At 71.1% G+C, this 115,343-nt stretch carries 95 protein-coding genes and 3 tRNA genes (2 of these 98 cut by a window edge); 45 read left to right on the forward strand and 53 right to left on the reverse strand.

Annotated elements, in window-relative coordinates:
* A protein-coding gene (locus BX286_RS12725) for a type I polyketide synthase (RefSeq protein WP_121014995.1) crosses the window boundary here: on the reverse strand, positions 1 to 6,293 show its 5' portion. Its footprint begins 7,507 nt before the window's first position; the window shows 6,293 of its 13,800 coding nt (coding positions 1–6,293); the start codon lies at positions 6,291 to 6,293; its stop codon lies beyond the left edge, outside the window.
* A 261-nt stretch (positions 6,294 to 6,554) separates the two neighbouring features.
* On the opposite strand from BX286_RS12725, the gene ccrA (BX286_RS12730) reads away from it, so the two are divergent.
* Genes ccrA (BX286_RS12730) through BX286_RS12740 form a run of 3 tightly spaced genes read left to right on the forward strand, consistent with a single transcriptional unit; the run spans position 6,555 to position 9,741 of the window.
* On the forward strand, positions 6,555 to 7,877 hold the full coding sequence (gene ccrA, locus BX286_RS12730; RefSeq protein WP_398898445.1) for a crotonyl-CoA carboxylase/reductase: 1,323 nt from the start codon (positions 6,555 to 6,557) through the stop codon (positions 7,875 to 7,877).
* A 2-nt stretch (positions 7,878 to 7,879) separates the two neighbouring features.
* Positions 7,880 to 8,884 (forward strand): 3-oxoacyl-ACP synthase III family protein, encoded by a 1,005-nt coding sequence (locus BX286_RS12735; RefSeq protein WP_079426692.1) that lies wholly within the window; start codon positions 7,880 to 7,882, stop codon positions 8,882 to 8,884.
* Entirely contained in the window at positions 8,881 to 9,741 is an 861-nt protein-coding gene (locus BX286_RS12740; protein WP_079426695.1) for a 3-hydroxybutyryl-CoA dehydrogenase, read from the forward strand. The genes BX286_RS12735 and BX286_RS12740 overlap by 4 nt, the downstream gene beginning before the upstream one ends.
* Before the next feature lie 13 nt (positions 9,742 to 9,754).
* Here BX286_RS12740 and BX286_RS12745 read toward each other — a convergent pair whose 3' ends face one another.
* Positions 9,755 to 10,177 (reverse strand): MarR family winged helix-turn-helix transcriptional regulator, encoded by a 423-nt coding sequence (locus BX286_RS12745; RefSeq protein WP_079431707.1) that lies wholly within the window; start codon positions 10,175 to 10,177, stop codon positions 9,755 to 9,757.
* A gap of 421 nt (positions 10,178 to 10,598) precedes the next feature.
* Between BX286_RS12745 and BX286_RS12750 the strand changes: the two genes are divergently transcribed.
* Complete coding sequence (locus BX286_RS12750; RefSeq protein WP_079426698.1) at positions 10,599 to 13,439, forward strand: AAA family ATPase; 2,841 nt, start codon at positions 10,599 to 10,601, stop codon at positions 13,437 to 13,439.
* Positions 13,440 to 13,545: 106 nt separating this feature from the next.
* Here BX286_RS12750 and BX286_RS12755 read toward each other — a convergent pair whose 3' ends face one another.
* From BX286_RS12755 to BX286_RS12765, 3 genes are all read right to left on the reverse strand, one after another.
* Positions 13,546 to 13,752, reverse strand: a complete 207-nt coding sequence (locus tag BX286_RS12755) for a ferredoxin (RefSeq protein ID WP_079426700.1) — start codon at positions 13,750 to 13,752, stop codon at positions 13,546 to 13,548.
* A 2-nt stretch (positions 13,753 to 13,754) separates the two neighbouring features.
* Positions 13,755 to 14,930 carry a cytochrome P450 gene (locus BX286_RS12760; RefSeq protein ID WP_079431708.1) on the reverse strand — a complete coding sequence of 392 codons (1,176 nt, stop codon included), beginning with the start codon at positions 14,928 to 14,930 and terminating at the stop codon, positions 13,755 to 13,757.
* Between the two features lie 123 nt (positions 14,931 to 15,053).
* Positions 15,054 to 15,434, reverse strand: a complete 381-nt coding sequence (locus BX286_RS12765; RefSeq protein WP_237292820.1) for a cupin domain-containing protein — start codon at positions 15,432 to 15,434, stop codon at positions 15,054 to 15,056.
* A 258-nt stretch (positions 15,435 to 15,692) separates the two neighbouring features.
* Here BX286_RS12765 and BX286_RS12770 point away from each other — a divergent pair, with 258 nt between their 5' ends.
* Complete coding sequence (locus BX286_RS12770; RefSeq protein WP_079426702.1) at positions 15,693 to 17,261, forward strand: MFS transporter; 1,569 nt, start codon at positions 15,693 to 15,695, stop codon at positions 17,259 to 17,261.
* 20 nt (positions 17,262 to 17,281) lie between these two features.
* Here BX286_RS12770 and BX286_RS12775 read toward each other — a convergent pair whose 3' ends face one another.
* The 4 genes from BX286_RS12775 to BX286_RS12790 form a co-directional block, all read right to left on the reverse strand.
* Positions 17,282 to 18,028: a 4'-phosphopantetheinyl transferase gene (locus tag BX286_RS12775; RefSeq protein ID WP_121014996.1), complete on the reverse strand. Its 747-nt coding sequence runs from the start codon at positions 18,026 to 18,028 to the stop codon at positions 17,282 to 17,284.
* A gap of 3 nt (positions 18,029 to 18,031) precedes the next feature.
* On the reverse strand, positions 18,032 to 18,847 hold the full coding sequence (locus BX286_RS12780; protein WP_079431710.1) for a thioesterase II family protein: 816 nt from the start codon (positions 18,845 to 18,847) through the stop codon (positions 18,032 to 18,034).
* The gene (ccrA, locus tag BX286_RS12785; RefSeq protein ID WP_079426706.1) at positions 18,840 to 20,243 is read right to left on the reverse strand and encodes a crotonyl-CoA carboxylase/reductase; all 1,404 of its coding nucleotides are present in this window, start codon (positions 20,241 to 20,243) and stop codon (positions 18,840 to 18,842) included. The genes BX286_RS12780 and ccrA (BX286_RS12785) overlap by 8 nt, the downstream gene beginning before the upstream one ends.
* 357 nt (positions 20,244 to 20,600) lie before the next feature.
* Positions 20,601 to 21,587: a LuxR C-terminal-related transcriptional regulator gene (locus BX286_RS12790; RefSeq protein ID WP_079426708.1), complete on the reverse strand. Its 987-nt coding sequence runs from the start codon at positions 21,585 to 21,587 to the stop codon at positions 20,601 to 20,603.
* Positions 21,588 to 21,861: 274 nt separating this feature from the next.
* On the opposite strand from BX286_RS12790, the gene BX286_RS12795 reads away from it, so the two are divergent.
* A complete protein-coding gene (locus BX286_RS12795) occupies positions 21,862 to 22,062 on the forward strand; it encodes a hypothetical protein (protein ID WP_079426710.1) in 201 nt (66 codons plus the stop codon).
* Positions 22,063 to 22,698: 636 nt separating this feature from the next.
* Here the strand turns inward: BX286_RS12795 and BX286_RS12800 are convergent.
* The 5 genes from BX286_RS12800 to BX286_RS12820 all read right to left on the reverse strand — a co-directional run bounded on the left by BX286_RS12800 (position 22,699) and on the right by BX286_RS12820 (position 33,876).
* The gene (locus BX286_RS12800; RefSeq protein ID WP_148710267.1) at positions 22,699 to 25,653 is read right to left on the reverse strand and encodes a DUF499 domain-containing protein; all 2,955 of its coding nucleotides are present in this window, start codon (positions 25,651 to 25,653) and stop codon (positions 22,699 to 22,701) included.
* Between the two features lie 8 nt (positions 25,654 to 25,661).
* Complete coding sequence (locus BX286_RS36060) at positions 25,662 to 28,520, reverse strand: DUF1156 domain-containing protein (RefSeq protein ID WP_123995654.1); 2,859 nt, start codon at positions 28,518 to 28,520, stop codon at positions 25,662 to 25,664.
* A 17-nt stretch (positions 28,521 to 28,537) separates the two neighbouring features.
* Complete coding sequence (locus tag BX286_RS12810; RefSeq protein ID WP_187344133.1) at positions 28,538 to 31,717, reverse strand: helicase-related protein; 3,180 nt, start codon at positions 31,715 to 31,717, stop codon at positions 28,538 to 28,540.
* Positions 31,718 to 32,159: 442 nt separating this feature from the next.
* On the reverse strand, positions 32,160 to 32,642 hold the full coding sequence (locus BX286_RS12815; protein WP_107438253.1) for an NUDIX hydrolase: 483 nt from the start codon (positions 32,640 to 32,642) through the stop codon (positions 32,160 to 32,162).
* A gap of 10 nt (positions 32,643 to 32,652) precedes the next feature.
* Positions 32,653 to 33,876, reverse strand: coding sequence for a helix-turn-helix domain-containing protein (locus BX286_RS12820; protein WP_121014999.1), 1,224 nt, complete (start codon positions 33,874 to 33,876; stop codon positions 32,653 to 32,655).
* Positions 33,877 to 34,144: 268 nt separating this feature from the next.
* On the opposite strand from BX286_RS12820, the gene BX286_RS12825 reads away from it, so the two are divergent.
* The 8 genes from BX286_RS12825 (at position 34,145) to BX286_RS12860 (ending at position 39,276) form a co-directional block, all read left to right on the forward strand.
* Positions 34,145 to 34,369 carry a hypothetical protein gene (locus BX286_RS12825; protein WP_079426720.1) on the forward strand — a complete coding sequence of 75 codons (225 nt, stop codon included), beginning with the start codon at positions 34,145 to 34,147 and terminating at the stop codon, positions 34,367 to 34,369.
* Positions 34,366 to 34,572 carry a hypothetical protein gene (locus BX286_RS12830; RefSeq protein WP_079426722.1) on the forward strand — a complete coding sequence of 69 codons (207 nt, stop codon included), beginning with the start codon at positions 34,366 to 34,368 and terminating at the stop codon, positions 34,570 to 34,572. The genes BX286_RS12825 and BX286_RS12830 overlap by 4 nt, the downstream gene beginning before the upstream one ends.
* Before the next feature lie 117 nt (positions 34,573 to 34,689).
* Positions 34,690 to 35,199 carry a nucleoside-diphosphate kinase gene (locus tag BX286_RS12835; RefSeq protein WP_121015000.1) on the forward strand — a complete coding sequence of 170 codons (510 nt, stop codon included), beginning with the start codon at positions 34,690 to 34,692 and terminating at the stop codon, positions 35,197 to 35,199.
* Positions 35,200 to 35,273: 74 nt separating this feature from the next.
* Positions 35,274 to 35,573: a hypothetical protein gene (locus BX286_RS12840; protein ID WP_079426727.1), complete on the forward strand. Its 300-nt coding sequence runs from the start codon at positions 35,274 to 35,276 to the stop codon at positions 35,571 to 35,573.
* 148 nt (positions 35,574 to 35,721) lie between these two features.
* Entirely contained in the window at positions 35,722 to 36,312 is a 591-nt protein-coding gene (locus BX286_RS12845; RefSeq protein WP_079426730.1) for a hypothetical protein, read from the forward strand.
* 38 nt (positions 36,313 to 36,350) lie between these two features.
* Positions 36,351 to 37,121: a hypothetical protein gene (locus BX286_RS12850; protein ID WP_079426732.1), complete on the forward strand. Its 771-nt coding sequence runs from the start codon at positions 36,351 to 36,353 to the stop codon at positions 37,119 to 37,121.
* Positions 37,121 to 38,512 (forward strand): hypothetical protein, encoded by a 1,392-nt coding sequence (locus tag BX286_RS12855; RefSeq protein WP_079426734.1) that lies wholly within the window; start codon positions 37,121 to 37,123, stop codon positions 38,510 to 38,512. The genes BX286_RS12850 and BX286_RS12855 overlap by 1 nt, the downstream gene beginning before the upstream one ends.
* 20 nt (positions 38,513 to 38,532) lie before the next feature.
* Positions 38,533 to 39,276 (forward strand): methyltransferase domain-containing protein, encoded by a 744-nt coding sequence (locus tag BX286_RS12860; protein ID WP_079431712.1) that lies wholly within the window; start codon positions 38,533 to 38,535, stop codon positions 39,274 to 39,276.
* Positions 39,277 to 39,455: 179 nt separating this feature from the next.
* On the opposite strand, the gene BX286_RS36065 is transcribed toward BX286_RS12860, so the two are convergent.
* The 4 genes from BX286_RS36065 to BX286_RS12875 form a co-directional block, all read right to left on the reverse strand.
* Positions 39,456 to 39,647, reverse strand: coding sequence for a hypothetical protein (locus BX286_RS36065; protein ID WP_123995655.1), 192 nt, complete (start codon positions 39,645 to 39,647; stop codon positions 39,456 to 39,458).
* Positions 39,648 to 40,054: 407 nt separating this feature from the next.
* Positions 40,055 to 40,128, reverse strand: a tRNA-Ile gene (locus BX286_RS12865).
* A gap of 185 nt (positions 40,129 to 40,313) precedes the next feature.
* Positions 40,314 to 40,386 (reverse strand) — tRNA-Asn (locus BX286_RS12870).
* A 5-nt stretch (positions 40,387 to 40,391) separates the two neighbouring features.
* Positions 40,392 to 40,464 (reverse strand) — tRNA-Asn (locus tag BX286_RS12875).
* Positions 40,465 to 40,610: 146 nt separating this feature from the next.
* Here BX286_RS12875 and BX286_RS12880 point away from each other — a divergent pair.
* The 4 genes from BX286_RS12880 to BX286_RS12895 all read left to right on the forward strand — a co-directional run bounded on the left by BX286_RS12880 (position 40,611) and on the right by BX286_RS12895 (position 46,225).
* Positions 40,611 to 40,910 (forward strand): hypothetical protein, encoded by a 300-nt coding sequence (locus tag BX286_RS12880; protein WP_079426737.1) that lies wholly within the window; start codon positions 40,611 to 40,613, stop codon positions 40,908 to 40,910.
* Positions 40,911 to 40,950: 40 nt separating this feature from the next.
* Complete coding sequence (locus tag BX286_RS12885; RefSeq protein WP_079426740.1) at positions 40,951 to 42,387, forward strand: FGGY-family carbohydrate kinase; 1,437 nt, start codon at positions 40,951 to 40,953, stop codon at positions 42,385 to 42,387.
* A 185-nt stretch (positions 42,388 to 42,572) separates the two neighbouring features.
* Positions 42,573 to 44,306 (forward strand): ABC transporter ATP-binding protein, encoded by a 1,734-nt coding sequence (locus BX286_RS12890; protein WP_079426743.1) that lies wholly within the window; start codon positions 42,573 to 42,575, stop codon positions 44,304 to 44,306.
* Positions 44,303 to 46,225 (forward strand): ABC transporter ATP-binding protein, encoded by a 1,923-nt coding sequence (locus BX286_RS12895; protein WP_079426745.1) that lies wholly within the window; start codon positions 44,303 to 44,305, stop codon positions 46,223 to 46,225. Before BX286_RS12890 ends, BX286_RS12895 begins: the two co-directional genes overlap by 4 nt.
* 63 nt (positions 46,226 to 46,288) lie before the next feature.
* On the opposite strand, the gene BX286_RS12900 is transcribed toward BX286_RS12895, so the two are convergent.
* From BX286_RS12900 to BX286_RS12915, 4 genes are all read right to left on the reverse strand, one after another.
* Entirely contained in the window at positions 46,289 to 47,428 is a 1,140-nt protein-coding gene (locus BX286_RS12900) for an RNA polymerase sigma factor (protein ID WP_398898887.1), read from the reverse strand.
* Between the two features lie 206 nt (positions 47,429 to 47,634).
* The gene (locus BX286_RS12905) at positions 47,635 to 48,309 is read right to left on the reverse strand and encodes a DUF6445 family protein (protein WP_079426749.1); all 675 of its coding nucleotides are present in this window, start codon (positions 48,307 to 48,309) and stop codon (positions 47,635 to 47,637) included.
* 95 nt (positions 48,310 to 48,404) lie between these two features.
* Positions 48,405 to 50,486 carry a molybdopterin oxidoreductase family protein gene (locus tag BX286_RS12910; protein WP_121015001.1) on the reverse strand — a complete coding sequence of 694 codons (2,082 nt, stop codon included), beginning with the start codon at positions 50,484 to 50,486 and terminating at the stop codon, positions 48,405 to 48,407.
* 369 nt (positions 50,487 to 50,855) lie between these two features.
* Positions 50,856 to 51,527: a vancomycin high temperature exclusion protein gene (locus BX286_RS12915; protein WP_079426753.1), complete on the reverse strand. Its 672-nt coding sequence runs from the start codon at positions 51,525 to 51,527 to the stop codon at positions 50,856 to 50,858.
* A gap of 329 nt (positions 51,528 to 51,856) precedes the next feature.
* Between BX286_RS12915 and BX286_RS12920 the strand changes: the two genes are divergently transcribed.
* The 4 genes from BX286_RS12920 (at position 51,857) to dnaG (ending at position 57,248) form a co-directional block, all read left to right on the forward strand.
* Complete coding sequence (locus tag BX286_RS12920) at positions 51,857 to 52,567, forward strand: sirohydrochlorin chelatase (RefSeq protein WP_079426755.1); 711 nt, start codon at positions 51,857 to 51,859, stop codon at positions 52,565 to 52,567.
* Between the two features lie 57 nt (positions 52,568 to 52,624).
* Positions 52,625 to 53,941, forward strand: coding sequence for a deoxyguanosinetriphosphate triphosphohydrolase (locus tag BX286_RS12925; protein WP_121015002.1), 1,317 nt, complete (start codon positions 52,625 to 52,627; stop codon positions 53,939 to 53,941).
* 93 nt (positions 53,942 to 54,034) lie between these two features.
* Positions 54,035 to 55,309: an NAD(P)/FAD-dependent oxidoreductase gene (locus BX286_RS12930; RefSeq protein WP_121015003.1), complete on the forward strand. Its 1,275-nt coding sequence runs from the start codon at positions 54,035 to 54,037 to the stop codon at positions 55,307 to 55,309.
* Between the two features lie 34 nt (positions 55,310 to 55,343).
* On the forward strand, positions 55,344 to 57,248 hold the full coding sequence (dnaG, locus tag BX286_RS12935) for a DNA primase (protein WP_079426761.1): 1,905 nt from the start codon (positions 55,344 to 55,346) through the stop codon (positions 57,246 to 57,248).
* 12 nt (positions 57,249 to 57,260) lie between these two features.
* Here the strand turns inward: dnaG and BX286_RS12940 are convergent, their stop codons facing one another.
* Positions 57,261 to 57,716, reverse strand: coding sequence for a gamma-glutamylcyclotransferase family protein (locus tag BX286_RS12940; RefSeq protein WP_121015004.1), 456 nt, complete (start codon positions 57,714 to 57,716; stop codon positions 57,261 to 57,263).
* Between the two features lie 168 nt (positions 57,717 to 57,884).
* On the opposite strand from BX286_RS12940, the gene BX286_RS12945 reads away from it, so the two are divergent.
* The 5 genes from BX286_RS12945 to BX286_RS12965 all read left to right on the forward strand — a co-directional run bounded on the left by BX286_RS12945 (position 57,885) and on the right by BX286_RS12965 (position 61,355).
* Positions 57,885 to 58,283, forward strand: a complete 399-nt coding sequence (locus tag BX286_RS12945) for a hypothetical protein (protein WP_187344134.1) — start codon at positions 57,885 to 57,887, stop codon at positions 58,281 to 58,283.
* Positions 58,284 to 58,297: 14 nt separating this feature from the next.
* Positions 58,298 to 59,044 carry a histidine kinase dimerization/phospho-acceptor domain-containing protein gene (locus BX286_RS12950; protein ID WP_187344135.1) on the forward strand — a complete coding sequence of 249 codons (747 nt, stop codon included), beginning with the start codon at positions 58,298 to 58,300 and terminating at the stop codon, positions 59,042 to 59,044.
* 179 nt (positions 59,045 to 59,223) lie between these two features.
* A complete protein-coding gene (locus BX286_RS12955; RefSeq protein ID WP_237292822.1) occupies positions 59,224 to 59,766 on the forward strand; it encodes a hypothetical protein in 543 nt (180 codons plus the stop codon).
* 315 nt (positions 59,767 to 60,081) lie between these two features.
* Positions 60,082 to 60,711: a class F sortase gene (locus tag BX286_RS12960; RefSeq protein WP_079431715.1), complete on the forward strand. Its 630-nt coding sequence runs from the start codon at positions 60,082 to 60,084 to the stop codon at positions 60,709 to 60,711.
* Between the two features lie 44 nt (positions 60,712 to 60,755).
* The gene (locus BX286_RS12965; RefSeq protein ID WP_079426765.1) at positions 60,756 to 61,355 is read left to right on the forward strand and encodes a GNAT family N-acetyltransferase; all 600 of its coding nucleotides are present in this window, start codon (positions 60,756 to 60,758) and stop codon (positions 61,353 to 61,355) included.
* A gap of 39 nt (positions 61,356 to 61,394) precedes the next feature.
* Here BX286_RS12965 and BX286_RS12970 read toward each other — a convergent pair whose 3' ends face one another.
* Positions 61,395 to 62,171 (reverse strand): TSUP family transporter, encoded by a 777-nt coding sequence (locus tag BX286_RS12970; protein WP_121015006.1) that lies wholly within the window; start codon positions 62,169 to 62,171, stop codon positions 61,395 to 61,397.
* A gap of 208 nt (positions 62,172 to 62,379) precedes the next feature.
* Between BX286_RS12970 and BX286_RS12975 the strand changes: the two genes are divergently transcribed.
* The 3 genes from BX286_RS12975 to nirD are packed head-to-tail and all read left to right on the forward strand — an operon-like array spanning position 62,380 to position 66,494.
* Positions 62,380 to 63,639 (forward strand): NAD(P)/FAD-dependent oxidoreductase, encoded by a 1,260-nt coding sequence (locus BX286_RS12975; RefSeq protein WP_079426770.1) that lies wholly within the window; start codon positions 62,380 to 62,382, stop codon positions 63,637 to 63,639.
* Positions 63,640 to 66,165, forward strand: coding sequence for a nitrite reductase large subunit NirB (nirB, locus tag BX286_RS12980; RefSeq protein ID WP_121015007.1), 2,526 nt, complete (start codon positions 63,640 to 63,642; stop codon positions 66,163 to 66,165).
* The gene (gene nirD / locus BX286_RS12985) at positions 66,162 to 66,494 is read left to right on the forward strand and encodes a nitrite reductase small subunit NirD (protein ID WP_079426774.1); all 333 of its coding nucleotides are present in this window, start codon (positions 66,162 to 66,164) and stop codon (positions 66,492 to 66,494) included. The genes nirB and nirD overlap by 4 nt, the downstream gene beginning before the upstream one ends.
* A 9-nt stretch (positions 66,495 to 66,503) precedes the next feature.
* On the opposite strand, the gene BX286_RS12990 is transcribed toward nirD, so the two are convergent.
* The 4 genes from BX286_RS12990 to dusB all read right to left on the reverse strand — a co-directional run bounded on the left by BX286_RS12990 (position 66,504) and on the right by dusB (position 72,773).
* Positions 66,504 to 66,911, reverse strand: coding sequence for a VOC family protein (locus tag BX286_RS12990; RefSeq protein ID WP_079426776.1), 408 nt, complete (start codon positions 66,909 to 66,911; stop codon positions 66,504 to 66,506).
* A 205-nt stretch (positions 66,912 to 67,116) separates the two neighbouring features.
* The gene (locus tag BX286_RS12995; protein ID WP_079426778.1) at positions 67,117 to 68,145 is read right to left on the reverse strand and encodes a helix-turn-helix transcriptional regulator; all 1,029 of its coding nucleotides are present in this window, start codon (positions 68,143 to 68,145) and stop codon (positions 67,117 to 67,119) included.
* Between the two features lie 410 nt (positions 68,146 to 68,555).
* A complete protein-coding gene (gene ppdK, locus BX286_RS13000; RefSeq protein WP_079426780.1) occupies positions 68,556 to 71,264 on the reverse strand; it encodes a pyruvate, phosphate dikinase in 2,709 nt (902 codons plus the stop codon).
* A 366-nt stretch (positions 71,265 to 71,630) separates the two neighbouring features.
* The gene (dusB, locus tag BX286_RS13005; RefSeq protein WP_185117275.1) at positions 71,631 to 72,773 is read right to left on the reverse strand and encodes a tRNA dihydrouridine synthase DusB; all 1,143 of its coding nucleotides are present in this window, start codon (positions 72,771 to 72,773) and stop codon (positions 71,631 to 71,633) included.
* A 51-nt stretch (positions 72,774 to 72,824) separates the two neighbouring features.
* Between dusB and BX286_RS13010 the strand changes: the two genes are divergently transcribed.
* From BX286_RS13010 to BX286_RS13025, 4 genes are all read left to right on the forward strand, one after another.
* Positions 72,825 to 74,366 (forward strand): MFS transporter, encoded by a 1,542-nt coding sequence (locus BX286_RS13010; protein WP_398898455.1) that lies wholly within the window; start codon positions 72,825 to 72,827, stop codon positions 74,364 to 74,366.
* Positions 74,367 to 74,470: 104 nt separating this feature from the next.
* Positions 74,471 to 75,559, forward strand: coding sequence for an aldo/keto reductase (locus BX286_RS13015; protein WP_121015009.1), 1,089 nt, complete (start codon positions 74,471 to 74,473; stop codon positions 75,557 to 75,559).
* A 20-nt stretch (positions 75,560 to 75,579) separates the two neighbouring features.
* Positions 75,580 to 76,173 carry a TetR family transcriptional regulator gene (locus BX286_RS13020; RefSeq protein ID WP_079426788.1) on the forward strand — a complete coding sequence of 198 codons (594 nt, stop codon included), beginning with the start codon at positions 75,580 to 75,582 and terminating at the stop codon, positions 76,171 to 76,173.
* A 140-nt stretch (positions 76,174 to 76,313) separates the two neighbouring features.
* Positions 76,314 to 77,021: a VC0807 family protein gene (locus BX286_RS13025; RefSeq protein ID WP_167747582.1), complete on the forward strand. Its 708-nt coding sequence runs from the start codon at positions 76,314 to 76,316 to the stop codon at positions 77,019 to 77,021.
* Positions 77,022 to 77,095: 74 nt separating this feature from the next.
* Here the strand turns inward: BX286_RS13025 and BX286_RS13030 are convergent, their stop codons facing one another.
* On the reverse strand, positions 77,096 to 78,478 hold the full coding sequence (locus BX286_RS13030; RefSeq protein WP_079426792.1) for a glycine--tRNA ligase: 1,383 nt from the start codon (positions 78,476 to 78,478) through the stop codon (positions 77,096 to 77,098).
* A 156-nt stretch (positions 78,479 to 78,634) separates the two neighbouring features.
* Here BX286_RS13030 and BX286_RS13035 point away from each other — a divergent pair, with 156 nt between their 5' ends.
* The 4 genes from BX286_RS13035 to BX286_RS13050 are packed head-to-tail and all read left to right on the forward strand — an operon-like array spanning position 78,635 to position 81,776.
* Positions 78,635 to 79,612, forward strand: coding sequence for a metal ABC transporter substrate-binding protein (locus BX286_RS13035; protein ID WP_121015010.1), 978 nt, complete (start codon positions 78,635 to 78,637; stop codon positions 79,610 to 79,612).
* 29 nt (positions 79,613 to 79,641) lie between these two features.
* Complete coding sequence (locus BX286_RS13040) at positions 79,642 to 80,433, forward strand: metal ABC transporter ATP-binding protein (RefSeq protein WP_079426796.1); 792 nt, start codon at positions 79,642 to 79,644, stop codon at positions 80,431 to 80,433.
* A complete protein-coding gene (locus tag BX286_RS13045) occupies positions 80,433 to 81,296 on the forward strand; it encodes a metal ABC transporter permease (RefSeq protein ID WP_121015011.1) in 864 nt (287 codons plus the stop codon). Before BX286_RS13040 ends, BX286_RS13045 begins: the two co-directional genes overlap by 1 nt.
* Before the next feature lie 51 nt (positions 81,297 to 81,347).
* A complete protein-coding gene (locus tag BX286_RS13050) occupies positions 81,348 to 81,776 on the forward strand; it encodes a Fur family transcriptional regulator (protein WP_079426799.1) in 429 nt (142 codons plus the stop codon).
* Between the two features lie 104 nt (positions 81,777 to 81,880).
* On the opposite strand, the gene BX286_RS13055 is transcribed toward BX286_RS13050, so the two are convergent.
* The 5 genes from BX286_RS13055 to leuA all read right to left on the reverse strand — a co-directional run bounded on the left by BX286_RS13055 (position 81,881) and on the right by leuA (position 88,539).
* Entirely contained in the window at positions 81,881 to 82,702 is an 822-nt protein-coding gene (locus tag BX286_RS13055; protein WP_079426801.1) for an isoprenyl transferase, read from the reverse strand.
* Positions 82,703 to 82,725: 23 nt separating this feature from the next.
* Positions 82,726 to 83,472 (reverse strand): DNA repair protein RecO, encoded by a 747-nt coding sequence (gene recO / locus BX286_RS13060; protein WP_079426804.1) that lies wholly within the window; start codon positions 83,470 to 83,472, stop codon positions 82,726 to 82,728.
* 98 nt (positions 83,473 to 83,570) lie between these two features.
* On the reverse strand, positions 83,571 to 85,307 hold the full coding sequence (locus BX286_RS13065) for a nucleobase:cation symporter-2 family protein (protein ID WP_261993409.1): 1,737 nt from the start codon (positions 85,305 to 85,307) through the stop codon (positions 83,571 to 83,573).
* 559 nt (positions 85,308 to 85,866) lie between these two features.
* Positions 85,867 to 86,562, reverse strand: coding sequence for a TerB family tellurite resistance protein (locus tag BX286_RS13070; RefSeq protein WP_079426809.1), 696 nt, complete (start codon positions 86,560 to 86,562; stop codon positions 85,867 to 85,869).
* 213 nt (positions 86,563 to 86,775) lie between these two features.
* Positions 86,776 to 88,539 (reverse strand): 2-isopropylmalate synthase, encoded by a 1,764-nt coding sequence (gene leuA, locus BX286_RS13075; RefSeq protein ID WP_121015012.1) that lies wholly within the window; start codon positions 88,537 to 88,539, stop codon positions 86,776 to 86,778.
* Between the two features lie 364 nt (positions 88,540 to 88,903).
* Here leuA and BX286_RS13080 point away from each other — a divergent pair, with 364 nt between their 5' ends.
* The 4 genes from BX286_RS13080 (at position 88,904) to BX286_RS13095 (ending at position 91,927) form a co-directional block, all read left to right on the forward strand.
* Entirely contained in the window at positions 88,904 to 89,983 is a 1,080-nt protein-coding gene (locus tag BX286_RS13080; protein ID WP_079426814.1) for a M4 family metallopeptidase, read from the forward strand.
* 10 nt (positions 89,984 to 89,993) lie between these two features.
* A complete protein-coding gene (locus tag BX286_RS13085; RefSeq protein WP_079426816.1) occupies positions 89,994 to 90,266 on the forward strand; it encodes a protealysin inhibitor emfourin in 273 nt (90 codons plus the stop codon).
* Positions 90,267 to 90,336: 70 nt separating this feature from the next.
* Complete coding sequence (locus BX286_RS13090; protein WP_079426818.1) at positions 90,337 to 91,146, forward strand: GNAT family N-acetyltransferase; 810 nt, start codon at positions 90,337 to 90,339, stop codon at positions 91,144 to 91,146.
* A 112-nt stretch (positions 91,147 to 91,258) separates the two neighbouring features.
* A complete protein-coding gene (locus BX286_RS13095; RefSeq protein ID WP_079426820.1) occupies positions 91,259 to 91,927 on the forward strand; it encodes a cyclopropane-fatty-acyl-phospholipid synthase family protein in 669 nt (222 codons plus the stop codon).
* 18 nt (positions 91,928 to 91,945) lie between these two features.
* On the opposite strand, the gene era is transcribed toward BX286_RS13095, so the two are convergent.
* The 3 genes from era to BX286_RS13110 all read right to left on the reverse strand — a co-directional run bounded on the left by era (position 91,946) and on the right by BX286_RS13110 (position 95,443).
* On the reverse strand, positions 91,946 to 92,896 hold the full coding sequence (era, locus tag BX286_RS13100; protein ID WP_079426822.1) for a GTPase Era: 951 nt from the start codon (positions 92,894 to 92,896) through the stop codon (positions 91,946 to 91,948).
* A gap of 187 nt (positions 92,897 to 93,083) precedes the next feature.
* Entirely contained in the window at positions 93,084 to 94,295 is a 1,212-nt protein-coding gene (locus BX286_RS13105; RefSeq protein ID WP_121015013.1) for a beta-xylosidase, read from the reverse strand.
* Positions 94,296 to 94,453: 158 nt separating this feature from the next.
* Positions 94,454 to 95,443, reverse strand: coding sequence for a GlxA family transcriptional regulator (locus BX286_RS13110; protein WP_079426826.1), 990 nt, complete (start codon positions 95,441 to 95,443; stop codon positions 94,454 to 94,456).
* Between the two features lie 70 nt (positions 95,444 to 95,513).
* Here BX286_RS13110 and BX286_RS13115 point away from each other — a divergent pair, with 70 nt between their 5' ends.
* Complete coding sequence (locus BX286_RS13115; protein ID WP_121015014.1) at positions 95,514 to 96,830, forward strand: MFS transporter; 1,317 nt, start codon at positions 95,514 to 95,516, stop codon at positions 96,828 to 96,830.
* A gap of 59 nt (positions 96,831 to 96,889) precedes the next feature.
* Here BX286_RS13115 and BX286_RS13120 read toward each other — a convergent pair whose 3' ends face one another.
* The 12 genes from BX286_RS13120 to hrcA all read right to left on the reverse strand — a co-directional run bounded on the left by BX286_RS13120 (position 96,890) and on the right by hrcA (position 107,703).
* The gene (locus BX286_RS13120; protein WP_389610182.1) at positions 96,890 to 97,267 is read right to left on the reverse strand and encodes a cytidine deaminase; all 378 of its coding nucleotides are present in this window, start codon (positions 97,265 to 97,267) and stop codon (positions 96,890 to 96,892) included.
* A gap of 173 nt (positions 97,268 to 97,440) precedes the next feature.
* Complete coding sequence (locus BX286_RS13125; RefSeq protein WP_079426832.1) at positions 97,441 to 97,794, reverse strand: MmcQ/YjbR family DNA-binding protein; 354 nt, start codon at positions 97,792 to 97,794, stop codon at positions 97,441 to 97,443.
* Complete coding sequence (locus BX286_RS13130) at positions 97,791 to 99,098, reverse strand: hemolysin family protein (RefSeq protein ID WP_079426834.1); 1,308 nt, start codon at positions 99,096 to 99,098, stop codon at positions 97,791 to 97,793. The genes BX286_RS13125 and BX286_RS13130 overlap by 4 nt, the downstream gene beginning before the upstream one ends.
* On the reverse strand, positions 99,095 to 99,592 hold the full coding sequence (gene ybeY, locus BX286_RS13135) for an rRNA maturation RNase YbeY (RefSeq protein ID WP_079426836.1): 498 nt from the start codon (positions 99,590 to 99,592) through the stop codon (positions 99,095 to 99,097). Before ybeY ends, BX286_RS13130 begins: the two co-directional genes overlap by 4 nt.
* A 13-nt stretch (positions 99,593 to 99,605) precedes the next feature.
* The gene (locus tag BX286_RS13140; RefSeq protein ID WP_100863669.1) at positions 99,606 to 100,667 is read right to left on the reverse strand and encodes a PhoH family protein; all 1,062 of its coding nucleotides are present in this window, start codon (positions 100,665 to 100,667) and stop codon (positions 99,606 to 99,608) included.
* A gap of 128 nt (positions 100,668 to 100,795) precedes the next feature.
* A complete protein-coding gene (locus BX286_RS13145; RefSeq protein WP_100863668.1) occupies positions 100,796 to 101,902 on the reverse strand; it encodes a carbohydrate kinase family protein in 1,107 nt (368 codons plus the stop codon).
* A 170-nt stretch (positions 101,903 to 102,072) separates the two neighbouring features.
* Positions 102,073 to 102,975, reverse strand: a complete 903-nt coding sequence (locus tag BX286_RS13150) for a ribonuclease Z (protein ID WP_079426843.1) — start codon at positions 102,973 to 102,975, stop codon at positions 102,073 to 102,075.
* Between the two features lie 6 nt (positions 102,976 to 102,981).
* Positions 102,982 to 103,341 (reverse strand): histidine triad nucleotide-binding protein, encoded by a 360-nt coding sequence (locus tag BX286_RS13155; protein ID WP_121015015.1) that lies wholly within the window; start codon positions 103,339 to 103,341, stop codon positions 102,982 to 102,984.
* 225 nt (positions 103,342 to 103,566) lie between these two features.
* Positions 103,567 to 104,313 (reverse strand): 16S rRNA (uracil(1498)-N(3))-methyltransferase, encoded by a 747-nt coding sequence (locus tag BX286_RS13160; protein ID WP_079426847.1) that lies wholly within the window; start codon positions 104,311 to 104,313, stop codon positions 103,567 to 103,569.
* Positions 104,310 to 105,401 carry a nitronate monooxygenase gene (locus BX286_RS13165; RefSeq protein WP_121017629.1) on the reverse strand — a complete coding sequence of 364 codons (1,092 nt, stop codon included), beginning with the start codon at positions 105,399 to 105,401 and terminating at the stop codon, positions 104,310 to 104,312. The genes BX286_RS13160 and BX286_RS13165 overlap by 4 nt, the downstream gene beginning before the upstream one ends.
* Before the next feature lie 145 nt (positions 105,402 to 105,546).
* On the reverse strand, positions 105,547 to 106,686 hold the full coding sequence (dnaJ, locus tag BX286_RS13170; RefSeq protein WP_079426849.1) for a molecular chaperone DnaJ: 1,140 nt from the start codon (positions 106,684 to 106,686) through the stop codon (positions 105,547 to 105,549).
* Entirely contained in the window at positions 106,687 to 107,703 is a 1,017-nt protein-coding gene (hrcA, locus tag BX286_RS13175) for a heat-inducible transcriptional repressor HrcA (RefSeq protein WP_045946278.1), read from the reverse strand.
* A gap of 191 nt (positions 107,704 to 107,894) precedes the next feature.
* Here hrcA and BX286_RS13180 point away from each other — a divergent pair, with 191 nt between their 5' ends.
* Entirely contained in the window at positions 107,895 to 108,626 is a 732-nt protein-coding gene (locus BX286_RS13180; protein WP_079426851.1) for an MBL fold metallo-hydrolase, read from the forward strand.
* A 28-nt stretch (positions 108,627 to 108,654) separates the two neighbouring features.
* On the forward strand, positions 108,655 to 109,464 hold the full coding sequence (locus BX286_RS13185) for a DUF3097 domain-containing protein (protein WP_079426853.1): 810 nt from the start codon (positions 108,655 to 108,657) through the stop codon (positions 109,462 to 109,464).
* Here the strand turns inward: BX286_RS13185 and BX286_RS13190 are convergent.
* From BX286_RS13190 to lepA, 4 genes are all read right to left on the reverse strand, one after another.
* Positions 109,442 to 110,020 carry a Uma2 family endonuclease gene (locus BX286_RS13190; protein ID WP_079426855.1) on the reverse strand — a complete coding sequence of 193 codons (579 nt, stop codon included), beginning with the start codon at positions 110,018 to 110,020 and terminating at the stop codon, positions 109,442 to 109,444. The two genes, BX286_RS13185 and BX286_RS13190, sit on opposite strands and share 23 nt — an antisense overlap.
* 100 nt (positions 110,021 to 110,120) lie before the next feature.
* Complete coding sequence (gene hemW, locus BX286_RS13195) at positions 110,121 to 111,353, reverse strand: radical SAM family heme chaperone HemW (protein WP_100863665.1); 1,233 nt, start codon at positions 111,351 to 111,353, stop codon at positions 110,121 to 110,123.
* Positions 111,354 to 111,431: 78 nt separating this feature from the next.
* On the reverse strand, positions 111,432 to 113,324 hold the full coding sequence (locus BX286_RS13200; RefSeq protein WP_079426859.1) for a long-chain fatty acid--CoA ligase: 1,893 nt from the start codon (positions 113,322 to 113,324) through the stop codon (positions 111,432 to 111,434).
* A 252-nt stretch (positions 113,325 to 113,576) separates the two neighbouring features.
* Positions 113,577 to 115,343: the 3' portion of a translation elongation factor 4 gene (gene lepA / locus BX286_RS13205; protein ID WP_121017630.1), read on the reverse strand. It continues 99 nt past the right edge of the window; only the last 1,767 of its 1,866 coding nucleotides appear in the window; its start codon lies beyond the right edge, outside the window; its stop codon occupies positions 113,577 to 113,579.

The raw sequence follows: 115,343 nt of genomic DNA on the forward strand, positions 1-115,343 counted from the left end.
GATGGGGTCTCGGCCTCGGTCGACGGGATGACGGTACCGGTGGCGTGGCACGTCCAGGGCGTGCCGTCGGCGGCGTCGGCCGGGCGGCCGTGCAGGGCGACGGCACGGCGTCCGGTGGTCTCGCCCGTGGCCGGCGGCGACAGGACGATCCGGATGCGGACGGGGGCACCCCCGTCCAGGACGAGCGGGGCGTGCAGGGCCAGCTCCTCCAGGACGCCGCACCCTGCGACTGCTCCGGCGTGCAGGGCGAGTTCGGCGTGGGCGGTGCCCGGCAGCAGCACGGTGCCGAGAACGGCGTGGTCCGCGACCCAGGGGTGTGTGCGGGTGTCCAGCCGTCCGGTGAACACGAGAGTGCCGTCCGGCAGGTCGACGGCCGCCCCCAGCAGGGGATGGTCCGCCGCTGACAGTCCGGCCGGTTCCAGGCCGGCCTCGTGGCCGCTGTCGGAGTCCAGCCAGTAGCGCCGGCGCTGGAAGGGGTAGGTGGGCAGGTCGATCCAGGTGTCGGACGATCCCGCGGCCGTCAGGGCGGCCCAGTCCACATCACCTCCCCGGACGTACAGTTCGGCAGCGGAGGCCAGGAACCTGGCCATGCCGCCCTGGTCCCGGCGCAGGGTACCGACGGCGGTTCCCTCCACCGGCTCCTGGGCCCCGTTCCGCGAGCTGACGTCCGCGAACATCTCGTGGAGGCTCTGGACCAGCACCGGATGGGGACTGGACTCCACGAAGGCGCTGTAGCCGTCGTGGAGCAGCGCGCGCGCCGCCTCCTCGAAGCGGACGGTCTCGCGCAGATTCCGGTACCAGTAGGCGGCGTCCATGACGGTGGTGTCGGCGAGCCGCCCGCCGGTGAGGGTCGAGTAGAACGCGAGGTCGGCCTGACGGGGAGTCACCGGGGCGAGCAGCTCCAGCACCTGCTCCCGTATGGCTTCCACCTGGCCGGAGTGGGAGGCGTAGTCCACGGGGATCACCCGGGCGCGCACGTCGTCCGCCGTGCAGGCGTCGACGAACTCCCTGATGGCCTCCGGTGTGCCGGCGACGACGGTGCCGACGGGTCCGTTGACCGCGGCCACGTCCAGCGCTCCCTCCCAGGGCAGGAGCCTGTCGCGCACCTCGTCGGCCGGGAGGGCCACGGAGGCCATGCCGCCGGTCCCGGCGATCAGTGTGAGGGCCTGACTGCGCAGGGCGACGACGCGGGCCGCGTCGTCGAGGGACAGCACGCCCGCGACGGTCGCGGCGGCGATCTCGCCCTGGGAGTGGCCGATCACGGCCTCCGGGGAGACCCCTGCGGAGCGCCATACCTCGGTCAGGGAGACCATGACGGCCCACAGGAGGGGCTGGACCACGTCCACCCGGTCCATCGGCGGTGCGCCCGGAGCTCCCCGCAGCACCTCGACGGGCGACCAGTCCGCGTACCGGGAGAGTGCCTCGCCACAGGCGTTCAGGCGCTCCGCGAACACGGGGCTGGTCCCCAGCAGTTCGGCTGCCATGCCCGCCCACTGGGACCCCTGGCCGGGGTAGACGAAAGCGGTCCGGCCGGGCGCGCCCGGCGTACCCGTGACGACGCTCGCCGACGGGCTGCCGGCGGCGAGGGCCTCCAGGCCGTTCAGCGCCGCGTCGCGATCGTGCGCGAGCACGACGGCGCGGCAGTCGAGGGCGGTGCGGGTGGTGGCCAGCGCGTGGGCGAGCCGGCCGGGGGCCAGGCCTGGGTCGGCGGCGGTGAAGGCGTGCAGCTGTCCGGCGCGTGCCCGCAGGGCGGTTTCCCCGCGCGCCGACACCACGAGCGGGCGCACCTGGCCGTCGGCGGCGTGCGGGCCGGTCGGCGGCGCGGGCTCCGCGGCGTGTTCGAGCACGACGTGGGCATTGGTGCCGCTGATGCCGAAGGAGGAGACGGCGGCGCGGCGCGGACGACCGGACTCCGGCCAGGCGCGGGGTTCGGTCAGCAGCGAGACGGCCCCGGACGTCCAGTCCACGAAGGTGGAAGGGGCGTCGACGTGCAGGGTGCGCGGCAGCGTGGCGTGCTGCATGGCCATGACCATCTTGATCACGCCGCCGATGCCGGCGGCGGCCTGCGTGTGCCCGATGTTGGACTTCAGCGAACCGAGCCACAGAGGCCGGTCCCCTTCCCGCTCCTGCCCATAGGTGGCCAGCAGTGCCTGCGCCTCGACGGGGTCACCGAGACGAGTGCCCGTGCCGTGCGCCTCCACCGCGTCCACGTCGGCGGCGGTCAGCCCGGCGTCGGCGAGGGCCTCGCGGATCACCCGCTGCTGGGCGACGCCGTTGGGCGCGGACAGGCCGTTGGAGGCGCCGTCCTGGTTCACCGCCGAGCCGCGCAGCACCGCGAGCACCCGGTGCCCGTTGCGCCGGGCGTCCGAGAGCCGTTCGAGAAGCACCAGTCCGGCGCCCTCCGACCATCCCGTGCCGTCGGCCGCCGCCGCGAACGCCTTGCACCGCCCGTCGGGCGACAGCCCGCGCTGTTTGGCGAACTCCACGAAGAGGCCCGGTGTCGGCATGACGGTGACACCGCCGGCCAGCGCCAGCGAGCATTCGCCGGAGCTCAGGGAGCGGCTTGCCATGTGCAGGGCGACGAGCGAGGACGAGCAGGCGGTGTCCACGGTGAGGGCGGGTCCCTCGAAGCCGAACGTGTAGGCCAGGCGGCCGGAGGCGACGCTCGTGGTGGTCCCGGTCAGCGCGTATCCCTCGACGCCCTTGCCGTTCCCGTTCTGGTGCAGCCTCGGCCCGTAGTCCTGTGCCATAGCCCCGACGAAGACGCCGGTACGGCTGCCGCGCAGCGCGTTCGCGTCGAGTCCGGCCCGTTCCAGCGCCTCCCATCCGGTCTCCAGCAGCAGCCGCTGCTGCGGATCCATGGCGAGCGCCTCGCGCGGGGAGATACCGAAGAACGCGGGGTCGAACTCTCCCGCGTGGTCGAGGAACCCGCCGGCCCGGGCGTACGTCGTGCCGGGACGGCTGCCATGCGGGTCGTACAGTTCCTCCAGCCGCCAGCCCCGGTCGGCAGGGAAGTCTCCGACCGCGTCGGTACCGGTGCGCACCAGGTCCCACAGGGCCTCGGGCGAGTCGACCCCGCCCGGGTATCGGCAGGCCATGCCGATGACGGCGATGGCGTCGCCGTCGGCCTGCGGGTCCGCCTCCGCCGTGTTCCGGACCGCACGTTCCGCGTCCTGGGCCGGTTCTACCGCGGCTTCCGCGTCCCGTGCCTGCAACAGCACCTGGCTCATGTGCCGGGCCAGCGCGGCGGGAGTGGGGTGGTCGAAGACCACACTGCCGGGCCAGGTGACCCCGGTGGCCCTGCCCAGCCGGTTGCGCAGTTCGACGGACATCGCCGAGTCGAAGCCGAGGTCCTTGAACGTGCGTCCGGTGTGTGCGGCGTCCACCTCGCTGCGGCCCGATACGGCCGCCGCGCAGGTGCGCACGATCCTCAGCACGGCCTGCTCGGCGTCGGCGTCGGACAGCCCGGCCAGCCGGGCCAGCGGCGCTGGGGTCCTGCCGGCGTCACCGACGCCCGCGCGCGACGTGGGGCCTGCTTCCTCACGCGGCCCGTCGGTGACGGAGACCGATGTGGCCGTCCGCACGTCCGGCGCCCAGGGGGCCGCCGCGTCCGCAGCGTCCGCGGAAACCCAGTGTCGGCTGCGCTGGAAGGCGTACGCGGGCAGCGGTACGCGTCTCACCGCGCAGCCCTCGAACGCCGCCGCCCAGTCGACGCGCACCCCGCGGACATTGGCCTCCGAGGCGGACCGCAAGAACCGGGCCGGGCCGCCCTCGCCACGCCGCAGCGTGCCCAGGGTGACGGCCTCCACGCCGAAGTCCTCGCAGACGTCCTGCGCGCCGGGCGCCAGCACGGGGTGGGAGCTGGACTCGACGAACACCCGGTAGCCGTCGGCCAGCAGCGCCCGCAGCGCCCCGTCGAAATCCACGGGCTCGCGGGCGTTGCGGTACCAGTACCCGGCGTCGAGGTGCGTGCCGTCCACGGCGGCACCCGTCACCGTCGAGTACACGGGCAGAGTGCCCGGCCGGGGCTTGACCGGCGCCAGCATCTCCAGCAGCCGTTCCCGCAGCGGGTCCACCTGCGCGCAGTGCGAGGCCACCGTGGAGGGCACGATCCGCGCGCGCACGTCGTCGGCGGCGCAGGCCTCCACGAAGTCTGTCAGCGCTGCCGTGTCGCCGGCCACCGTCACGGCGCGGGGCCCGTTGACGCCGGCCACATCGAGCCGTCCCCCGAAGTCCGCCAGCCGCTCTCGCACCTCCCCCACGGGCAGCGCCACCGAGGCCACCGCGCCGCGCCCGACGAGTTCCTCCGCGAACAAGCGGCTGCGCAGCACGACCACGCGCACCGCATCCTCCAGGGTCAGCGCGCCCGCGACGTACGCCGCCGCGATTTCGCCTTGTGAGCTGCCCACCACCGCTGCGGGCTCGACGCCGAAGGAACGCCACAACTCCGCGAGGGACACCATCACCGAGAACAGCACCGGCTGCAGAATCTCGATGCGTTCCAGCTCGGCCGCGCCTGCGGGCTCCCGCGAAGCGCGCAGCACATCGATCACGGACCAGCCAGCCAGTGCCGCCACCGCCTGGTCGCAGGCCCGCATCCGCTCGGCAAAGCGCGGTGCGCCGTCCAGCAGTTCCACGGCCATCCCGGCCCACTGGGTGCCTTGGCCGGGGAAGATGAACACGGCCTCGCCGCGGTCCGCCGCCTGGGGCTCGGCGCCGTCCACCAGGTTCACGGCCGGTTCCCCGTCGGCCAGTGCCGCCAGGGCCCGCAGCAACTCCTCGCGGTCGCCGCCGAGGGCAACAGCCCGGCAGCCGAACGACTCGCGGGTGGTGGCCAGCGACCATCCGACCTCCGCCGCGGTCACCTCGGGCCGCTCGTCCAGGTGGTCGCGCAGACGGGCCGCCTGTGCCCGGAGCGCGGCTTCGTCCCGGCCGGAGAGCGGCCAGGGAACGGTGCCGGGTTGCGGGGCGGAGTCCGCCGGGGCGGCGACCGGCCGGGGGTGCGGCTCGGCCACCACGACATGGCAGTTGGTGCCCCCTACCCCGAACGAGCTGACACCCGCGACCAGCGGCCGGTCCGTGGCCTCCCAGCGCCGCGCCCCGGTGTTGACCCGCAGTCCCAGCTCGTCCAGCGGGATCGCGGGATGAGGCGTCTCGAAGTTGAGGCTGGCGGGCAGGGTGCGGTGACGCAGGGCGAGCAGCGTCTTCAGCAGTCCGGCGATGCCCGCGGCAGCCTCCAGGTGACCGATGTTGGTCTTCACGGAGCCCACCAGCAGAGGGTTGCTGGCGTCGCGGCCCGCGCCCAGCACGGCCCCGAGGGCCGCGGCCTCGACGGGGTCTCCGACCCTGGTGCCGGTACCGTGCAGCTCCACGTAGTCCACGTCGCCGACGGGGGTGCCGGCGCGCTCGTACGCCAGCCGGATGACCTCTTCCTGGGCGACACGGCTGGGCACGGTGAGGCCCGCTCCCCCGCCGTCGTTGTTGACGGCGCTGCCGCGGATCACCCCGTGCACGGGATCTCCGTCGGCGAGGGCGTCGGCGAGCAGTTTGAGTACGACGACACCGCCGCCCTCGCCGCGCACGTAGCCGTTGGCCCGCGCGTCGAAGGTGAAGCAACGGGCGTCGGGGGACAGTCCGCCGAAGCGTTCGGCGATGGCCAGGCTTTCACGGGCGAGGTTGAGCTGCACCCCGCCGACCACGGCGAGCCGGGCCTCGCCACTCACCAGGCTGCGGCAACCCATGTGCACCGCGACCAGCGAGGACGACTGTCCGGCGTCGACCGTCATGCTGGGCCCGCGCAGTCCCAGCGCATAGGAGACGCGGTTGGCGATGAGACTCCGGTGCAGGCCGGTGAGCGAGTGCTGGGTGACGGCCTGCGGGCCGCCGCCGTGCACGAGGCTGGCGTAGTCGCTGCCGATGGCGCCGAGGTAGACCGCGGTGGCGCTGTCGACAAGCGTCCCCGGCACGATCCCGGCCTCTTCCAGCGCCTCCCAGCTCAGCTCGAGCATCAGCCGTTGCTGCGGGTCCATGGCCGCGGCCTCGCGTGGCGAGATGCCGAAGAACTCGTGGTCGAACAGGTCTACACCCTCGACGAACCCGCCGCGCGGAGAAGCGCCGGCGGCACGGTCCGCGGGGCGCGCGACGATGGCGCTCTCACCGTCGGCGAGCAGCCGCCAGAACGCGTCGATACCGGGAGCTTGAGGGAAACGGCAGGCCATTCCCACGACCGCGACCGCCTCGTCGCCCTGGCCCCCTACGCCACTGGACCGCTCGCCGTTCTGCGTTGGAATCATCGCCGCCCCCTCGAAACGTCCTGGTGGCGAACCTAGGACAGGGGGTGCAGCGGCCCAACCCCTTCCTTCGTATCCCCTAGCCGGACGCGGAAGCCCCTACACATCCCCTAGCCGGACCGCGGGCCGTGGCCTTCGCGATCGGCTAGTGGAACGCTCGAGCCTGCTTGCCTGGGCTCACTTGAGGACCTCGACGGCCTTTCGGCTTCGGCGGCCTCGTTCGAGGACCAAGGACCAGTGAAGGAAGGGGTTCCATTGAGATCCATGGCTGAGGCTCTACTGGCGGGGGCGAGTCCCGACGAACTCGCCCGTACCGCGGTGCCGAAGAGTTTCACCGCCGCCCACACCCGTATCGAGGATGTGGGCATGTTCGGCGACGCCGCGGACAAGGACGTACGCAAGTCCCTGCATGTCGGCGACCTGCCCATGCCCGAGCCGGCCCCTGACGAGGTGCTCGTCGCGGTGATGGCCAGCTGCGTCAACTACAACACGGTGTGGTCGGCCACCTTCGAACCCATACCGACCTTCTCGTTCCTCAAGCACTACCAGGGCAGAGGACACTGGGAGAGCCGCCACGACCAGCCCTACCACGTGCTGGGATCCGACGCCGCTGGTGTGATCGTCCGGGTCGGGACGGGCGTGCGCCGCTGGAAGGTGGGCGACCATGTGGTCGTCAGCCCCGTTCAGGCGGACGACCAGGAAGCGGCCAGTCACGCCGACGGCATGCTCGGTGCCGAGCAGCGCGCTTGGGGGTACGAGACGAACTTCGGTGGTCTGGCCCACTACACGGTGGTGCGCGCCAGCCAGCTCATTCCCAAGCCCGCCCACCTGACGTGGGAGGAGGCGGCGAGCATCCCCGGCTGCGGAGGCACCGCCTACCGCATGCTGGTCAGCGACCGGGGCGCCCGGATGAAGCAGGGCGACGTCGTGCTCATCTGGGGTGCCTCGGGCGGTCTGGGTGCGTATGCGGTACAGCTCGTCCGCAATGGCGGCGGCATCTCCGTGGGTGTCGTCAGCTCGGAGAAGAAGGCGGAGGCGCTGCGCCGGCTCGGCTGTGACGTGGTGATCAACCGCGACGAGATCGGCATCGGCGACGACTTCGCCGACGATCCGTCCCGGGTGATCGAGGCGGGCAAGCGGCTCGGCCGGATCATCCGCCGGGAAACCGGCGAGGATCCGCACATCGTCTTCGAGTACGTCGGCCGGGCCACCTTCGGCATCTCGATGTTCGTGGTACGGCGTGGCGGCACGGTGGTGACCTGCGGGTCCAGCACCGGATACCGGCACGACTACGACAACCGCTATCTGTGGATGAAGCTCAAACGGATCATCGGAAGCCACGGCGCCAACCTTCAGGAACAGTGGGAGACCAACCGTCTGGTCACCATGGGACGGCTCATGCCGGGCCTGTCCGCGGTCTACCCGCTGCACGAGATAGGGGAGGCCGCGCGCATGGTGCAGACCAACCGGCACATGGGCAAGGTGGGAGTCCTGTGCATGGCGCCGGAGCGCGGCCTCGGCGTGACCGATCCGGAAACGAGGGCGAGGATCGGCGAGGACCGGCTGAACCCGCTGGGGGGTGAGTGACCATGTTCAACCAGTCTGTGGGCATCCTGGGAACGGGCTCGTACCTGCCGGAGCGGCGCGTCCTCAATGACGAGATAGCCCCGGCCTTCGGCGTGGAGCCGGAGTGGATCGCCCGAAGGACGCAGATCCGCGAGCGACGCTACGCCGAACCTGGCGACGCCGCCTCCGACCTGGCGGTGCGGGCCGCGCACGTGGCGCTGGAACGCGCGGGGGTGCCCGCGGAGCGCATCGACTACATCATCGTCTCCACGGCCACGGCCGACACCCCGTTCCCTCCGACGGCCGCGCTGGTGCAGAACGCGCTGGGCGCCCGCCGCGCCGCCTGTTTCGACATCAACATCGGTTGCAGCGGTTTCGTCTACTGCATCGGCCTCGCCCGCGCGATGGCTGCGGTATCCCCCGGTTCGTACGCGCTGGTCCTGGCCGCCGAGGTGTTCTCGCGGTTCATCGACCCGGCCGACCGGGGGACCTCGGTGCTGCTGGCGGACGGCGCGGGCGCGGCGGTGGTGGGCCCCGTCCCGGCTTCCACCGGGATCATCGACGTGGACCTGCGCACCCACGGCGAAGCCCACGACCTGCTGGTCATCCCGGCCGGCGGCAGCAGGAACCCCGCTTCCCCGCAGACACTGGCCGAGGGCGGGCACTACCTGAAGATGCGCGGGCGCGACGTGACGGACTTCGTCCTGTCCAACGTCCCGGGCGCTGTCGGTGACCTGCTGGACCGGACCGGGGTACGCCCGCACCAGGTGGACCACTTCATCCCGCACCAGGCCAACGGCGTGATGCTGGAGACCCTCGTCGAGCGCTGCGGCCTGGTCAAGGCCCGGACACATCTGACGCTGGAGCAGTACGGAAACGTGGGCAGCGCCTCCGTCGCCATCACCCTGGACCAGGCAGCGAGCTCGGGCGCACTGGCCGAAGGCGACATGGTGCTGCTGGCCGGTTTCGGCGGCGGCATGGCACTGGGCAACTGCCTGATGCGCTGGTCCGGGCCGGTGGCCCGATGAGCGCGATCGCGCGGGTGGGAGTCGTCGGCTGCGGGCTGATGGGGTCCGGCCTGGCAGAGGTGAGCGCCCGGGCGGGCTGTGACGTGCGGGTGGTGGTCTCGCGGGAGGCGTCGGTCGCGGCGGGCCGCGAGCGGGTCACCCGATCGCTGGACACGGCGGTGGCCCGGGGACGGCTCACCGCCTCGGAGCGTACCGCCACGCTGGAGCGGATCTCCTTCAGCGCGGACCTGAAGGACCTGGCCGACCGGGAGTTCGTCATCGAGTCCGTCATCGAGGACGAGGCCGTCAAGCTGGAGCTCTTCGCCACGCTGGACGCGGTCGTCGAGGATCCGGAGGCCGTCCTGGCCTCGAACACCTCCTCCGTGCCCATCATGAAGCTGGCCCGGGTCACGAGCCGCCCCGCACAGGTGATCGGCACCCACTTCTTCAATCCGGTACCGGTGCTGGCCCTGGTGGAGGTGGGCTGCTCCCTGCTGACGTCGGAGCGAACGTACGAGCGCACGGAGGCGTTCATGTCCGGGCAGCTGGGCAAGGAGGTGGTCCGCTCACAGGACCGGCCGGGCTTCGTGGTCAATGCCCTGCTCGTGCCCTACCTGCTGGGCGCCATCCGGATGGTGGAGGCGGGGCACGCCCGGGCGGAGGACATAGACAAGGGCATGTCCCTGGGCTGCGCCCACCCGATGGGTCCGCTGCAGCTCGCCGACCTGGTCGGCCTGGACACCCTCGCCGACGTGGCGAGCGGCTTGTACGCGGAGTACAAGGACACGTCCTACGCCCCGCCTCCCCTCCTGTCCCGCATGGTCGAAGGCGGCCTCCTGGGCCGCAAGACGGGCCGTGGGTTCTACTCGTATCCGTAGCGGCTGTACCGCCTCACCACAGGGGGCGCAGCGGCGGGAGCGTGTCTCCGGCGAACTGCCGGATCAGCCTCGCGAGTTCGCGGCGCATGGATGTCAAGGCCTCGGGGTCGAGCTGGCTCGCCAGCTCGACCTCGAGACCGTAGAGGACCCGGCCGGCGGCAGCGAGGTGGTGCCGTGCCTTGTCGGTGAGGACCACGAGCTTGCGCCGCCCGCCTTCGGGGTGCGGCTCACGGCGCACGTACCCGTGCTCCTCCAGGAAGTCCACGATCTGCCCGGACGCCTGCTTCGTCACGCCGAGACGCTCGGCCAGCTCGCTGCTGGTGACCCCGCCCCCGTGCAACGCCTGGAACGCCATCCCGTGCACCGGACGCAGCTCACCGTAGCCCAGGGCATTGATCCTGGACACGAACTCTCCGTGCACCAGCTGGAACGCCATGCCGAGCAGGAACGTCAGGTCGGCGCCCTGGAGCGGGTCCTCCGGCGAGTCCGGAGCTGTCTGGGGCGGATGTTGGGGCGTCACAGATCAATCTTGACACAATTGGAGTCAAAAGAATTTACTCAAGGCACAGAGCAGATACGGGGGTATCGATGAAACTGCTGGCCGAGGGTGTGCCGTACCCAGGCACGGGCGCGGTACGGAACACAGACTCACCCATACGCACTTCTTGTCGCCGGAACCACACTTTGGGTGACATACGACACGCCGACAAATCCGATCTTTACGTTTCCCCCTCAGGCGGATCCGAACCATCCCGTTCGTTTTTACTGATGAGTCGCTTTTCGCGGGGCCAGTCTTGCGCGGAGCCACGGTCTGGCGGAATCCGGGCGTCCTCAGCATTCCGAGGGGGGGCGGCTCGATGACGGCAACGAGCCGTGCGAGCGAACTCGCCGCCCTGGGGGAGCTGCACACCGCTTCCCTGTCGGGAGAGGGCGGGACGGCCCTGATCACCGGGGTGACGGCCATGGGGAAGACGGCCCTGCTGCACACCTTCGAGGAGACGGCGGCCGCGTCCGGCGCCCTCGTGCTGAGCGCTTCGGCCTCGCTCGCGGAGCGCGGGCTGCCCATGGGAGTGATCAGCCAGCTCTTCAGCGGGCTGGCTCCGCGCACCACGTTCGCCGACCGGGTCGCCGGTCTGCTGGAAGCGGGCGCCCTCAGTGCCGCGGTGCACGGGCCGGACGACGGATCTCAGGGCCACGTGCCGGCGCCCGTCCTGCACCGCCTCTGGCAGACGGTGCAGGAGCTGGCCGCCCAGCATCCCGTCCTCATCACCGTGGATGACGTCGACCACGCCGACGCCACTTCCCTCCAGTGCCTGCTGTTCCTGATCCGCCGGATCCGTTCGGTACGCGTCCTGGTGGTCCTGACGGCGGGGGCGCGAACCCCCGGCGGCGAGCTGCCTCCCGCGGCGGACCTCTTCCGCGGCACCCGATGTACGGTCATCCCCCTCCTTCCGTTGACCCCGTCCGGGGTCGCCGCCCTGCTCGGTGCACACCTGGACAAGCGAACAGCGGAGGACCTCGCCCCTTCCTGCCACCGCATCAGCGGTGGCAGTCCCATGTTGGTGCGTGCTCTGCTCGAGGACTACCTCGCCGGCAACGGCCCCCGGCAGGGCGAACTCACGGTGGGCGACACCTTCAAGAAGACCGTGCTGAGCAGCCTGGGTCGTTGTCCGGCGGGAACTCTCGGCACCGCCCGGGCCCTCGCGGTGCTGGCCGACGCCTCCTCCTGCGGGCCCTTCCCGCCCGAGCTGCTGGGCGACATGCTCGGCATCCCCGCCGCTCCGGCAGCGCAAGCCCTGGACACGCTGCACGCGATCGGTCTGCTGAGCGACGGCCTGTTCCGTCACGAATGCGGCCGCCTGGCAGTGCTGGACGGGATACTCCCAGCGGAGCGGGCCCGGCTGCACGGCCGCGCTGGCGGGCTGCTCCAGGAAGCCGGGGCCCCCGCGACGCTCGTGGCCAGGCACCTCATCGCCGCCCAGCGGCTCCAGGCGCCCTGGGCGGTGCCTGTGCTCATGGAGGCGGCGGAGCGGGCGATGGAGGACAGCGACATCCCCTCGGTCATCTCGTTCCTGCGCGGGGCGCAGCGAGTCGCCAGGGACGCTCCCGACAGCCCGCGGCGCTCCGCGCTGCTGGCGGCACTGGCCCGGGCGGAATGGCAGGTGGATCCCGCGGCGGTGAAGCGGCACCTCGCAGAACTGGTACCGGCGGTCGCCGACGGCCGGGCCACCAGGCGCGACGCGATCACCACCATCGGCTACCTGTTGTGGCACGGCCGCCCCGAGGAGGCCGTCGAAAGCCTGAAGCACGTGGCCACGGACGCCCCGTCGTCCGACTCCGGCTCCCTGGCGGCGCTCGATGCCCTGCGGAGCTGGCTGGCGTGCGCCTACCCCGAACTCTTCGACGACACGACCGGCCGACCGGCCGGTACCTGGGAGGCGACCGCTGCCGGCCGCCACGAGCTGCGGTCGGTCCTGGCCCTGCTGAGGGTGCTCCGCTCGGACGGCGAGGAGAAGGCCCTGGACGACGCGGAGCGGGTGCTGCAGGACCTGCGGCTGAACGGCTCGACGCTACTGCCCGCCCTGGCCGCGCTCGGCACGCTGGTCTTCGCCAACCGGCTGCAACGCGCCGCTTCCTGGTGCGACTCCCTGCTGGAGCAGGCCGCAGCCAGTCGCACTCCCACCTCGCGCGCCCTGTTCGCCGGCGCCCGCGCGCTGATCGCCGTACGGCAGGGGGACCTGGCATTGGCCCGGGACCACGCGCGCACCGCACTCACACTGATCTCCCCGCAGAGCTGGGGCATCGCCTTGGGCCTGCCGGTCGCCGCGATGGTGCTGGCGTGTACCGAGATGGGCGAGCACGACGAGGCCGCGACCTATCTGGGCATTCCGGTCCCGGAAGCCACGTTCCGTACGCCGGCCGGGCTGCACTACCTGCACGCCCGTGGCCGGCACCACCTGGCCACGGGGCGTCCGCGCAGCGCGCTGAGCGACTTCGATGCCTGCGGGACGCTCATGACCCGTTGGGGGCTGGACTCGCCCGGAATCGTCCCGTGGCGGCTGTCCGCCGCGGCGGCCCATCTCGTCCTCGGCGGCAAGGACGCCGCCCGGTCGCTCGTCGGCGACGAGCTCGCCCGGCTGCACCCCGGCGACAGGCGGACGCACGGTGCCTGCCTGCGCATACTGGCCGCGACGAGTGAACCCGGCAGGCGTCCGGCCATCCTCAGGAAGGCGGCGGAGAAGCTGAGGACCGCCGGGGACCGGACAGAGCTGACCGCGACCCTTGCCGACCTGAGCCGGGCGCACCACATCCTGGGCGAGGAGGCCCGCGCCACGTCCCTGGCCCGGCAGGTGATCCATTTGGCACAGCAATGCGGCAACGAGACCCCGCTCCGGGGCAGTCTCCCGCACGGGCCCAAGGCCCGCATGGCGCCGCGCGTGCCGGGCTCCCGGCAGAAGCCCCACGCGCTCACCGGGGTCAGCGCCCCGATCGCCGAACTGAGCTTCGCCGAGCGCCGCGTGGCGCTGCTCGCAGCCCAGGGCCACAGCAACCGGGCCATCGCGGCGGAGCTGTTCGTCACCGTGAGTACCGTGGAGCAGCACCTGACCCGGATCTACCGCAAGCTCAAGGTACGCAAGCGCTCCCATCTGACGGTCGCCCTGCTGCGCCACCCGGCGCCCCAGACCTCCGGCGCCTGACCGTCCTCGAACACCGGACGGGTCCTCGTCCGCCCAGCACTGCGCCCCGCCGAGCGTCGCTCAGCGGGGCGCAGTGTTCCGTGCTGCGGACTGACCGGCGGCCGTGTCAGTCCTCGTGGACCGTCAGGGCCCGTCCCGGGCACAGATCGGCCACCTCGTGGAGTTCGTCCCCCAGGCCGGCGGGGGGCGCAGCCGACAGCAGGAGCACCCTGCCGTCGTGCTCGTCCTGGTCGAACACGGCGGGGAGGGAGCGGACGCAGTGCCCTGCCCCGACACACCGCTCGCGGTCGGCCTCCACCCGTACCCCGGTCATGCTCACCAGGTCACGGGAAGCGAGGCCATGCCGTACAGGATCCGCTGGAGGAAGGGCAGTTCCTCCAGCGGTGTGGCCAGACGCAGGCCGGGGACCCGGTCGAACAGCGTCTTGAAGACGATCTCCAGCTCCAGCCTCGCCAGGTTGGCGCCGACACACTGGTGGACCCCATAGCCGAACGCGACGTGCTGGCGCGGGTTCCGGTGGATGTCGAGCTTGTCCGGTTCCGCGAAGGCCGCCGGGTCCCAGTTCGCCGCCCCGCTCAGCGCGAGGACGCCCTCGCCCTCGCGGATGGTGACGTCTCCGACCTGTATGTCCGCGGTGGCGGTGCGGAAGGTCACCAGGTCGGCGATGCTGAGGTAGCGCAGCAGCTCCTCGACGGCCTGCGGGATGAGGCTTGCGTCCTCCACGAGCGCCGCGAGCTGGTCGGGGTGCTCCAGCAGGGCTGCGGTGCCGAGGGAGATCATGCTGGTCGTGGTCTCGTGACCGGCGTTGAGCAGCAGCTGCGCTGTGCTGACGACCTGCTGGGGGTCGTACTCGCCCTCGCCGAGCTCCTTGTACTTGACGATCAGGCGGCTCAGGAGGTCGTCGCCGGGCTCCTGCTCCTTGGCGGCGACGAGCTTGCCGAGGAAGATCCGCGTCTCCATGATGGCCGCGCCGACCTCCTGCGGGGTGCTCTTCTCGCCGAACACCACGGTCCCGAACCGGTAGAAGGTCTCCCGGTCCTCGTAAGGCACGCCCAGCAGCTCGCAGATCACCAGCGCGGGTACCGGCCGGGCCAGGACGTCCACGAGGTCCGCGGGGCGGTCGCAGGCCAGCAGCGCGTCGATCCGCTCGTCCACGATCTCCTGGATGCGCGGGCGCAGAGCCTGGATCCGCTTCACCGTGAACTCGTTGATGACCAGCCGGCGGTGGGCGGTGTGTTCGGGCGGGTCCATCACGAGCATAGAGCGCATGGCGCCCTCGAGGGCCGCCGGCGGGATCGGCACGAGCTGCGGATTGCCCGGCAGGCGGCGGTCGGAGCTGATCCGGGGGTCGGCCAGGACCTGGCGCACCAGCTCGTGGCTGGTCACCATCCAAGCGGTCTTGCCGTTCGGGAGCTTGACGCGGGACACCGGCTCCTTGTCACGGATTTCGGCGTACTGCTCCGGTGGGGCGAACGGGCAGCTACGGGGCATCGGAAAGGACTGCAGGTCTGGTGCGGTGTCGGTCACGGTTTCCCCCTGTTGGATTGCGCGGAGCTGTCCTGGTAAGGCATGCGGGGCGCCGCTGACAGAGCAGCGGCGCCCCAGCTGGGTGGGCTAGAGGGCCCAGGGCAGCGGGTGGCGCTCGTCGCTGCCGGGGACGCCCGCGCGGCCGCCGGCGGCCATGGCGACCAGAGCCTGGGCGGTCTCGCCGATGGCCTGGAACTGGCGCGACGCGTTCGCCGGGATGACGACGGCCTGGCCAGCGGAGGCCTTCTGGGTCTCACCGTCCACGGTGAAGGAGAAGGTGCCCGCGATGGGCATCCACACCTGGTCGCGGTCGATCAGGTGCAGCGGAGCCTCGAAACCGGGGTCCATCTGGACGCGCCAGGTGCACACCTCGTTGCTGCCCTGGCTGGGAGCGGCGAGACCGGCCGCGACACCCGCCGGCGTCCTGTTGGTGCGCTCTTCCGTCTCGCTGATGAGGTGCATGGGCATGAAGACATCTCCTGAGTCAGTTGGCTTTACTCGCTTGAGAAAACCCTATTTCCCGAGGCCTGTCAAGCGCCACCGGAGCGGCAGTGGAGCCTCTTGACGACAGCAAGACAAGCAGCTTTACTCGGTGCGAACGACGCCTCCGCCACGGGTCGAACAAACGCTCAACCCGGGCCGCGGGAACCGGCGGGTAAACCACAGAGAAACCCCAAGAAGCCGTTTCTCGGACAGCTTCCAGGAAGAATTCAGCGAGGGCATTAAATGAATCCCGAAGTCAGTCCGGGGCGCCGACGGCTTATTTTGGTGGTGCTCGCCGTGACAGGCCTGGTGGTCGTCATGGATCTGACCATCCTGAACGTCGCCCTGGCCACGATCCAGGAGGACTTGGCCACCACCACCGCGGGCCTGCAGTGGGCCCTGGACGCCTACCTGATCACGTTCGCGGCCTTCATCTTCACCGGCGGCGTCACCGCGGACCGCTTCGGACGGAAGAAGATCCTCATCGCGGGGATGCTCGTCTTCGGCGTCGCGTCGGTCCTCGCCGCGTATTCCGGCAGCATCACCGAACTGATCATCTGGCGCGCCGTCATGGGTATCGGCGCCGCCACCGTTCCCACGGTCACGCTGGCCATTCTGATCAACGTCTATCCGCCGGCCGAGCGCCCCAAGGCCATCGCCGGCTGGGCGGGCACGGCCGGTATCGCCACGGTGGTCGGTCCGCTCGTCGGCGGCCTGCTGCTCCAGGTCTCCTGGTGGGGTTCGGTCTTCCTCATCAACGCGCCGCTCATCCTGCTCGGCATCGCGCTGATCGCCTGGCTCGTCCCCGAGTCCAAGAACACCCTCAACAAGACCTTCGACCCGGCCGGTGTGGTGCTGTCCGTCGCCGGTGTCGGCGTACTGGTCTACGGCCTCGTGAACGGCGGCGAGAAGGGCGAGTGGCTGGCCCTGGGCACCGTGGGGCCCATCGCCGCCGGCATCGTGCTGCTCGGCCTGCTCGTGTGGGTCGAGGGCCGGCTGACGGTGCCCGCCCTCGATATGAGCCTGCTCAAGGACAGTCGGTTCTCCGCCGGTACGTTCTCCATCGCCCTGGCGTTCTTCGGCCTGATCGGCTCGCTCTTCGTCACGGCGGTGTACTTCCAGTCGGTGCACGGCTACCGGCCCCTGGAGGTCGGCGCGCTGATGCTGCCGATCGGCGTGGGCGGGTTCTTCATGTCGCAGCGCTGCCCCGCACTCATCGCCCGGTTCGGCGCCGGCCGGGTCGTGGCCTGCGGGGCGACCGCCATGGCCGTCGCCTTCGTCTGCTTCGCCTTCGTGGACCACAGCACCTCGTTCTGGGTTCTGGCCGTGATCCAGCTGATCCTGGGCCTGGGCTGGGGCGTGATCATGACGCCTGCCACCGCTTCGCTGATGTCCGCCGTCCCGCCGGTCAAGGCCGGAGCCGGCCAGGCCGTCTCCCAGACCGTCCGTCAGGTGTCCGGTGCCCTCGGCGTCGCGGTGATCGGCAGCCTGCTCGGGGCCTCGTACCGGTCCGGCCTCGGTAGCGCGGCGGACGTCCTGCCGACCGAGCTGCGCGAGGAGGCCGCCGGTTCCGTCGGAGCCACGCTGCGGGCTCTGGGAACGGCCGGTGACAAGGTTTCGGCCGCCGACGCGGAAGCCCTCAAGCAGCACGCGTTCGACGCCTACCAGTCCGGCATGCAGGTGACCATGCTGATCTCCGCCGTCATTGCGCTGGCGGCCACGGTCGTGGCACTGCGCTGGCTGCCCGGCAGGCCGCCGCAGGCTGCGGCCACCGCGCCCGCCGGGGCCGCGCCCGCGACCGCCCAGAAGTAGCGGACACGGCAGAGGTCCCCTCACCACGGCTCGTCGCCCCCTTCCCCCGGGAGGGCGACGAGCCGTTCCCCGTGGACAGGCGCGCTCGGCCCGGGCAGGACGACGGCGGTGAGCACGAGCCCGAAGGCGACCAGCCAGCGCCCCTTCAGGACGGGCGGCAGGCCGCGGGACGGACGGAGCAGGGAGACGGTCAAGAGCCCCGCACCGGGCGTCAGCGCGGTGACGGCCACGGACGCCTCCTCGAAGCCCAGCCAGCCACGCTCCAGTGGGTACCAGACCTTGAACACCGACTCCTTCGCGCTGAACAGCAGCCGGTCCCAGTGCACCTGGGGCTCCCGGCGGGCGAGCCCGGCCAGCCGATCGAGCTCCTCCGGGCGCGCCACCGTCTCCAACACGCCGGCCGACAACGGCCGGTGCGGCTCCGCATCGATGCCGATGCCCGCGATGCCCGCCCCCCTGGCCGCACCCGGGGCGAGTGCGACGGCAGCCGCCCGGTACCCCGCGCAATGAGTGAGGCTGCCGACCACCCCGTCCGGCCACTGCGGCGCGCCGGCCGCGTCGGACCGCAGCGGCGCCGCCGACGGCCGCCCGAGGGCTGTGAGGGCCTCCCGGGCACAGAAACGGGTGGTGGCGAACTCGCGGCGGCGCGACGGCACGGCGCCGCGTACGGCCTGGAGCTCGCCGGCCGACAGCGGGGCCTGCGACTCGGGCAGGTCGCGGAACGCCTCGGCCGTGGCGACCTCGGCGGGCAGGATGACTCCGAGCACGCGTCAGCGCCCTCCGCCCGACGCCGCCGTCCGGCGACGGCCCTCCGAGATACCCTCCGCGATCAGATCGATGACGGCGGACGCGTGATCTTCGAGGAAGAAGTGGCCGCCTTCGAACACCCGGAGGTCGAATGCGGACCTCGTGTGCGCGCTCCAGGGCCGCGCCTCGTCCACGCTCGCCTTGGGATCGCGGTCGCCGATCAGGGCCGTGATCGGGCAGGCCGGCTCCGGCCCGTCCCCGGGGGTGTGCCGGTAGGTTGCGGCCGCCTTGTAGTCGGCGCGCAGCGCGCGCAGCACCAGCTGCAGCAGGCCCTCGTCCTCGAAGAGCCGCGGATCCGTGCCACTTGTCCTGCGCAGATCCTCCAGGAGCTGTGCGTCGGAGCGCAGGTGCATGGTCTCGTCGCGGTGCGTAGACGGCGCCCGGCGTGCCGAAGCGAACAGACGCAGGGGTTCGCGCCCCTCCCGTTCCAGCCGCTTCGCCACCTCATAGGCCACCGTCGCTCCCATGCTGTGGCCGAACAGCGCGAACGGCCGCCCGGTCCAGGGCAGGACCTGCTCGGCCACCAGGTCGGCGAGCTCTCGCAGCGACTCGACGCACGGCTCCCGCATCCGGTCCTGGCGGCCCGGGTACTGAACGGCGAGGACGTCCACGGAGGGGGACAGCGCCCGCGCCACGGGAAGGTAGTAGGTCGCCGAACCGCCGGCGTGCGGAAAGCAGACCAGGCGGACGGGCGCGTCAGGCGCCGGAAGGTACTGCCGGATCCACAACCGCGTCGCCTCCTGGGCGGCCGACTCGGTGGCGAAGGCGCGGTCATCCATCTGCACGGACCGCCTGTGCCGCGCCGGCGCCGGCTGCCGCCCCGGGGGTGGTGCGGAACCGGTTGATGGCGTCCAGATGACGTTCGCGCAGCTCGTGGTCGCGTACGCCGAGACCCTCGACCGGGGCGAGGCACAGCACACCGACCTTGCCGTCGTGCCGGTTGCGGTGGACCTCGGCCGCGGCAAGACCGGCCTCGTGCAGCGGGAAGACCGCGGACAGGGTCGGGTGCACCAGCCCCTTGGTGATGAGGCGGTTGGCGGCCCATGCCTCACGGTAGTTGGCGAAGTGGCTTCCGACGATCCGCTTCAGGTGCATCCACAGATAGCGGTTGTCGTACTCGTGGCGGTAGCCGGAAGTGGAAGCACAGGTGACCACCGTTCCGCCGCGGCGGGCGACGAACACGCTGGCTCCGAAGGTCTCCCGCCCCGGGTGCTCCACGACGATGTCGGGGTCCTCACCGCCGGTCAGCTCGCGCAGGTGCGCACCGAACCTCTTCCACTCCCGCACGTCCGGGGTGTCTTCGTCCTTCCAGAAGCGGTAGCCCTCTTCGGCCCGGTTGATCACTGCCTCCGCGCCCATGGACCGCACCAGCTGCGCTTTGCGTTCGCTGGACACCACGCACACGGGCTGGGCCCCGCCGTTGAGGGCGAGCTGGGTGGCGTAGGAGCCGAGGCCGCCGGCCGCACCCCAGATCAGGACGGTGTCACCCTGCTTCATCTGAGCGCCGTTGCGGGAGACCAGCTGCCGGTACGCGGTCGAGTTCACCAGCCCGGAGCACGCCGACTCCTCCCAGGTCAGGTGCTCCGGCTTGGGCATCAGCTGGTTGGCCTTCACGAGGGCGAGCTCCGCCAGACCGCCGAAGTTCGTCTCGTAGCCCCAGATGCGCTGGCCGGGGTCAAGCATCGTGTCGTCGTGCCCGTCCGGGGACTCCAGTTCGACGGACAGGCAGTGCGCCACCACCCGGTCTCCGGGCCGCCAGTGGTCCACCCCCGGCCCGGCCCTCAGGACGACGCCGGCCAGGTCGGAGCCCACCACGTGGTACGGCAGATCGTGCCGCGCCGCCATCGCCCCGGTACGCCCGTAGCGTTCGAGGAAGGCGAAGGTCGGCAGCGGCTCGAAGATCGAGCTCCACACGGTGTTGTAGTTGACGGCGCTGGCCATGACCGCGACCAGTACCTCTCCGGGTCCTGGCTGCGGCGTGGGCACCTCGAGCGGACGCAAAGACTTGGCGGGGTCCTTGTCCGCGCCTGCGAGCCCGTCGAACATCCCGGCCTCGTCCTTGAGCAGCACGCTTCCCGTGTAGCTGTCCGGAACGGGAAGCGCGGCGAAGGCCGCGGACTCCGGCCCCCCGTCCTCGGCATCCGTGGCCCGGATAGCGCTGATGATCTCTTCCATGGGGGCCTCTCTGCGATCCGGACGCGTCGGCCGCAACCTACTGACCCCACCCGGACCCCGTTAACCCCTACCGGCGCGACCCCCTACCCCCTCCGGCGACCCCCTATTCCGCTGCCGCCTCCGCCGCGCCGTGGCGTGCCTCATACCCCGACCGGCACCCCGGCACGCAGAAGTGCCCCGGCTCCAGGAGTACTGGGGCGGGGCACTGATGACGCCGACGGCATCAGCCGAAACGTTCCTGCGGCACGGGCCCAGCACCGGCAGCGGCATCAGCGGCCCGGTCAGGAAGGGGGACTCCGGCTCCGGCAGCTGGAACTGTTCCGCAGCGACCTCGCCTGACCCCCTCCGGGGCCGGTCTCAGAGCCACCCCCGCTGGGCGGCCCGGAGGCCGGCCTCGAAGCGGCTGGCGGCGTTGAGGCGCTCCATCAGCCCCGACATCTGGCGGCGGACGGTGCGCAGGGAGACGCCGAGCCGCTTGCCGGCGGCCTCGTCGGTCAGCCCGGAGGCCAGCAGCTTGAGGAGCTCCCGTTCGCCGGCGGTGATCCCGGCGTCCGGGGCCTGCTCGCGGGCGGCGCCCAGCGGGACGGCGGTCTCCCAGGTCTGCTCGAAGAGGGTGACGAGGGGCGCGACGATGCCGGGGGCGGTGGTGCACAGCGCGCCCAGCCGGGAGTTGGCGGGGTCGATGGGGACCACGGCGGTCTTCCGGTCGAAGATCACCAGGCGGGGCGGCAGGACCGGGCTGGTGCGGACCTGGCCGCCCCGGTCGGTGGTCCACTGGGCGTAGGCGAGGGTGGCCTGGTCGTTGCGGGCGCTGTCCTGGTAGACGGCCCGCATCTGGATGCCGCGGGCCAGGGCCTGCTCGTCCAGCGGCTTCGAGGCGTCCAGGCTGGCCTGGGACTGGGCACCGCCCGGCATGATCGACAGGCATTCCGAGGTGAGCTCCCGGCCGAGCACCTCCAGCCGGGACTGGATGGCGTCCAGCCCCACCAGCCGCTCGGCGCCGTCGGTCTCGGTGTTGGGCCGCAGCCCCGCGAACTCGGCGACGGCGCGGGCCGCGGCCGCCTTGCTGAGCGCCAGCTCCTGCTGGCGGCGGAGCAGGTCCTCCTCCTGGCGGCGCAGGATCTGCTCCAGCCCCGCCTCGGGGCTGACGGCGCGCAGCCCGCCGGTGTTCTCCCGGGACGGGGTGAGCAGTTCGAGGTCCACGAGCCGGTCGAGCCCGTCGCGCACCTGAGCCTCGGTCATACCGAGCCGGACGCACAGATCGGCCACTCCCCCGGCCGGGTCCGCGAGCATCCCCCGGTAAACGGCCTCCACGTGCGTGTCCAGCCCCAGCGCTTCCAGCATCCGTGCCCCCCGGCTCCGATCCGTACCGCAGGACGACCGTCCGACGGCTCGACCGATCCTAAAGGTGTGCAGGTCAAAGGCCCCAGGCGGCACCATGGTGTCAGTCACCTTGGTGCCACCCCGGACCCCTTCTGCGAGAGCTTCCGGGCCAGCAGGATGGTGTTCACCGGGACGGCGGGGCACGGAGCCCCACCCCAGGCCAGGGCCGAAAGGCCGGACCGGTGCAGCGCGCCGACCACTGTTCCAGCCAGCCGTTCTCGTACCGGGGGATCTCATGTCTCGCACCGCCCGCCTCGTCACCACCGCCGCCCTCACCGCCCTCCTCTCCGCCGCCGTGACCACCACGGCCACCGCCACGGAGCAGGGCCCGGGCGTCATCAGCTGGGACTCCGTGCGCGCCTCGGCCCCGGCCACGGCGAAGGTCATCAGCTGGGACTCGGCGCCCCTGGACAAGAAGGTCATCAGCTGGGACTGACCTCCGTCCCCTCTCCGGCATCCGAAGGCGGCCCCCCGGGGCCGCCTTCGCCGCGTTGTGGCGCGCCCCACACCCCCGGAACGCAGAAGTGCCCCGGCCCAGGAGTACTGGGCGGGGCACTGATGACGCCGACGGCACCAGCCGCAACGTTTCTGCGACACAGGCCTCGTGGTGGGGCGGGTGGGACTCGAACCCACGGCCGACGGATTATGAGTCCTCTCGGGATCTTGGCGGCCCTTGCGCACCAGTGCGAATTCTTGACGTTTCCCCAGGTCAGACGACGTGCGGTGCGATTGACCGCTTCGGCCTTTGCCTGTCTGTTCCTGCCCTTGTGTCCCCTTGGCGTCCCCTTACGGTCCTCGCGCGGCCGCCCAGGCCGCCGAAGTTCGGGTAGTCCGCGGTCAGGGGCAGGCCCCAAACTCCCGAGCAGCGGATTCCGCTTCCAACGCGAAGAGGCTCCACCCCCGCACTTTCGGGGTGGAGCCTCAAGGCCTGCTCGGCCTCCCGTTGCAGTCAGGACATCCCGGGGACCACTGACGCGCGGCGAACCCTGTGCACCCCCTTGCCGCGCTGTCGCGAACGGCTATTCGAAAGCCCTCGAGCGGCGCGAGCTGTAGGTGAGCGAGCCTCAGCTACCTAAAAATCGTCCTGCTCTGTTCGCGAACTTGAACCAGGCACCTGCGATGCCTTGCCCAGCATGCCCTGCGTCTCCCCAGTGGCGGCCGAAATCGTGATCTGCAAGCCAACCATCTGAAGATCGTTCTGACTCGACTTCGCGGGGTCGACGAGCGACGCCACTTCACGCAACAGGTGCCAGACCTGCTCCCGCTTCGCAGGGTCGGTCACCGACGAAAGAGGGATGCTGATGACCGTGGTTTCGAACGACGGCTCGGTCACCCGGCCCGCCTGAACCGGAACAGTGACGGCAGGGCTTCCAGGGGCCGGCGAACCGCACTCACTAATTCGCTCGGGGGCCGCCGCGGAAGCAGCAGGACTACGAACAGTGTCAGCTTGCTCCCCGTTCCGTTGCTCCGGCGGTGCCAGGAGCAGCCGCGGCCGAAGCTGCTGCTGCAGAGTTGCAGATTGGATCTGCGCCGCGGTCGCAGGCCGAATCTCTACGCCGTCGCTGTCCGTGAGCATCCATTCATCGGAGGTGGCCAGCTTGAACAGCGCCAGACGCATCTCCTCGTCGGTTTGGATCAGCGGCCAAGTCGGATCGCTGTATGGGTGCGCGAACAGTTCCTTCGGGGTCAGGTCCCGCCCATACTGACCCGACGTAATGAGCTGCGCCACATACTCGGCAGAGAGCTGGTTCGTCTGTACAGCCCGGCCGTCGGCTACCAGGGCAGCCCATACGTGACGGCCAGAGAGCGACGTCTGCGGCTCCGGCAGCGTCTTGTACTGCACTGCAAGCCCGCTGTCAGTCCGCAACACAAACGCGTAGTGCTGGAACGCCCAAGCGACAGCCTCATCAAGCTTCCTACCCGCTTGATCACGGCGCTCGCGTGCTGCGTCTAGTTCTTCGCTGTCCTCGGCCAATTGAGCGACAACCTGATTCCAGGCTAGGTAGTCGCGGGCGAAAGCCTTAGCACGGTCCCGTCGCTGGGTGGTGGCCACAGCCATCACCATCGAGGCTGCGAAGGTGCTGGGCAAGCCTGGAGAAATTCCGTACGCGACGTCGATGTCAGCGCGAGTTGCCTGGTCTCTGCCGTTGAGCAGCGTCCAACGACGCGGGTCGAGTACAACGAGCCTGGTCTGCTGAGAATCCAGTCCAGCAAACGCGGCGGCTGCAGAAGCTTCGTGCTCGGGACGAGCCAGCTTGTGAAGCGCCGTGAAGCTGTGCTTCTCCGCAAGTGCTTGCGCGCGCACCCACACCGTGTCGGCTGACTCTTCGCCGCTGACCATCGACAGAGCATTCGCGTGGTACATGTTCAGCGTCTGCTTGATGGACAGATAGAAACGCTCAGGTCCCCTGCCTGGCCGACTCCGCTCAAGGGCCCCAAGCCCTCCCTCAGCCGGGCTCGCTACCAGGGCGTTGAATACCTCCTCGGCGGCGGAGTAGTCCACCCCAGGCCCCGCAACCGCGGCCAGCAGTTCGGCCTTGGTGGCCCCCCGGACTGCGCGAGGGCGGGGTACCAGGCTGTAAGCGAGGCAGGCAGTGCCCATCCGCAACGCAGGGACGGGCTGTCCGGCATCCACTCCACTGGCCTTCAGGGCAGCGTCGAGAACGAACGCCGTACCACCGCCGGCGCCAGTGTTGACAATGTCAGTGGTCGCTACAGCTCGGTAGCCCTGAATCGCACGATCATTCCCCGCAAGGACACCACTCGAGAGAAGTGCCTCCAGTGCGCTGGTGTGCAGCGGTATGTCGCCCACACCGATGAGGGCGGGAGCCCAGCGCCCCGCCTTGTGTTCGTCACTCCAGAAGAGGGCAGTGCGAGCAAAGATTGAGACAGTTGAACGCACCCGCTGGAAGGCTTGGACGACGGTCCACTCCTTGCTCACCAGGGCAAACAGATCCGGGTGGAACGGATATGTTTCTGTAACACGCTCCGACAGTCCAGCCAGCGTACGCTTACTTCCCAGCGGCGCGTATACCTGATCTTTCCACGCCCCCTTATGGCCGGCAGCCGTGAACGCGGAAGCTATGGAGACCGCGACATCATCAGTCTTAGCCTGAGTAAACAAGCGGCGACGAATGATCTGTGCAAAATCGGACGGTTCGGTTACCGTTACCGTCTCCCCGTTCCGCTGCAGACGCGGACTGAGGTAATCGCGAAAAGCCACGGCTGCGGGATGATAGCCACTCTGGTCTTCCTCGCTCTTAATCATGACGAGCACAAGAGCAACGCCAGCCTGGTCATCCACGGCGTCAGTCAGCGCATTCAGAAATGCTTGCTCGCCCGGCATTCCACCGATGGCGCTCTCGTCGGTGAGCGCCATCGCGTAGTCCATGAGTTCGTCTACGAGAACCAGAACTGGGCGATCAACCTCAGCAAACGCGGCCTGCAAAGTCGCCTTATTCGCACCCAGACCACTGTAATGCTGATAACGGTCCATCCTGTTCGGGCTATCCGCGAACAGGAGCCAGATAAAGCGGCCGAAGAGATCCGTAGCGGGACCGAAACGAGGATCCGTCTTGCCGGGCGACATTCCATCGCACGTCAAAATGACCGGAAGCACTCGCGACAGGTCAACGGCGTGCTGTCCTGCGCCCGCTTCTGCACTCACCGCCAGCCCCAGTTCGGAAGCAAAGAACGCGTCCGGGCGACTGATCATGTGCCAGATCCCCACCAGAGCATGGCTCTTACCTCCACCCATCCCCTGGTCGAGGTGGAAGCACGCCTGGGCATCGAGATGGCTCACACCGAGCCGGCGGGCTACACGACCGAGGAACCCGACGAGTTTTGGCGTCGGCTGAGTGATGTCCGTGTAATAGCCGCAATCTGCATACGGAACAGGCACGGTCTGGTAAACCGCTTTGGCAAGGCTCATCTGAAGCTCGCCCACTGATCCTTCGGTCTGGCGAACTTCATCCCTCAGCGTCAGAACGTCAGCCCAGTGAGCGACGGGAGGTGTGGTAGCGGTCACGTCATCTCCTAAAAGAGGCTGGTCTGGTTGCGAGGGTGCGGCACAGCGGCTGCTGCGGTGGGCGTGACAGCGGCAGACGCCTGCACAGTGCCGCGATTGCGTTTGATAGCGGCAAGGGCAACCGCAACGGGGTCCGAACCTGGAAGTTTGGCGGCGACCCAGTCCACGACCGCCCACAGATGAGCGTCGGTGGGCGACAGCTCTGCGTCAGCGATGACCGCTGCAACTGCCTCAGTTCCTGACGACCACTGGGCCGCCATCGCACGGATCACCTCGTACACGCTCGATGAGGGTGCAACCTTCTCGGGGGCGTCATGGCGCAGCCTGTATCCCGCCTTGGTCTCCAGGAGGATCGGACCACGCAAATCCTCAAGGCGGAGATCATCCGACTGAGCGAAGAACCGAGCCTCCCCCTTCGGTACATCCGCGCGACCGTAGAGCTCGTGCCAGAAGACCGCCAGGCGCGTGTGCGGATCGAACGTCTCCAAGGGCAGCTCATCCAGTCGTAGAGCGACTGCATCTCGAACTGCACGACGCGCCAGAGTCATGTAGTGCTCAAGCGGAACCTGCTCGCCGCTCGGGGTGATGACACGCTCATAGCGACCCACGATCGCGAGTGCCGCACCGTACGACGCCATGAGCTGGTCTTCCAGCGCAAGGCCGTCAGTGTCCCAACCACGACAACGGGCCTTGACGTCAGCAACGACGTCCGCGTCCACCTGAGCGGCGATTCCGATCGGTCGGCGCCTGGGTGCGACACGTGCACCGATCGACACAGTGACGGAGATTGTGGCCACACCCGTGACCGCGGTTTCAGTCCTCGAAGGCCAAGAAGACGTTACGACGAACCCAGCATCTGTCAATGCGGAGAGCAATCTCTTCCACGCCTCCGGGTCCGAGTGGCCGAAGATCACCGTGAGATGCCCGTCAGGCTTGAGGACGCGTCGCGCCTCAGTGAACGACCTGGCCAGCATGGCCTCATAACGCTCTTCGCTCGACCTGTGGTCACCGGCCCCCTTGGCTCCCCGCCCCTTCACGATGATTTCTTCGGCCTTGTCCTGCAGCCCATCAGAGCCCTCTGCGCTGCCGTCGAAGAGTTCCGGCATCGCATTTCTCAAGGCGCGCTTGAACCACACATAGAAGAGATCTGACGAATCCGCGTAGGCGATCATGTCGTAATACGGAGGGTCGCATACCAGGGCATCCACGGTGGCATCCCTGAATGGCAAGGCAACCGCCGACGCCCGACGAAATCGTCCTGGACGACCCGAGGCATGCGTCTCACCCAAGATCTTCTTCAGCGCATTCACAAGACTGGCAGAAACGGAGGACCACGTGCCGGGCCCCTCCCCAGGACCAGCTTCGAGGTAGTCGAACTGGTGCTTCACGACAGACTGCGACGAAAACATGTCAGCCGCCTGACAACGATTCTGAGCCGCACCGCTCCTATTTCCGTGAGACAAAAGACCGGCACCTCGAGTGCTTCGTCGAATCTGACGCATAATGTTGCTGGCGGCGTAACTCGCAAGTGCGGCAGCGTAGTCACTCGACACGATGGAAGCCAGATCACGATGGACGTCAGATATGACGCGCGCCGTAGTGGCAAACAGCACGGCTTGCCGGTCGTTCATCAACGATCCGTATGTCGAGTAGCCGTAGCCACTTCCACGTACGTTATCCTTGTTACCTTCCGGAATACTTTCATCGGGTACAGCACGATGTCCGTTGACTGGCGAAAGACTCGCAGGATCGGCGGAATCCGCAGCCGCGATTTCCTCGTCCCGTGGTACTCGAAAAATCTTCTGATTGCTGTCAGGATCAGTCTCACCTACAGCCAGCATTGCATCCCGATACTGACCAGCGAACCCCTTAGCCTTGACAACGTCGAGTGTGTGCACGTGACCGCATGTCGAGAATGGGCAATGCGCCGACTTGCCCCGCTTTCCGTCTGGGGCTGTGAATGTTCCTTTCTGCGACGGCACTCCCTTGTGAATCTCAATCTTCCAAACGTCACCGTCGGCAAGAAGGCGCATCGCCTGCCCTTGGTCCCCAGTACGCCCATAGGGATGGCGCAGCGCCATGGAGGCGAGCAGCGGGAAGCGCCGCCTGCAGCCGTCGCATGGAATCGTGACGGCCCAGAGATACGCCCACGGCAACGCTCCTCCGCGCGCCTGATTCCCCGGGTACAAGGCGGCCACCTCGGTTGCAACCCGCCGGCCGACTTCAGCCAGTACAGATCGCACATCGGTCAGCAGCCGCGGCTCTTCCACTGCGATCCCGTCGAGCGACAGAGTCTCCGAAGCCCAGTCGCCAGGAGCCTCGGCCGGACCATTCGGATCATGGCGCTTCTCATCACCGACCCCCGCATATGAGATCCGCGGCTCGTTGCTCCAATCACGCAATGGGTAATCGCCCAGCAGCTTGCCCGCCAAGGTAGCCACCGGCGAGAGGTCCGTACCGACAGCGGTTGCCCCAGCCCTTGCAGCCTCAAGCGGAATAATTCCGCGCCCCGAGAACATGTCGAGGACAACAGGCGGTTTGCTCGGATACTGGGCCGCCACTTGCTCCCGGAGCCTAGCCAACGCGCCAGCATCGCCGGACTTCACTGCGAGTTTGACGTCGGTCCGGTTCTGAGGTGTATCAGCTAGCAAAGCGCAGAGCACTGCTGCTCGTGCTTGAGCAATGGGCCTCGATGCGAACCAGGTAAACAGGGCTTTCTCGCTTCGCCCAGAACCTGCTGGAGTAGTGACGGCCAAGTCAACTTCGGCACAGGGAAACCAGGTGTCAATCATGCGTGCCGTCGTATCGGGGGCCGAATTCCCCTGCACCGACGATGCAGAACGGTCGATGCCCGTCGCTGAGTTCACGACAGATCCGGCTGTCACTACTGGTCTCCAATCAGTCTGTTGAGCTCAGAGAGCGGAATCTGGAAGCGTTCGACGCGCCGATGTCCGCTGAGAGCGGCAGCAGGATCCTGCTGCCGTAGGATGACGAATGGAGTAGCCGCGCAGTTGATGACTACGTAGAGCCAGTACGCATCTGTACGCTGCTGGGCCTGCGCCCACTCATTCTGTTCCAGCCAGACAGCCCTTAGAGGGCCGCTCTGCCCCTTCACCTCGATGAGCCGTTGCTCTCGGGTCACCCGGTGGCGGGCGTAAAGGTCATATCCCAAGCCAGAGCTCTGCCGGTCATCGACGTCGTAACCCAGACGTTCGAGCTCAGTGACGACAGTGGTGATTGCCACTTGTTCTGCGTCCGGGTCGTATCCCAACGTCTCGACCCGCGCTCCGCCCGTCACACTCACCCAGCCGACAAGTCGTACAGAGCTAGCCGTAACGCCGGCAATGTCCTCGAGGACAGCCGCCCGCGACGACTTCGCCACGGCGAACTGCTCGAGCAGAGAACGCCGCTCGTCGAGCGGGCGGTCTGCGATCGACTCTTCGAACCGGTACTGGGTGGCATCCAGCTGAGAACGGGCGGCAGCTATCCAGGCCCGACGCTCGTCTACGAGGACTGCAACCTGGCTCCGCAGGGTTTCACGGGCTGCTTCATGCGCATCGTGGCGAACCGCAGGCGGTAGCGACTCAGTACCTCCCGCTGCCGGGTCCTCGGAGGCTGGTGCGCGCAACTTCATGAGAGAGTCCCACGCCACGGGTATCGCCTGCCCGAGGGAACACCGGATGAGCAACGGAGCCTTGCGAATGATCCTGGTACGGCCGTCGTGTACCTGGATGTCCGCATCAAACAGGGTCAGCACGTACGAAGTCAGCGAACCACTGTCGACCAGCGTCGATCCGCGGACCAGGTCCGCTTCGCCGAGGGCCAGCGCGTGTGCCACGAGCTCCTGAAAGGGCTCCTCAGTAGGACCGAGCACGATCACGTCGTCGAGGCCAGTGGCGCCGTCGTTAATCGCCTGCCGTACGGAGTCACCGGCCGCAGCCACATAGGCGTGCCACATGCCACCCAAAGCCGTGGGTAATGGTGCGAGGGCCGCAGCAACTTCCCGAATGCCCTTGGCGGGACCGGGCCCTACTCGCCAACGTTCGGTGCGGGCAATCTGCTCGACCATCGCTTCGACAATGATCGGGTTGATGGCCTCAAGCCGGTCTGCTGCAAACCTCTCCAAGGCTTCGGAGACGTTGGCTGGGGTGGCCAAACTCCGCTCCTCGGCGACGAGCGCCTGGGCCGAAGCGATCAGTGTCTGCGTGTCAGGAACGACGACTTCTCGGCCCGCTTGAGCATCCAGCATTGCTTTGCCCCAGTCGAAGCCAGCGCGATCGGCCGTGGCATCCAGTAAGTCGTAGACCTTGCCTTCAAGAGATTTTCCTGCGTTCTCGAGGTTGGTCAGCATCACCTGCTGGACGCGCCCCTCCCTCGTGTGCGGAGCGACCAGGTGATAGACGTAAACAGGATTCTCTTGTCCGATTCGGTGCAGTCGGCCCATGCGCTGCTCAAGGCGGACCATGGACCAAGGCAGGTCCCAGTCAACCATCACGTAAGCGGACTGGAGGTCGATCCCCTCGCCGCCAGCATCGGTGGATACCAGGACTTGGAACTCACCTGCCAGAAAGTCCTCCTGCAGCGCATCGCGAGTTGTGTGGTCGACGGACCCCTCGAGGACGCGCGAGCTGAACCCCGCCTCCTCGAAGCGCGCCTGGAGCCATCGCGCAGTGTCAGAGAACTCGCTGAAGACCAGGAGCTGGCCCTCGCCTTGGCGAAGGCCATGGCGCTCCATTAACTGCATCAGATGAGACCACTTCGCTGGCGCTTGGGCGGCCTCTGCCCGAGTCACCGTTTCGAGGAGCGTTGCCACTTCGGACAGCTCTCGGGGCTTGTCTTTAGTTCGGGCGGCAACGAGGGCCGTCTCTGCCCGCGCCCAGGCCTCGTCGTCGTCCGCAGCAGCACCGAGGCCGTGCACCGTGATGAGTCCCTCCGGAGGAACCGGCTGGGTCCGCTCATGAGCAGCACCCATGAGGGAGGCCTGGCGACGACGCAATGTCGCGGCAACCGCGGACAGCGACGATGCAGCCCGCTTACCGTAGATCGAGCGTGCCAACGTGGCCGAGTCCGCGTAGAACGTCTCCACATAGTCCATCACCGCGTCGTACACGGCTGACTCATATGGGTTGAGATCCACCGAAATTGTTTCGGAGAATCGCTGCTTGAACAGCTTCGACCCGTCATGTCCGACGAGGTCTTCCTTCATGCGACGCAAGAACGACAGCTTCGAGGGAACGAGCGCAGTCTCATAGTCGGTCTTGCGTGGATCCCACGGATACAGCGTGGGATCAAGCAAGTTCATCAAACCGCGGAAGTAGTGCTCTTTGCCGCGATGTGGCGTGGCCGTCATTAGGAGCAAGTGGTGGGAGCAGTCGCCTACTTGGCGTGCCGCGGCAAGAAACTGGCTCGTCGGCGTGAGGCGGTGGGCCTCATCGAAGATGGCGAGCGACCAGGAACTGTGTGATCCTGCCACCTTCCGGCGAACCTCACCATTGTGGGTGAAGAGGTCCAGCGAGACGAGCCATGTGTCGTAGCGAGGGTCCAGATCGGCCGGGTCTGCGGCTATCGCTGCCGTGATGCGCTTGGCCGTCACCCCGAAGAGACGCTGGAGGTCTCGCTCCCACTTCGTGACAAGGTGCGCAGGAACGATGATCACCGCTCGACCCTGGACAAGGCCGACGCGGCGCCCCTCGGTTAGGTACATACCGGCCATGATGGTCTTGCCGGTCCCAGGCTCGTCTCCGAGCAGAAACCGGAGGCGCGGCTGGGTGAGCATGTGTCCATGCACAGCTTCATCCTGATGGGCGAAGGGCTTCAAGGGGCGAGTCGCCAGCACCGCGGAGCGGATGCGCGGAACAGCGTGCTGCATCCAGCGGCCCCATAAGCCAGTCAGCGCCCTGTCCGGGTCGCCACCCCGATCGTTGACGGGAACGAGACCAGCTACGAGTTGGGCAGTGGTCAACAGGATGCGCTGAGGGGCCCCAGCGGCATCAACCACGAACAGCTCAATAGTGCCGTCACCGGCGTGTTCGGCATCGCGCACGGTAACCAGTGCGCCGTCCACGCGTACCTGTCGGCCCTTCTCAGGTAATGCGACTGCCATGGTCCCCCCAAGCCCCGTCCGAGTGTCAGGCCACCACGTTCAGCGGCCTATCCCCCACGACGAGCGCCCTGACCAGTGAGAGCCTAACGGCGAGTGCCCGGCTATGTACCTGTTCCGGTCAGGCTTGCTCTCAAGGATGTGGTGACTCGTCCCCATACTTCACAAATAAAGATCACTCCGATGTGCGGTGCAACGGTTGCTCCGATGACACTCCCTCTGTGGAGGCGCCGTCGGGGCGGTGAACCGGAATCCGGTGGCACCCGCCCGGCATCCTCGCTTGCCAAGGCAAGCCAGCTGCAGCACCGTGGTCTGGATGCTTGCTCAGAATGCGCGCTGAGCCAGCGGCTCCGAGGTGAAGGTGGGGCTGCCATCGGCCGCCTACGGCGTCAGCCTCTGCCGATTGTCAGGTCCCCGTCGCCGGCAGCTCCCCCTGCTCCAGATAGGCAGTCAGGTCGGATGCTCGTGCGTGGATGGCGGCGGCAATTCGGCGCGCCAGGCGAGGGATGGTGAGCTCCGCTACCTGGTCGGCGTTGTGGAAGTCGTAGCCGCGGAGCTCGTCGGCTTGCAGTGCGATCTGTCGGCGGTCATCTGTGCTCAGGAAGCCGCCTTCGAAGAGGTAGAGGACCTTGTCTCCCTCTCCGGGGTTCGGTGCCCAGTCGACGACCAGTAGGCGGCCGATGTGCGGTGCGATGCCGAGTTCCTCCTGGACCTCGCGCACGCAGGCTTGCCGGGGCGACTCCCCCTCCTCGACGTAGCCCCCTGGGATATCTCGGTAGTCCTTGTAGGACGGCTCGACGAGGAGGACTCGATCGGCTTCGTCGAAGAAGAGAGCGCCGGCTGCCATGCGGGGGCGGGCCATCTTCGCTTCGTGCTCGTTCTCGCTCACGGATCGGACTCTAGCTGCCCACGACGATGCCCAGCCTGCGGGCCAGGTCTGCGACGGGATGGGCAGGCCGGCCTCTGGTGCCGCGTATCCAGCCGATGACCAGTTCTCGGCTCAGGTAGTGGTGGCGTACCTGCTCGGGGGCGGCCTGTTCCGCTTCGAGTAGGACGGCCACGGCTTCGTCGGTGCGGTTCCAGGAGCTGAGCGCCCTTGCGACTTCGAGGCTGTGCCGTACGCGCCGCTCCACGGGCAGGGCGGTCGTGTCGATTCGTGAGCCCAGGTCCGCGGCGATCTGGATGTCGCCGAGTTCGCCGGCGGTGGCCACGCAGTGGATCGCCACGTTGGTCGGGCCGAAGGCCGTCCACATGTGATTGGCGTCGGCGCCGAGCCGTTGCGCGGTCTCGTTCGCCTCGCGGAGGAAGGTCTGCGTGGTCGCCCGGTCTTCTGCCCGTGCGGCGGCCATCGCGCCTGTGAGGAACAGCGTGCCGTACACCGAGAGGTACTCATCGTTGGCGTTGCCGAGCTCGGGCTGCATGACGGCTGCCGCGTCGTTCACCAGCTGGACTGCGGCTTTGAAGCGTCCGGTGGCCAGGAGGCAGTGCGTGACCGCTCGGAAGAGCGATCCCGTGATTTCACTGCGGCCGCTGCGCTGCGCTGCTGCCAGACCGCGGTCGGCGGCGATCCACGCCAGCTCGGACTCTCCGACCTTGCCCAGCACCATGGCCGCCCCGTGGTAGGCGAGAGCGAGCAAGGCGTGGGCTTCCTCCGCCTCGCGCCCCGTGTAGGCGCGGGACGCGGCGAGGGCATCAGCCAGGACAAGGGGGAGACGTCGGGTGGCGAAGCCGTACCGAGATGCCTGGTAGGCGTCGAGCACGTCGCTGACGTTGCCTCGGAGGTCCTGCAGATCGGGTGGTTCCTCGCCGCTGGCGACTCCGAGTAAAGGGGCGAGCTGCTTGTAGTCCATCAGCGTTTCGCGCAGCGCGGGAACCGTCCGGTGGCCGCTGTCGGCTGACCACTCCATGAGCGCCGGCTCGGCAAGCAGGTCTCCGAGCGAGACGTCGAGGGCTCCGGCGAGTGAGGTGATCACCGAGAGGCGATCGAGCTCGATTCGGTTGTTCTCCGCTTTGCTCAGCCAGTCCGTGGTACGGCCGACAAGGCCAGCCAGTACCTCTTGGGAGAGGCCACGTCGGCGCCGGTACCAGGCGACGCGCTCGCCGATGGTCAGGTTCTCTATCATACCTCGCATGTCCTGATCATCACCTCGTGGCCGAAGTGAACCCCGGAAAGTTTTTCCGGCGTGTCACCGGGCGTCCTGGCTACTGTCGCAGCAGACCGTGAACACCGCTGTGAGATGCGAACAACTCGTTCTGCATCGACTGGCATTGGCGAATGATGCTCGTCCGTTCCGCCCGTCTTCTTCAGGCAGAGAGATCGGAGATGGCCCAGCCATGACGCCCGCACCGCAAGATCCTGAAGGAGCGGTCCAGGCCGTATCGCAGCGCCCCGTGACCGTCGAAGCCGCGGCCGGCTGGAGTTCACTGCCGGAGTGGCTCACGGTCCGCGCGCTCGTGATCGACACGGGCACCGGCCGCCGGGGTGAGGTGCAGCCGTGGCCCTACTACTCCGAGAGGCCGCCTACCAGTGCCTGGCTGCGGCCGGAAGGCGGCGGGAAGAAGTGGACGGCGCCGATCGATGGCCTCCGGCCGGCCCACGGCGATCCGGCCGCGTGAAGCCTCAGCAACTGTGGCAGCGGTTCGAGTGGGCAAGCGGGAACTGCTTCCGCTGCGAACGGCTTGATGTCGAGGTGACCGTCATCGGCTCCATCGTCGTGGGCGACGTCACGGCCGAGATCCACGCGTGCAAGAAGTGCGTTTTCCGCCTGGAGCAGCTGCACTGGGTGCTCATCGGGCGGGAGTCTCGGCCACTTGGCTGATAACCCTTCTATCGGTCAAGTAACTGGCACAGAAGGGGGTTTCGGCGCCGGTAACCTCTGGCGGACGAGGCGCTGAGCGCCCGTCATATGGCTTGCCTGAGAGCTGAAAGGGAATCGATGGCCCAGGATCAGGAAAACACCGTGGAGCGCACGCTCGTGCTCCTCAAGCCCGACGCGATGGTCCGCGGATTCAGCGGGAAGATCATCGCCCGCTTCGAGGACGCGTCGCTGAAGATCGTCGGCATCAAGATGAAGCAGATGGACGCCGAGTTCACCCGGCGCCACTACTTCGACCTGGAGGAGCGGCTCGGCCCGGAGGTCTACAACCTCACCGCGACCTTCATGCAGCAGGGCCCGGTCATCGCGCTCGTGCTGGAGGGCTTCGACGCCGTCGCGACGGTCCGGAAGATCGTCGGCAGCACGTACCCGAACGAGGCCCCCGCCGGCACCATCCGCGGCGACTTCTCCCACTACAGCCGCGGCGCCAGCGCCGCCTCCGGGAAGGCCGTGGCGAACCTCGTCCACGCCTCGGGCAACAAGAAGGAGGCCGACATGGAGGTGGACCTCTGGTTCGACAAGGACGAGCTCCACGACTACCGCACCCTCGCGGAGATCTTCACGTACTGAGCCCGGACCGATGTCACCTATCGGCTGTCGACGCGTTGAACACCACCAGGCACCACCGTAGGAGAGAAGGCATCATGACCAACCCGACCCGCGTCGCCTCCGTAGCCGAGCTGGAGAACGTCTTCCAGCAGGAGCTGGCCACCGACCTCTGGGCCGCGGCGGAGACCGCCTTCGCTCTCGCCACCCGCAGCCGTGACATCGGCGACTGGGCCAAGTCCCGCGAGTGGGCCAAGCAGTGCCTGACGCTGCTGGCCGGCTTCCCGGACGAGACGGAGGGCGACGTCGCAACCAAGCGGGTGTCCGTCGGCGGCGTCCCGCTGCCGAACTACCTGCACGAGGGCGTCGTACGCGACCGCTTCGGCGACCTCGACTGACGTACAACCACGGCGGCGGTGCGGCACGCGGCCGCGGACCGCACCCCGCCGTTCGCTGATCAACCACACATCGCATCCAACTGAGCCATCCCCATGCATGGCCTGGCTCGGGCGAATCACCCATGCCCGATTCCGGAAGGGAGCCCCTGTGGCCATCGAGATCGAGATGCGCGCCCGGTTCGACAAGGACGCCTACGACCAGCTCATCGACCGCCTCACGGCGGAGGCCGAGGACCTCGGCTGCGACGACAAGAATATCTTCTTCTACGTGCTCCCGGACCAGCTGCTGAAGGTCACCGACAACGTGGCCGCCGGCTCGGCGAAGGTCACGCTCAAGGCCAGCAAGATCGGCCAGGGCGCCGCGTTCCCCGAAACGGAGATCGCCATCGGCCGCGAGGACGTGCCGGCCGCGGTACGGATCTTCAACGCCCTCGGCTTTGAAGGCACCATGCACCAAGCGTTCAACCAGCGACACAACTTCCGCTTCCGCGGCGTCGAAATCGCCGTGAAGTGGAGCGAGGCCTGGGGCCACCACGCCGAGTTCGAGGTGCTCCTGGACGAGGCCGCCGGTGCCACGGCGCAGGAGGAGGCCGCCGCCCGCATCCGCAACGTCGCCGACGAGCTCGGCGTACGCCTGATGACCGAGCAGGAGCTCGCCGACTTCACGGCCGCCTTCGAGGCCGCGGAGCAGGAGCGCAAGGACAGGGACGCGGCCACCGTCGCCGCGCCCGCCCGCTAGCCATCCGCTTCGTAGACCACCACGAGGAGGTGGGCCCGATGAGCACGACCTCGCCGGCTGGCAGGCTGGTCGAGCTGGCTGCACGCAAGCAGCTCCCGCACCACCAGTACACCGATCCCGCCACCGTCCGCTGGATCACCGTCAACCGGCCGGACTTCCCCGACGGCCCGCCTCCTCCCACCCTCCGGCCGCATCCACAGGGGCTCGTGACGCGCGCGGCCATCCCCGGCGACTGGCTGGCCGAGGCCAAATGCCATGACTCCCTCCACGGCGTCAGGCACGCCATGCGGACCGCCGCCCTGGCGGCTCTCCTGGCCGAGGCCAGGGGGCTCAGCGACAACGACACCGCCACTCTCGTCCTGGCCGCGGCGGTCCATGACTGCCGCCGCCTCCACGACAAGGACGACCGCGGCCACGGCGCCCGGGCAGCCATCTGGCTCACTGGCAACGCCGACACCGTCTGGAGCCACTTCGGGCTCACCCCTACACCAAGCCGCATCGCCGCTGCCGGCACGGCCGTCCGCCTCCACGACGTGCCGTATGAGCACTTCTCCCCGGACGACCACACAGACCACAGACGCGCCGAGACGATCAGCGATCTGCTGAAGGCCGCCGACGCTCTGGACCGCTACCGGTTGCCCAAGCTCACCTGGTGGCCTGACCCCGCCCAGGTTCGCTGCGAGGCGTTCGACGACTTACGCGCCACCGCCTTCGAGCTCGTCATCCGCTCCGAGTCGGCGTGGCTGGCGGGGGCGAGCAGCGCGGACGCCGTGTTCACCGGGCTGGCTCAGCTGGAGCTGATCAGCTGATGGACTTCCTCGACGCCTACGAGCAGTGGGCCGACGCCCACGCGTTCTTCGACACCACGCTCATCCCGAGCCCCGCCGACGTCCAGGATCCGCTCGCGGGCCAGATCGCGGCGTGGGAGGATCGCTTGGCCTTTACCCCCAACGGCCGGCTGCTTCGGGACAACGCCCTCTTCCGCGCGCTGAGCGGGGACGGCAAACTCCACCTCCTCCACGTCACGCACGCCCTGGAGCAGATCAGCAAGCACGGCACGCTCTACCCCTCCGGTGGCTGCCTGGTCGGCAGCGTCTACTGCGCGCCCCTCACAGCAACCGAGCGCGGCTTCCACATGCACAACCTCGGCGAGTACATCCTGACCAAGGAAGCCCCTGCCTTCGCCGCCAAGGCCAACGCCTCGGGGCGGACGCCCACGCCGCTGATCTTCGAAGTGACTCTCCCGTCGCAGGCGTACCGGGGGCTGGCCGGCGTGGACTACCTCCGCCTCGGCTCGATCCACCTCCAGATCTACAGCCGCCTGGAGTACCTGCTCTCCAAGACTGAACGCCACCAGCTGCGCGAGACCATCGTCAGCCGGATCAAGAACTCCACAGCCTTCCTCGCCCTGGCGGCTGCCGTCGCCTACCAGGGCGCGATCGTCCAGTCCGATAGGTTTCTGCGGCTGCTGGACGAGACGATCCCCCGCCTGCCGATCCTCGGCTATGTGTACTTCGAGGCTCTGGCCGAGTACCTGATGCTGCACTCCGCCACCCCTGGTACGCGCGAGCGGGCCGAGCGCGGCGAGTTCGACAACTGGCTCTACAAAGAGATGCTGTTCGCGTCCTTCCCGGACATGGCGGGCAAGTTCGACCTGGCCAAGTTCCGGCCGTCGCCCGCTGACCTGGCCACGCTCCTCGCCCGCATCGACCCGGGCATCGACGTGCGCCACGCCCGTAGCTACCTGACCGAGCGGATCAGCCACCTCGTCGCGGTCCGCCTCTTCACGCCCGGGCAGGTACCCGAAGCCTGGCACCGCACCCGCTGGGAGTTCGACAGCCTCTCCACCCAGCTCGGGCCACTCCTCGGCCACCTCATCCACCGCGAGCTGCGCACCTTCGGCCGGTACCCGGACTTCTACTTCTACTTCGACCAGCACAAGGCGCTGCAGGCGTGGAACTACTGGAACCACATGGACATCATCACGCCCTTCAACGGGACCGTCCCGAAGGGCGAGATCGGTATCAACCCCGCGTACCCCGACCTGGCGTACCGGGTCTGGCGAGCTGAGCAGGACGACAGCGGCCACCTCCAGCCCGCCGAGGAGCTCAATCTGACCATCGCCCCGCGCCTGGTCGACATCAAGTACACGCTCATGCGCAACAACCAGTGGACCGCCTCGGCCGCTGGCACCGCCTGATGCGAGAGGACACCGCTCCGATGAACGCCCACCGCACGAACGGCACCTCCATCGACCACCTCGGCGAGCAGATCACCACGCTCCTCGCCGACCCCGCGACCACACACGGCCTGGCCCGGACGCTCCGGGCCGCGGCCAAGGAGATCGAGCTCAGCCGGTACCACAGGGTCAGCCAGAGGGCCTTTCCCAGCGGCCGGATCGACACGGCCCCGAAGAACGTCCAGGTCGGCGGCGGCGCCCACCGTATCGACGGCTTCTTCAACATCGATGCCGTACCGCCGGCCGACCTGCTGTGGGACGTCCGCGAAGGGCTGCCGCTCCAGGACAGCACGGTGGAGGTGCTGTTCTCCGAGCACTTCCTCGAGCACATCGACTACCCGACCTCTGCCAAGCACTACGCCCGCGAGACTCACCGCGTCCTCGCCTCCGGCGGGCGGCTCATCACCGGCGTCCCGGACGCATCGTTCGTCCTCGGCCCGTACCCCGCCAGGCCCGAGCAGGCCGAGGAGATGATCGACCGCTGGTACGCCAAGCGGAACTGCCGCCAGGACATCAATACCTATCTCGACCTGATCAACTACGTCTTCCGCGACCAGGACGACCACCCCACGTACACCCCGCACCTCTGGGCCTACGACCTCGACAAGCTCTGCCAGCTGTTCACGGAGGCGGGCTTCAAGACCGTCGAGCCGTGGCCGTTCGACGCCGCCATGGCCAACCCGAAGCGCGAATGGGCCAGCGTCTACGTGGTCGCGACCAGGTGACCTGCGCCGCGGCCAGTCCAGGCCACCTGGTCACCCTCGGGATGGAACCGAGAAGAAGAGGAGCGTTCAAGGTCCCCAGTGTGGGCGCTACGTGGCGCAGACTTCGTGGCGTACGTGGAGCGGCCGGTACGGAGCGGAGGGACGACCCGTAGCCGCCACTCGCGCCGCGAGTTCCGCAATCAGTTGCCGGTCAGCTGGCGCTGCTCGACCGGCCGGGTGAGGCCTGCGGCAACGGCCTGGCGGTTGGCTCGAATTTCGACCATGTAGGCGACTGCTTCGTCAGCATCTGCCTTCCGGACGAGGTCGATGTGCCGTTGGAGAAGCTCGGCGCGACGTGAAGGCCAGGCGCTGAGGATGTCGGCCGGTTCCACCGATCGGTACTGCGCGGTGCGGTCGCCCTTGCTGCTCGTAGAAGCGGTCCACGGCGCGAAGCTGCCCGATCGCGCCGCCCCGCCCCACACCGGACCTGCGAGCGGACCTACGGCATTGCCGACGGCCCCGTCGGGGCCGTTTCCAGTACGGGCCGTTTCCCGTGTTGGCTGCGCGGACGCCAGGGTGTTTCGGCGAGCTCCAGGCTGTGATCACCCACACAACCGGCACACACCAAGACGACGCTTACACAACATGCGACAAAACAGACACGCGCGCGGCCCCGCTGTGGCCCCGCAGCGGCTTTGGAACGCGAAAGACGGCCCCGGAGGGCCGCCAGGATCACCGAAGTGACTCGCGCCGCCAGCAAAGATGCTGGTCAGATCGTTTCTGCACACCTGGTGTGCAGTGGGGCGGGTGGGACTCGAACCCACGGCCGACGGATTATGAGTCCGCTGCTCTAACCGGCTGAGCTACCGCCCCTTCACGGCGTGGCGCGTACATGTGTGCGCGCCGTCTGCCGCAGCATAGCCGCTCATACGATCTCCTGCTCCGGTTGCCTCGCATGATCGGCTTCGCATGTTCAGAGAGACCGCGCTGGAAGCTGCCCGGTTCCAGGTCCGGGGCAAAAAGAAAGAGGACCCGACCGGGTCCTCCATCCCTTCCTGCTCCCCCGACTGGACTCGAACCAGTAACCTGCCGGTTAACAGCCGGCTGCTCTGCCAATTGAGCTACAGGGGACCGCGCTCCCCCGACTGGACTCGAACCAGTAACCTGCCGGTTAACAGCCGGCTGCTCTGCCAATTGAGCTACAGGGGATTGCTGCGGTGCCACGAACAGCCCACCTCCGGCCTTGCCGGGGGGCGAGCGCCCGTTGCGAGTCATAGATTAGCGCAAGCAGGGGGGTGCTCCGCCAATCGGTATCGCCAGCCGGCCGGGCACCGACACGACGAAGGGTGGCAGGCATGCGGTACAAGGTCACGTTCCTCGCCGGGGTGGCCGTCGGCTACGTGGTGGGAACGGCCGCGGGGCGCGAGCGGTACGAGGGGATGAAGAAGTCCGCGCGGCGGATCGCGCAGAACCCGGTGGTGCGCAACGCCGCCGAGACGGCGGGGCAGAGCGGGCGGGCGTTCGCCGGGAAGGCCTTCGCCGCCGTCGGCGACAAGGTCGGCGGCGCGCTGCCGGCCTCCGTGGCGCGGCGGGTGCCGGGGCTGCGGGAGCGGGGGCAGGGGTACGAGGACGAGTGGGGGACCAGCAACACCTGACCCTCCTGGGAGGGCCGTCCGGTGGGGCAGAATTCTCCGCATGGGGATAGTCGCCGGGCTGGACAGCTCTTCCACCTTCACTCGCATCGTCGTCTGTGACACGGACACGGGCGCCGTACTGCGCCAGGGCTACGCACCCCATCCGCAGTCCGTCGGCGAGACGGTCCCCCACGAGACCGACCCGCAGGCCTGGCTGCTCTCCCTGGGCGAGGCGGCCGGCGGCGGGCTGCTGGAGGGCGTCCAGGCCATCGGGGTCTCCGCGCGGCGCGGCCTGCTGGCACTGGACGCACAGGGCGGGCTGGTCCGGCCCGCCCTGGTCGGCAACGACCGGCGCGGGCAGGTCGCCGCGGCCGAACTGGTCGAGGCGCTCGGCGGCAAGGCCGCCTGGACGGCGGCCGTGGGCTCGGTCCCGCACCCCGCGCAGCCGATCGTGAAGCTCGCCTGGCTGGCCCGTACCGACCCGGAGGCCGCGCGCCGGGTGGCGGTGCTGCTGTCCCCGCACGACTGGCTGGTCTGGCAGCTGCTGGGCCGGCCCGCCCGGCGCACCACCGACCGGGCGGGCGCCTCCGGGACGGGGTACTGGTCGGCGGCCACCGGCTCCTACCGCCCCGACCTGGTCGAGCTGGCGCTCGGGCACCAGGCGCTGCTGCCCGAGGTGCTCGGTCCGAGCGACGCCGCCGGGATGACCCCGGAAGGGCTGCTGATCTCCGCCGGGACCGGGGAGACCACGGCCGCCGTGCTCGGGCTGGGCCTGGGTCCCGGGGACGCGGTGGTCTCGCTGGGCGCCTCCGGTTCGGTGATGGCCGTGCACCACGAGGCCCTGGTGGAGCCGGGCGGCCTGATCACCTCCCTCGCCGACGCGGCCGGCATGCACCTGCCGGTGGTGAACACCTCCAACGCCGTACGGCCCCTGCGCGGCACCGCCGACATGCTGGGCACCGACCTGGAGGGGCTGAGCGCACTCGCGCTGAAGTCGACGCCGGGTGCACACGGGCTCGTACTCCTGCCGTACCTGGAGGGAGAGCGCACGCCGCACCTGCCGCACTCCGCCGGGACCCTGTCGGGGCTGCGCCGGGACTCGATGAAGCCGGAGCACCTGGCCCGGGCCGCGTTCGAGGGGATGCTGTGCGGGCTGGTGGACGCCCTGGACGTGCTGCGGCACCGGGGGGTCGGCATCCGGCGGGTGTTCCTGCTGGGCGCGGCCGCCGAGCTGCCCGCCGTACAGGCCGCCGCTCCGGGGCTGTTCGGGACGCAGGTCGTGGTGCCCGCACCGGCGGACTACGCGGCGCTGGGCGCGGCCCGGCAGGCGGCGTGGGCGCTGGGGGTGCAGCAGGGCACGCTCGCCCCGCACACGCCTCCGCTGTGGCCGGCCCCGGCCGCGCAGGTCTTCGAGCCGGGCGAGGAGTTCGCCGCCTGGCAGGCGGTGCGCCAGCAGTACGTGACGACGCGGGAGCAGCTGCACCCGGGGGCCTTCTGAGCTGCGTGACAGGGCTCACGCCCGGTCCGCAACCCCTAGCGCCCCCTGCTTCCGGCGGGAACGGGACCTTGGCACGAAGTGGCCTACTCCTTTTGTCCCGGCTTTGCGAAAAGAGGTAGGGATCAAGCCTCCGCTTGACACAAGATGGAGTGAACCCCCTCGATCATGCCTACCGGAGCCTACGCGTGCTCATACGACTTCTGCGAACGTACCTGCGTCCGCACCGGAAACCCATCGCCGCACTGGTACTGCTGCAACTCCTGCAGACCAGTGCGAGCCTCTACCTGCCCACGCTCAACGCCGACATCATCGACAACGGTGTCGTCAAGGGCGACACCGGTTACATCCTGCGCTCCGGCGCGCTGATGCTCGGTGTCTCGCTCGTCCAGCTCGTCTGCAACGTCGGCGCCGTCTACTTCGGCGCACGGACCTCGGCCGCGCTCGGCCGCGACATCCGCGCCGCCGTCTTCGACCGGGTGCAGAGCTTCTCCGCCCGCGAGGTGGGCCAGTTCGGCGCCCCGTCGCTGATCACCCGTACGACCAACGACGTCCAGCAGGTGCAGATGCTGGCGCTGCTGACCTTCACGCTGATGGCCTCGGCGCCGATCATGTGCATCGGCGGCATCGCCATGGCGCTCTCCCTGGACGTGAAGCTGTCGGGCGTGCTGCTCGCCGTGGTCCCGGTGCTGGGCATCTCGGTCGGCGCGATCGTCTGGAGGACGCGTCCGCTGTTCCGCCGGATGCAGGTCCGCCTCGACGTGGTCAACCGGGTGCTGCGCGAGCAGATCACCGGCAACCGCGTGATCCGCGCCTTCGTCCGCGACGGCTACGAGGAGGAGCGCTTCCGCGGCGCGAACTCCGAACTGACCGGCGTCTCGCTGGCCTCGGGCAAGCTGCTCGCCCTGATGTTCCCCGTCGTCATGCTGGTCATGAACGTCTCCAGCGTGGCGGTCATCTGGTTCGGCGCGATGCGCGTGGACAGCCAGGGGATGGAAATCGGCCAGGTAACGGCCTTCCTGGCCTACCTGATGCAGATCGTGATGGCCGTGATGATGGCCACCTTCATGTTCATGATGGTGCCCCGCGCCGAGGTCTGTGCCGAACGCATCCAGGAGGTCCTGGACACCGAGTCCAGCGTGGTCCCTCCCTCGGACCCGGTGCGCACGGTGTCCCTGCGCGGGCAGCTGGAGCTGCGCGGCGCGGACTTCCACTATCCGGGCGCCGAGGCGCCGGTGCTGCGCGGGGTGGACCTGGTGGCCCGCCCCGGCGAGACCACGGCGGTGATCGGCTCCACCGGCAGCGGCAAGTCCACGCTGCTGGGGCTGGTGCCGCGGCTGTTCGACGCGACCGGCGGCACGGTGCTCGTCGACGGCGAGGACGTGCGCCGGCTGGACCCGCAGCTGCTGGCCCGGACGGTCGGCATGGTCCCGCAGAAGCCGTACCTGTTCTCCGGCACCGTCGCCTCCAACCTGCGCTACGGGCGCCCGGACGCGACGGACGAGGAGCTGTGGCAGGCCCTGGAGGTGGCCCAGGCCAAGGAGTTCGTCTCCGCGCTGGAGGGAGGCCTGGAGGCGCCCATCACCCAGGGCGGCACGAACGTCTCCGGCGGCCAGCGCCAGCGTCTGGCGATCGCCCGCACGCTCGTGCAGCGCCCGGAGATCTACCTGTTCGACGACTCCTTCTCGGCCCTGGACTACGCGACGGACGCGGCGCTGCGCGCGGCGCTGGCGCGGGAGACGGAGGAGGCGACGGTGGTCATCGTCGCCCAGCGGGTCTCCACGATCCGCGACGCCGACCGGATCATCGTCCTCGACGAGGGCCAGGTGGTCGGCGAGGGCCGCCACCACGAGCTGATGGCCGGCAACGAGACCTACCGGGAGATCGTGCTCTCCCAGCTGACGGAGGCGGAGGCCGCATGAGCGGGCCCGGAGGACGGATGATGATGGGCTCGCCCCAGAGGTCCCTGGACTTCAAGGGGTCGGGCAAACGCCTGCTGGCGCAGCTGGCGCAGGAGAAGGCGAAGCTGTGGGGCATGGTCGCGGCCGTGGTCGGCAGCGTCGGCTGTTCCGTGGTCGGTCCGAAGATCCTCGGCGAGGCCACGGACCTGGTGTTCGCGGGCATCGTCGGCCGGGAGATGCCGGAGGGCCTGACCAAGGAGCAGGCGCTGGAGGGGCTGCGGTCCCAGGGGCACGGCGGCGTGGCGGACATGCTGGCGAGCACCGACTTCACGCCGGGCAAGGGCATCGACTTCGGTGCCGTCGGGGTCGTGGCGCTGTGGGCGCTGGCGGTCTTCGTGCTGGCGTCCCTGCTGATGCTGGTCGCGACGCGGCTGTCGAACCGGGTGCAGAACGGCACCGTGTACCGGATGCGCGAGGAGCTCCAGGCCAAGCTGTCGCGGCTGCCGCTGTCGTACTTCGACCAGCAGAAGCGCGGCGAGGTGCTCAGCCGGGCGACGAACGACATCGACAACATCGGGCAGACGCTCCAGCAGACGCTGGGTCAGCTGATGAACTCGCTGCTGACGATCGTCGGCGTGCTGGCGATGATGTTCTGGATCTCGCCGCTGCTGGCGCTGGTCGCGCTGGCGACCGTGCCGCTGGCCATGGTGGTCGCGGCTAAGATCGGCAAGAAGTCGCAGCCGCAGTTCGTGGCGCAGTGGAAGAGCACCGGCACGCTGAACGCCCACATCGAGGAGATGTACTCCGGCCACGCGCTGGTGAAGGTCTTCGGGCGGCAGAAGGAGTCGGCGGAGGTCTTCGCCGAGCACAACGAGGAGCTGTACCGGGCCTCGTTCAAGGCGCAGCTGGTCAGCGGCATCATGCAGCCGGTGATGTTCTTCGTCTCGAACATCAACTACGTGCTGGTGGCCGTCGTCGGCGGGCTGCGGGTGGCCTCGGGCACCCTGTCGATCGGTGACGTGCAGGCGTTCATCCAGTACTCGCGCCAGTTCTCGATGCCGCTGACGCAGGTGGCGTCGATGGCGAACCTGGTGCAGTCCGGCGTCGCCTCGGCGGAGCGGGTGTACGAGCTGATGGACGCGCCCGAGCAGGAGCCGGACGTGGAGGTTCCGGAGCGTCCGGAGGAGCTGCGCGGGCAGGTCGTCCTGGACAAGGTGGCCTTCCGCTACGAGCCGGACAAGCCGCTCATCGAGAACCTGTCGCTGCGGGTGGAGCCGGGTCAGACGGTCGCGATCGTCGGCCCGACGGGCGCGGGCAAGACCACGCTGGTCAACCTGTTGATGCGGTTCTACGAGGTCACCGGTGGCGAGATCGCCCTCGACGGGGTGGACATCGCCAAGATGACCCGCGAGCAGCTGCGTTCCGGGATCGGCATGGTCCTCCAGGACACCTGGCTGTTCGGCGGGACCATCGCGGAGAACATCGCCTACGGTGCCTCGCGGGAGGTCACGCGCGCCGAGATCGAGGAGGCCGCGCGGGCGGCCCACGCGGACCGGTTCGTCCGTACGCTGCCCGACGGCTACGACACGGTGCTCGACGACGAGGGCGCGGGCGTCAGCGCGGGCGAGAAGCAGCTGATCACCATCGCCCGGGCGTTCCTGTCGGACCCGGTGATCCTGGTCCTCGACGAGGCGACGAGCTCGGTGGACACCCGTACCGAGGTGCTGATCCAGAAGGCGATGGCGCGCCTGGCGCACGGCCGTACGTCGTTCGTGATCGCGCACCGGCTCTCCACGATCCGGGATGCCGACGTGATCCTGGTCATGGAGAACGGCTCGATCGTGGAGCAGGGCTCGCACGAGGAGCTGCTGGCCGCGGAGGGCGCGTACGCGCGGCTGTACGCGGCGCAGTTCGCGCAGGCGGTCGCCGAGGTCGACTGACCCGGGTGCGCGCGAGCGGGTGGGGGCGTCCTTCGGGGCGCCCCCTTCCCGTTCGCGGGGCGGTCAGTCGAGGTAGCCGCGCAGCTGGTCCGCGAAGGCGTGGTCGCGGAGCTTGGCGAGGGTCTTGGACTCGATCTGGCGGATCCGCTCCCGGGTGACGCCGAAGATCCGGCCGATCTCCTCCAGGGTGCGGGGGCGGCCGTCGGCGAGCCCGTAGCGCAGCTGGACGACCTTGCGTTCGCGTTCGCCGAGGGTCGACAGGACGGCCTCGAGGTGTTCGCGCAGCAGGAAGAAGGCGGCGGACTCCATGGGGGAGGCGGCGTCGCCGTCCTCGATGAGGTCGCCGAGCGCGACGTCCTCCTCCTCGCCGACGGGGGCGTGCAGGGAGACCGGTTCCTGGGCGAGGCGCAGCACTTCCAGGACGCGTTCGGGGGTCAGTTCCAGGTGGAGGGCGACCTCTTCGGCGGTGGGTTCGTAGCCGCGTTCCTGGAGCATGCGGCGCTGGACGCGGACGACGCGGTTGATGAGCTCGACGACGTGGACGGGGACGCGGATGGTACGGGCCTGGTCGGCGAGGGCCCGTGACATCGCCTGGCGGATCCACCAGGTGGCGTAGGTGGAGAACTTGTAGCCACGGGCGTAGTCGAACTTCTCGACGGCCCGGATCAGTCCGAGGTTGCCCTCCTGGACGAGGTCGAGCATGGTCAGGCCGCGGCCCACGTAGCGTTTGGCGACGGAGACGACGAGGCGCAGGTTGGACTCGATGAGCCGGCGTTTGGCCATGCGGCCCATGACGACGAGTTTGTCGAGGTCGACGGCGAGCTGGGAGTCGAGGTCGGTGGCGCCCGCGAGCCGCTCCTCGGCGAAGAGTCCCGCTTCCACGCGCCGGGCGAGTTCGACCTCCTCGGCGGCGGTGAGGAGCGGGATCCTGCCTATCTCGCGCAGGTACTGGCGGAAGAGGTCGGCGGAGGGGCCGCCCGCGGCCGGGCCGGCGGGGCCGCGGCCGGGCTGCGGGGGCGGCTGCTCGATGAGTTCGAACACCTCGGGTTCTTCGTCCCCGTCGCGCTCGGCGGCTTCGCGTGCGGCGGCGTCTGCGGTCTCGTCCACGGCCTCGGCCTCGGCCTCTGCGGTTGCGACTTCACCGGCGTGGAAGGAGCTGCCGGCGGGGTGGCTCACGTTCACGGTCAGGGTCCGGGTCTGCACGGGGGCGACCTCCAGGGGCTCCGAGGACGGTGGCACCGCACCTCAGTGTGGGGTACGGCACATCGCTGCCACGAGGGGCGTGCGGGCACTTTCTGAGCCCGCTGCGTGACCGGATGGTTACCCCCCGGCGGCAACCCCGATGCGGATCGGACTCATGTCCGAGACGATCGGGGGCCGCCCGTGCCGGGCCCGTGCAGGGCGTCCCGTCAGGCCATCCAGAAGAAGACGGCCGTCATCCGCTTGTCCTCCAGGGTGGTGCCCCAGTAGCCGGTGGCGCTGTGGATCAGGTTGGCGGAGTAGAGCAGGAGACGGTTGTAGCGGTGGGGGACGCGGAGGTCCTCGGTGAAGGAGTCCTCGGGGACGAAGCGGGTGCCGAGGGCGTCGACGAGGTTGTTGTGCGGGGCGAGGACCTGGTTGCCGCCGAGGACCCCGCCGGGGAGGCTCTGGCGGTAGAAGCTGGTGCCGCAGTCCTTGGGGATGCCGGGGGTCAGGTAGAGCACGGCGGCGTAGCGGCACACGGTGCGGGAGTCGGTGTGCGGGCGGGACTCGCACTCCCCCTCGCCGACGACCTGGACGCAGTTGTGGTTGAAGGTGCCGGCTCCGGCGGGGTCCTCGGCCCAGATCCGCTTCGCCCCGGTGGCCTGCCGCACCAGCTTCTCCACGTGGGCGAGTTCGGCCGGTTCCAGGGCGGGCATGGCGCGCAGCCCGGGCCAGGGCTCGGGCTTGTGCGGGGCGCCCTGGACCCAGTCGCCCTTGGCCAGGCAGCGTTCCCGTACGGCGTCGGCGTCGGGCAGTACGTCGTCCAGCACCCAGTAGTCGCGGCCGCGGGTGGGCTTGCGGTAGGGCAGCACGGGGAGGGTGTTCGAGGGTCGAGGTGACATGCGCGGAACGCTAGTTGGGGGAGCTGTGAGGCTCCCCAAAGCGGGCCCCAAGAGTGCGGCAAGAGGCGGCAAGAGATGGTCCGCCGGGGAGGTGGTCAGGCGAGCTCCACGCGGACCGCGCAGACCTTGAACTCCGGCATCCGGGAGACGGGGTCCAGGGCGGGGTTGGTGAGGGTGTTGGCGCGGCCCTCCCCGTACCAGTGGAAGGGCATGAACACGGTGTCCGCCCTGATGGCGTCGGTGATCCGGGCCGGGGCCACCGCCCGTCCGCGCCGCGAGGTGACGGCCAGCGGGGCGCCGTCGGCCACCCCGAGGCGGGCGGCGAGGCGGGGGTGGAGCTCCACGAACGGGCCGGGGGCGGCCTCGTTGAGCTCGGGCACGCGGCGGGTCTGTGCCCCGGACTGGTACTGGGCGACGACCCGGCCGGTGGTGAGCAGCAGCGGGTACTCGGCGTCGGGGGTCTCGGCGGCCTCGCGGTGGGCTACGGGGGCGAAGCGGGCCCGGCCGTCCTCGGTGGCGAACCGGTCCAGGAAGAGCCGGGGCGTGCCCGGGGAGCCTTCGGGGCAGGGCCAGAAGACGCCCTGTTCGGCGGCGATGCGGTCGTAGGTGATGCCGGAGTAGTCGGCGGGGCCGCCCTCGGAGGCTCGGCGCAGTTCCGCGAAGACCTCCTCGGGGTCGGTGGGGAAGGCCTTCTCCAGGCCGAGGCGGGCGGCGAGCCCGTGCAGGACCTCCAGGTCGCTGCGGACGCCGGGCGGCGGGGTGAGCGCCCGGCGGCGCAGCAGGACGCGGCCTTCCAGGTTGGTGGTGGTGCCGCTCTCCTCGGCCCACTGGGTGACGGGCAGGACCACGTCGGCGAGGGCGGCGGTCTCGGAGAGGACCACGTCGGCGACGGCGAGGAAGTCCAGGGAGCGCACGCGTTCCTCGACGTGGGCGGCGCCGGGTGCGGAGACGAGGGGGTTGGAGCCCATGAGCAGGAGGGCCTTGACGTCGCCGCCGAGGGCGTCGAGGAGTTCGTACGCGCTGCGGCCGGGGCCGGGCAGGGTCTCGGGGTCGACGCCCCAGACCCGGGCGACGTGTTCCCGGGCGGCGGGGTCGGTCAGCTTGCGGTAGCCGGGGAGCTGGTCGGCCTTCTGGCCGTGCTCGCGGCCGCCCTGGCCGTTGCCCTGGCCGGTGAGGCAGCCGTAGCCGGAGAGGGGGCGGCCGGCCCGTCCGGTGGCCAGGCACAGGTTGATCCACGCGCCGACGGTGTCGGTGCCCTTGGCCTGCTGTTCGGGGCCGCGGGCGGTGAGCACCATGGCGGATTCGGGGGCGCAGAACAGCTCGACGGCCCGGCGCAGGCGGGGGACCGGGACGCCGGTGATCCGCTCGACGAGCTCGGGCCAGTGGGCCATGGCGGCGGCCCGGGCGTCCTCCCAGCCGGTGGTGCGGGCGGCGATGAACTCCGTGTCGGTGCGGCCCTCGGCGACGACGAGGTGCAGCAGGCCGAGGGCCAGGGCAAGGTCGGTGCCGGGGCGGGGGGCCAGGTGGAGGTCGGCCAGTTCGGCGGTGCGGGTGCGGCGGGGGTCGACGACGACGAGGGTGCCGCCGGCCTCCTTGAGTTCGGTGAGGTAGCGCAGGGCGGGGGGCATGGTCTCGGCCGGGTTGGAGCCGACGAGGATCACGCAGCCGGTGCGCGGGATGTCCTCCAGGGGGAAGGGCAGTCCGCGGTCCAGGCCGAAGGCGCGCTGGTGGGCGGCGGCGGCCGAGGACATGCAGAAGCGGCCGTTGTAGTCGATCTGGGAGGTGCCGAGGGCGATGCGGGCGAACTTGCCGAGGGCGTAGGCCTTCTCGTTGGTGAGCCCGCCGCCGCCGAAGACGCCGACGGCGTCGGGGCCGTGCGTGCGGCGGGTGCGGGCGAGGCCGGCGGCCACGGCGTCGAGGGCCTGGTCCCAGGTGGCCGGCACGAGCGGGCCGCCGGGGCGGGTGCGGACCAGCGGCTCGGTGAGGCGCACCCGGGAGGAGAGCACGCTGGGGGCGGTGCGGCCCTTGCCGCAGAGGGCTCCGCGGTTGACCGGGAAGTCGGCCCGCTCCTCGACCGTGACGCCGCCGTCGCCGTCCGGCTGGGGGCGGAGGTTCATGCCGCACTGGAGGGCGCAGTACGGGCAGTGGGTGGCGGTGACTCCCTGGGTGCTGTGCATACGGGTCAGGGTGCGGGCGGAGTGTTACGGCGGGCGCCCGGCCGCGTTACGGCCGGGGGTGCGGGGGCTCAGCGCGGGCGGACGGCGCCGGTGAGACCCCGCGGCCGGGGCTGGAGGGTGCTCTCCCCGCCCCGCCCTTTCGCCGTCTCTCCCCCAGCTACCGCTGGGAGGTGCCCCAGGGGCTCCGCCCCGGACCCCGCGCCTCAAACGCCGGCGGGGCTGGAATCAGCCCCGCCGGTGTTTGAGGCGGAAACGGGGAAGGGGCGCGGCGGGGAGACGGCTCCGCGCAGCGGCACCCGTACCCCGGGCCCGGCTACTGACCCGTCAGGTGCTTCACCGTCAGGCCAGCCGTCCAGCCGGATCGCGGCGTCAGTCTGCCAGAGCCCCCAGGGCCCGCGACACCCCTTCCTCCTTCGGGCCGAGGAAGTGCGGCGGCGGCTCGAAGACGGCGTCGACGGCGGCCTTGCCGGCCGCGAAGACCTCGCGGGCGCCGCCGTAGTACCAGGTGGCGTCGTGCGCGTTGTCGACACCGACCCCGTAGGAGTCCACGCCCGCGGCCCGGCACAGCGTGACGGCCCGGTGGATGTGGAAGCTCTGGCTGACGAGCACCGCCCGGCGCACGCCGAAGATCTCCCGGGCCCGTACGCAGCTGTCCCAGGTGTCGAAGCCGGCGAAGTCGCTGACGATCCGCCCGTCGGGCACCCCGTGCCGGGTGAGGTAGGCGCGCATCGCGTCGGGCTCGTCGTACTCGGTGCGGCTGTTGTCCCCGGTGACCAGGACGGCCTTCACCTTCCCCGCCCGGTACAGCTCGACGGCCGCGTCCAGGCGGGCCGCGAGGTACGGGGTGGGCCGGCCGTCCCACAGCCCGGCCCCGAAGACGACGGCCACCCCGGCCGCGGGCGCCTGCGCGGTGGTGCGCAGCCGGCCTGCGGCGGTGGCGTGGGTCCAGGTGGAGGGCAGCAGGGCCAGCACGCACAGGGCCATCACGGCCTGCACCGCCCGCCGCCGGGCCCGTACGGTGCCGAGGCGCGGTCGGCGCATGGCGATTCCCCCTGGTGGTCGTGGTGGTGCCGCCCCCGGCGGCTCCTACGGGGTCAGGACGGCCGGGACCGCCGGAACGGTTCCCCGGCCCAGCTGTGAGCACCCGGCGAACACCCGTCACCGCCGCGCAACGCCCACGCAATCTGCGGCCCGCAGGATCGGTCCATGACGGAGCCGGTGCACCCTCCCGAAAGCCAGTCCTCCCCCTCGCCCTCCCCCTCCCTCCCCTTCGGCGGCGCGGCCGAGCTGCTGACCCGGATCACCCACCAGCTCGGCGCCCAGCTGAGCGGAGTGCGCCCCCCGCGCGCCCGGCCCCACGGAGCCCCCTCATGCACCCCACCCTCGTCGCCGTGGCCCACGGCAGCCGCGACCCACGTGCCGCGCTCACCGTCCTCGCCCTCCTCGAACGGGTCCGCGAGCTCCGCCCGCGCCTCGACGTCCGGCTCGGGCACATCGAGCTGAACCGGCCGCTGCTCGCCGACACCCTCGCGGACGCCACCGGTGCGGTCGTCCTCGTACCGCTGCTGCTCGGGCGCGGGACCCACGTCAAGCGTGACCTCCCCGCCGCCGCAGCCCGCGCCGGGCACCTGCGGATACGGGTCGCGGCCCCGCTCGGGCCGCACCCGCTGCTGGTGGAGGCCCTGGCCGAAAGGCTCCTGCAGGCCGGCTGGCAGCCCGGCACCGCCGTGGTCCTGGCCTCCGCCGGTTCCCTCGACCCCGACTGCGCCGCCGACTCCCGCCGCACGGCCGCGCTGCTCTCGGAACGCCTCGACGGGGTGCCCGTGACCCCGGCGTACGCCTCGGCGGCCGCGCCGGCCGTCCCGGACGCCGTACGGGCGCTCGTGGCGCGGGGCCACCGGGTGGCGGTGGCCTCGTACTTCACCGCCCCCGGCCGCTTCGCCGCCGCGAGCGCCGCCGCCGCACCGGGCCCGGCCGCCGCACCCCTGGGCGCCCACCCGGCCCTGGCCCGGCTGGTCCTCCACCGTTACGACCAGGCCCTGGCCCGCCCCGCGCACCAGCGGGAACCGGCCACTGCCTGAAGACCGGACGGGACCGGATTGCTCGGATTGTCGGTGTCTCCGGTTACCGTCTGATATATGGAAGGCACCGCGCAGAACCCCGCGTACGACTCCTACGACCCCGCCGCCACCGAGCGGTGGGCCGCCGAGCCCGACAAGAGGCCCGGGCGGACCGCCTTCCAGCGCGACCGCGCCCGGGTGCTGCATTCGGCCGCGCTGCGCCGCCTCGCCGGGAAGACCCAGGTGGTCACCCCGGGCACCCGCTCGTACGACTGGGACGCGAGCCCCCGTACCCGGCTGACGCACTCCCTGGAGTGCGCGCAGGTCGGCCGGGAGCTCGGCGCGGCCCTCGGCTGCGATCCCGACCTGGTCGAGGCGGCCTGCCTGTCGCACGACATGGGGCACCCGCCGTTCGGGCACAACGGCGAGGAGGCGCTCAACGAGTTCGCCAAGGACTGCGGCGGCTTCGAGGGCAACGCCCAGTCGCTGCGCCTGCTGACCCGGCTGGAGCCCAAGCGGTTCGTGCCCGGTCCGGCGACGGGCGAGCCGGTGAGCGTCGGACTCAATCTGACCCGGGCCTGTCTGGACGCCGCCACCAAGTACCCCTGGGCGCGCGGCGGGCACCCCACCGACCCCGACTCGGTGAAGTTCGGCGCCTACGAGGACGACCTGCCGGTCTTCGCCTGGCTGCGGCGCGGCGCGCCCGCCGACCGCAAGTGCTTCGAGGCCCAGGTGATGGACTGGTCGGACGACGTCGCCTACTCGGTCCACGACTTCGAGGACGGGCTGCACGCCGGGCACCTCGACCCCAACCTGCTGTTCGCCGAACCGGAACGGGCCGCGATCTGGCGGGTCGCCATCGGCCGGTACGTGCCCGCCGACACCGAGCCGGAGGAACTGCGCGAGGCGCTGGACCGGCTGATGGAGGAGGAGTGGTGGCCGCACGGGTACGACGGCTCGGCCGTGGCGCAGGCCCGGCTCAAGGACGCCACCAGCCAGCTGATCGGCCGGTTCTGCCTGGCCGCCGAGACCGCCACCCGTGAGGCGTACGGCGGCGGCCCGCTGACCCGGTACGCGGCGGAGCTGGTGGTCCCGCGCCGGGCGCGCAACGAGTGCGCCGTCCTGAAGGCGGTCGCCGACCTGTACGTGATGCAGCGCGACGAGCAGGAGCGGCTGCGGGCCGACCAGCGCATCGTCCTGGCCGAACTCGCCGAGGCGCTCAGCGCCCGCGCGCCCGAGGGACTCGACCCCCAGTTCCGGGCGATCTTCGACGCGGCGCCGGACGACAAGGCCCGCAAGCGGGCGGTCGTCGACCAGATCGCGTGCCTCACCGATGCTTCGGCCCGGTCCCTGCACGCACGCCTCACCCGGCGCGGACGGCGCGCCGAGGGGTGAGCCGATCGGGCCATTCCCCCTTCACGGGGCAGGCTCGGTGCGGGACGCTCGCATGTGGCCGCACATGGCGGAGAGGTTATGAGGAGGCATCAGGTGGTCGACGCACACCAGACGTTCATCATCGTCGGCGCGGGGCTGGCCGGGGCGAAGGCCGCCGAAACGCTGAGGTCGGAGGGGTTCACCGGCCGCGTCATCCTGATCGGCGACGAGCGCGACCACCCCTACGAACGGCCCCCGCTGTCGAAGGGCTACCTGCTGGGCAAGGAGGAACGCGACAGCGTCTTCGTGCACGAGCCGTCCTGGTACGCGGGCGCCGACATCGAGCTGCACCTGGGGCAGCCCGCGGTGCACCTGGACCGCGGGGCGAAGACGGTCCGGCTGGGTGACGGCACCCTGCTGCACTACGACAAGCTGCTGCTGGCGACCGGCGCCGAGCCGCGCCGCCTGGACATCCCGGGCACCGGCCTGGCCGGGGTGCACCACCTGCGCCGGCTCGCCCACGCCGACCTGCTGCGCAAGGCGCTGACCTCCCTGGGCCGCGACAACGGCCACCTGCTGATCGCGGGCGCGGGCTGGATCGGCCTGGAGGTGGCGGCCGCGGCCCGCACCTACGGCGCCGAGGTGACCGTGGTCGAACCGCTGCCCACCCCGCTGCACGCGGTGCTCGGACTGGAGATCGGCCAGTTCTTCGCGGACCTGCACACCGGGCACGGGGTGCGCTTCCACTTCGGGGCCATGCTGACGGAGATCGTCGGCCAGGACGGGATGGTGCTGGCCGCCCGCACCGACGACGGCGAGGAGCACCCGGCGCACGCCGTGCTCGCCGCGATCGGCGCGGCGCCGCGCACCGCGCTCGCGGAGACCTCCGGGCTGGCCCTGGTGGACCGGGAGCACGGCGGCGGCATCGCCGTGGACGCCTCGCTGCGCACCTCCGACCCGGACGTCTTCGCCGTCGGCGACGTGGCCGCCGCCCAGCACCCGGGGCTGGGTACCCGGGTGCGGGTGGAGCACTGGGCCAACGCCCTCAACGGGGGCCCGGCCGCCGCGCGGGCGATGCTGGGGCAGGAGGTCTCGTACGAGCGGGTGCCGTACTTCTTCTCCGACCAGTACGACGTGGGCCTGGAGTACTCGGGGTACGCCCCGGCGGGCAGCTACGACCAGGTGCTGGTGCGCGGAGACGCGGGCAAGCGCGAGTTCATCGCGTTCTGGCTCTCCGGCGGCCGGGTGCTGGCCGGGATGAACGTGAACGTGTGGGACGTCACCGAGCACATCCAGAACCTGATCCGGTCGAAGGCGCCGGTGGACCGCGAGAAGCTGGCGGACCCTTCCGTTCCGCTTGACTCCCTGGTCCCGGCCCAGGGGGCCTGACGGGTTTGCCGCCGTCCCACCGTAGAATTCTCGGGTGGCAGGACGGATCAACGACGACGACGTGAAGGCGGTACGGGACGCGGTCCCGATCGACGCCGTGGTCTCCGAGTACCTCCAGCTGCGCAACGCGGGCGGCGGCAACCTCAAGGGCCTGTGCCCCTTCCACGACGAGAAGTCCCCGTCCTTCCAGGTCAGCCCGAGCAAGGGGCTCTACCACTGCTTCGGCTGCCAGGCCGGCGGGGACACCCTCGACTTCATCATGAAGATCGACCACCTCTCGTTCTCGGAGGCGGTCGAGCGGCTGGCCGGCCAGGCCGGCATCACCCTGCGCTACGAGGAGGGCGGCTACACCGCCGGCACCAGCGGCCGCGGGGAGCGGATCCGCCTGGTCGAGGCGCACAAGGCCGCCGCCCTGTTCTACGCCGACCAGCTCGGCGGCGCCGAGGCCGAGATCGCCCGGCGCTTCCTGGCGGAGCGCGGCTTCGACCAGGCGGCGGCCGAGCACTTCGGGGTGGGCTACAGCCCGGCCGGCTGGGACCACCTGACCCGGTTCCTGCGCGGGCGTGGCTTCAGCGACAAGGAGCTGATCCTCTCGGGGCTGGCCCAGGACAGCCGCAGCGGCAAGCCGATCGACCGCTTCCGCGGCCGGCTGATGTGGCCGATCCGGGACATCAGCGGCGAGGTGGTCGGCTTCGGAGCGCGCAAGCTGCGCGAGGACGACAACGGCCCGAAGTACCTGAACACCCCCGAGACGCCGATCTACAAGAAGTCCCAGGTCCTCTACGGGATCGACCTGGCGAAGAAGGAGATCGCGAAGACCTCCCGGGCCGTGGTCGTCGAGGGCTACACCGATGTGATGGCCTGCCACCTGGCCGGGGTCACCACCGCCATCGCCACCTGTGGCACGGCCTTCGGCGGGGAGCACATCAAGATCCTGCGCCGGCTGCTGATGGACAACGCGACCGCCGAGGTGATCTTCACCTTCGACGGTGACGCGGCCGGGCAGAAGGCGGCGCTGCGGGCCTTCGAGGACGACCAGAAGTTCGCGGCGGAGACCTCGATCGCGATCACCCCGGGCGGGATGGACCCCTGCGACCTGCGCCTCGCGCAGGGCGACGCGGCCGTCTCCGGGCTGGTGGAGTCCCGCACTCCGCTGTTCGAGTTCGCGCTGCGCCACATCGTGTCCCGGCACAACCTGGAGAACCCGGCGGGACGGGCGGCCGCCCTGGACGAGGCCGCTCCCGTCGTGGCCGGGATCAAGAACATCGCGATCCAGCACGAGTCGGCGGTGCAGCTGGCGGGCATGCTGGGCATCCGCGACGAGCAGTTCGTCGTCAAGCGGGTCGCGCAGCAGGCCCGCTGGGCGCGCGAGCGCGGCCAGCAGCCGGACCGGCGGCAGCCCGCCCGCCGCTACGAGGAGGCCCCGGCCGCCGCACCGGCCCCGGCGCAGCCGGGCGGCCCGGCCCTGAACCTGCGCAGCCCGGCGCACCGGACGGAGCGGGAGCTGCTCAAGCTGGCGCTCCAGCGCCCGGCCCTGGTCTCCCCCGCCTTCGACGCGTACGGGTCGGACGAGTTCACGGCCCCGCCCTACGCGGCGGTCCGCCAGGCCATCCAGGACGCGGGCGGCGCCGCCCAGGGCACGGAGGACTACCTGGCCCGGGTGCGGGAGGCGGCCCCGAACGACACGGTGCGCGCGCTGGTGACGGAGCTGGCGGTGGAGGCCATCCACGCGAAGACGGTGGACGAGGTCTACGCGGGGGTCCAGCTGGTGCAGGTCCGCCTGCGGGCGGTGGACCGCCGGGTCCACGAGATCCAGGGCCAGATGGCCCGCCTCGGCCCGCAGGCCCCGCCGGAACAGCATGCGGCGGTCCAGCAGGAACTGTGGGTCCTCCAGCAGTACGGCCAACGCCTGCGCAACCGGGGCGCGGAGGGTCTGTAGCGGGCGGCGGGGCTATTCAGAGCTCCGCCGGCGTTCGAGCCAGTCCCCCGACCGGATCTCGGTCCCCGACCGCGCGAGCCGGAGGGCCAGCGGCGCGGCCGCCAGGTACACCCACGCCAGGACCCGGGTGCCGTCGGGCCGGACGGCCTCGCGCGCGACCCGGTCGTAGAGGTTCCGCGGGCTGCCCGGCCCCACGTACTCCTCCAGCAGGTCCAGCGCTCCCAGCAGCTCCCCGTACGCGTCCGCCGCCGGAGTGATCAGCTCACCGGCTATCACCGAGCCGGCCCGCTCCACCGCGTACGGATAGCCGGGCCCCTCGTACAGCACCGCCCCCGGCAGCCGGGCCGGCTCCTCGGCGGCGGTGCGGCCGCGCAGGAACAGCCGGTGGTTGGCCTCGCCGGGCCGCAGCGTCCCGTAGACGAAGAACGGCAGGACGCCGCCGGATCCCGGCCGGTCGACCGATGTCACGAGCCCCTCCTTCGGCTACGCCGGACCTGCCCGGCCCGGGCCGAAAGGCCCGTCTTTCCCGTGCACCCCCACCGTACGCACCGCTGTTACACAATCTCCCGGTCGCTGTGACGGTCGCCGATTACTGTCCGATTCATCCCTTTTCCTCACCCCCATGGTTCCCTTCCCATGTCGCGATCACCCCGCCGTCTCCCCCTCGCCGCCCTGCTGCTGTGCGCCGCCGCACCGGCCGCCGGGGGCTGCGCCGCGCCCGGCGGGCTGGCCGCCGGGGAGCCCGTGGCCCCGGCGTCGGCGCAGCCCCAGCCGCAGGCCCTGTGGCCGGCCTGGGCCGACGACTCCCCGAAGTCCCCGGGGGCGGCGACCGGCACCCGGCAGCCCCCGCCGGCGCCGCTGGCGGACGCGCCCGAGGCGGGCCCCGAGGGGCTGACGGCGGTGAAGGCGGCCGAGGTCGTCAAGGCGGACCCGCGGATGCGGCTGTTCGCGGACTGGCCCTCGGGCTGCGCTGGAAGATCGCCGCGCTGCTGGCGGCCGGCTGTTCGCTGGTCGCGGTCACCATCGGGGTCCTGATCTACGAGGCCCGGGTGCGCCAGGTCTCCGACGCGGCCCGCAAGGGCGCGACCGAGCAGCTGGTCCGCGTACGGCAGGTCTACGAGCTGACGGGCCGCCTCGACTACGACAAGGTCGGCGAGGCCGACGCCCGGATCGACTGCCCCCAGGTGCCGCAGGAGCTGCGCGCGGCGGCCCTGGACGGCCGCCGGACCACCTACCTCGACCTGTCCGGCGCGGATCCGGCGGTGTGGGCGGCGCGTCCGGTGGGCAGCGGGCACGTGCTGTCGGTGCGGCGCTCGCTGGCCGAGGAGCGGGCCGAGCTGGAGGAGCTGGACGCCCAGCTGCTCGCCTCCGGGACGGGGGTGGTGGCGCTGGCGGCGGTCGGCGGGGCGCTGCTGGCGAGCCGGCTGAGCAAGGACCTGCGGGCGGCGGCCGAGACGGCCCGGCGGATCAGCGCGGGCGACCTGGACGCCCGGATCGGCCCGTCCGGGGCTCCGGGCAGCCGTGACGAGGTGGCCGAACTGTCCTCGGCGGTCGACACGATGGCGGCGAGCCTCCAGCGGCGGCTGGAGGCGGAGCAGCGGTTCACGGCGGACGTGGCGCACGAGCTGCGGACCCCGCTGACGGGACTGCACACGGCGGCCGAGCTGCTTCCGGCGGGGCGGCCGACGGAGCTGGTACGGGACCGGGTGGCGGCGCTGCGCACGCTGACGGAGGACCTGCTGGAGGTGGCCCGGCTGGACGGCGACCGGGAGGAGGCCCGGCTGCCGGAGGCCTGAGGGGGGCCGGGCTTCACCCGGACGGGGTGGGGGTGCACGGATGGCCGCGCCGGGCCTCTGACGTGGGCGGATTCCCTTCCCGAAGGCGCCCGGAGCAGGATCTGACAGGGGGTCAGCAGGCGGCTTCGGGGCGGCCCGGTTTTCCTCGAGACACGACCCCGTGTCCCCTGGAGTGACCCATGCGCCGCAGGACCGCCCACGCGCTGACCGCCGCCGCGCTGACCGCCGTCGCCTTCGCCGGCCCGGTCGCGGGAGCGGTGGCCGCCGCGGACCTCGGCATGCCCCCCTTCGCACCCGGGGACTTCGCCGTGCTGGAGGTCTGGCCGAAGTCCGCCGTACCGGGCACCACGGTCACCGTGAACACCAAGGCCTGCGGCTCGGGCAGCCATGCCGAGGGCGACGCCACCACCGTGGGCGGCGGCCGGTTCAAGCTGACCCCGGGCACCCACAAGGAGGTCGTGGCGGGCCAGTTCCAGGTCGCCCGCGACATCCGGCCCGGGAAGTACGGCATCGGCGCCACCTGCGCCGACGGCAAGTTCGCCACCGGCGACCTGGTCGTCACCGAGCACGGCCCCCAGGGGCACGTGCGCACCGGGGTGGGCGGTGGCACCTCCACCACCACCGACCCGGCCAAGATCACGGCGGGAGCGGCAGTGCTGGCCGCGGCCGCCGTCGGCGGTACCTGGCTCCTGCGTCGCCGGGCGAGCGGCACGCGGAGCTGACGGGCGCCCACCGCGGCCGAGGCCGCGGTCCGACCGGTATCGCCCCCCGTCGCCCGCCCCGCGAGGTCCCCCCCGTTCGCGGGGCCGGGCGACGGCCACTCCTGTCAACGGCGAGGCAAGGGGGTACGAGGCATGGCCGGCTTCCCGGGCTTCCGGTGCCTCCGCGTCCTCCGGGCCGTGGGCCCCGGGCGGCGCCACCGCCCCGGCTCCGGCACGGCCCCGGCCGGCGACCCGGGTACGGAATCCCGCCCCGCCGCTGGCCACGGCCCCGGCCCCGGCCGCAGCCACGGCGGAGGCCACGACCGCGGCCATGACATGCGCCCCGGCCGGCCGGGGCGGCGCGGGCAGGCCGGTCTGGTGGCCCTGGCCGCCTGCGTCGGCGTATGGCTCGTCACCAGCGGCTCCGGCGAGACCGTCCGGCCGCCGTTGCCCTCCCCCGCCGACGCCCTGAGCGCGCAGGCCCTCTACCCCGGGAGCATCGACCCGCTGCCCGGCTCCGCGCCGACCCGGATCCGGATCCCGTCCATCCATGTGGACGCCCCGCTCACGGGGCTCGGCCTGGAACACGACGGCAGCCTGGAGGTGCCGCCCCCCGCCCGCGGCGACCTCGCGGGCTGGTACCGGGACGGCATCACCCCGGGCGCGACGGGCACCGCCGTGATCGCGGGCCACGTGGACAACGCGAGCGGCCCGGCGGTCTTCTACCACCTGGGCGCCCTGCACCGGGGCGCCGCGATCGAGGTCGCCCGCACGGACGGGCGCACGGCGGTGTTCACCGTCCACGCGGTCGAGGTCTACGACGCGAAGTCCTTCCCGGACCGCCGCGTGTACGGGCCGTCGCCGCGCGCCGAGCTGCGCGTGATCACCTGTGGCGGCGGCTTCTCCCCGCGCACCGGCTACCAGGGCAACGTGGTCGTCTTCGCCCATCTCACCGGGACCTACTGAAACCGGGCACCCCGCCGCCCCGACCAAGATCATCAAGTTGCAGAATGACCCGTATGTCGATAACGAACACGCCCAGGACAGCCACGCTCGACGACGCCGCGGACATCAGCCGCAGCCTGGCCCGCGCCTTCGCCGACGACCCGATGATGTGCTGGTTCTTCCCCGACGAGAGCACGCGCGAGGAGGGCATGGCCCGGTACTTCGCGACGCTCCACACCCGGCACTACGGCCGCCACGGCGTGTGCGAGCGCACGGACCTGGCCGCGTCCTTCTGGGTGGCACCGGGCGGCCGCGCCCTTCCCGACGACGAGACCCTGGACGAGCTCGCCACCGTGCTCGGCGACCGGGCGGGGGTGTTCCGGGAGGGCATCGTGTCCGCGGCCGAGCACGCGCCCCCGGAGGAGCACTGGTACCTGGCGGTGCTCGGCGCCGACCCGGCCGGCCAGGGCCAGGGGCACGGGGCGGCGCTGCTGCGCTCGGGGCTGGCCCAGGCCGACGCGGCGGGCCTGCCCGTGTACCTGGAGTCCTCCAAGGAGTCCAACGTGCCCTTCTACGAGCACTTCGGCTTCACGGTGCTCGGCGAGGCCCAGCTGCCCGGCGGCGGTCCGACCCTCTGGGTGATGCGCCGCGCCCCGCGCGCCTGACGCACCGGCGGGCGCGCGGCCCCGGGGTCCCGCGCCCGCTCAGCCCCACTGCTCCAGACCGAGCTTGACGACCAGCGCGCCGACCACGGTCAGCAGCACGCCGCGGACGAACCCGCTGCCCTTGCTGAGCGCCATCCGGGCGCCGACCATGCCCCCGGCCAGGTTGAACACGGCCATCAGCGCGGCCAGCTGCCAGAACACCATCCCCTGGTAGGCGAACATCGCCAGCGCCCCGGCGTTGGTGCAGCAGTTGACGATCTTCGCGGTGGCGGAGGCGGTGACCAGGTCGAGGTGGAGCAGGGCGGTGAGGGCCAGCACCAGGAAGGTTCCGGTGCCGGGGCCGATGAGGCCGTCGTAGAAACCGATGCCCAGGCCGGCGAGGGCGATGGTGAGCAGGACCCGCTTGCGCGAGACGGGCGAGGTGGAGGGGGCGGCGCCGAAGCCCGGCTTGAAGATCACGACGGCGGCGACCACCACGAGCACGCCCATGATGAGCGGCCGCATCGTGTCCTTGCTGATCCCGCCGGCCAGGGCGGCCCCGCCCACCGAACCGGCGAGCGCGGCCAGCCCGATCCGGACGGCGAGCTTCACGTCCACCGGGGTCTTGCGCACGTAGGTGACGGCCGCCCCGGCCGTCCCGACGATGGCCACCGCCTTGTTGGTCCCGAGGACGGCGGCGGGCTGGGCGTGCGGGAGGCCGAGCAGGAGCGCGGGCAGGAGCAGCAGTCCGCCGCCGCCCACCACCGCGTCGATCCAGCCGGCCGCCGCGGCAGCCGCGCACAGCACGATGATCATGGTCGTTGATATGTCAGGCACGGTCCCGACCCTAGGGAGCGGATCCGTGCCGGTCCCATCGATCCGGGGAAAGTTGCGCGAAGCTTGAGGTTCACGGGCCGCGGCGCCCGCCGCCCGCCGCCCGCCGCCGGAAGCCTCACCGGCCGCCGCGGCGGGCGCTGAGGGCGGCGTTCCGTCCGGGTAACAGGAGCGATGCCGCGGGGAAACAGCCGCCCCGCACGCTCGTTCCATGACCTCGAAGCAGCGTGTGGTGGTGATCGGCGGCGGCCTGGCCGGCCTGCGGCTCGCCGCGCGGCTGGGACCGGCCGCCGCCGTCACCGTCCTCGGCGAGGAGTCCCACGCCCCCTACAACCGGGTCCTGCTCGCGGAGGTGCTGGCCGGGCGGTACGCCCCCGAGGTGGCCGCGCTGCCGGCCTCCGGGCCGGTGCTGCGGCGGGGGGTGCGGGCGGTACGGATCGACCGTGACGTGCGCCGGGTGCACTGCGACGACGGCACAGCCCCGGAGTACGACGTCCTCGTGCTGGCGACCGGCTCGAACCCGGTGCTGCCGCCGCTGCGCGGGCTGTTCCCGCCTAACGGCGGGGAACTCCCGGCCGGGGTGCACGCGTTCCGCACCATGGACGACTGCCTCGCCCTGGACGCGGCCGTACGTCCGGGCGTGCGCGCGGTGGTGATCGGCGGCGGCCTCCTGGGCGTCTCCGCGGCCCGTGCGCTGGCCGCGCGGGGTGCGCAGGTGGTCGTGGCCCAGCAGGCGCAGCGGCTGATGGAGCGGCAGCTCGACGCCGACGCCTCGGCGCTGCTGCGGGAGCACCTCGCGGGGCTGGGCGTGGAGATCCACACCGAGTGCCGCGTCAGGGGCCTGACCACCACCGGGGAGCCGCTGCGCGGCGCTTCCGCCCCGCCCGGCCGGGTCCACCGCCGGGTGACGGGGGTCGAACTCGCGGACGGCTACCGCCTGGCGGCCGACCTCGTCGTCCTCGCCTGCGGCGTCCGCCCCCGCACCGGACTGGCCCGGGCGGCCGGCCTGGAGGTCCGCAAGGGCGTCCTGGTCGACGACCGGCTGCGCACCAGCGACCCGTACGTCCACGCCATCGGCGACTGCGCCGAGCACGCCGGCCGGCTCTACGGCCTGGCCGGGCCGGCCCTGGAGCAGGCCGACGCCCTGGCCGCCACCCTCTCCGGCTCCCCCACCGACTACACCGGCACCCGCGCCCTGACCCGGCTCACCCTCGGCGGCGCCGGCCGCCCGCTCGACCTCGCCGCCTTCGGCGACCCCACCCCGCTGCCCGGCGACGACGTGGTCCGCCTCGCCGACGCCACCCGCCGCACCTACCGCAAGGTCGTCCTGCGCGGCGACCGGCTCGTCGGCGGGGTCCTGCTCGGCGAGCTCTCCACCGTGGGGGCCCTGGCCCGCACCTGGGAGGGCGACGAGTCCCTGGACGCACCGCACGACACGTTCCACCTGCTCACCGACGACGGAGGCCACTGAATGACCGAGCCCCAGCCCGCGATCGTGCTCATCGGGCACGGCATGGTCGGCCAGCGCTACCTGGAGGCGCTCGCCGAACGCGGGGCCACCGCCACCCACCGGGTGACCGTGCTCTGCGAGGAGCCCCGGCCCGCCTACGACCGGGTACACCTCACCTCGTACTTCTCCGGCAGCAGCCCCGAGGAGCTTTCGCTCACCCCGGCCGGCTTCATGGCGGAGCACGGCATCGAGCTGCACCTGGGCGACCCCGCCGAGTCCGTCGACCGCGAGGCCCGTACGGTGACCTCCCGCTCCGGGCGCGTCTTCCCGTACGACGTGCTGGTCCTGGCCACCGGCAGCTACCCGTTCGTCCCGCCCGTCCCCGGCAAGGACGCCCCCGGCTGCTTCGTCTACCGCACCATCGAGGACCTGCTCGCCATCGAGGAGTACGCCGAGGGCCGCACGACCGGCGCCGTCGTCGGCGGCGGCCTGCTCGGGCTGGAGGCGGCCGGCGCCCTGCAGGGCCTCGGACTGTCCACGCACATCGTGGAGTTCGCGCCCCGGCTGATGCCCGTCCAGGTGGACGAGGGCGGCGGCGCGGCGCTGCTGCGGACCATCGAGGAGATGGGCCTGGCCGTGCACACGGGCGTCGGCACCCAGGCGGTGCTGACCGGCGAGGACGGCTCCGTCACCGGGATGAGCCTGTCGGACGGATCGTCCCTCGACACCGAGCTCGTCGTCTTCTCCGCCGGGGTCCGCCCCCGTGACCAGCTCGCCCGTGACTGCGGCCTGGCCGTCGGCGAGCGCGGCGGCGTCACCGTCGACGCCCGCTGCCGCACCTCCGACCCCCGGGTGTACGCGATCGGCGAGTGCGCGCAGGCCGTCGACGGCCGGGTCTACGGCCTGGTCGCGCCCGGCTACGAGATGGCCGAGACCGCCGCCGAGGACCTGCTGGGCCGCGAGCGGGAGTTCACCGGCGCCGACCTGTCCACCAAACTGAAGCTGCTCGGCGTGGACGTGGCCTCCTTCGGCGACGCGCACGGCGCGGCCGAGGGCAGCCTGGACGTGATCTGGTCCGACTCCCGCTCCGGGGTCTACAAGAAGCTCGTCATGTCCGCCGAGGGCGTCCTGCTCGGCGGGGTCCTGGTCGGCGACGCCGACGCCTACGGGCTGCTGCGCCCGCTCACCGGCAGCGTCCCGCCGGTCGCCCCCGAGCAGCTGGTGCTGCCCGCCGGGCTCGGCCCCGCCACGCAGCTGGGCCCGTCCGCGCTGCCCGACACGGCGGTGATCTGCTCCTGCCACAACGTCACCAAGAAGGCCATCACCGCCTGCTCCACCCTGCCCGAGGTCAAGAAGTGCACCAAGGCCGGGACGGGCTGCGGGGGCTGCCTCAAGGTCATCGGGCAGCTGCTGCCGCCCGCCGCCGACCCGGGGCTGTGCGGCTGCTTCCCGTACACCCGGGCCGAGCTGTACGAGATCGTCCGCACCCGGCGCCTCGCCTCGTACCGGGAGCTCCTGGACGGGCACGGCCGGCCGGAGGCCAGGGGAGGCGAGGGCTGCGAGGTCTGCAAGCCCGCCGTCGGCTCGATCATCGCCTCGCTCGCCCCCGCCGTGGGCGCCAGCGGCTACGTCCTCGACGGGGAGCAGGCCGCCCTCCAGGACACCAACGACCACTTCCTGGCGAACCTCCAGCGCAACGGCTCGTACTCGGTCGTCCCGCGCATCCCGGGCGGCGAGATCACCCCGGAGAAGCTGATCGTGATCGGCGAGGTGGCGCGCGACTTCGGCCTGTACACGAAGATCACCGGCGGTCAGCGCATCGACCTGTTCGGGGCGCGCGTGGACCAGCTGCCCGCGATCTGGGCCCGGCTGGTCGACGCCGGCTTCGAGTCCGGGCACGCGTACGGCAAGGCCCTGCGGACGGTGAAGTCCTGCGTGGGGCAGACCTGGTGCCGCTACGGGGTCCAGGACAGCGTGCGGATGGCCATCGACCTGGAGCTGCGCTACCGGGGCCTGCGCGCCCCGCACAAGCTGAAGTCGGCGGTGTCCGGCTGCACCCGCGAGTGCGCGGAGGCGCAGAGCAAGGACTTCGGGGTCATCGCGACGGCCAACGGCTGGAACCTCTACGTCGGCGGCAACGGCGGGGCCGTCCCGCGCCACGCCGACCTCCTCGCGCAGGACCTCTCCGACGCCGAACTGGTGCGCCTCATCGACCGGTTCCTGATGTTCTACATCCGCACCGCCGACCGGCTGGAGCGCACCTCCGCGTGGCTGGAGCGGCTGGAGGGGGGCCTGGAGCACCTGCGGGACGTGGTGGTGCACGACTCGCTGGGGCTGTGCGCGGAGCTGGAGTCGCTGATGGCCGAGCACGTGGCGCACTACCGCGACGAGTGGGCCGAGACCCTGCGGGACCCGGACCGGCTGCGGCGGTTCGTGTCCTTCGTTAACGCGCCCGGCGCCCCCGACCCGACCGTGCGGTTCGTCCCCGAACGCGGCCAGGTCAAGCCCGACCTGGCCGTCCTGACCCTTGGAGGTCCCGTCCGATGACCGTGGAACTGCGGGTGGCCGAAGGCTGGCTGACGGTGTGCGAGCTGTCCTCGCTCACCCCCGGGCGCGGGGTGGCGGCCCTGCTCCCGGACGGGAACCAGGCCGCGGTGTTCGTCGACCGCGCGGGGCGCCCGTACGCGATCGGCAACCAGGACCCCTTCACCGGCGCGCAGGTGCTCTCGCGCGGGCTGGTGGGCTGGTCGGCGGGCCGGCCGTTCGTGGCCTCGCCGCTGCTGAAGCAGCGCTTCGACCTGGAGTCGGGGCGCTGCCTGGACGACGAGGAGGTGGCGGTCCGGACCTACCCGGTGCGGACCGCCGCGACCTCGTGAGGCGGAGGGTCAGCCCTGGACCACGGACGGGTCCATCCACATGATCTCCCAGGTGTGGCCGTCGAGGTCGTCGAAGGCCCGGCCGTACATGACGCCGTGGTCCTGGGCGGGGCGGGGCTCGGTGGCCCCGGCGCCCAGGGCCGCGTCGACCAGCTCGTCGACCGCGTCGCGGCTCGCGGCGCTGAGACAGAGCAGCACCTCGGAGGTGGTCCGCGCGTCCGCGATGGCCTTGTGGGTGAAGTCCTTGTAGCGGCCGTGGGTCAGGAACATCGCGGCGATGGTGTCGGTGATGGGCATCGCGGCGCAGTTCTCGTCGGTGAACTGGGCGTTGAAGGAGTAGCCGAGCTTGCCCCAGAACGCCTTGGTGGCCTCCAGGTCGCTGACGGGCAGGTTGACGAAGATCATGGTGGAGGACATCCCGGTGTCTCTTCTCTCTGCTGGGGCGGGCCGCGCGGTGCGCGCGCTCCGTTCGTTGCTGTCGAGAGGTAGACCGGGGGCGGCGCGGGAACTCATCGCCGCGCGCGGGGATTTCTTCGATTTTTCTCTGCGGAGCACGAAACCGCAGGTCAGGGTCGGTGCCTGGGCGGCGGTCGGTGGACCGCCGCCCAGGTGAACCGATCCTTCAGGAGACCACCGCGCCGCCCTTGAGGAGGGCCGCGCCCAGCGGGGTCACCGTGTGCAGGACCGCGTTGCCGTGGCGCAGGGTGGTCACCAGGCCCGCCTCTCGCATCACGCAGGCGTGCTGGCTCGCCGAGGCCAGGGAGACCCCGGCGCGGCGGGCCAGTTCGCTGGTGGTGGCCCCGTCCCCGATGGCGCGCAGCACCACCGAGCGGGTGTGGCCCACCAGCTTGCCCAGGGTGCGCTGGCGCTGCTCCTCGGCCGGCCGGGCGTACTCCCCGCCGGCTCCGGCGCCGGCCAGCTGGGCGGCGGCCGGGTAGACCAGCACGGGCGGCAGCTGCGGGTCGTGGAGGGTCACCGCGGTGCGCCGGCAGAAGAACGACGGCTGGAGCAGCAGCCCGCGCCCCCGCAGCCGTACGTCCCGGTCCACCGGGTACTCGCACTCCAGCACCGGCGCCCGCCAGCGCAGCATCGGCGGCAGGGAGGCCAGCAGCTCGTCCGCGCCCCCGTCGAGGAGGGCGCGCCCGCGTGCGGCCCGCTCGGCCTCGATCTGGGCCTGGATGTGGGTCCAGTACGGTTCCACGGCCGCACGGTGGTAGCCGCGCAGCTCGGCCAGCAGCCGGGGCAGGTACTTGGTGCCGCCGTCCATGAACTCCCGCAGCCGGGCCGGCGGCGGGGTCCCGAAGGCCGCGCCGAAGCCCGCGGCGGCGCCCGCGCCCACGAGGGAGAGCTCGTGGCGCAGCCGGTCCCCGGGGAGCCCGCGCAGGGCGTCGAGGCCGACGTCCCACCCGTACTGGCCCTCGGAGGGGGTCAGGAAATCGGGGAAATAGCCGCGAGCCGGTATGAGTGCGCTCAGCAGCCTTGTTTCACCATTCAACCGGCTCCGGGCTTCCGTACGCCATTCGCCGAACAGCCGGGCGTCACGCCGGTCTCTTAAGCGATGAAAACTAAGAATCGTTTCCCACAACGCATCGGGACGCCCTGCCATCCGTACGCGTGCCAGGTCCACTCCAGTGAAATGGATACGCAGCACCGAACCCCCACCTGTGCAACCGCAATCCCCCCGCCCCATGAGTATGCATGCCGTCACACGTGGTCACCACGCCCTTTCGGCCACAGTTGAAACCCCTTTCGGCAGGGGCGTGACAAGCGAAATCCTGTACTCCGCCAGGCACACTCCGGCGCGACCGAAACGCTCCGTGAAGGCCGTGGGGGGCTTTGCGGGGCCTGGCGGTCGGTCGCACCGGGAAGCGCCGACGTGCCTGGCGGATAGGCGGCAGGCGGCGGACGGGTGGGGATCCGTCCGCCGCCTGGCGCCGTAATGACTTCGTTGAATATTCGCGAAACCCGGCCGGGCGAGGCGCAGGGGGCTTCCGAATAGATGGAAGCGCCCGCCCCCGGCAGTCAGGGAACCGGGGGCGGGCGCTGTCGGGGGAGCCGGGCTCAGCGGCTGTCGGAGCCCTTGGCCTCGGCGGCGGCACGGCCGGCCTCCAGGCGCGCCACCGGGATCCGGAACGGCGAGCAGGAGACGTAGTCGAGGCCGACCTCGTGGAAGAAGTGCACCGACTCGGGGTCGCCGCCGTGCTCGCCGCAGACGCCGAGCTTGAGGTCGGGACGGGTGGCCCGGCCCTGCTCGACCGCGTAGCGCACGAGGGAGCCGACGCCGTCCTTGTCGATGGTCTCGAAGGGCGAGACCCCGAAGATGCCCTTCTCCAGGTAGGCGGTGAAGAAGCTGGCCTCGACGTCGTCGCGGGAGAAGCCCCACACCGTCTGGGTCAGGTCGTTCGTGCCGAAGGAGAAGAACTGCGCGGCCTCGGCGATCTGGGCGGCGGTCAGCGCGGCGCGCGGCAGCTCGATCATCGTGCCGATGCTCAGCTTGAGGCTGGTGCCGGTGGCGGCCTCGACCTCGGCGATGATCGCGTCGGCCTCCTCGCGGACGATCTCCAGCTCCTGGACGGTGCCGACGAGCGGGACCATGATCTCGGCGCGCGGGTCGCCCTTGGCGTTCTTGCGCTCGGCGGCGGCCTCGGCGATCGCCCGGACCTGCATGGCGAACAGGCCGGGGATGACCAGGCCGAGACGGACGCCGCGCAGACCCAGCATCGGGTTCTGCTCGTGCAGCTTGTGCACGGCCTGGAGCAGGCGCAGGTCGTTCTCGTTGGCGTCCTGGCGGGACTCGGCGAGGGCGACGCGCACCGACAGCTCGGTGATGTCGGGCAGGAACTCGTGCAGCGGCGGGTCGAGGAGGCGGACGGTGACGGGCAGGCCGTCCATCGCCTCGAACAGCTCGACGAAGTCCTTCTTCTGGAGCGGCAGGAGGGCACTGAGTGCCTCGTCGCGCTCGGAGTCGGTGTCCGCGAGGATCAGGCGCTCGACCATCTCGCGGCGCTCGCCGAGGAACATGTGCTCGGTGCGGCACAGGCCGATGCCCTGGGCGCCGAAGCGGCGGGCGCGCAGCGCGTCCTCGGCGTTGTCGGCGTTGGCGCGCACCCGCAGGCGGCGGACGCGGTCGGCGTAGGCCATGATCCGGTGCACGGCGCCGACCAGCTCGTCGGCGTCGTCGGCGCCGGCGTGCATGCGGCCCTCGAAGTACTCGACGACCGGGGACGGCACGACGGGTACCTCACCGAGGTAGACCTTGCCGGTGGAGCCGTCGATGGAGACGACGTCGCCCTCTTCGATGACCTGCCCGCCGACCGTCATCCGGCGGCGCTTGGTGTCGACGTCGAGCTCCTCGGCGCCGCAGACGCAGGTCTTGCCCATGCCGCGGGCGACGACGGCGGCGTGCGAGGTCTTGCCGCCGCGCGAGGTCAGGATGCCCTCGGAGGCGATCATGCCGTCGAGGTCGTCGGGGTTGGTCTCGCGGCGGATCAGGATGACCTTCTCGCCGGAGCGGGACCACTTGACGGCCGTGTAGGAGTCGAAGACGGCCTTGCCGACCGCCGCGCCCGGGGAGGCGGCGATGCCGCGGCCCAGGAGGGTGGTCTTGGCGGACTCGTCGAAGCGGGGGAACATCAGCTGCGCCAGCTGGGCGCCGGTGACGCGCTGGAGGGCCTCGGCCTCGGAGATCAGGCCCTGGTCCACGAGCTGGGTGGCGATGCGGAAGGCGGCGCCGGCGGTGCGCTTGCCGACGCGGGTCTGGAGCATCCACAGCTGGCCGCGCTCGATGGTGAACTCGATGTCGCAGAGGTCCTTGTAGTGGGTCTCCAGCTTCGTCATGATCGCCATGAGCTGGTCGTACGAGGCCTTGTCGATGGTCTCCAGGTCCGCGAGCGGGACGGTGTTGCGGATGCCCGCGACGACGTCCTCGCCCTGGGCGTTCTGCAGGTAGTCGCCGTAGACCCCGGCGTGGCCGCTGGCGGGGTCGCGGGTGAAGGCGACGCCGGTGCCCGAGTCGGGGCCGAGGTTGCCGAAGACCATGGAGCAGACGTTGACGGCGGTGCCCAGGTCGCCGGGGATGCGCTCCTGGCGGCGGTAGAGCTTGGCGCGGTCGGTGTTCCAGGAGTTGAAGACGGCCTCGACGGCGAGGTCGAGCTGCTCGCGGGCGTCCTGCGGGAACTCGCGGCCGGCCTCCTTCGCGACGATCTTCTTGAAGGCCTTGACCAGCTTCTTGAGGTCGGCGGCGTCGAGGTCGGTGTCGACGGTGACCTTCTTGGCGGCCTTGGCCTCGTCGAGGGCGTCCTCGAAGAGCTCGCCCTCGACGCCGAGGACGGTCTTGCCGAACATCTGGATCAGGCGGCGGTACGAGTCCCAGGCGAAGCGCTCGTTGTCGGCCTGGGCGGCGAGGCCGACCACGGACTCGTCGGAGAGGCCGATGTTGAGGACCGTGTCCATCATGCCGGGCATGGAGAACTTGGCGCCGGAGCGCACGGAGACCAGGAGCGGGTCGTCCGACTGGCCGAGCTTCTTGCCCATCTTCGTCTCGAGGGCGGCGAGGTGCGCGCTGACCTCGTCGCGCAGCTCGGCCGGGGCCGAGCCGCTTTCGAGGTAGACCTTGCAGGCCTCGGTGGTGATGGTGAAGCCGGGAGGGACCGGGAGACCGAGGTTGGTCATCTCGGCGAGGTTGGCCCCCTTGCCGCCGAGAAGGTCCTTGAGGTCCCGGTTGCCCTCGGTGAAGTCGTAGACGAACTTCTGATCTTTGTTTTCCGACACGGGTCTCGACTCCTCGAGGACTCGGGTGGCTGCCCTGACGGCCAGGAACATACCCAGATCGAAGGCTTATCGGTACGTCCACTTGGCGGTCATGGGGCCGTAACCACCCGTGCGCCACCGTATCGAAAGTAACCGGTCGGTAATGAGAACCTACCCACAGCGTTCACATCCCGAAGGGGGAGGGACCCGGAACGGCTTGATCACGCTCGGATGAGCGATCATCGATACATTTGCGTTCAAGTCTTGAACGCACAAAGGGTGGCACCCAGTGCCACCCTTTGGAAGTCTTACCCGTGACGTGCGCGCTCATCTGAGCGAAACCTCTCCCATGCGTGGCGTATATCACGCGCCGCGCAGGGCGATTTGTCAGCCTCCGGACGTGTCCAGCTCCGCGTCCTCGCTCACACCGGCGCAGTCGTACGGATCCTTCAGCCAGCCGTCCGGCAGGACAACCCGGTTGTTTCCGGACGTCCGGCCGCGCGGGCCGTCCGCGCTCTCGGGCCACGCCTGGTCCAGGTCGAGCTCGCTCAGATGAGCGTCCAGTTCGGCCAGGGAGGAGACGACCGCCAGCTTCCCGCGCATCTCCGAGCCCACGGAGAACCCCTTGAGGTACCAGGCGACGTGCTTACGGAAGTCGATCACCCCGCGCGCCTCGTCCCCGATCCACTCCCCCAGCAGCTGCGCGTGGCGCAGCATGGTGCGCTTGACCTCGCGCAGCGTGGGCCTGTGGAAGTCCTCGGGGCGCCCCTCGAAGGCCGCCACCAGGTCGTTGAAGAGCCACGGGCGGCCCAGGCAGCCGCGCCCCACGACCACGCCGTCGCAGCCGGTCTCGCGGACCATGCGCAGGGCGTCCTCGGCGCACCAGATGTCGCCGTTGCCGAGCACCGGGATCTCCGGGACGTGCTCCTTGAGGCGGGCGATGGCCTCCCAGTCGGCGGTGCCGCCGTAGTGCTGGGCGGTGGTGCGGCCGTGCAGGGCGATGGCGGTGACCCCCTCCTCGACGGCGATCCGGCCGGCGTCGAGGTAGGTGAGGTGGTCGTCGTCGATGCCCTTGCGCATCTTCATGGTCACCGGCAGGTCGCCGGCGCCCGCGACGGCCTCGCGGAGGATGGCGCGCAGCAGGTGCCGCTTGTAGGGGAGGGCGGAGCCGCCGCCCTTGCGCGTGACCTTGGGGACCGGGCAGCCGAAGTTGAGGTCGATGTGGTCGGCGCGGTCCTCCTCGACGATCATGCGGACCGCCTTGCCGACCGTCACGGGGTCCACCCCGTACAGCTGAATCGACCGCGGCTTTTCGGTCGCGTCGAAGTGGATCAGCTGCATGGTCTTCTCGTTGCGCTCGACCAGGGCGCGGGTCGTGATCATCTCGCTCACGAACAGCCCCTTGCCGCCCGAGAACTCGCGGCAGAGGGTCCGGAAGGGGGCGTTGGTGATGCCGGCCATCGGCGCGAGCACCACCGGGGGCTGCACGGTGTGCGGGCCGATCGCGAGGGGGGCGGGAAGCGTGGTCATCCCCCCATTGTCCCGCAGCGCCGTTCCCTACTTATTCGTACGCTCGGCGGTATGCATCACATGAGTGGCGTGGATCACCGGAGCCGTCGGCACCGCCTGCTCGTCCTGGGCATCTGCTGCATGAGCCTGCTGATCGTCAGCCTGGACAACACCGTCCTGAACGTGGCCCTGCCGGCGATGCGCCGCGAGTTCGACGCGTCGGTCTCGGGGATGCAGTGGACGATCGACGCCTACACCCTGGTCATCGCCTCGCTGCTGATACTGGCCGGGGCCACGGCGGACCGGATCGGGCGGCGGAAGGTCTTCGCCTGGGGGCTGGTGCTGTTCACGGCGGGATCGGTGCTGTGCTCCCTGGCGCCCGGGCTGCACTGGCTGATCGTCTTCCGGATGGTCCAGGCCGTCGGCGGGGCCATGCTCAACCCCGTCGCCATGTCGATCATCACCAACACCTTCACCGACCCGAAGGAGCGCGCCCGCGCCATCGGCGTCTGGGGCGCGGTGGTCGGCATCTCCATGGCCGCCGGACCGCTGATCGGCGGGCTGCTGGTGGACTCGGTGGGCTGGCGGTCGATCTTCTGGGTCAACCTGCCCGTCGGGCTGGCCGCCCTGGCGCTGACCCTGCGGTTCGTGCCGGAGTCCCGCTCCGAGCGGCCGCGGCGGCCGGACCCGGTGGGGCAGCTCCTCGTCGTGGTGCTGCTGGGCGGGGTGACCTACGCGATCATCGAGGCGCCGGCCGAGGGCTGGAACTCCCCGCCGATCCTGGCGTGCGCGCTGGGGGCCGCGGCCGCGCTGGGCGGGCTGCTGTTCTACGAGTCCCGGCGCAAGGACCCGCTGATCGACCCCCGGTTCTTCCGCAGCGCCCCGTTCAGCGGGGCGACCGTGATCGCGGTGAGCACCTTCGCCTCGCTCTCCGGGTTCCTCTTCCTGACCACCCTCTACCTCCAGGAGGTGCGGGGGCTGAACGCGCTGGACGCGGGGCTGCACATGCTGCCGATGGCCGCGATGGCCTTCCTGTGCGCGCCGGTCTCCGGGCGGCTGGTGGCCAGCCACGGGCCGCGGCCCTCGCTGCTGGTGTCGGGGGTGGCCATGGGCGCGAGCGGGCTGCTGTTCGCGGCGTTCTCGGCGGAGGCCTCCACTCCGCTGATGTTCACCGGGTACGTCCTCTTCGGCATCGGCTTCGGCCTGGTCAACGCCCCGATCACCAATACGGCGCTGTCCGGGATGCCGCGTTCCCAGGCGGGGGTGGCGGCCGCGGTGGCCTCCACCAGCCGGCAGACCGGCGGGGCGCTGGGCGTGGCGGTGATAGGGGCGGTGCTGGCGGCCGGGACCTCGGGCGGCGCCGACTTCGCGACAGCGACCCGGCCCGCGTGGTGGATCATCTCCGGCTGCGCGCTCGTGGTGCTGGTCGTCGGGGCCCTCACCACCGGCCCGTGGGCCCATGCCACCGCGCTGCGGACGGCCCGGGCCCTGGAGCCGTCGCCCTCCACCCCCTCCGCTCCGCCCGCTCCCCCCTCTCCCCCGCCGGGGCAGGCGCCGGGCCCCCGCATGGACGGCGGGCTGCCCCCGGCTCCCGGTCCGGCTCCGGCGGGCTGAGCCGCCGCCCGCGGGGCGCCTTTCCTGTGCGCCGTTTCGCACCCCGGTCAGCCCATCGAGTGACAGATATTGAAATCTGTCATCGGTCATGCCATTCTCATTCCATGACCACGAACGAGAACACCTCCGCATCCGTCTCCGCATCCGACTCCGCGTCCACCGCCGCGACCGCCCGCCGGCTCGGGGCCACCGGCCCGTCCGTCTTCCCCCTGGGGCTGGGCTGCATGGGCATGTCCGCCCTCTACGGCGAGGCCGACCGGGCCGAGTCCATCGCCACGATCCACGCCTTCCTGGAAGCGGCCCCCGAGGGCATGAACACGCTCCTGGACACCGGCGACTTCTACGGCATGGGCCACAACGAGCTGCTGATCAACGAGGCCCTGCGCACCGCCCCGGCCGCCGCCCGCGAGCAGGCGCTGACCAGCGTCAAGTTCGGCGCCCTGCGGACCGTCGAGGGCGGGTTCACCGGGTACGACGGGCGGCCCGCGGCCGTGAAGAACTTCCTGGCCTACTCGCTCCAGCGGCTCGGCCGGGACCACATCGACGTCTACCGGATCGCCCGCGTCGACCCCGACGTCCCGATCGAGGAGACCGTCGGCGCCATCGCCGAGGCCGTGCAGGCGGGGCACGTGAGGCACATCGGGCTCTCCGAGGTCGGCGCGGACACCCTGCGCCGGGCCGCAGCGGTGGCCCCGATCTCGGACCTCCAGATCGAGTACTCGCTGATCTCCCGCGGCATCGAGGACCGGATCCTGCCGACCGCCCGCGAGCTCGGCATAGGCGTGACGGCCTACGGGGTGCTGTCGCGCGGCCTGATCAGCGGACACTTCAGCCGTGACCGCGCCCTCGCGCCCGGCGACTTCCGCGGGATGAGCCCCCGCTTCCAGGGCGAGAACCTGGCGCGCAACCTCGACCTGGTCGAGGCCCTGCGCAAGGTCGCCGGGGAGAAGGGCGTGAGCGTCGCCCAGATCGCGATCGCCTGGGTGCTCGCCCAGGGTCCGCTCCGCGGCGTCGACATCGTGCCCCTGGTGGGCGCCCGCCGCCGGGACCGGCTGACCGAGGCCCTGGGTGCGCTGCGGATAGAGCTGACCGACGCCGACCTGGCCGCGATCGAGGCGGCGGTGCCGGCCGGGGCCGCGTCCGGCGACCGGTACCCGGCCGCGCAGATGGCCCACCTCGACAGCGAGCACTGAGCTGGCGGTACGGTCGACCCATGCCTTCCGCTTCAGCCGAGCCCCTGACCCCCGAGCGCATCCTCGAGACCACCGAGGAAGTGCTGCGCCGCTTCGGCCCGACCAAGGCCACCGTGGTGGACGTGGCGCGCGCCCTGGGCGTCAGCCACGGCAGCGTCTACCGGCACTTCCCCTCGAAGGCGGCGCTGCGGGAGGCCGTGACCGACCGCTGGCTCGCCAAGAGCGTGGTCATGCTGGAGGGAATCGCCTCGGCGCCGGGCGAGGCGGCCCCCTCCAAGCTGGAGTCCTGGCTGGAGGCCCTGTTCGAGGCCAAGCGCCACAAGGCGGGCGACGACCCGGAGCTCTTCGCGACCTACACGGTGCTGCTGGCCGAGAACAGCGGGGTGGTCGACGCCCACCTCACAGAGCTGATCAACCAGCTGACCCGGATCATCGCCGAGGGCGTCGCCGCCGGCACCCTGGCCGCGCCCGACGTGCCGGCCGCCGCGCGCGCCGTCTTCGACGCCACCGGCCGCTTCCATGATCCCCAGTACGTGGCGGAGTGGCTCTCCCCCACGATCACGGCGGAGTTCGAGGCCGTCGTCGGGCTGGTCATCAGGGGCCTGCGCGCCTGAACTGGCGCGACTGCGCACCCCGTTGTGCGGAATAAGACCCTCCGCACAGCTTGGTGATCATTTTGAGCCGTATCGACTTGTACATGTCACTGACAGTTCTTTACGGTCCCCCTACCGCACTACACGTTCCAGGGGGAACCTTGTCCACGGCAGCAGTACAGCCCTCACCTCCCGCACGCTCCGGCGGAGCCGCCGCCATCGGCTTGATCCTGACGATCGCGCTCAGCATCGTCGCGCCGATCGTCACCTACAACACGCTCGTCGACGACCACGGGTGGAGCGAGGCCTCGGCCCTGCTCGTCAGTGGCGCCTGGCCGGTCCTCGACAGCGCCATCATGGTGGCCTGGCGGCGCAAGCTGGACGAGTTCGCCATGGTCACCCTGGTGTTCCTGGCGATCACGGCCGCCGTCTCCCTCATCGGCACCCACTCCACCCGGGCCCTGCTGGTCAAGGACTCCGCCGTCACCGGGCTGTTCGGGCTGCTGTGCCTGGCCACGCTGCTGGCGCCGCGTCCGCTGATGTTCTACTTCGGCCGGAAGTTCGGCACGGACGGCACCCCGGCGGGCGTGGCGTACTACAACAACCTGTGGCGGTTCGAGGGCTTCCGCAACGCCCAGCGCCGCATGACCCTCGTCTGGGGCGTGGTCTCCCTGATCGAGGCGGCCGTCCGGATCGTCCTGTCGTGCGTCCTGGACACCTCCACCATGGTGACCATCAGCCCGTTCATGATCTACGGCACGCTCGGCGGCCTGGCCCTGTGGACCGTCGGCTTCGTCAAGCGCACCAAGGCGGAGGGCGAGAAGCGCGCCGCCGCCGCGGCCGCCCCGGCCGGGGGCGCCGCGGCCTGACGGCCGCACCCGCGAAAAGACCGGTGGCCCGGTGCGCGATCCGCGCACCGGGCCACCGGTCTTTCGCAGGCGTCCTAGCAGCCCAGCAGACGGCTGCCGAGGTAGGCCTGGATCTGGTCCAGGGAGACGCGCTCCTGCTTCATCGTGTCGCGCTCGCGCACGGTCACCGCGTTGTCTTCCAGGGTGTCGAAGTCGACGGTGACGCAGAACGGCGTACCGATCTCGTCCTGGCGGCGGTAGCGGCGGCCGATGGCGCCCGCGTCGTCGAACTCGATGTTCCAGTTCTTGCGCAGGTCGGCGGCCAGGCCCTTGGCCTTCGGCGACAGCTGCGCGTTGCGGGACAGCGGCAGGACGGCGACCTTGACCGGGGCCAGGCGCGGGTCGAAGCGCATCACGGTGCGCTTCTCCATGGCGCCCTTGGCGTTCGGGGCCTCGTCCTCGACGTACGCGTCGATCATGAAGGCGAACATGGCGCGGTTGACACCGGCCGCCGGCTCGATGACGTACGGGGTGTACTTCTCCTTCGACTCCTGGTCGAAGTAGACGAGGTCCTGGCCGGAGGCGGCGGAGTGGGCCTTGAGGTCGTAGTCCGTACGGTTGGCGACGCCCTCGAGCTCGGAGAACTCACTGCCACCGAAGTTGAAGCGGTACTCGATGTCGGCGGTGCGCTTCGAGTAGTGGGACAGCTTCTCCTTCGGGTGCTCGTACCAGCGCATGTTCTCCTCGCGCATGCCCAGGCCGCGGTACCAGTTCCACCGCTCCTGCATCCAGTACTCCTGCCACTGCTCGTCCTCGCCCGGCTTGACGAAGAACTCCATCTCCATCTGCTCGAACTCGCGCGTGCGGAAGATGAAGTTGCCCGGAGTGATCTCGTTGCGGAAGGACTTGCCCATCTGCGCGATGCCGAACGGCGGCTTCTTGCGCGAAGAGGTCTGCACGAGGGCGAAGTTGGTGAAGATGCCCTGGGCGGTCTCGGGGCGCAGGTACGCCTTGGAGCCGGTGTCCTGGGTCGGGCCGAGGTGGGTCTCCAGCATGCCGGAGAACTGCTTCGGCTCGGTGAACTGGCCCTTCACACCGCAGTGGGGGCAGTTGATGTCGGCCAGGCCGTTCTCGGGGAGGCGGCCGTGCTTGGCCTCGTAGGCCTCTTCCAGGTGGTCCGCGCGGTGACGCTTGTGACAGGCGGTGCACTCGGTCAGCGGGTCCGAGAAGGTCGCGACGTGACCGGAGGCCACCCAGACCTCGGGGGCCAGGATCACGGAGGAGTCGATGCCGACGATGTCCTCACGCCCGGTGACCATGGCCTTCCACCACTGGCGCTTGATGTTCTCCTTGAGCTCGACACCCAGCGGACCGTAGTCCCAGGCAGCCCTGGAGCCGCCGTAGATCTCACTGCACGGGTAAACGAAGCCACGGCGCTTGCTCAGGCTGACGATGGTTTCGATCTTGTCGGCGGCCACGGTGCTCTCTTCATTACGAGGACGAACGGCGAAGGCTTTAGGTTACCGGCGCCCGCACCCTCCACTTCAAGTCGGTACCCCCCTTCCAGCATGCCCCTCCGGGCCCTTCACCTGGCTTTTTGACAACGGTTTCCATCTTTGATGAAAATGGATGTCATGAACGTACGACGCCTCATACCCACCGCCGCGCTCGCCGGTGCCGTCGCCCTCGCCGGCGCGGCCCTCACCGCCTGCTCCGGGGCCAGTGCCGCGGGCACGGACAAGGACGGCAAGCTCGGCGTGACGGCGTCGTTCTACCCCCTGCAGTTCCTCGCCGAGCAGATAGGCGGGGACCACGTGAAGGTCTCCACCCTGACCAAGCCGGGCGTCGAACCGCACGACCTGGAGATCACACCCAAGCAGACGGCGCAGCTCGCCGACTCGGACGTGGTCCTCTACCTCAAGGGCCTCCAGCCCGCCGTGGACAAGGCGGTCGCCCAGTCCGGCGTGAAGAACACCGTCGACGCGGCCACGCTCACCAAGCTGGAGACCCACTCCGCCTCCGGCCACGAGGACCACGACCACGCCGTCGAGGGCGAGCCCGAGGGCGCCCACCACGACCACGGCGAGTCCGGAGAGGACCCCCACGTCTGGCTCGACCCGGTCAAGTACGCCGAGATCGCCAAGGGCTTCGGCGCCTCCCTGGAGAAGACCGACCCCGGCCACGCGGCGAACTACCGCAAGAACACCGACGCACTGCTGGCCAAACTGGCCGCGCTGGACACCGAGTTCAAGGACGGCCTGAAGAACCCGGCCTCCAGGACCTTCATCACCACCCATTCCGCTTTCGGCTACCTCGCCGAGCGCTACGGCCTCGACCAGGAGGGCATCTCCGGCGTCGACCCCGAGTCCGAGCCCAGCCCGGCCCGGATGAAGGAACTCCAGGCCGTGGCGAAGAAGGACAATGTCACGACCGTGTTCTTCGAGACCCTGGCCAGCGACAAGACCGCCAAGAGCCTCGCCCGGGACACGGGCCTGACGACGGACGTGCTCGACCCCCTGGAGGGCATCACGGCCGCGTCGCAGGGCGCCGACTACTTCGAGGTCATGCGGTCCAACCTGAAGAACCTCCAGAAGGCACTCGGAAGCAAGTGATGACAGCAGCAGCAACGGAGGCGCGAGCCATGCAGTCCACGTCGCGGGAACCCGAGGACCAGCCCGTCATATCCCTGCGCGGGGCCACCGCCTCGCTCGGCTCGCGCCCCGTGCTGCGCGGGATCGACCTGACCGTGCGCCGCGGCGAGGTCGTCGCGCTGCTCGGCGCCAACGGCTCCGGCAAGTCCACCGCCGTACGCGCCGTCGTCGGCCAGGTGCCGCTCACCGCCGGCACCCTGTCCCTCTTCGGCACCGAGTTCCGGCGCTTCCGCCAGTGGTCGCGCATCGGGTACGTCCCCCAGCGCACCACCGCCGCCAGCGGCGTCCCGGCCACCGTCCGCGAGGTCGTCTCCGCCGGCCGGCTCGCCCGCTCCCGCTTCGGGATCCTGCGCAAGGCCGACAAGGCGGCCGTCGAGGGCGCCCTGGCCCTGGTCGACATGGAGGAGTACGCCGACGCCTCGGTCAACGCCCTCTCCGGCGGACAGCACCAGCGCGTGCTCATCGCCAGGGCGCTGGCCGTCGAGCCCGAGCTGCTGATCATGGACGAACCGATGGCGGGCGTGGACCTCGGCAACCAGGGAGTCCTCGCGAACGCCGTACGGCAGCAGGTGGCGGCCGGCACGACCGTCCTGCTCGTCCTGCACGAGCTGGGCCCGCTGGAGCCGCTGATCGACCGGGCCGTGGTCCTGCGCGACGGCTGCGTCACCCACGACGGCCCGCCGCCGGAGGCCGTGGGCCAGCACGCCCTGCCCGGCCACGACCACGTACACCCCCACGCGGCGCACGACGCCGAGCCCCTGCGGACGGGACTGCTGAGCTGATGGACCTCCTGAACTACGCCTTCATGCAGCGGGCGCTGATCGCCGCCGCTCTGGTCGGCATCACCGCGCCCGCGATCGGCACCTATCTCGTCCAGCGCCGCCAGGCGGTCATGGGCGACGGCCTGGGCCACGTCGCGATGACCGGCGTCGCGCTCGGCTTCGTCCTCCAGGCCAGCCCGGTGTGGACGGCCACCCTCGTGGCGGTCGCCGGCGCCGTCGGCATGGAGCTGATCCGCTCCCGCGGCAAGACCAGCGGGGACGTCGCCCTGTCGATGCTGTTCTACGGCGGCCTCGCCGGCGGCGTGATGATCATCAACGTCGGCGGCGGCTCCACGACCAGCCTGCTCAGCGCCATGTTCGGCTCGATCACCACGGTCGCCCCGGAGGACGTCACCGCGATGGCGATCCTCGCGGCGTTCGTGCTCGCCGTCACCATCGGCATGCGCCGCCAGCTGTTCGCCGTCTGCCAGGACGAGGAGTTCGCCCGGGTCACCGGCCTGCCGGTGCGCGCGCTGAACCTGCTGATCGCCGTCACCGCCGCCGTCACCGTCACGGTCGCCATGCGCATCGTCGGCCTGCTGCTGGTCAGCGCCATGATGGTGATTCCCGTCGCGGCCGCCCAGCGGCTCACCCGCGGTTTCGCCGCCACGCTCGGCCTGGCGGTGGCCATCAGCCTCACCGTCTCGCTGACCGGTACGGCCGCCACGTACTACATCGACGCGCCGTCGGGCGCCACGATCGTGCTGCTCGCGATCGGCGTCTTCATGGCGATGACGGCCCTGTCCGCTCCGCTGGCCAGGCGCCGTGCGAAGGCCGCCAGGGCCGCCGAGGAGGTCTGCACCCGGGACGACGTGAAGGTCTAGGAGGACCGGCCGCCTGGCACAATGAGGCGAGGCCGAAACGAGGAGGAACCGGTGGCGACTGCGCCTGGCGAGACGAATACCGCGCCAGTACGAGGACGATCCACCCGGCAGCGGGCCGCCGTGGCGGCGGCGCTGGACGAGGTGGACGAGTTCCGCAGTGCCCAGGAGCTGCACGACATGCTCAAGCACCGCGGCGATTCCGTGGGCCTGACCACCGTGTACCGCACCCTCCAGTCCCTGGCGGACGCCGGCGAGGTGGACGTGCTGCGCACCAGCGACGGTGAGTCCGTCTACCGCCGCTGCTCCACGGGCGATCACCACCACCACCTGGTCTGCCGCAAGTGCGGCAAGGCCGTCGAGGTGGAGGGGCCGGCGGTGGAGAAGTGGGCGGAGTCCATCGCGGCCGAGCACGGCTTCGTGAACGTGGCCCACACCGTCGAGATCTTCGGCACCTGCGCGGACTGCGCGGCCGCCGGCTAGTCCGAAAGGGTCGGATTCCGGTCGAACACCGGTCGGGATCCGGTCGATGTCACACGCCTGCGCCGCCGGCCCCTCGGGGGCCGGCGGCGCAGGCGCGTCCGGGGTCAGCTCTCGGAGCCCTCGGGCTGGTTCGGGACCGCGCCGCCGAAGCGGCGGTCGCGCTTGGCGTACTCCAGGCAGGCGTCCCACAGGTGGATCCGGTCGAAGTCCGGCCACAGGACGTCCTGGAAGACCATCTCCGCGTAGGCGCTCTGCCAGATCAGGTAGTTGGACGTGCGCTGCTCGCCGCTGGGGCGCAGGAACAGGTCCACGTCCGGCATGTCCGGGTAGTAGAGGTACTTGGCGAGGGTCTTCTCGGTGACCTTCGACGGGTCGAGCCGGCCCGCCTTCACGTCCTCGGCGAGGGCCTGCGCGGCGTCGGCGATCTCGGCGCGGCCGCCGTAGTTCATGCAGAAGTACAGGGTCAGCTTGTCGTTGCCCTTGGTCTGCTCCTGGGCGACCTGGAGCTCCTTGGCCACGGACTTCCACAGCTTGGGCATGCGGCCCACCCAGCGCACCCGGATGCCGAGCGCGTCGAGCTGGTCGCGGGTCTTGCGGATGAAGTCGCGGTTGAAGTTCATCAGGAAGCGCACCTCGTCGGGCGAGCGCTTCCAGTTCTCGGTGGAGAAGGCGTACAGCGAGATGTTCTTGACGCCCATCTCGATCGCGCCCTGGAGGACGTCGAGGACGCGCTCGGCGCCGACCTTGTGGCCCTCGGTGCGCGGCAGGCCCCGCTCCTTGGCCCAGCGGCCGTTGCCGTCCATCACGATCGCGACGTGCTCCGGGACCAGCTCGCCCGGGATCTTCGGCGGGCGGGCGCCGGTCGGGTGCGGTTCGGGGGTCGCGTACTCACGGCGGGAGAGTCCCAGGAATCCGCGTACTGCCATGGCGCTTCGGTCTCCGATCTCGGTTACTTCTCTACGTAACGCAGGGAACGCAGCCCGCGTTCCAGATGCCAGTGCAGATAGGCGGAGACGAGTCCGCTCCCCTCGCGCACGTGCCGCGGCTGGGCCGCGTCGGCCGTCGGCCAGTCCCCCGTCAGCAGGGCGCTGAGCAGGCCGATGGCCTCAGCAGATGGTACGACGCTTCCGGGGACCCGGCAGTCGCCGCATATGACCCCGCCCGCGGCGACGGAGAAGTGCCGGTTGGGGCCGTGGATGCCGCATTTCGCGCAGTCCTCGAAGCTGGGCGCGTAGCCGTTGACGGCCAGGGAGCGCAGCAGGAAGGCGTCGAGGATCAGGTGCGGTTCGTGCTCGCCGCGGGAGAGCGTGCGCAGGGCGCCGACCAGCAGCAGGTACTGCTGCACGGCGGGCTCGCCCTCGTTCTCGGTGAAGCGTTCGGCCGTCTCCAGCATCGCGGTGCCTGCGGTGTAGCGGGCGTAGTCGGTGACGATGCCGTTGCCGTAGGGGGCGATGATCTCGGTCTGGGTGCACAGCGGCAGGCTGCGGCCGACCAGCTCGCTGCCCCGGGCGAAGAACTGCACGTCGGCGTGGGAGAAAGGTTCCAGCCGGGCGCCGAACTTGGACTTCGTGCGCCGTACCCCGCGGGCGACGGCCCGGACGCGGCCGTGGCCGCGGGTGAGCAGCGTGATGATGCGGTCCGCCTCGCCCAGCTTCTGGGTGCGCAGCACGATGCCGTCGTCGCGGAACAGACTCATGCGCCCATTGTCCCCTGTGCGCGGACGGCGCCGGCCCCCGTCCGGGAACGGTGTCCGGACGGGGGCGGCACCCCTTGGGAGGGTCTGCGGGGAGACGGTCAGGCGGCGGGGGCTCCCGCCTGGTCGGTCTCCTCTTCCTTCACGGGGCCGTCCTCGGCGACGTCGGCCTTGGCGACGGCCTTCACGGGTTCGGGCTTCACGGGTTCGGGCTTGGCTGCGTCGTCCTGAGCAGCGTCGCCCTGAGCAGCGTCGCCCTGAGCAGCGCCGTCCGGAGCGGCCTCCTCCAGAGCGGCCTCCTCCTGGGCGGCCTCGGGCTTCGCGGCCTCGGGCTTCGCGGCGTCCGTCTTCGCGCAGCCGGCCTTCTCGGCCGACGCCGGGGCGGCGGCCGGCTGGGCGGGTACCGCCGCGTGGCCGGTCAGGGTCTGCGACAGCGCTTCGGCCAGGGCCTCGACCTCCGGGGCGGCGTTCCGCGCGCCGTCCTCGGCCAGGCCGTTGAAGACCAGGTTGAGGACGATGGCGGCGGTGGCACCGAGGGTCACACCGCTGTTGAGGAGCGAGGACAGGTCCGCGCTCATGTGCTTCTCGAAGTACGCCGGGACCGTGGCCGGGAAGAGCGCGAAGGCCACCGAGACGCCGACGATCAGGGCGTTCTTCTCCTCCTTGAGGTCCACCTTGGCCAGGGTCTGGATACCGGCGAGGGCGACCATGCCGAACATCACGGTGGCGGCGCCGCCGAGGACGCCCGGGGGGACGGACGCGACGATCGCGGCGGCCTTGGGGATCAGACCGAGGACGATCATGAAGACGCCGGCGGCCACGACCACGAAGCGGCTCTTGACCTTGGTCATCCGCACCAGGCCGACGTTCTCGGCGAAGGCGACGTACGGGAAGGAGTTGAGGATGCCGCCGAGGGCGGTGGCGGCGCCGTCGGCGCGCAGGGCGCGGGCGACGGTCTCGCTGTCGACCTCCTTGCCGACGATGTCGCCGACGGCGTACGTGTCACCGGTGGTCTCGACCATGGTGATCAGCATGACGATCAGCATGAGGAGGATCGGGAACCATTCGAACTTCGGGGCGCCGAAGTGGAAGGGGGTGGTGACGCCGATCCAGTCGGACCTGCCCACGTCGCCGAACTTGGCGTCGCCGAGCAGGAAGGCGACGGCCGTGCCGCCGACCAGGCCGAGCAGGATGCCGATGCTGCGCAGGAACGGCCCGCCGAACTTCATCAGGACGAGGATGAAGAGCATCGTGCCGCCGGCGTAGGCCAGCTGCGTCGGGACGCCGCCGTCGGCGATGGTGGGGGCGCCGCCGGCCGCGTCCTTGAGGCCGACGGGGATCAGGACGATGCCGAGGACCGTGATCACCGTGCCGGTGACGACCGGCGGGAACAGCCGCATGACCGCGCGGAAGGCCTTGGCGGGAAGCCAGGCGAAGGCGAAGGTCGCGATGCCGGCTGTGATGACGGCGCCGTAGATGACCAGGAGGGCGGCGGTTCCGCCGCCGGCGCCGAGGCCGATGGCGATCATCGGGGAGACCGCGGTGAAGGTCACGCCCTGGATCAGCGGGAGCCGGGCACCGACGCGGCCGACGCCGAAGGCCTGGATGATCGAGGCGATGCCACAGGTGAAGAGGTCCGCGTTGATCAGGTAGACCAGCTGTTCAGGGCTCAGCTTCAGCGCACTGCCGACGATGATCGGAACGATCACCGCGCCGGCGTAGAAGGCGAGTACGTGCTGGAAGCCGTACAGCGCGAGCTTGGGGAGGGGGAGCACCTCGTCGACCGGGTGCGAGCTCTGCTCTCCGCTTGCGGAAAGCCGGGCGGCGACACGTGCCATCTCTGCCTTGCCCTTCAAGGAGGTAGGTAATTGAGAGGAAGCTGGTTATCCCCTGGCCGGAGTGGGTCGCTAACCCGTTGGTCCGCCGGGGTTGTCAGTCGGAACACGCAGATCTCGTCGTGTGACCGGAATTGAACGCCTGTGGGCGCGCTCACAGATATCGGAGACTCCGACAAAGTGTCGACGTTTCAGGGCGCCCTCTCTGGAGCTTCCTCCCATAGCGGGGGCCCGCAAACAGGAGTATGGGAATCCGCCCCCGGACCCTGCCGTTTCCCCCGCGCACCTGCGTAGTTCCCTTTCCCGACAAGGGATTTACGGGGTCACCTGCATGCCGACACGTGCATCAGGGGACCCCGCTCCGGCCGTCCGGAATACGGAATTCGTGTACGGAATGGAGTGCTCCACCCTGAAACGGGCCACCGCAGGGCTCCGTTTCCCGCCAGTACGGCCGAATCGTTACTTCACGACCGCCCACATAGCGGGATTCCGGCCCGGAAAACGCGTCCGGGCCCGGCGGAAAACCTCCGCCGGGCCCGGATCCGCGTACGGGAGGGGGGCGTCAGGGCGCACGCACCGCCGACAGCAGCCCGGCCACCTCGTCCGAACCCATCCGCAGCGCGGCGCCCACGGTGGCGAGCACCTCGCGCTCGGCCGGGATGTAGGGCCCGTCAGCGAGGGCGATCCGCGCACCCTGCAGCAGGATCGACTCGCGTCCGGGCCCGGCCAGGTGTGCCGCGAGCGGTTCCAGGGCCTCGTGGAGCTCGATCGACAGCGCCGCCCCGCAGCAGTCGGGCCCGTCGTACAGCCCCAGCCGGCCCTCGTCGGTGGCCAGCGCCTCCACGAGGGACTCCAGCTGCTCCCCGGTGCAGTCCGCGAAACCGGCGCCCCGCACGGCCGACACGGCGGCCTCCAGCGCACTGCGCGAGGAGGTCCCGCCCGCGGCGAGCACGGCCAGCGTCACGGTGTGCACGGCATCGCGCAGCAGCGAGGAGAAGCGGGTGGTGGTGAGGTGGTCCAGCGCCTCGGTGCCGAAGCGCTCGCGGCAGGCCTGGCACTCGACGACGGGTCCGGCCTGTCCGCGCGGCAGCAGCGGCAGGCCGAGCACGGTGAAGCGGCGGCGCCCGGTGCGCCGGCGGTAGTTGCGGTCACCGCCGCAGCCGGGGCAGAAGAACTCCCCGTCGCCCACGGTGTTCCAGCTGGTACGGATGCCCCAGAGCGTCAGCTTCCGGCCGTCCCCACCCCGAACTGGCAGCACGTCGCACCTCCGTAACTCCCCGGGCAACGACGCCGGGTTGGCGTGATGTTAGCCACATCGGTGAGTGTGCGTCAGTCGTGCGGCAAGACAACATGGCCCGGGGGGCGCACTTGGCCGATCTGCGCCCCCCGTCCGACGGCCCGCGGGCGGCCCCGGACGGCACGGCGGAACCCCGCCCCGCCGGTGGCGGGACGGGGCTCCGTCAGGGGTGGTTCAGCGGCCCGCGCGGTTGACGGCGGAGATGACCGCCTTCAGGGAGGCACGGGTGGTGTTGGCGTCGATGCCGATGCCCCACAGGACCCGGCCGTCGATGGCGCACTCGATGTACGAGGCGGCCACGGCGGAGGCGCCCTCGCTCATCGTGTGCTCGGTGTAGTCCAGCAGGCGGGCGTCCACGCCGATGCCGGCCAGCGCGTCGAAGAAGGCCGAGATCGGACCGTTGCCGGTGCCGTTCAGGACCGTCTCCACCCCGTCGACGACCGCCTCGACGGTCAGCGTGTCCGTGCCGTCCTTGTCGGTGGTGGTCGAGCCGGAGCGCAGCTGGATGCGGCCCCACGGGTTCTCCGGGTTGGGCAGGTACTCGTCCGAGAAGACCTCCCAGATCGCCTTCGGCGTGACCTCGCCGCCCTCGGCGTCGGTCTTGGCCTGGATGATCCGCGAGAACTCGATCTGCATGCGGCGCGGCAGGTCCAGCTTGTGGTCGTTCTTCAGGACGTACGCGATGCCGCCCTTGCCGGACTGGGAGTTGACCCGGATGACCGCCTCGTAGGAGCGGCCGACGTCCTTCGGGTCGATCGGCAGGTACGGGACGGCCCACTCGATCTCGTCGACGGTCTTGCCCTGGGCGGCGGCGTCGGCCTCCATGGCGTCGAAGCCCTTCTTGATGGCGTCCTGGTGGGAGCCGGAGAAGGCGGTGTAGACCAGGTCGCCCGCGTAGGGGTGGCGCGGGTGGACCTCCATCTGGTTGCAGTACTCGCTCGTGCGGCGGATCTCGTCGATCTGCGAGAAGTCGATCTGCGGGTCGATGCCCTGGGAGAACAGGTTCATGCCCAGGGTGATCAGGTCGACGTTGCCGGTGCGCTCGCCCTGCCCGAACAGGCAGCCCTCGATGCGGTCGGCGCCGGCCATCAGGGCCAGCTCGGCGGCGGCGACGGCGGTGCCGCGGTCGTTGTGCGGGTGCACGGAGATGCAGATGTGCTCGCGGCGGGTCAGGTTGCGGGCCATCCACTCGAAGCGGTCCGCGTGGGTGGAGGGCGTCGAGCGCTCCACGGTGGCGGGCAGGTTCAGGATGATCTCGCGGCCCTCGCCCGGCTGCCAGACGTCGCAGACGGCCTCGCAGACCTCCAGGGCGAAGTCCAGCTCGGTGTCGGTGAAGATCTCGGGGCTGTACTGGTAGCCGAAGACGGTCTCGGGGCCCAGCAGCTTGTCGGCGTACTCCATGACCAGGCGGGTGCCGTCGACGGCGATCTGCTTGATCTGCTCCTTGGAGCCGCGGAAGACGACCCGGCGGAAGGTCGGAGCGGTCGCGTTGTACAGGTGCACGGTGGCGCGCTTGGCGCCGACCAGCGACTCGACGGTCCGCTCGATCAGGTCCTCGCGGGCCTGGGTCAGTACCGAGATGGTGACGTCGTCGGGGATGGCGCCCTCTTCGATGATGGAGCGCACGAAGGCGAAGTCGGTCTCGCCGGAGGAGGGGAAGCCGACCTCGATCTCCTTGTAGCCCATGCGCACCAGCAGGTCGAACATCTCGCGCTTGCGGGCGGGGGTCATCGGGTCGATCAGCGACTGGTTGCCGTCGCGCAGGTCGGTGGAGAGCCAGCGCGGGGCCTTGGTGATGCGGGCGTCCGGCCAGGTGCGGTCCGGGATGTCCACCTGCTCGTACACGCCGTACTTGTGGATCGGCATCCCGGAGGGCTTCTGGGTGTGGGTCGCGTTGGTGATGGGCGTGGGGCGACCGACAAAAGGCTGCTGGCTCATGGCGTTGGGCTCCTCGCGTGTCCGCGTGTAGTTCGCTGAACGGCCGACGGCGGTAGTGAAAACCGCAACACCAAACTCCGCGGGGAGGGGGCCGGCCTACGACTACAGACCCTCGCCGCGGCAGCTAAGGAGAAGCAGCCCGAAACGCATGATGGGCCGAGCCTAACCGAGCCGCGCCGTGTCGCGAGGACCTGTTTCAGTATGCAAGACCGGCGCGTCCGATTTATACCCTTTGTGACTCAGGACGCCTTTCATCCGGCAAGGTCCGGCGGATCCGTCAACACGGCGCGTCGACTTTGAGACAACCGAATGAATCATGCTCGCCAGTAGTGACAGCACCATCACCCACTGCCACATTTCCGGGATGGATGCCTTCCTTTCCCACGGACACGCCCCCCACCACTCCGTCTTCTGCACCGTGGTGCCGCCGCACCTGCTGGACAAGGCAGCCCGGTCCGCCGACGCCGCCCGGGCCGACGCCGCCCAGCGCACCCTGGAGACCGACGCCCTCCTGCGCACCCGGCGCCGGATCAGCACCGTCCGCGGGATCGCCCCGGCCGATGCGGACTCCTCCGCCCCCGAGGGACCGCGGCGCACGATCTACGACGCCCAGCACCAGACCCGGCTGCCCGGCAAGAAGGTCCGCGCGGAGGGGGCCGACGCCTCCAAGGACGCCACCGTCAACCGCGCCTACGCGGGGCTGGGCGCCACGTACGAACTCTTCCTCAAGGGCTACGGCCGCCGCTCGATCGACGGCTCCGGCCTGCCGCTGGACGCGAGCGTGCACTACGGCGAGGACTACAACAACGCCTTCTGGGACGGCCGGCAGATGGTCTTCGGCGACGGCGACGGCGACCTGTTCCTCGACTTCACGGTGTCGGTGGACGTCATCGGCCACGAGCTGACGCACGGGGTCACCCAGTACACGGCCAACCTCGACTACCACGGCCAGTCCGGCGCCCTCAACGAGTCGATGTCGGACGTCTTCGGCTCGCTGATCAAGCAGTACTCCCTCGGCCAGACCGCCGACCAGGCGGACTGGCTGATCGGCGCCGGGCTGCTCGGCCCCCACGTCACCGGGGTCGCGCTGCGCTCCATGAAGGCGCCGGGGACGGCGTACGACGACGACGAGCTCGGCAAGGACCCGCAGCCGGCCACGATGGACGGCTACGTGACCACCTCCCGCGACAACGGCGGCGTCCACATCAACTCCGGCATCCCCAACCACGCCTTCTACATCGTGGCGACCGAGCTGGGCGGCAAGGCCTGGGAGCGGGCCGGACAGATCTGGTACGACACCCTGACCGGCGGGCAGCTGGAGTCCCGGGCGGACTTCAAGGACTTCGCCCGGCTGTCGGTGGCCGCGGCCGTCGCCCGGTACGGGGAGGGCGGCGCCGAGCACCAGGCGCTCCAGAAGGCCTGGGCGGCCGTCGGCCTGGGGTAGGAATGCCGGTATGAAGATCGAAGTGGTGCGGACGGGCGGATTCGCGGGGATCGAGCGCCGGGCCGAGGTGGACACCTCGGGCCGGCCCGACGAGCAGGAGTGGCGGGACCTGGCCGAGCTGGCCCTGCACCCCCACCCCCGGGCCGCCGAGGGGCCCGGCGGGGTCCGGGACGGGTTCGCCTACCGCATCACGGTGGACGGGCGGACGGTGTCCTGCCACGACCCCCACCTCACGGACTCCCAGCGCGGCCTGATCACACGGGTGCTGAAGGAAGGCGCGTAGCGGCGGGCGCTCCTGCGGCCCGGGCGACAATGCGGGTGCCCGGGCCGGGCGCTCCTGCTTGGATGGCCGGATGACCACAAAGATCTTGGAATCCCTGGAGCAGTACTACGACACCGTTCCCCGCCGGGGCGGTGCCCGGGGTGAGGACTTCGGGCCGCTCACCCTGTTCGTACAGGAGGGGAACGGCTGGCAGTACTACGCGCGGCCCTCGCTCGGGGGCCCCGAGGCCACCGCCGCGGACGTACGGAAGGTGCTGGAGAGGCAGCGGGAACTGGAGGTGCCCGAGGCGTTCGAATGGGTGGCCGAAAACAGCCCCGGCCTGCGGGCCGCCGTGGAAGCGGCGGGGCTGCACGTCCACGCGCACCCGCTGATGGTGCTGGACGCCGGCGCCGAACCGCTCGCCCCGCATCCGGAGGTCCGCGCACTCGGCGCCGGGGACCCCCTGCTCGCGGCCGCCGTGACGGTGGCGGGGCTGGCCTTCCGCGAGCCGGGGACCGCCCCGGGCCAGGCCGGCCCGGCGGAACTGGCGGCGGCGCTGGCCGACCCGGCGGTCGAGGAGCGCCGGGCGCGGGTGTCGGGGATGCTCGCGGACGGACGCACGGGGATGGCGGCGGCGGTCCGCGACGGGGTGGTGCTCTGCTCGGGCCAGTACAACCCGGTCGGGGAGGTGGCCGAGATCGTCGGGGTCGGTACGCTGCCCGCGGCCCGGCGCCAGGGGCTCGCCCTCGGGGTGACGGCGGCGCTGGTCGCACAGGCCCTGGAGGGCGGGGTGACGACGGTGTTCCTGTCGGCCGGCGACGAGGACGTGGCCCGGATCTACGCCCGCGCCGGCTTCCGCCGCGTCGGCACGGCCCTCATCGCGGAGCCCCCGGCGGCATAGGCCGCCGGAGCCGTCTTTTTGCGGAAACCGCAAGAAGGTTTGCCGCGCTCGCGGGCGGGGGCGGAGCATCGGCGGTGTCCGTACAGGCGCTCACGCTCACCGAGGAGACCGCGTGCCCACCCCCTCCCCCACCCACCACGAGCACGATCACGGCCACCGCGTCGAGGCGGCCGGCCAGGAGTTCTGGGACTCCCGCTACCGCGAGGGCGAGCGGATCTGGAGCGGCCGGCCCAATTCGGTGCTGGTCCGCGAGGCCGCGGGCCTCGCCCCCGGCCGGGCCCTGGACCTCGGCTGCGGCGAGGGCGCCGACGCGGTCTGGCTGGCCGGACGGGGCTGGACGGTGACCGGCACCGACATCTCCCCCGTGGCCCTGGAGCGGGCGGCCGGGCACGCCGCGGAGGCGGGCCTGGCGGAGCGGATCGCCTTCGAGCGCCACGACCTCGGGGAGTCCTTCCCCGACGGGGAGTTCGACCTGGTCGCGGCCTGCTTCCTGCACAGCCCCGGCGAGATGCCCCGCGAGCGGATCCTGCGCACGGCCGCCGCGGCCGTCGCCCCCGGCGGGGTCCTGCTGGTGGCCGGGCACGGCGGTCCGGCGCCGGGTGCCGAGAACCCGCACCCGGACCTGTACTTCCCCACCCCCGAGGAGGTGCTGGCCGGCCTGGAGCTGCCCGAGGGCGGCTGGGAGGTGCTGGTCTGCGCCGAGCACGAGCGGGTCGGCGCGGAGGCCGACCGGCCCGGACACGGCTACGACAACACCCTCAAGGTCCGCCGCCTGCCCTGACGGGGGCGGCGGCCGGGGTCAGAAACCGAGCTTGCGCAGCTGCTTGGGGTCCCGCTGCCAGTCCTTGGCGACCTTCACGTGCAGGTCGAGGAAGACCGGCGTGCCGAGCAGCGCCTCGATGTGCTTGCGCGACTTCATGCCGACCTCCTTCAGGCGGGAGCCCTTGGGGCCGATGATGATGCCCTTCTGGCTGGGCCGCTCGATGTAGACGTTGGCGTGGATGTCGAGCAGCGGCCGGTCCGCGGGGCGGTTCTCGCGCGGGATCATCTCCTCGACCACGACGGCGATGGAGTGGGGCAGCTCGTCGCGGACGCCCTCCAGCGCGGCCTCGCGGATCAGCTCCGCGACCATGACCATCTCGGGCTCGTCGGTGAGGTCGCCCTCCGGGTAGAGCGGGGGGCTCTCCGGCAGCATCGGGGCGATCAGGTCGGCCAGCAGCTGCACCTGGTTGTCGCCGACCGCCGACACCGGGACGATCTCGGCCCACTCGATGCCGAGCTCGGCGCCGAGCTGCTGGATCGCGATGAGCTGCTCGGCCAGCTGCTTGGACTCCACCAGGTCGGTCTTGGTGACGATGGCGATCTTGGGGGTCTTCTTGATCCCCGCGAGCTCCTTGGCGATGAACTTGTCGCCGGGGCCGAGCTTCTGGTCGGCGGGCAGGCAGAAGCCGATGACGTCGACCTCGGCCCAGGTGGTGCGCACGACGTCGTTGAGCCGCTCGCCCAGCAGGGTGCGCGGCTTGTGCAGGCCGGGGGTGTCCACGAGGACCAGCTGGGCGTCGGGGCGGTGCACGATGCCGCGGACGGTGTGGCGGGTGGTCTGGGGCCGGTTCGAGGTGATCGCGACCTTGGTGCCCACCAGCGCGTTGGTCAGGGTCGACTTGCCCGCGTTGGGGCGGCCGACGAAGCAGGCGAAGCCCGCGCGGTGCGGGGCGGTGGGCTCGGGGGAACGATCGCTCATACGGGCCATTCTCCCCGATGCCGCCCGGCCCGCCGACCAGACCGCCCCGCGGGGCTGTCCAAACGCCGGCGGGGCTATGAATAGCCCCGCCGGCGTTTGAGGCGAATCTTTGAGCCGCACCGGCGATCGAGGTGGGAACGGAGGAAGGGCGGGGCGGGGAGAAGCCCCGCGCAGCGGCCACGGGGCACGGGTCCGGCTAGGACAGGGTCAGGGTCAGGGCCGCCCGGTACGCGCCCGGCGGGGTGTACGCGGGCAGCCGCAGCGTGACCGTGGCGTCGATCGTGGACGTCCCACCCGCCCCCGAGGCCAGCACGGCTCCCTCCGGCCCGACCACCCCCGGGCCTCCCGCCGTACAGCCTCCCCCCGCGCAGGACGGGGCCCACGCCAGCACCGCCCCCGGGACGGGAGCCCCGTCGGCCCCCGTGAACCCCGTCAGCCTGCCCCGCAGCGTCCACCGCCCCGTCCCGGGACCCCGTGTGTCGACCACCGTCACCGTGCCGATCCGCCCGTCGGCCGCGCCTCCGCCCCCGTACCCGACCGCGCCCAGCGTGATCGCCGCCCCGGCCTGCGTCATCGTCAGCGAGCCCACGGCAGGGGCCGGCTCGACGACCGTGTACGGCTCGGGCCGCGTACCCCGCTCCGCCGACCAGGCGGCGCCCTCGTACGCGACGACCCCGGTCGTCCCCCGGTCCGCCACCACCAGTTCCGCCGCGAACGCTCCGGACCGGTCCGCGGTGGCCGCCGCGCGGTCGGCCGTGCCGGCGGCGCCCGCGCGGCCGGCGACCGTCACGGCGGCGCCCGGCGGGAACCCGGCCCCGGTGATCCGGACCCGGGCGCCCGGCTCCCCGTACGAGGTGCCGAGGGCCAGGCCCCGCAGGTTCATGACGGGCAGCGGGGCCGCGGTGATCCGCGACGCGACCGGCGCCGATGGCCCGGCCACGGCGCAGGCGACTCCCCCGACGCTGTAGCCGCCCGGGGTGAGGGTGATCTCACCGGCCTCGCCGACGACGAAGCTCCCCCGCATGACCACCCCGGCGGCCCCGGCCGCCGGGGTCACGGGTCCCGGGCCCCCGTCCGGGGCCGGGTCCGGGTCCGGGTCCGGGTCCGGGTCCGGGGAGGCGAGCGTCACCTCGCCGGTCTGGGCGCCGCCCAGCAGGATCCGTCCGGTGGGGGCGGGGGCGCCGGCCCGGGGCGGGGGCACGGCCGGGGTCCGGTCCAGCCGGTAGGTCACCGTCACCGTGTCACCGACCCCCGGCGCCGGGTCGTCCACCTCGATCCGGGCCGCCGTCGGCCCCTCGGCGGCCGGCAGGCAGCGCGTGGGGAACTCCACCCGCCCCGGGGGCGTTTCACCGTCGGCCGCCGCCGGTGCCCCCAGCGCTCCCCCGGCCGTGGCCACGAGTACGGCCATGCCCAGGGCCGCCGCCCGGCCCCTGGCGCGCGCCCCTCTCCGCACCGCCCCGCCCCCTCCCGCCGCCCCGAACCGACCCGACAGAGGGCCATTCACGGGCGAGCCGCGGGAGAAGTCAATGCACGGGGCGCCCGGACCTGACGAGGCGTCAGCAGGGGTCAGGCCCCCGCCTCCGTCGCCCGGAAGGTCCGCCGGTAGGCCGTCGGGCTCACCCCCAGCGCCGCCTGGACGTGCTTGCGCAGCGACTGCGCCGTCCCGAAGCCCGCCTCCCGCGCCACCGCCTCCATCGACAGCTCCGTCCGCTCCAGCAACTGCCGCGCCCGCTCCACCCGCTGGCCCGTGATCCACTCCCCCGGGCTGACCCCCGACTCCTGGCGGAAACGGCGCGTGAAGGTCCGTACCGACATGGCCTCCTGCCGGGCCAGGTCGCTCAGCAGCAGCGGCTCGTGCAGCCGGTCCAGCACCCACGCCCGCGCGGCGGTGGTGCTGGACCGCTGCGGCTCGGGCACGGGCCGGTTGACGAACTGCGCCTGCCCGCCGTCCCGGTGGGGCGGCACGACGGTCCGCCGGGCCGCCTCGTTGGCCACGGCGGCCCCGTGGTCGCGGCGGACGATGTGCAGGCACAGGTCGACGCCCGCGGCGACCCCGGCGGAGGTCAGCACGTCCCCGTCGTCGGTGTAGAGGACGTCCGGATCGACCCGCACGGCCGGGAACATCCGCTGGAAGTGCTCGGCGGAAGCCCAGTGCGTGGTGGCCGGACGGCCGTCCAGGTACCCGGCGGCGGCCAGGACGTAGCCGCCCGTGCAGATGGAGACGAGCCGGGTGCCTGGCCGGATGTGCGCGAGGGCCGCCGCGAGCTCGCCGGTCAGCCGGCCCTCGGCGTAGACCGGCCCCAGCTCGAACGAGGCCGGCACCACCACGGTGTCGGCCGTGGCGAGCAGTTCGGGACCGTGCTCGACGTGGATGGCGAAGTCGGCGTCCGTGCGGACCGGCCCGGGGGCGAGCCCGCAGGTGAGGATCTCGTACAGGGGCCGCCCGCCGGGGCCCTTGGCGTAGCCGAAGATCCGGTGCGGGATGCCGAGTTCGAAGGGCAGGAGCCCGGCGAGGGCGAGGATGACGACACGGTGGGGCTGCGCGGCGGTGGCCATGGCCCGATCGTATCGAAGCGTGTCGGTCAGGCCACTGTCGTAGGCGTCCTCCTGGCCGGAAGCTGTCGGGGTGACGCAGACAGCACCCACCTCCAGCACCCAGGACACCGCGCCCGCGGCGCCCCGCGAGCCCGGCCGCATCCACCGGGCCTGGTACGCCGCGGCCGTCGCCTTCGTGACGATCACCGGCGCGGCCGCCTTCGCCTCCCTGCCCGGACTGCTCATCGAGCCGCTGCACCAGGAGTTCGACTGGTCGCGCGGGACCATCGGCTTCGCGGTCTCCGTGAACCTCGCCCTCTACGGGCTCACCGCCCCCTTCGCCGCCGCCCTGATGGACCGTTTCGGCATCCGGAAGGTCGTCGCGCTCGCCCTGACCGTCATCGCGGGCGGCTCGCTGGCCACCGTGTGGATGACCGCGTCCTGGCAGCTGGTGCTGTTCTGGGGCGTGCTCGTGGGCCTGGGCAGCGGTTCGATGGCGCTGGCCTTCGCCGCGACGGTGACCAACCGCTGGTTCACCGCCCGGCGCGGGCTCGTCACCGGCATCCTCACCGCCGCGGGCGCCTCCGGGCAGCTGATCTTCCTGCCGCTGCTGTCCTGGCTGGTGGAGCACCACGGCTGGCGGCCGGCCTCCGTCACAGTGGCGCTGGCGGCCCTGTCCGTCGTCCCCTTCGTGTGGCTGCTGCTGCGCGACCACCCGGCGGACGTGGGCCTCGCCCCGTACGGGGGCACCTACGCGCCCAAGCCCGCACCGGTCCAGGGCGCGGCGCGGCGGGCGGTGACCGTGCTCTTCCAGGCGGCCCGGACCGGGCCGTTCTGGCTGCTGGCGGGCACGTTCGCGATCTGCGGGGCCTCCACGAACGGGCTGGTGCGCACCCACTTCACCCCGGCCGCCCACGACCACGGCATGCCGGTGACGGCCGCCGCCGGGCTGCTCGCGGTGATCGGCGTGTTCGACGTGCTGGGCACCATCGCCTCCGGCTGGTTCACCGACCGGTTCGAGGCGCGCCGCCTGCTGGCGGTGTACTACGCCCTGCGCGGGGTGTCGCTGATGTTCCTGCCGGTGCTGCTGGCGCCGGCCGTGCACCCGCCGATGGTGCTGTTCATCGTCTTCTACGGGCTGGACTGGGTCGCGACCGTGCCTCCGACCATCGCCCTGTGCCGGGAGCACTACGGGCAGGACAGCGCCATCGTCTTCGGCTGGGTGCTGGCCTCGCACCAGGTGGGCGCGGCGCTGGTGGCCTTCCTCGGCGGGGTGGCGCGGGACGCGCTCGGCTCGTACGACCTGGTCTGGTACGCCTCGGGCGCGCTGTGCGCGGTGGCGGCCCTGCTGGCGATGGTGATCCGGCGCCGCCCGGAAGGGGCCGCCGCCGTCCCGGCCACGGCCTGAGCCCCGGCCCCCGGGGGGACCGGGAGCGCGCCGCCCGGGCCGGGCGGCGCGCAGGGGGTTCAGGCCCCGGCGGGGGTGGTGGACTTCAGGGTGCCGTCCGGGCCGGCGAGCAGGACCGGGGTGGCCGGGCCGCCGAGGTCGCGGACCGCCGCGCGGTCGGCCTCGGCCGGGGCGTCGGCCGCGCTGACCACGGCAGCGGCCTCCAGGGAGCGGGCGCCGCTGGCCACCGCCATCGCGACGGCCGTCTGGAGCGCGCTGAGCTTGAGGGAGTCCAGCTCCACGGTCCCGGCGACGTAGGTGCGGCCGGTCTCGTCGCGGACCGCCGCCCCCTCGGGGACCCCGTTGCGCGCCCGGGCGCTGCGCGCCAGGGTGATGATCTTGCTGTCCTCGGGGTCGATCCCCGCGCCCACGCTGCTCTCGGTCATAGGCGAAAGCATAGGGAGCGCCCCGGCGGCGCCGTGCAACGACCCCGCCGGGGCGGTTCCCCCGTCACGCCTCCCCCCGGGGCGCAGAACAAACCTAAACAGCGAATCAGCCGGACCCTGCGATCCGAAGGTCCCGAACCCGTATGACCTTCGACCCTAACCTTCGACCGGGGAGCGGCCGGGACTCACGGCCGGTCCAGCCGCAGCCGCTCGGCCCTCGGCAGGCCGGCCACGACCAGGTCGTACGAGTCCTCCACCAGCTCCCGCACCAGCGCGTCCGGCAGTTCCCCGACCGTCACGGTGTTCCAGTGCCGCTTGTTCATGTGCCAGCCGGGCACGATCGCGGCGTGCTGTTCACGCAGCCGTACCGCCGCCTCTGGTTCGCACTTGAGGTTGACCTTCAGCGGCTCGCCGTCCAGGGCCGACAGGGCGAACATCTTCCCCAGCACCTTGAACACCGAGGTCTCCGGGGTGAAGGGGAACTCCTCCACCGCCGCGTTGAAGCTCAGACAGAACGCGCGCAGCTCCGCCGGGGTCATGCCCCCTCCTCACCCTCGGCGCCCTCGGGAACCACCGGTTCCACGAGCACCGTGACGATCTTGTTCCGGCGGCCCGCCGGGGATTCGGCCGTCAGCCGCAGCGGACGCCCGTCCGGCAGGTCCACCACCGCCGAGGCACCGGCGATCGGCACCCGGCCCAGGGCCTTGGCCAGCAGTCCGCCGACCGTCTCCACGTCCTCGTCGTCGAAGGCCAGCGCCCCGAACAGCTCTCCGAGGTCGGTGATGTCCAGGCGCGCGGTGACCCGGTAGCGGTCGTCGCCGAGGTCCTCGACCGGCGGGAGCTCCCGGTCGTACTCGTCGGTGATCTCGCCGACGATCTCCTCCAGGATGTCCTCGATGGTGACGATGCCGGCCGTGCCTCCGTACTCGTCGATGACGACGGCCACGTGGTTGCGCACCGACTGCATCTCGCGCAGCAGGTCCCCGGCGTTCTTGGTGTCGGGCACGAAGACCGCCGGCCGCATCACCGTCGAGACCAGGTCGGTCTCGGCCTCCCGGTTGATGTGCGTACGGCGGACGAGGTCCTTGAGGTAGACCATGCCGACGATGTCGTCCTCGTTCTCCCCCGTGACCGGGATCCGGGAGAAACCGGAGCGCAGGGCGAGGGTGGTCGCCTGGCGGATGGTCTTGTAGCGCTCGATGCAGACGAGGTCGGTGCGCGGCACCATCACCTCGCGCACGAGCGTGTCGCCGAGTTCGAAGACCGAGTGCACCATCCGGCGCTCGTCGTCCTCGATCAGCGACTCCGCCTCCGCGAGGTCGACCATCGCGCGCAGCTCGGCCTCGGAGGCGAAGGGCCCCTTGCGGAAGCCCTTGCCCGGGGTGAGGGCGTTGCCGATGAGGATCAGCAGCTGCGGGATCGGCCCCATGATCCGGGCGAGCGGGACGAGGACGTACGCGGCCGCCGTCGCGGTGTTCAGCGGGTGCTGGCGGCCGATCGTGCGGGGGGAGACGCCCACCGCCACGAAGGAGACCAGCACCATCACCGCGATGGCCACCAGCAGCGCGGTCCAGTTCTCCCCGAACGCGTCGAGGCAGACGTACGTGACGAGCACGCCCGCCGCCATCTCGCAGGTCACGCGCACCAGCAGGGCCACGTTGACGTAGCGGGTGGGGTCGCCGGCGACCTGGGCCAGCTTGGCGCTGCCGCGCCGGCCCTCCCGTACGGCCTGGTCGGCGCGGAAGCTGGAGACGCGGGCGATCCCGGACTCGGCGCACGCCGCGAACCAGGCCACCACGGTCAGCAGGACCGCCCCGGTGATCAGCTGGTAGGCGCCGGTCACGAGACGGTCGGCGCCGGGGAGGGACCGGTGATCCCGCGCTCACCGCGCCAGCCGTCGACGATGGCCGCCTGGAGGCCGAACATCTCGGCCTTCTCGTCCGGCTCCTCGTGGTCGTACCCGAGCAGGTGCAGCACCCCGTGGACGGTCAGGAGCTGGAGCTCCTCGTCCATGGAGTGCTGCGTGGGGGCGTCCTGGCCCTGCTTCTTCGCCACCTCGGGGCACAGGACGATGTCCCCGAGGAGCCCCTGCGGGGGCTCCTCGTCGTCCTTCGACGGCGGACGCAGCTCGTCCATCGGGAAGGACATGACGTCGGTGGGTCCGGGCAGGTCCATCCACTGGATGTGGAGCTGCTCCATGGCGTCCTCGTCGACGACGATGACGGAGAGCTCGGAGAGCGGGTGGATCCGCATCCGGGTGAGCGCGTAGCGGGCAATGTCGAGGATCGCCTGCTCGTCGACTTCGGTTCCGGACTCGTTGTTGACGTCGATCGACATGGTGCGCTGGGTTCTACTTCCGCTGGTTGCCGTTCCGGGCCGGACCGGTCTCCCGGGCCGCCTGGCTGTCGTCGTACTTCTCGTACGCGTCGACGATACGGCCGATCAGCTTGTGCCGGACGACATCCTCGGAGGTGAGCCGCGAGAAGTGGATGTCGGGCACCCCCTCCAGGATCTCCTGGACCTGGCGCAGACCGCTCCTGGTGCCGTTCGGGAGGTCGACCTGGGTGATGTCACCGGTGATGACGATCTTCGTGTCGAACCCGAGGCGGGTCAGGAACATCTTCATCTGCTCGGGGCTGGTGTTCTGCGCCTCGTCGAGGACGACGAAGGCGTCGTTGAGCGTGCGACCGCGCATGTAGGCCAGGGGCGCCACCTCGATGGTGCCGGCGGCCATCAGGCGGGGGATGGAGTCGGGGTCCATCATGTCGTGCAGGGCGTCGTAGAGCGGGCGCAGGTAGGGGTCGATCTTGTCGAAGAGCGTGCCCGGCAGGAAGCCGAGCCGCTCCCCCGCCTCGACGGCGGGCCGGGTCAGGATGATCCGGCTGACCTGCTTGGACTGCAGGGCCTGCACGGCCTTGGCCATGGCGAGGTAGGTCTTGCCGGTACCGGCGGGGCCGATGCCGAAGACGATCGTGTTCTTGTCGATCGCGTCGACGTACCGCTTCTGGTTGAGGGTCTTGGGGCGGATGGTGCGGCCCCGGCTGGAGAGGATGTTCTGGGTGAGCACCTCCGCCGGGGTCTCCAGCGGGCGCCCCTCCGCGTCGCTGCCGTTCGCCTTGAGCATGGCGATCGAGCGTTCCACTGCGTCCTCCGTCATCGGCTGCCCGGTGCGGAGCACGAGCATCATCTCGTCGAACAGGCGCTGGACGAGGGCGACTTCCGCCGCCTCGCCGACCGCGCTGACCTGGTTGCCCCGAACGTGGATGTCGGCCCTCGGGAAGGCCTTCTCGATCACGCGCAGCAGCGCGTCGCCCGAGCCGAGGACGGTCACCATGGGGTGCGTCGCCGGAACGGTGAAATGGGCTCGCGCCTGACCCGGAACGGGGCTGTGGGCTGTCGGTGTCTGAGTCATGGGCCGGCACTGTGGCCTGCGCATACCTCCCGCTGAGGGGCCGCGCCGATCGACGGCCTCCGGAGTACCAAGGGTACGTCCACCCCGGACCGTTCCCGAGGGGTTTTCCGGCCCGGGGCCGGGCCCGCCTAGGCCGGGCTGCGGAAGCCGATGGTGGGGACGGCCCGGCGGCGGTAGCAGGGGACGGCGCCGGGCGGGACGAGGGCGTCGAGGAAGGCGTAGCGGCCCCGCAGCTCCTCGGGGGCGGTGCGCCACCAGTGGGCCACCTCGGACCAGCCCGGGGCGGAGAGGGAGCCGCCGAACTCCTGCACCGAGAGGGCGGCGGTCAGGCCGGCGAAGGCGAGCCGGTCCGCCAGCGGCCACCCCGCGAGGCTGCCGGTGACGAACCCGGCCACGTACACGTCCCCGGCGCCGGTCGGGTCCAGGGCGTCGACGGTGATCGCGGGGACCTCCGCCGTCTCGCCCGTGCGCGAGTCCACGGCGTACGAGCCCTCCGAGCCCATGGTCACCACGGCGACCGGAACCTTGTCCGCCAGCGCCCGGGCCGCGGCGCGGGGACAGTCGGTGCGGGTGTAGCGCATGGCCTCGCCGGCGTTGGGCAGGAAGGCCTCGCAGTGCTCCAGGTCGGTCAGGGAGCCGAGGTCCCACCGGCCGGTGTCGTCCCAGCCGACGTCGGCGAAGATCCGCGAGCCGCGGCGGGCCGCCTCGCCGATCCAGTCCTCGCGGCGGCCGGCGGCCAGCGAGGCCACGGCGGCACGGGTCCTCGGCGGACACCAGGGGAAGGGGCCGGGGCCGGCCGGGGGCGGGGCCTCGTGGCCGTGGGAGACCATCGTGCGCTCGCCCTCGTAGGCCATGGAGACGGTGACGGGGCTGTGCCAGCCGGGGACGGTGCGGGACATGGACAGGTCGATGCCCTCGCCCTGTTCCAGGGCGTCCCAGCAGTACTCGCCGTAGTGGTCGTCGCCGAAGGCCGCGGCGAGGGAGGTGCGCAGGCCCAGGCGGGCCAGGGCGGTGGCCATGTTGGCGACGCCGCCGGGGCTGGAGCCCATGCCGCGCGCCCAGGACTCCGTACCGCGGACGGGGGCGGAGTCGAGGCCGGTGAAGATGATGTCGAGGAAGACCGTGCCGGTCAGGAAGACGTCGCAGCCCGGCTCTCGGGGGTCGCGCAGCGGGCCGAGCGGGTCGAGGTCGTCGAGTGCTCCGGGGCGGCTGGTGCGGCTGTCCCGACTGGTCACGGTGTAACCCCCGTTGATGTGTCGTTTCTGCGTTCGGGTGAGGGGCCGCCGGGTTCGCCCGGACTCCCCTGGGCCGATCCCAGTGTGACGCACCTCACCTGAGCCCGGCTCTCCTTTCGCCGTCGTCCCACTGGTCCCGGACGGGCCAGGGGGTGCCTGATGGACACCCCCTAGCGCTTCGGGAGGGCGACCCGGGCCAGGTCGGCCGCGATGGTCAGCTCCCCCTCGAACCCGGCCTCCCGCGCCTCCCGTTCGAACTCCGAGGGATCGGAGTACCGCTGCGAGAAGTGCGTCAGCACCAGGTGCCGGACCCCGGCGTCCCGCGCCACGCCCGCCGCCTGCCCGGCCGTGAGGTGGCCGTGGTCCTCCGCCAGCGCCGCGTCCGCGCCGAGGAACGTCGACTCGATGACCAGCATGTCGCAGCCCTGCGCCAGTTCGCTCACCCCCGCGCACAGCCGGGTGTCCATGACGAAGGCGAACCGCTGCCCCGCCCGGTGCTCGCTGACCTCCTCCAGGGTGACCTCCCCCAGCCGCCCCTCGCGCTGGATCCGCCCGACGTCCGGGCCCTTGATCCCGTGCCGCGCGAGCAGCTCCGGCCGCATCCGGCGCCCGTCCGGCTCGGTCAGCCGGTAGCCGAAGGACTCCACCGGGTGCGACAGGCGCCGGGCCTCCAGGACGTACGAGGGGCCCTGCGCGAGCACCCCGTCCCGCGCCACCGGCTCCTCCCGCAGCCGTACCGTCTCCCGGTAGGCGGTCGCGTACCGCAGCCGGTCGAAGAACTTCTGCCCGGAGGCCGGGTAGTGCGCGGTCACGGGGTGCGGGACCTGGTCGAGGTTGATCCGCTGGATCACCCCGGCCAGGCCGAGGCTGTGGTCACCGTGGAAGTGGGTGACGCAGATCCGGTTGATGTCGTGGGCCGCGACCCCGGCCCGCAGCATCTGCCGCTGCGTGCCCTCGCCCGGGTCGAAGAGGATGCCCTCGCCGTCCCAGCGCAGCAGGTAGCCGTTGTGGTTGCGGTGCCGGGTGGGTACCTGGCTGGCGGTGCCGAGGACCACGAACTCGCGTACGGACACGAACCGCTACCCGGGGGGCCACTGGAGGCCGCGGCCTCCCAGGACGTGCAGGTGGGCGTGGAAGACGGTCTGGCCCGCACCGGCGCCGGTGTTGAACACGACCCGGTAGCCGTGGTCGGCGACCTTCTCCTCGGCGGCGATCTCCCCGGCCTCACGCAGTATGTCGGCGATCACGGTCGGCTCGGCGGCGGCGAGGGAGGCGGCGTCGGGGTAGTGCACCTTCGGGATGACGAGCACGTGGGTCGGCGCCTGCGGGTTGATGTCCCGGAAGGCCACGGTGGTTTCGGTCTCCCGGACCACCGTCGCGGGGATCTTCCCCTCGACGATCTTGCAGAACAGGCAGTCCGCCTGCGGTTCCCCGGCCATGGCCGTGCCTCCCGTGAAGTGGATCGGTCGGGGCATGCTACCGGCCCGGCCCCGGCCCCGCCCCGTCGGCCGAGCGGGCCTCCACCCCCCTCCGCCACCACCCCGAGCGGCCCGCGGTGCCCTGCGGGCCGCGCCGCTGCCCGCACAGGCCCGCCCCGATGCGACGTGCGGGGCCGCGGCGGCGTCCGCCGGGCGCCCGGCGGGGCCGCGGTCCCGGCCCGGGGCCTACCCCCAGCGCCCCGTGCGCGCCAGCAGGACGGCGGTGGCCGCCGTGCCCGCCGTCGAGGTGCGCAGGACGCTGTGGCCCAGGCGGTACGGGCGGGCGCCCGCCTCCGCGAAGGCGGCCAGTTCCTCCGGGGAGACCCCGCCTTCGGGGCCGACCACCAGGACCACCGAGCCCGACTCGGGGAGGGCGGCCGTCGCCAGCGGCTCCGAGCCCGCCTCGCGGTCCTCGTGGAGCACCATGGCCAGATCGGCGGTGGCCAGCAGCGCGGCCACCTGCTTGGTGGACAGCGCCTCGCCGACCTCCGGGAAACGGACCCGGCGCGACTGCTTGCCCGACTCCCGGGCGGTGGCCCGCCACTTGGCCAGGGACTTGGCCCCGCGCTCGCCGCGCCACTGGGTGATGCACCGGGAGGCCTGCCACGGCACGATGGCGTCGACCCCGGTCTCCGTCATCGTCTCCACGGCGACCTCGCCCCGGTCGCCCTTGGGCAGCGCCTGCACCACCGTGATCCGCACGGCCGGCTCCGGCTCCTCCCGGATCTCGTGCAGGTCCATGACCACCAGGCGGTCCTTGCCCTCGGCCGCCTTGACCACGCCCTCCGCCCAGCGGCCCCGCCCGTCGGTGAGGACCACGTCCTCGCCCGGAGCCAGCCGCTTCACGGACACGGCGTGCCGCCCCTCGGGGCCGTCCAGCACGAACTCCGGCCCCGCGGGGACCTCTTCGACCACGAACACGGGGGCCGTCATGACGCTCTCCTCATCTGCAACACCTTCAACGCGCTCTGTGCCTCGGCCAGTTCTGCCGCCAGCACCTCCACCAGCTCCCCGGCCGGCAGCGCCCGGGCCAGCCGGTGCCCCTGCCCCGCCCACAGCGCCATGCCCTGCGGGTCCCCGGCCGCGGCGGCCGCCTTGCGCAGCCCCGAGGTCATGTGGTGGATCTGGGGGTAGGCGGCCGGGGCGTACGGGCCGTGCTCGCGCACGAACCGGTTCACCAGGCCCCGCCCGGGCCGGCCCGAGAAGGCCCGGGTCAGCTCGGTGTGCGGGAACATCGGGTCGGTCAGGGCCTTCTTGTGCAGCGGGTGGGCGCCCGACTCCCGGCAGGCCAGGAAGGCCGTGCCGAGCTGCGCGGCCTCCGCGCCCGCCGCGAGCAGCGCCGCGATCTGCGCGCCGCGCATCACCCCGCCCGCCGCGATGATCGGCAGGGCCACGGCCTCCCGGACCTGGGTGACCAGGGCGAGCAAGCCGACGCCGGCCGTGCCGTCGGTCTGTGGGCCGTCGCGGTGGGTGCCCTGGTGGCCGCCGGCCTCGACGCCCTGGACGCAGACGGCGTCGGCGCCGGCAGCCTGGGCGGCGCGGGCCTCCTCGGCCGAGGTCACGGTGACGATCGTGTACGTGCCGGCCGCCCGCAGGCGCGCCAGGGCGGCGGGGTCGGGACAGCCGAACGTGAAGGAGACGACCCGTACCGGGTCCTCCAGCAGGATGGCGAGCTTGGCGTCGTAGCCGTCGTCGCTGGTGCCGATGATGTCCTCCTCCGCGAGGGAGACCTCGTACCAGCTCGCCTCTCCGGCCAGCTGCCCGCGGTAGGCCTCGACGGCGGCCGGGTCGACCTGGCCGGTCTGCGGGAGGAAGAGGTTCACGCCGAAGGGACGCCGGGTGAGTCCGCGCGTCTGCTTGATCTCCTGGTACATGCCGTCGGCGGTCTTGTAGCCGCCGGCCAGGAAGCCGAGCCCGCCCGCTTCGCACACGGCGGCGACGAGGGGCGGGCCGGAGACGCCGCCCGCCATGGGAGCCTGCACGATCGGATACGGGTGGAGACCGTTCGGTGCGGAGGACATGGACTGCATCGTGCCATGTCCGGGTCACGGCGCCGAATCATGGCATTCGCCTGGCATAGTCCGCTTTCCCGGCGGCCCGGCAACGGCGAGAGCCCGGTACGGGGTCTCCCGTACCGGGCTCTCGCGGGGTCCGTCCGCCGAGCGGTCAGCGGCCGTTGAACGCGTCCTTCAGGCGGCTGAACAGGCCCTGCTGGCCCGGCGCGAACTGGCCCATGGGCCGCTCCTCACCGCGCAGCTTGGCGAGCTGGCGCAGCAGCTCCTCCTGCTGGGCGTCCAGCTTGCCGGGGGTGGTGACCTCGACGTGGACGATCAGGTCGCCCCGGCCGCCGCCGCGCAGGTGCGTGACGCCGCGCCCGTGCAGCGGGATCGCCTGGCCGGACTGGGTGCCGGGGCGGACGTCGATCTCCTCCAAGCCGTCCAGCGTCTCCAGCGGGCACTTGGTGCCCAGGGCCGCGGCCGTCATGGGGATGGTCACCGTGCAGTGCAGGTCGTCCCCGCGCCGCTGGAAGGTCGGGTGCGGCAGCTCGTGGATCTCCACGTACAGGTCGCCGGCGGGGCCGCCGCCGGGGCCGACCTCGCCCTCGCCCGCGAGCTGGATCCGGGTGCCGTTCTCGACGCCGGCCGGGATCTTGACCGTCAGGCTGCGGCGGGAGCGGACCCGGCCGTCGCCCGCGCACTCGGGGCACGGGGTCGGGACCACGGTGCCGAAGCCCTGGCACTGCGGGCAGGGGCGCGAGGTCATGACCTGGCCCAGGAAGGACCGGGTGACCTGCGAGACCTCACCGCGACCGCGGCACATGTCACAGGTCTGCGCGGAGGTGCCGGGTGCGGCGCCCTCGCCGGAGCAGGTGCCGCAGACCACGGCGGTGTCGACCTGGATGTCCTTGGTCGTGCCGAAGGCCGCCTCGTCCAGCTCCAGGTCGAGGCGGATCATGGCGTCCTGGCCGCGGCGGGTCCGCGAGCGCGGGCCGCGCTGCGAGGCCTGGCCGAAGAAGGCGTCCATGATGTCGGAGAAGTTGCCGAAGCCGCCGGCTCCGAAGCCGCCCGCGCCACCGCCGCCGCCCGAGGAGGACAGCGGGTCGCCGCCGAGGTCGTAGACCTGCTTCTTCTGCGGGTCCGAGAGGACCTCGTAGGCCGCGTTGATCTCCTTGAAGCGCTCCTGCGTCTTCGGGTCCGGGTTCACGTCCGGGTGGAGTTCACGCGCGAGGCGGCGGAAGGCCTTCTTGATCTCGTCCTGCGATGCGTCGCGGCGCACGCCGAGTACGGCGTAGTAGTCCGTGGCCACTTACGACTCCGCCAGGATCTGTCCGACGTAACGTGCCACTGCGCGTACCGCTCCCATCGTTCCGGGGTAGTCCATGCGGGTCGGTCCGACCACGCCGAGTTTGGCGACTGCTTCGCCGCCCGAACCGTAGCCGACGGACACGACCGACGTGGAGTTGAGCCCCTCGTAGGCGTTCTCGTGCCCGATCCGTACGGCCATCCCCGACTCTCCGGCCTCGCCCAGCAGCTTCAGGAGCACCACGTGCTCCTCGAGCGCTTCCAGGACGGGCCTGATCGTCAAGGGAAAATCATGTCCGAAGCGAGTGAGGTTGGCGGTGCCGCCGATCATCAGCCGCTCCTCCGCCTCCTCGGCCAGCGTTTCGAGGAGGGTCGCGAGCACCGCCTTGACGGTGGCCCGGTCGTCGATCTCGAACGACTCCGGCAGGTCCTGCACCAGGTTCGGAACGTCGGTGAAACGACGGCCGACCACCCGGCTGTTGAGCCGTGCCCGCAGATCGGCGAGGGAGTTCTCGCCGAACGGGGTCTGGGTGTCGACCATGCGCTGCTCGACCCGTCCGGTGTCGGTGATCAGCACGAGCATCAGCCGGGCCGGGGCCAGCGACAGCAGCTCGACGTGCCGGACGGTGGAGCGGGTCAGCGACGGGTACTGGACGACGGCGACCTGGCGGGTCAGCTGCGCGAGCAGCCGGACCGTGCGGCCGACGACGTCGTCGAGGTCCACGGCCCCGTCGAGGAAGTTCTGGATGGCCCGCCGCTCGGGCGTCGACAGCGGCTTGACCCCGGCCAGCTTGTCGACGAAGAGGCGGTAGCCCTTGTCGGTGGGGATCCGGCCGGCGCTGGTGTGGGGCTGGGCGATGTAGCCCTCCTCCTCCAGCACCGCCATGTCGTTGCGCACGGTGGCCGGTGAGACGCCCAGCTTGTGCCGCTCGGTGAGGGCCTTGGAGCCGACGGGCTCCTCCGTCCCGACGTAGTCCTGGACGATGGCGCGCAGCACTTCGAGTCTGCGTTCACTGAGCATTGCGCACACCTCCGGATGCGGTCGGTCGTCGGGCGGTCGTGGCCGGTCAGTCCTGCGGTCCTGCGTTCCTGCCGGCTTGCGGTCTTGATCGGCTGGCACTCTGCTCGTCCGAGTGCCAGAGATCCCCCGCTCAGTGTACGGCCGGGTAGTACGCCGCAGGCAAGGGTGGCCCGCCAGGGTAGCGTCGCGGCATGGACGTACGTTGGGAAGAGGCGGGCTGGGAACGGGTGGCCGCGCGGGTGGGCCGACGACGCCTCCCGGTGTGGGACTGCACGGTGGGGCTGGTGGTGGGGGACGACTCGGTGCTCCTGATCGACCCCGGATCGAGTGTGCGGGAAGGGGCTCAGGTGCGTGCCGAGGCGGAGCGGCTGACCGGGCGGCACGTGACCCATATCGCATTCACGCACGGACATTTCGATCACGTGCTGGGCGGTCCCGCCTTCTCCGGCGCCCAGTTCTACGGGGCGGTCGGACTGGAGCGGCTGCTGGCGACGTCCGGGGGCCGCGAGGAGCTGCGGGAGAGCGCCGTGGCCCAGGGCCTGCCGCAGGACGCGGCCGCGGAGGCGTGCGACCTGCTCCAGGCCCCGGGGCACCTGGTGTCGGGCGAGTGGACGCTGGAGCTCGGCGGGGTGCAGGTGCTGCTCGCCAACGTGGGGCCCGCGCACTCCCAGCACGACCTGGCCGTCTTCGTGCCGGGCGAGCGGGAGGCGGTGTTCTGCGGGGACCTGGTCGAGGAGTCCGGGGAGCCCCAGGCGGGCTCGGACGCAGTGCCGGGCCAGTGGCCGGCGGCCCTGGACCGGCTGCTGTCGCTGGGCGGGGAGGACGCGCTGTACGTGCCGGGTCACGGAGCGGTGGTGGACGCGGGCTTCGTGCGTGCGCAACGCGACACACTGGCGGACCGGTTCGGCGTGTCGCGGGCGTGAGGGCGGCCGCGCTCCTAGTGTCGGCCGGATGCGTGAGTACTCCCCCGACCTGACCCCGCAGTGGAAGCGCGCCAAGGCCGTTCCGGAGGTGCCGGCCGACCCCGATCTGGTGGTCGAGGTGGCGGGTACGGACTTCTGCGGCGCAGTGGTGGCGTGCGAGGCGGGCACGGTGACCCTGGAGGACCGGTTCGGCAGGCGCCGGGTGTTCCCGCTGGAGCCGCGCGGCTTCCTGCTGGACGGCGCGGTGGTGACGCTGACCCGCCCCTCACGGGCTCCGGCCGGGCCGGCCCGTACGGCCTCGGGCTCGATCGCCGTCCCGGGGGCGCGGGCGCGGGTGGCCCGGGCGGGGCGGATCTACGTGGAGGGGCGGCACGACGCGGAGCTGGTCGAGCGGGTCTGGGGCGACGACCTGCGGATCGAGGGCGTGGTGGTGGAGTACCTGGAGGGGGTCGACGACCTCGCGGCGGTGGTGGCCGAGTTCGCCCCGGGTCCGGACGCGCGGCTCGGGGTCCTGGTGGACCACCTGGTGCCGGGGTCGAAGGAGTCCCGGATCGCGGCGTCGGTGACCGGGCCGGACGTGCTGGTGGTGGGCCACCCGTACGTGGACGTCTGGCAGGCGGTGAAGCCGTCGGCGCTGGGCATCGGCGCGTGGCCGGAGGTTCCGCGCGGCCAGGACTGGAAGACGGGCGTCTGCCGGGCCCTGGGCTGGCCGGAGAACACGGGGGCCGCCTGGCAGCACATCCTGTCCCGCGTGACGTCCTACCGCGACCTGGAGCCTACGCTGCTGGGGCGGGTGGAGGAGCTGATCGACTTCGTCACGGATAGTGGTGGGGCCTGACGCCCTGGAACGTGCCGAAGTCGCTCGTGTCCAGCTCGATGCCGAGCGGCTCCAGCGGCAGCGGCTCGCCGAACTTCGTGACCCGTTGCGCACGGTAGTCGGCGTCGTCCCCCTTCCCGACGGGGATGGTCAGCAGGACGCACTGCCCGACGACCGGGTCGACGATCAGGTAGGCGGGCACCCGGCCCGCGGCATAGATCGAGCGCTTGACCACGTAGTCCCTGTCGACGCTGGTTTTGGACACGACCTCCACCACCAGCGTGATCAGCTGCGACGGCAGGAGGCGGCCCGACCCCGGGTGTGCCTGGCGGTCCAGGACCACCAGGTCGGGCACGGGCTCGCTCGCCTCGTCGACGATGTCGACGTCCTGGGTCTGGAGCCGCGCCCAGCGCTTGCGCGGGATCTGGTCCTGCACGTCCTCCACGATCAGGTTGTGCACCAGATCGGGACTGGCGATCATCACGATTTCCCCCCGGAGGAGCTCGACCTTGACTCCGTCGGGAGGCTGGAACCCCTCGAAGAACTTGGCCATCCCACGCTCGTCCACAGCGGTCATCTCCGTGGTCCTCCACATCCGCCGCGTACTGTCGACGGCAGCCTAGGGACAGCGTAGGCAGAGGGCTCCGGGTTACGGGGGGATTCACCCGGGCGGGGGATCAGTCCACCAGGTCCCGCACCACCGCGTCCGCCAGCAGCCGCCCCCGCAGGGTCAGCACCGCGCGGCCGGCCTCGTACGGGCCCGCCTCCAGCAGGCCGTCCGCCAGGGCCCGCCGGGAGGCCGCCAGGCCCGCCGGGGCCAGCAGGGACAGCGGGGCGCCGTCGACCAGGCGGAGCTCCAGCAGGATCCGCTCCACCCGCCGGTCCTCCTCCGAGAGCAGCTCGCGCCCCGCGCCCGGGGAGCGGCCCTCGGCGAGGGCGGCCGCGTAGGCGCCCGGGTGCTTGACGTTCCACCAGCGGACCCCGCCCACGTGCGAGTGGGCGCCGGGGCCGGCGCCCCACCAGTCGGCCCCGCGCCAGTACAGCTCGTTGTGCAGGCAGCGGCCGGCCTCGGAGGTGGCCCAGTTCGAGACCTCGTACCAGTGGTAGCCGGCCCGCTCCATGACCTCGTCGGCGATCAGGTACCGGTCGGCGTGGACGTCGTCGTCGGTCATCGGGACCTCGCCGCGGCGGATCCGGCGGGCCAGCTGGGTGCCCTCCTCGACGATGAGCGCGTAGGCGCTGATGTGGTCGGGCCCGGCGCCGAGCGCGGCGTCCAGGGAGGCCCGCCAGTCCTCGTCGGACTCGCCGGGGGTGCCGTAGATCAGGTCGAGGTTGACGTGCTCGAAGCCCGCCGCGCGGGCCTCGGCGACGCAGGCCTCGGGGCGGCCCGGGGTGTGGGTGCGGTCGAGGACCTTGAGCACGTGCTGCTTCGCGCTCTGCATGCCGAAGGAGATCCGGTTGAACCCGCCCGCGCGCAGCTCCGCCAGGTACTCGGGGTTCACGGACTCGGGGTTGGCCTCGGTGGTGACCTCGGCGTCCTCGGCCAGCCCGAACTCGTCGCGGATCGCGCCGAGCATGCGGACGAGGTCGCGGGCGGGCAGCAGGGTGGGCGTGCCGCCGCCGACGAAGACGGTCCGTACGGCGCGCGGGTCGTCGCCGAGCACCTTGCGGGCCAGGCGGACCTCGTCGATCAGGGTGTCGGCGTAGTTCTCGCGGGAGGCGAGGACGCCGCCGGTGCCGCGCAGCTCGGTGGCGGTGTAGGTGTTGAAGTCGCAGTACCCGCAGCGGGTGGCGCAGTACGGGACGTGCAGGTAGAACCCCAGCGGCCGCTCCCCGGCGCCCGCCAGGGCGTGCGACGGCAGCGAGCCGTCTTCGGGCATGGGGTCACCGTCGGGCAGTGCGGAAGGCATACGGCCATTGTCCCGCACTCGCGGTGGCCCGGCGGCCCGCGCCGGCAGGGGCGCGGGCCGCCGGCGCGGCGGCGGGCGTCAGGCCTCGCGGGAACCCGCGTACATCTCCTCGATGAGGTGCTTGAACTCGCGCTCGACGACGGGGCGCTTCAGCTTGAGGCTGGGCGTGAGGTCGCCGTGCTCGACGTCCAGGTCGCGCGGCAGGATCCGGAACTTCTTGATCGTCTGCCAGCGCTGGAGGTTCTCGTTGAGGGTCTGTACGTAGGTCTCGATCAGCCGGTCGGTCTCGGGGGCGGCCAGGACCTCGCCGTAGGTCTTGCCCTCCAGGCCGTTCTCGGCGGCCCAGCCGAGGATGGCGGGCTCGTCGAGGGCGATCAGGGCGGAGCAGAAGTTCCGGTCGGCGCCATGGACGACGATCGTGGACACGTAGGGGCAGATCGCCTTGAACTGGCCCTCGATCTCGGCCGGGGCGACGTACTTGCCGCCCGAGGTCTTGATCAGGTCCTTCTTGCGGTCGGTGATGCGCAGGTAGCCGTCCGGGGAGAGTTCGCCGATGTCGCCGGTGTGGAGCCAGCCGTCGCTCTCCAGGACCTCGTCGGTCTTGTCGGGCTGGCGGTGGTAGCCCTGCATGATGCCGGGGCCGCGCAGCAGGACCTCGCCGTCGTCGGCGATGCGGACCTCGGTGCCGGGCAGCGGCTTGCCGACGGTGCCGGTGCGGTAGGCCTCGCCGGGGTTGACGAAGGAGGCGGCGCTCGACTCCGTCAGCCCGTAGCCCTCCAGGATGTGGATGCCGGCGCCGGAGAAGAAGTAGCCGATCTCGGGGGAGAGGGCGGAGGCGCCGGAGACGGCGGCGCGGAGCTTGCCGCCGAAAGCCTCGCGGAGCTTGGAGTAGACGAGGGCGTCGGCGACCTTGTGCTTGGTGGTGAGGGCGAAGGGCGCGGTGGCCCGGCCGGTGCGGCGGTAGTTGTCCTGGGTGACCTTGGCGTACTCGCGGGCGACGCCCGCGGCCCACTGGAAGATCTTGTACTTGGCGCCGCCGCCGGCCCGGGCCTTGGCGGCCACGCCGTTGTAGACCTTCTCGAAGATGCGCGGGACGGCCGCCATGTAGGTGGGCTGGACGACCGGCAGGTTCTCGATGATCTTGTCGATGCGGCCGTCGACGGCGGTGACGTGCCCGACCTCGATCTGGCCGGAGGTGAGCACCTTGCCGAAGACGTGCGCGAGGGGCAGCCACAGGTACTGGACGTCGTCGCTGTGGATCATGCCGGTGGCGACGGTGGCCTTGGCCATGTACGACCAGTTGTCGTGCGGGAGGCGGACGCCCTTGGGGCGGCCGGTGGTGCCCGAGGTGTAGATGAGGGTGGCGAGCTGGTCGGAGGTGATGGCCGCGATCCGGTCCTTGACGGCCGCCGGGTGCTGGTCCAGGTACTCCTTGCCGCGCGCTTCCAGGTCGGCCAGGGAGAGCACCCAGCCCTCGGGGTCGCCCTCGGCCGCCACCGCGTCGGCCGCCTCCACGACGACCACGTGGCGCAGGTCGGGGAGGTCGGCGCGGCGCTCGCGGGCCTTGGCCAGCTGGGCGCCGTCCTCGGCGATGAGCACCCGGCTCTCGGAGTCCGAGAGGATGAAGGAGGACTCCTCCGCGTTGGTGCTGGGGTAGATCGTGGTGACGGCGCCGCCCGCGCACATCACGCCCAGGTCGGCCAGGATCCACTCGACGCGGGTGTTGGAGGCGAGGGCGACGCGCTCCTCGGGGCGCAGGCCGAGGGTGATCAGGCCGGCGGCGATGGCGAAGACCCGGTCGGCCGCCTGCCCCCAGCTGAGCGACTTCCAGTCGTCGGGGCCTCCCCCGGGGCGGGCCGAGGGAACGGGGTAGCGGTAGGCCTCCCCGTTCGGCGTGGCGGCGACGCGGTCAAGGAAGAGGGCCGCCACGGTGGGCGGACGGTTCTCGATCAAGGTCTGTGTGTCGCTCACGACATCCTCCGGACCGGGTCCACGCGGCCAGGGCGTGGGCGTGGGGCGCTTGGGACTGGCGGGGCCGGCCACCGGGTACGCGGCTGGCAGGTTTTCATTACCGGCCGGTTAACTGGCCGGTAACCATCGAGCTTTGATCAGGGTAGAGGCCGCCCGGCCGGTGCGTAAGGGCCTCCGAGCGGCCGCTTCATAACGAAAAGGGCCCCCATGCGAGTGCATGTGGGCCCTTTCGCACGCCAGGGGCGGCCGCGGCTACTTCTTCTTGCCGCTGGACTCGTCGCTGGAGAGGACGGCGATGAAGGCCTCCTGCGGGACCTCCACGGAGCCGACCATCTTCATGCGCTTCTTGCCTTCCTTCTGCTTCTCCAGCAGCTTCCGCTTACGGGAGATGTCACCGCCGTAGCACTTGGCGAGGACGTCCTTGCGGATGGCGCGGATGGTCTCGCGGGCGATGACGCGGGAGCCGACGGCCGCCTGGATCGGCACCTCGAACGCCTGCCGCGGGATGAGCTCGCGCAGCTTGGCGACCAGGCGCACGCCGTAGGCGTAGGCGGCGTCCTTGTGACAGACGGCGGAGAAGGCGTCGACCTTGTCGCCGTGCAGCAGGATGTCCACCTTGACCAGGCTGGACGACTGCTCGCCGGTGGGCTCGTAGTCCAGGGAGGCGTAACCGCGCGTCTTGGACTTCAGCTGGTCGAAGAAGTCGAACACGATCTCCGCGAGCGGGAGCGTGTAGCGGATCTCGACGCGGTCCTCGGAGAGGTAGTCCATGCCGAGCAGGGTGCCGCGGCGCTGCTGGCAGAGCTCCATGATCGCGCCGATGAACTCGGTGGGCGCCAGCACGGTGGCCCGGACGACCGGCTCGAAGACGTCCTTGATCTTGCCTTCGGGGAACTCGCTCGGGTTGGTGACGGTGACTTCCTTGCCGTCCTCCAGCACCACCCGGTAGACCACGTTGGGCGCGGTGGCGATCAGGTCGAGGCCGAACTCGCGCTCCAGGCGCTCGCGGACCACGTCCAGGTGGAGCAGGCCGAGGAAGCCGACGCGGAAGCCGAAGCCGAGCGCCGCCGAGGTCTCCGGCTCGTAGACGAGCGCGGCGTCGTTGAGCTGGAGCTTGTCCAGGGCCTCGCGCAGCTCCGGGTAGTCCGAGCCGTCGAGCGGGTACAGGCCCGAGAAGACCATCGGCTTCGGGTCCTTGTAGCCGCCGAGGGACTCGGTCGCGCCGCCCGTCATCTGCGTGATGGTGTCGCCGACCTTGGACTGGCGGACGTCCTTCACACCGGTGATCAGGTAGCCCACCTCGCCGACGGACAGGCCGTCGGCCGGCAGCATCTCCGGCGAGTTGGTGCCGATCTCCAGCAGCTCGTGGGTGGCGTTCGTGGACATCATGCGGATGCGCTCGCGCTTGTTGAGCGTGCCGTCCACGACACGGACGTACGTGACGACGCCGCGGTACGAGTCGTATACCGAGTCGAAGATCATCGCGCGGGCCGGGGCGTCCTTGACGCCGACCGGGGCCGGGACGGTCTGGACGACGCGGTTGAGCAGCGCGTCGACGCCGAGGCCGGTCTTCGCCGAGACGCGCAGGACGTCGTCGGGGTCGCAGCCGACCAGGTTCGCGAGCTCCTCGGCGAACTTCTCCGGCTGGGCGGCCGGCAGGTCGATCTTGTTCAGGACCGGGACGATCGCGAGGTCGTTCTCCATCGCCAGGTACAGGTTGGCGAGGGTCTGGGCCTCGATGCCCTGGGCGGCGTCGACCAGGAGGATCGTGCCCTCGCAGGCGGCGAGGGAGCGCGAGACCTCGTAGGTGAAGTCGACGTGGCCCGGGGTGTCGATCATGTTCAGGATGTGCGTGGTCCCCTGGCCCTCGCCCTCGGTGGGGGCCCAGGGCAGACGGACCGCCTGCGACTTGATCGTGATGCCGCGCTCACGCTCGATGTCCATGCGGTCGAGGTACTGGGCGCGCATCTGCCGCTGGTCGACGACGCCGGTGAGCTGCAGCATCCGGTCGGCGAGGGT

The sequence above is a fragment of the Streptomyces sp. 3211.6 genome (genome assembly GCF_003634815.1).
Classification (GTDB): Bacteria; Actinomycetota; Actinomycetes; order Streptomycetales; family Streptomycetaceae; genus Streptomyces; species Streptomyces katrae_A.

Excerpts from the sequence above, each read along its gene's own strand:
- ccrA (WP_398898445.1), top strand. The coding sequence starts at position 6,555 with ATGGCTGAGGCTCTACTGGCGGGGGCGAGTCCCGACGAACTCGCCCGT.
- BX286_RS12735 (WP_079426692.1), top strand. The coding sequence starts at position 7,880 with ATGTTCAACCAGTCTGTGGGCATCCTGGGAACGGGCTCGTACCTGCCG.
- BX286_RS12740 (WP_079426695.1), top strand. The coding sequence starts at position 8,881 with ATGAGCGCGATCGCGCGGGTGGGAGTCGTCGGCTGCGGGCTGATGGGG.
- BX286_RS12745 (WP_079431707.1), bottom strand. The coding sequence starts at position 10,177 with ATGGCGTTCCAGCTGGTGCACGGAGAGTTCGTGTCCAGGATCAATGCC.
- BX286_RS12750 (WP_079426698.1), top strand. The coding sequence starts at position 10,599 with ATGACGGCAACGAGCCGTGCGAGCGAACTCGCCGCCCTGGGGGAGCTG.
- BX286_RS12755 (WP_079426700.1), bottom strand. The coding sequence starts at position 13,752 with ATGACCGGGGTACGGGTGGAGGCCGACCGCGAGCGGTGTGTCGGGGCA.
- BX286_RS12760 (WP_079431708.1), bottom strand. The coding sequence starts at position 14,930 with ATGCCCCGTAGCTGCCCGTTCGCCCCACCGGAGCAGTACGCCGAAATC.
- BX286_RS12765 (WP_237292820.1), bottom strand. The coding sequence starts at position 15,434 with ATGCCCATGCACCTCATCAGCGAGACGGAAGAGCGCACCAACAGGACG.
- BX286_RS12770 (WP_079426702.1), top strand. The coding sequence starts at position 15,693 with ATGAATCCCGAAGTCAGTCCGGGGCGCCGACGGCTTATTTTGGTGGTG.
- BX286_RS12780 (WP_079431710.1), bottom strand. The coding sequence starts at position 18,847 with ATGGATGACCGCGCCTTCGCCACCGAGTCGGCCGCCCAGGAGGCGACG.
- ccrA (WP_079426706.1), bottom strand. The coding sequence starts at position 20,243 with ATGGAAGAGATCATCAGCGCTATCCGGGCCACGGATGCCGAGGACGGG.
- BX286_RS12790 (WP_079426708.1), bottom strand. The coding sequence starts at position 21,587 with ATGCTGGAAGCGCTGGGGCTGGACACGCACGTGGAGGCCGTTTACCGG.
- BX286_RS12795 (WP_079426710.1), top strand. The coding sequence starts at position 21,862 with ATGTCTCGCACCGCCCGCCTCGTCACCACCGCCGCCCTCACCGCCCTC.
- BX286_RS12820 (WP_121014999.1), bottom strand. The coding sequence starts at position 33,876 with ATGATAGAGAACCTGACCATCGGCGAGCGCGTCGCCTGGTACCGGCGC.
- BX286_RS12835 (WP_121015000.1), top strand. The coding sequence starts at position 34,690 with ATGGCCCAGGATCAGGAAAACACCGTGGAGCGCACGCTCGTGCTCCTC.
- BX286_RS12840 (WP_079426727.1), top strand. The coding sequence starts at position 35,274 with ATGACCAACCCGACCCGCGTCGCCTCCGTAGCCGAGCTGGAGAACGTC.
- BX286_RS12850 (WP_079426732.1), top strand. The coding sequence starts at position 36,351 with ATGAGCACGACCTCGCCGGCTGGCAGGCTGGTCGAGCTGGCTGCACGC.
- BX286_RS12855 (WP_079426734.1), top strand. The coding sequence starts at position 37,121 with ATGGACTTCCTCGACGCCTACGAGCAGTGGGCCGACGCCCACGCGTTC.
- BX286_RS12860 (WP_079431712.1), top strand. The coding sequence starts at position 38,533 with ATGAACGCCCACCGCACGAACGGCACCTCCATCGACCACCTCGGCGAG.
- BX286_RS12880 (WP_079426737.1), top strand. The coding sequence starts at position 40,611 with ATGCGGTACAAGGTCACGTTCCTCGCCGGGGTGGCCGTCGGCTACGTG.
- BX286_RS12885 (WP_079426740.1), top strand. The coding sequence starts at position 40,951 with ATGGGGATAGTCGCCGGGCTGGACAGCTCTTCCACCTTCACTCGCATC.
- BX286_RS12895 (WP_079426745.1), top strand. The coding sequence starts at position 44,303 with ATGAGCGGGCCCGGAGGACGGATGATGATGGGCTCGCCCCAGAGGTCC.
- BX286_RS12905 (WP_079426749.1), bottom strand. The coding sequence starts at position 48,309 with ATGTCACCTCGACCCTCGAACACCCTCCCCGTGCTGCCCTACCGCAAG.
- BX286_RS12910 (WP_121015001.1), bottom strand. The coding sequence starts at position 50,486 with ATGCACAGCACCCAGGGAGTCACCGCCACCCACTGCCCGTACTGCGCC.
- BX286_RS12915 (WP_079426753.1), bottom strand. The coding sequence starts at position 51,527 with ATGCGCCGACCGCGCCTCGGCACCGTACGGGCCCGGCGGCGGGCGGTG.
- BX286_RS12920 (WP_079426755.1), top strand. The coding sequence starts at position 51,857 with ATGCACCCCACCCTCGTCGCCGTGGCCCACGGCAGCCGCGACCCACGT.
- BX286_RS12925 (WP_121015002.1), top strand. The coding sequence starts at position 52,625 with ATGGAAGGCACCGCGCAGAACCCCGCGTACGACTCCTACGACCCCGCC.
- BX286_RS12945 (WP_187344134.1), top strand. The coding sequence starts at position 57,885 with ATGTCGCGATCACCCCGCCGTCTCCCCCTCGCCGCCCTGCTGCTGTGC.
- BX286_RS12955 (WP_237292822.1), top strand. The coding sequence starts at position 59,224 with ATGCGCCGCAGGACCGCCCACGCGCTGACCGCCGCCGCGCTGACCGCC.
- BX286_RS12960 (WP_079431715.1), top strand. The coding sequence starts at position 60,082 with ATGCGCCCCGGCCGGCCGGGGCGGCGCGGGCAGGCCGGTCTGGTGGCC.
- BX286_RS12965 (WP_079426765.1), top strand. The coding sequence starts at position 60,756 with ATGACCCGTATGTCGATAACGAACACGCCCAGGACAGCCACGCTCGAC.
- BX286_RS12975 (WP_079426770.1), top strand. The coding sequence starts at position 62,380 with ATGACCTCGAAGCAGCGTGTGGTGGTGATCGGCGGCGGCCTGGCCGGC.
- nirB (WP_121015007.1), top strand. The coding sequence starts at position 63,640 with ATGACCGAGCCCCAGCCCGCGATCGTGCTCATCGGGCACGGCATGGTC.
- nirD (WP_079426774.1), top strand. The coding sequence starts at position 66,162 with ATGACCGTGGAACTGCGGGTGGCCGAAGGCTGGCTGACGGTGTGCGAG.
- BX286_RS12990 (WP_079426776.1), bottom strand. The coding sequence starts at position 66,911 with ATGTCCTCCACCATGATCTTCGTCAACCTGCCCGTCAGCGACCTGGAG.
- dusB (WP_185117275.1), bottom strand. The coding sequence starts at position 72,773 with ATGACCACGCTTCCCGCCCCCCTCGCGATCGGCCCGCACACCGTGCAG.
- BX286_RS13010 (WP_398898455.1), top strand. The coding sequence starts at position 72,825 with ATGCATCACATGAGTGGCGTGGATCACCGGAGCCGTCGGCACCGCCTG.
- BX286_RS13015 (WP_121015009.1), top strand. The coding sequence starts at position 74,471 with ATGACCACGAACGAGAACACCTCCGCATCCGTCTCCGCATCCGACTCC.
- BX286_RS13020 (WP_079426788.1), top strand. The coding sequence starts at position 75,580 with ATGCCTTCCGCTTCAGCCGAGCCCCTGACCCCCGAGCGCATCCTCGAG.
- BX286_RS13035 (WP_121015010.1), top strand. The coding sequence starts at position 78,635 with ATGAACGTACGACGCCTCATACCCACCGCCGCGCTCGCCGGTGCCGTC.
- BX286_RS13040 (WP_079426796.1), top strand. The coding sequence starts at position 79,642 with ATGCAGTCCACGTCGCGGGAACCCGAGGACCAGCCCGTCATATCCCTG.
- BX286_RS13045 (WP_121015011.1), top strand. The coding sequence starts at position 80,433 with ATGGACCTCCTGAACTACGCCTTCATGCAGCGGGCGCTGATCGCCGCC.
- BX286_RS13055 (WP_079426801.1), bottom strand. The coding sequence starts at position 82,702 with ATGGCAGTACGCGGATTCCTGGGACTCTCCCGCCGTGAGTACGCGACC.
- recO (WP_079426804.1), bottom strand. The coding sequence starts at position 83,472 with ATGAGTCTGTTCCGCGACGACGGCATCGTGCTGCGCACCCAGAAGCTG.
- BX286_RS13065 (WP_261993409.1), bottom strand. The coding sequence starts at position 85,307 with ATGGCACGTGTCGCCGCCCGGCTTTCCGCAAGCGGAGAGCAGAGCTCG.
- leuA (WP_121015012.1), bottom strand. The coding sequence starts at position 88,539 with ATGAGCCAGCAGCCTTTTGTCGGTCGCCCCACGCCCATCACCAACGCG.
- BX286_RS13080 (WP_079426814.1), top strand. The coding sequence starts at position 88,904 with ATGGATGCCTTCCTTTCCCACGGACACGCCCCCCACCACTCCGTCTTC.
- BX286_RS13085 (WP_079426816.1), top strand. The coding sequence starts at position 89,994 with ATGAAGATCGAAGTGGTGCGGACGGGCGGATTCGCGGGGATCGAGCGC.
- BX286_RS13090 (WP_079426818.1), top strand. The coding sequence starts at position 90,337 with ATGACCACAAAGATCTTGGAATCCCTGGAGCAGTACTACGACACCGTT.
- era (WP_079426822.1), bottom strand. The coding sequence starts at position 92,896 with ATGGCCCGTATGAGCGATCGTTCCCCCGAGCCCACCGCCCCGCACCGC.
- BX286_RS13105 (WP_121015013.1), bottom strand. The coding sequence starts at position 94,295 with ATGGCCGTACTCGTGGCCACGGCCGGGGGAGCGCTGGGGGCACCGGCG.
- BX286_RS13110 (WP_079426826.1), bottom strand. The coding sequence starts at position 95,443 with ATGGCCACCGCCGCGCAGCCCCACCGTGTCGTCATCCTCGCCCTCGCC.
- BX286_RS13120 (WP_389610182.1), bottom strand. The coding sequence starts at position 97,267 with ATGCTTTCGCCTATGACCGAGAGCAGCGTGGGCGCGGGGATCGACCCC.
- BX286_RS13125 (WP_079426832.1), bottom strand. The coding sequence starts at position 97,794 with ATGACCCCGGCGGAGCTGCGCGCGTTCTGTCTGAGCTTCAACGCGGCG.
- ybeY (WP_079426836.1), bottom strand. The coding sequence starts at position 99,592 with ATGTCGATCGACGTCAACAACGAGTCCGGAACCGAAGTCGACGAGCAG.
- BX286_RS13140 (WP_100863669.1), bottom strand. The coding sequence starts at position 100,667 with ATGACTCAGACACCGACAGCCCACAGCCCCGTTCCGGGTCAGGCGCGA.
- BX286_RS13155 (WP_121015015.1), bottom strand. The coding sequence starts at position 103,341 with ATGGCCGGGGAACCGCAGGCGGACTGCCTGTTCTGCAAGATCGTCGAG.
- BX286_RS13160 (WP_079426847.1), bottom strand. The coding sequence starts at position 104,313 with ATGACGGCCCCCGTGTTCGTGGTCGAAGAGGTCCCCGCGGGGCCGGAG.
- BX286_RS13165 (WP_121017629.1), bottom strand. The coding sequence starts at position 105,401 with ATGTCCTCCGCACCGAACGGTCTCCACCCGTATCCGATCGTGCAGGCT.
- hrcA (WP_045946278.1), bottom strand. The coding sequence starts at position 107,703 with ATGCTCAGTGAACGCAGACTCGAAGTGCTGCGCGCCATCGTCCAGGAC.
- BX286_RS13180 (WP_079426851.1), top strand. The coding sequence starts at position 107,895 with ATGGACGTACGTTGGGAAGAGGCGGGCTGGGAACGGGTGGCCGCGCGG.
- BX286_RS13185 (WP_079426853.1), top strand. The coding sequence starts at position 108,655 with ATGCGTGAGTACTCCCCCGACCTGACCCCGCAGTGGAAGCGCGCCAAG.
- BX286_RS13190 (WP_079426855.1), bottom strand. The coding sequence starts at position 110,020 with ATGACCGCTGTGGACGAGCGTGGGATGGCCAAGTTCTTCGAGGGGTTC.
- hemW (WP_100863665.1), bottom strand. The coding sequence starts at position 111,353 with ATGCCTTCCGCACTGCCCGACGGTGACCCCATGCCCGAAGACGGCTCG.